The sequence below is a fragment of the Mesorhizobium sp. M1078 genome (assembly GCF_040318615.1).
In the GTDB taxonomy this organism is placed as follows: domain Bacteria; phylum Pseudomonadota; class Alphaproteobacteria; order Rhizobiales; family Rhizobiaceae; genus Mesorhizobium.
In genome coordinates this window covers 1-115,343 of record NZ_JAMYMP010000015.1, presented here as the reverse complement: position 1 = coordinate 115,343, position 115,343 = coordinate 1, and the positions used below count along the sequence as shown (strand labels likewise).

Annotated in this window: 97 protein-coding genes and 4 pseudogenes (1 of these 101 running past the window's edge); 57 read left to right on the top strand and 44 right to left on the bottom strand. The window is 63.5% G+C overall.

What is annotated here, in order from left to right:
- Positions 1-174 carry the start of a GlxA family transcriptional regulator gene (locus NKH38_RS20370; RefSeq protein WP_023668864.1) on the bottom strand. It extends 807 nt beyond the left edge of the window, so the window shows 174 of its 981 coding nt (coding positions 1-174); the start codon lies at positions 172-174; the stop codon falls past the left edge of the window.
- A gap of 78 nt (positions 175-252) precedes the next feature.
- Between NKH38_RS20370 and bcoG the strand changes: the two genes are divergently transcribed.
- The 7 genes from bcoG (at position 253) to NKH38_RS20335 (ending at position 7,994) form a co-directional block, all read left to right on the top strand.
- Positions 253-1,176: a 3-dehydrocarnitine:acetyl-CoA trimethylamine transferase BcoG gene (gene bcoG / locus NKH38_RS20365; protein ID WP_023668863.1), complete on the top strand. Its 924-nt coding sequence runs from the start codon at positions 253-255 to the stop codon at positions 1,174-1,176.
- Between the two features lie 14 nt (positions 1,177-1,190).
- Positions 1,191-1,814: an HD domain-containing protein gene (locus tag NKH38_RS20360; protein ID WP_023696919.1), complete on the top strand. Its 624-nt coding sequence runs from the start codon at positions 1,191-1,193 to the stop codon at positions 1,812-1,814.
- Between the two features lie 2 nt (positions 1,815-1,816).
- Positions 1,817-2,911 (top strand): 3-hydroxyacyl-CoA dehydrogenase NAD-binding domain-containing protein, encoded by a 1,095-nt coding sequence (locus NKH38_RS20355; protein ID WP_352762739.1) that lies wholly within the window; start codon positions 1,817-1,819, stop codon positions 2,909-2,911.
- Between the two features lie 5 nt (positions 2,912-2,916).
- Entirely contained in the window at positions 2,917-4,080 is a 1,164-nt protein-coding gene (locus NKH38_RS20350; protein WP_352762736.1) for an acyl-CoA dehydrogenase family protein, read from the top strand.
- Positions 4,081-4,083: 3 nt separating this feature from the next.
- Positions 4,084-6,162 (top strand): acetate--CoA ligase family protein, encoded by a 2,079-nt coding sequence (locus NKH38_RS20345; protein ID WP_352762735.1) that lies wholly within the window; start codon positions 4,084-4,086, stop codon positions 6,160-6,162.
- On the top strand, positions 6,155-6,937 hold the full coding sequence (locus NKH38_RS20340; protein WP_023711294.1) for a carnitinyl-CoA dehydratase: 783 nt from the start codon (positions 6,155-6,157) through the stop codon (positions 6,935-6,937). Before NKH38_RS20345 ends, NKH38_RS20340 begins: the two co-directional genes overlap by 8 nt.
- A 124-nt stretch (positions 6,938-7,061) precedes the next feature.
- The gene (locus tag NKH38_RS20335; protein WP_352762732.1) at positions 7,062-7,994 is read left to right on the top strand and encodes an alpha/beta hydrolase; all 933 of its coding nucleotides are present in this window, start codon (positions 7,062-7,064) and stop codon (positions 7,992-7,994) included.
- 6 nt (positions 7,995-8,000) lie between these two features.
- Here the strand turns inward: NKH38_RS20335 and NKH38_RS20330 are convergent, their stop codons facing one another.
- Positions 8,001-8,864 (bottom strand): hypothetical protein, encoded by an 864-nt coding sequence (locus NKH38_RS20330; protein ID WP_352762730.1) that lies wholly within the window; start codon positions 8,862-8,864, stop codon positions 8,001-8,003.
- Between the two features lie 6 nt (positions 8,865-8,870).
- Complete coding sequence (locus NKH38_RS20325) at positions 8,871-10,463, bottom strand: ABC transporter substrate-binding protein (RefSeq protein WP_352762728.1); 1,593 nt, start codon at positions 10,461-10,463, stop codon at positions 8,871-8,873.
- A 501-nt stretch (positions 10,464-10,964) separates the two neighbouring features.
- On the opposite strand from NKH38_RS20325, the gene NKH38_RS20320 reads away from it, so the two are divergent.
- From NKH38_RS20320 to NKH38_RS20300, 5 genes are all read left to right on the top strand, one after another.
- Complete coding sequence (locus NKH38_RS20320) at positions 10,965-12,920, top strand: NHL repeat-containing protein (protein WP_352762725.1); 1,956 nt, start codon at positions 10,965-10,967, stop codon at positions 12,918-12,920.
- Positions 12,921-12,930: 10 nt separating this feature from the next.
- Positions 12,931-16,803: a DUF7929 domain-containing protein gene (locus NKH38_RS20315; RefSeq protein ID WP_352762723.1), complete on the top strand. Its 3,873-nt coding sequence runs from the start codon at positions 12,931-12,933 to the stop codon at positions 16,801-16,803.
- Between the two features lie 303 nt (positions 16,804-17,106).
- The gene (gene rpe / locus NKH38_RS20310; protein ID WP_023729671.1) at positions 17,107-17,784 is read left to right on the top strand and encodes a ribulose-phosphate 3-epimerase; all 678 of its coding nucleotides are present in this window, start codon (positions 17,107-17,109) and stop codon (positions 17,782-17,784) included.
- A 493-nt stretch (positions 17,785-18,277) separates the two neighbouring features.
- Positions 18,278-19,015 carry a GntR family transcriptional regulator gene (locus tag NKH38_RS20305; RefSeq protein WP_023694237.1) on the top strand — a complete coding sequence of 246 codons (738 nt, stop codon included), beginning with the start codon at positions 18,278-18,280 and terminating at the stop codon, positions 19,013-19,015.
- A 230-nt stretch (positions 19,016-19,245) separates the two neighbouring features.
- Positions 19,246-20,757 (top strand): malonate--CoA ligase, encoded by a 1,512-nt coding sequence (locus tag NKH38_RS20300; protein ID WP_031238356.1) that lies wholly within the window; start codon positions 19,246-19,248, stop codon positions 20,755-20,757.
- A 74-nt stretch (positions 20,758-20,831) separates the two neighbouring features.
- Here NKH38_RS20300 and NKH38_RS20295 read toward each other — a convergent pair whose 3' ends face one another.
- The 6 genes from NKH38_RS20295 to NKH38_RS20270 all read right to left on the bottom strand — a co-directional run bounded on the left by NKH38_RS20295 (position 20,832) and on the right by NKH38_RS20270 (position 27,937).
- Complete coding sequence (locus tag NKH38_RS20295; RefSeq protein WP_352762720.1) at positions 20,832-22,886, bottom strand: ABC transporter ATP-binding protein/permease; 2,055 nt, start codon at positions 22,884-22,886, stop codon at positions 20,832-20,834.
- A gap of 71 nt (positions 22,887-22,957) precedes the next feature.
- Complete coding sequence (locus NKH38_RS20290; protein WP_023834395.1) at positions 22,958-24,070, bottom strand: NAD(P)/FAD-dependent oxidoreductase; 1,113 nt, start codon at positions 24,068-24,070, stop codon at positions 22,958-22,960.
- Between the two features lie 9 nt (positions 24,071-24,079).
- Positions 24,080-25,255 carry an N-acetylglucosamine-6-phosphate deacetylase gene (gene nagA / locus NKH38_RS20285; RefSeq protein ID WP_352762717.1) on the bottom strand — a complete coding sequence of 392 codons (1,176 nt, stop codon included), beginning with the start codon at positions 25,253-25,255 and terminating at the stop codon, positions 24,080-24,082.
- A complete protein-coding gene (locus NKH38_RS20280; RefSeq protein ID WP_023694234.1) occupies positions 25,252-26,283 on the bottom strand; it encodes an SIS domain-containing protein in 1,032 nt (343 codons plus the stop codon). The genes nagA and NKH38_RS20280 overlap by 4 nt, the downstream gene beginning before the upstream one ends.
- The gene (locus tag NKH38_RS20275; RefSeq protein ID WP_023668847.1) at positions 26,280-27,062 is read right to left on the bottom strand and encodes a GntR family transcriptional regulator; all 783 of its coding nucleotides are present in this window, start codon (positions 27,060-27,062) and stop codon (positions 26,280-26,282) included. Before NKH38_RS20275 ends, NKH38_RS20280 begins: the two co-directional genes overlap by 4 nt.
- Entirely contained in the window at positions 27,059-27,937 is an 879-nt protein-coding gene (locus NKH38_RS20270; protein ID WP_352762715.1) for a glucosamine kinase nucleotide-binding domain-containing protein, read from the bottom strand. Before NKH38_RS20270 ends, NKH38_RS20275 begins: the two co-directional genes overlap by 4 nt.
- Before the next feature lie 199 nt (positions 27,938-28,136).
- Between NKH38_RS20270 and NKH38_RS20265 the strand changes: the two genes are divergently transcribed.
- From NKH38_RS20265 to NKH38_RS20240, 6 genes are all read left to right on the top strand, one after another.
- Complete coding sequence (locus NKH38_RS20265; RefSeq protein WP_023696935.1) at positions 28,137-29,093, top strand: N-acetylmuramic acid 6-phosphate etherase; 957 nt, start codon at positions 28,137-28,139, stop codon at positions 29,091-29,093.
- Between the two features lies 1 nt (position 29,094).
- Positions 29,095-30,354 (top strand): ABC transporter substrate-binding protein, encoded by a 1,260-nt coding sequence (locus NKH38_RS20260; RefSeq protein ID WP_023689958.1) that lies wholly within the window; start codon positions 29,095-29,097, stop codon positions 30,352-30,354.
- A 245-nt stretch (positions 30,355-30,599) separates the two neighbouring features.
- Positions 30,600-31,529, top strand: coding sequence for a carbohydrate ABC transporter permease (locus NKH38_RS20255; RefSeq protein ID WP_023696936.1), 930 nt, complete (start codon positions 30,600-30,602; stop codon positions 31,527-31,529).
- A 228-nt stretch (positions 31,530-31,757) separates the two neighbouring features.
- Positions 31,758-32,597 carry a carbohydrate ABC transporter permease gene (locus tag NKH38_RS20250; protein ID WP_023668842.1) on the top strand — a complete coding sequence of 280 codons (840 nt, stop codon included), beginning with the start codon at positions 31,758-31,760 and terminating at the stop codon, positions 32,595-32,597.
- Between the two features lie 250 nt (positions 32,598-32,847).
- Complete coding sequence (locus NKH38_RS20245) at positions 32,848-33,909, top strand: Gfo/Idh/MocA family protein (RefSeq protein ID WP_352762712.1); 1,062 nt, start codon at positions 32,848-32,850, stop codon at positions 33,907-33,909.
- Between the two features lie 30 nt (positions 33,910-33,939).
- Complete coding sequence (locus NKH38_RS20240) at positions 33,940-34,938, top strand: ABC transporter ATP-binding protein (protein ID WP_023668840.1); 999 nt, start codon at positions 33,940-33,942, stop codon at positions 34,936-34,938.
- Between the two features lie 26 nt (positions 34,939-34,964).
- Here NKH38_RS20240 and NKH38_RS20235 read toward each other — a convergent pair whose 3' ends face one another.
- From NKH38_RS20235 to NKH38_RS20210, 6 genes and pseudogenes are all read right to left on the bottom strand, one after another.
- Positions 34,965-35,399 (bottom strand): ROK family protein, encoded by a 435-nt coding sequence (locus NKH38_RS20235; RefSeq protein WP_280799750.1) that lies wholly within the window; start codon positions 35,397-35,399, stop codon positions 34,965-34,967.
- Between the two features lie 71 nt (positions 35,400-35,470).
- Positions 35,471-35,530, bottom strand: a pseudogene (locus NKH38_RS20230) (hypothetical protein); the annotation flags it as partial.
- 150 nt (positions 35,531-35,680) lie between these two features.
- Positions 35,681-36,484 (bottom strand): alpha/beta fold hydrolase, encoded by an 804-nt coding sequence (locus NKH38_RS20225; protein WP_023694228.1) that lies wholly within the window; start codon positions 36,482-36,484, stop codon positions 35,681-35,683.
- Positions 36,481-37,317: a sugar phosphate isomerase/epimerase family protein gene (locus tag NKH38_RS20220; protein WP_023694227.1), complete on the bottom strand. Its 837-nt coding sequence runs from the start codon at positions 37,315-37,317 to the stop codon at positions 36,481-36,483. Before NKH38_RS20220 ends, NKH38_RS20225 begins: the two co-directional genes overlap by 4 nt.
- Positions 37,317-38,396: a Gfo/Idh/MocA family protein gene (locus NKH38_RS20215; RefSeq protein ID WP_023694226.1), complete on the bottom strand. Its 1,080-nt coding sequence runs from the start codon at positions 38,394-38,396 to the stop codon at positions 37,317-37,319. Before NKH38_RS20215 ends, NKH38_RS20220 begins: the two co-directional genes overlap by 1 nt.
- Before the next feature lie 16 nt (positions 38,397-38,412).
- Positions 38,413-39,648 (bottom strand): ROK family transcriptional regulator, encoded by a 1,236-nt coding sequence (locus NKH38_RS20210; RefSeq protein ID WP_352762708.1) that lies wholly within the window; start codon positions 39,646-39,648, stop codon positions 38,413-38,415.
- A 139-nt stretch (positions 39,649-39,787) separates the two neighbouring features.
- On the opposite strand from NKH38_RS20210, the pseudogene NKH38_RS20205 reads away from it, so the two are divergent.
- Positions 39,788-39,967: pseudogene (locus tag NKH38_RS20205) on the top strand (ATP-binding cassette domain-containing protein); the annotation flags it as partial.
- 81 nt (positions 39,968-40,048) lie between these two features.
- Here NKH38_RS20205 and NKH38_RS20200 read toward each other — a convergent pair.
- Positions 40,049-41,851 (bottom strand): dipeptide ABC transporter ATP-binding protein, encoded by a 1,803-nt coding sequence (locus NKH38_RS20200; protein WP_352762706.1) that lies wholly within the window; start codon positions 41,849-41,851, stop codon positions 40,049-40,051.
- 192 nt (positions 41,852-42,043) lie between these two features.
- Here NKH38_RS20200 and NKH38_RS20195 point away from each other — a divergent pair, with 192 nt between their 5' ends.
- From NKH38_RS20195 to NKH38_RS20160, 8 genes are all read left to right on the top strand, one after another.
- Positions 42,044-43,402 (top strand): LLM class flavin-dependent oxidoreductase, encoded by a 1,359-nt coding sequence (locus NKH38_RS20195; protein ID WP_352762704.1) that lies wholly within the window; start codon positions 42,044-42,046, stop codon positions 43,400-43,402.
- A gap of 15 nt (positions 43,403-43,417) precedes the next feature.
- Positions 43,418-44,194: a DUF427 domain-containing protein gene (locus NKH38_RS20190; RefSeq protein ID WP_352762702.1), complete on the top strand. Its 777-nt coding sequence runs from the start codon at positions 43,418-43,420 to the stop codon at positions 44,192-44,194.
- Positions 44,195-44,229: 35 nt separating this feature from the next.
- Positions 44,230-45,873, top strand: a complete 1,644-nt coding sequence (locus NKH38_RS20185) for an ABC transporter substrate-binding protein (protein WP_352762700.1) — start codon at positions 44,230-44,232, stop codon at positions 45,871-45,873.
- A 37-nt stretch (positions 45,874-45,910) separates the two neighbouring features.
- Positions 45,911-46,870 carry an ABC transporter permease gene (locus tag NKH38_RS20180; protein WP_352762698.1) on the top strand — a complete coding sequence of 320 codons (960 nt, stop codon included), beginning with the start codon at positions 45,911-45,913 and terminating at the stop codon, positions 46,868-46,870.
- Positions 46,867-47,748: an ABC transporter permease gene (locus NKH38_RS20175; RefSeq protein WP_023707792.1), complete on the top strand. Its 882-nt coding sequence runs from the start codon at positions 46,867-46,869 to the stop codon at positions 47,746-47,748. Before NKH38_RS20180 ends, NKH38_RS20175 begins: the two co-directional genes overlap by 4 nt.
- Positions 47,749-47,848: 100 nt before the next feature.
- Positions 47,849-48,334: a hypothetical protein gene (locus NKH38_RS20170; protein WP_352762695.1), complete on the top strand. Its 486-nt coding sequence runs from the start codon at positions 47,849-47,851 to the stop codon at positions 48,332-48,334.
- A 167-nt stretch (positions 48,335-48,501) separates the two neighbouring features.
- Positions 48,502-49,941 carry an aldehyde dehydrogenase family protein gene (locus NKH38_RS20165; RefSeq protein ID WP_023826483.1) on the top strand — a complete coding sequence of 480 codons (1,440 nt, stop codon included), beginning with the start codon at positions 48,502-48,504 and terminating at the stop codon, positions 49,939-49,941.
- Positions 49,942-49,956: 15 nt separating this feature from the next.
- Positions 49,957-50,538, top strand: coding sequence for a DUF1349 domain-containing protein (locus NKH38_RS20160; protein ID WP_023702349.1), 582 nt, complete (start codon positions 49,957-49,959; stop codon positions 50,536-50,538).
- A gap of 19 nt (positions 50,539-50,557) precedes the next feature.
- Here NKH38_RS20160 and NKH38_RS20155 read toward each other — a convergent pair whose 3' ends face one another.
- Positions 50,558-51,337, bottom strand: a complete 780-nt coding sequence (locus NKH38_RS20155; RefSeq protein ID WP_352762692.1) for a helix-turn-helix transcriptional regulator — start codon at positions 51,335-51,337, stop codon at positions 50,558-50,560.
- A gap of 110 nt (positions 51,338-51,447) precedes the next feature.
- Between NKH38_RS20155 and NKH38_RS20150 the strand changes: the two genes are divergently transcribed.
- The 5 genes from NKH38_RS20150 to NKH38_RS20130 all read left to right on the top strand — a co-directional run bounded on the left by NKH38_RS20150 (position 51,448) and on the right by NKH38_RS20130 (position 58,794).
- Complete coding sequence (locus NKH38_RS20150) at positions 51,448-53,607, top strand: hydantoinase/oxoprolinase family protein (protein ID WP_352762690.1); 2,160 nt, start codon at positions 51,448-51,450, stop codon at positions 53,605-53,607.
- A 12-nt stretch (positions 53,608-53,619) separates the two neighbouring features.
- Positions 53,620-55,824, top strand: a complete 2,205-nt coding sequence (locus NKH38_RS20145) for a hydantoinase B/oxoprolinase family protein (RefSeq protein WP_352762687.1) — start codon at positions 53,620-53,622, stop codon at positions 55,822-55,824.
- Entirely contained in the window at positions 55,821-56,306 is a 486-nt protein-coding gene (locus NKH38_RS20140; protein WP_352762686.1) for an acetone carboxylase subunit gamma, read from the top strand. The genes NKH38_RS20145 and NKH38_RS20140 overlap by 4 nt, the downstream gene beginning before the upstream one ends.
- A gap of 101 nt (positions 56,307-56,407) precedes the next feature.
- Complete coding sequence (locus NKH38_RS20135; protein ID WP_352762684.1) at positions 56,408-57,235, top strand: SDR family NAD(P)-dependent oxidoreductase; 828 nt, start codon at positions 56,408-56,410, stop codon at positions 57,233-57,235.
- A gap of 275 nt (positions 57,236-57,510) precedes the next feature.
- The gene (locus NKH38_RS20130) at positions 57,511-58,794 is read left to right on the top strand and encodes an O-antigen ligase family protein (protein WP_352762682.1); all 1,284 of its coding nucleotides are present in this window, start codon (positions 57,511-57,513) and stop codon (positions 58,792-58,794) included.
- A gap of 10 nt (positions 58,795-58,804) precedes the next feature.
- On the opposite strand, the gene NKH38_RS20125 is transcribed toward NKH38_RS20130, so the two are convergent.
- From NKH38_RS20125 to NKH38_RS20115, 3 genes are all read right to left on the bottom strand, one after another.
- Entirely contained in the window at positions 58,805-59,896 is a 1,092-nt protein-coding gene (locus NKH38_RS20125) for an acyltransferase family protein (protein ID WP_023707795.1), read from the bottom strand.
- A 176-nt stretch (positions 59,897-60,072) separates the two neighbouring features.
- Positions 60,073-61,296 carry a polysaccharide biosynthesis/export family protein gene (locus tag NKH38_RS20120; protein WP_032999377.1) on the bottom strand — a complete coding sequence of 408 codons (1,224 nt, stop codon included), beginning with the start codon at positions 61,294-61,296 and terminating at the stop codon, positions 60,073-60,075.
- 218 nt (positions 61,297-61,514) lie between these two features.
- Complete coding sequence (locus tag NKH38_RS20115; protein WP_023668816.1) at positions 61,515-62,192, bottom strand: sugar transferase; 678 nt, start codon at positions 62,190-62,192, stop codon at positions 61,515-61,517.
- A gap of 607 nt (positions 62,193-62,799) precedes the next feature.
- Here NKH38_RS20115 and NKH38_RS20110 point away from each other — a divergent pair.
- A complete protein-coding gene (locus NKH38_RS20110; protein WP_023711266.1) occupies positions 62,800-63,072 on the top strand; it encodes an exopolysaccharide production repressor protein in 273 nt (90 codons plus the stop codon).
- Between the two features lie 47 nt (positions 63,073-63,119).
- Here the strand turns inward: NKH38_RS20110 and NKH38_RS20105 are convergent, their stop codons facing one another.
- The 6 genes from NKH38_RS20105 to NKH38_RS20080 all read right to left on the bottom strand — a co-directional run bounded on the left by NKH38_RS20105 (position 63,120) and on the right by NKH38_RS20080 (position 68,842).
- A complete protein-coding gene (locus NKH38_RS20105; RefSeq protein ID WP_023729646.1) occupies positions 63,120-64,955 on the bottom strand; it encodes an ABC transporter ATP-binding protein in 1,836 nt (611 codons plus the stop codon).
- Between the two features lie 6 nt (positions 64,956-64,961).
- Positions 64,962-65,924, bottom strand: a complete 963-nt coding sequence (locus NKH38_RS20100) for a phosphoenolpyruvate carboxykinase (ATP) (protein ID WP_502896621.1) — start codon at positions 65,922-65,924, stop codon at positions 64,962-64,964.
- Positions 65,925-65,935: 11 nt separating this feature from the next.
- Entirely contained in the window at positions 65,936-67,855 is a 1,920-nt protein-coding gene (locus NKH38_RS20095) for a lasso peptide isopeptide bond-forming cyclase (protein WP_352762676.1), read from the bottom strand.
- A 3-nt stretch (positions 67,856-67,858) separates the two neighbouring features.
- Positions 67,859-68,266, bottom strand: a complete 408-nt coding sequence (locus NKH38_RS20090; RefSeq protein ID WP_245260050.1) for a lasso peptide biosynthesis B2 protein — start codon at positions 68,264-68,266, stop codon at positions 67,859-67,861.
- A complete protein-coding gene (locus tag NKH38_RS20085; RefSeq protein ID WP_352710276.1) occupies positions 68,259-68,528 on the bottom strand; it encodes a PqqD family protein in 270 nt (89 codons plus the stop codon). Before NKH38_RS20085 ends, NKH38_RS20090 begins: the two co-directional genes overlap by 8 nt.
- Positions 68,529-68,689: 161 nt before the next feature.
- Positions 68,690-68,842: a lasso RiPP family leader peptide-containing protein gene (locus tag NKH38_RS20080; protein ID WP_023684233.1), complete on the bottom strand. Its 153-nt coding sequence runs from the start codon at positions 68,840-68,842 to the stop codon at positions 68,690-68,692.
- Positions 68,843-69,327: 485 nt separating this feature from the next.
- Here NKH38_RS20080 and NKH38_RS20075 point away from each other — a divergent pair, with 485 nt between their 5' ends.
- The 9 genes from NKH38_RS20075 to NKH38_RS20035 all read left to right on the top strand — a co-directional run bounded on the left by NKH38_RS20075 (position 69,328) and on the right by NKH38_RS20035 (position 79,975).
- The gene (locus NKH38_RS20075) at positions 69,328-70,452 is read left to right on the top strand and encodes a nucleotidyltransferase family protein (protein WP_023703575.1); all 1,125 of its coding nucleotides are present in this window, start codon (positions 69,328-69,330) and stop codon (positions 70,450-70,452) included.
- 142 nt (positions 70,453-70,594) lie between these two features.
- Complete coding sequence (locus NKH38_RS20070) at positions 70,595-71,617, top strand: glycosyltransferase family 2 protein (RefSeq protein WP_023703574.1); 1,023 nt, start codon at positions 70,595-70,597, stop codon at positions 71,615-71,617.
- Between the two features lie 127 nt (positions 71,618-71,744).
- Positions 71,745-72,140 (top strand): cytochrome P450 family protein, encoded by a 396-nt coding sequence (locus tag NKH38_RS20065; protein WP_023668807.1) that lies wholly within the window; start codon positions 71,745-71,747, stop codon positions 72,138-72,140.
- Between the two features lie 121 nt (positions 72,141-72,261).
- Positions 72,262-73,161 (top strand): endo-1,3-1,4-beta-glycanase ExoK, encoded by a 900-nt coding sequence (gene exoK, locus NKH38_RS20060; RefSeq protein ID WP_023668806.1) that lies wholly within the window; start codon positions 72,262-72,264, stop codon positions 73,159-73,161.
- 55 nt (positions 73,162-73,216) lie between these two features.
- Positions 73,217-74,548 (top strand): UDP-glucose dehydrogenase family protein, encoded by a 1,332-nt coding sequence (locus NKH38_RS20055; protein WP_023668805.1) that lies wholly within the window; start codon positions 73,217-73,219, stop codon positions 74,546-74,548.
- 31 nt (positions 74,549-74,579) lie between these two features.
- Positions 74,580-75,659: a glycosyltransferase gene (locus NKH38_RS20050; RefSeq protein WP_352762671.1), complete on the top strand. Its 1,080-nt coding sequence runs from the start codon at positions 74,580-74,582 to the stop codon at positions 75,657-75,659.
- Between the two features lie 223 nt (positions 75,660-75,882).
- Positions 75,883-77,124, top strand: a complete 1,242-nt coding sequence (locus NKH38_RS20045) for a glycosyltransferase (protein ID WP_352904457.1) — start codon at positions 75,883-75,885, stop codon at positions 77,122-77,124.
- A 221-nt stretch (positions 77,125-77,345) separates the two neighbouring features.
- Entirely contained in the window at positions 77,346-78,515 is a 1,170-nt protein-coding gene (locus NKH38_RS20040) for a glycosyltransferase (RefSeq protein ID WP_023746625.1), read from the top strand.
- On the top strand, positions 78,512-79,975 hold the full coding sequence (locus NKH38_RS20035; protein ID WP_023668801.1) for a lipopolysaccharide biosynthesis protein: 1,464 nt from the start codon (positions 78,512-78,514) through the stop codon (positions 79,973-79,975). The genes NKH38_RS20040 and NKH38_RS20035 overlap by 4 nt, the downstream gene beginning before the upstream one ends.
- A 225-nt stretch (positions 79,976-80,200) precedes the next feature.
- Here NKH38_RS20035 and NKH38_RS20030 read toward each other — a convergent pair.
- Positions 80,201-81,250 (bottom strand): annotated as a pseudogene (locus tag NKH38_RS20030) (polysaccharide pyruvyl transferase family protein); the annotation flags it as partial.
- Between the two features lie 294 nt (positions 81,251-81,544).
- Between NKH38_RS20030 and NKH38_RS20025 the strand changes: the two are divergent.
- The 6 genes from NKH38_RS20025 (at position 81,545) to NKH38_RS20000 (ending at position 89,182) form a co-directional block, all read left to right on the top strand.
- Positions 81,545-82,717 carry a glycosyltransferase gene (locus NKH38_RS20025; protein WP_352537225.1) on the top strand — a complete coding sequence of 391 codons (1,173 nt, stop codon included), beginning with the start codon at positions 81,545-81,547 and terminating at the stop codon, positions 82,715-82,717.
- A 44-nt stretch (positions 82,718-82,761) separates the two neighbouring features.
- Positions 82,762-83,757 (top strand): glycosyltransferase family 2 protein, encoded by a 996-nt coding sequence (locus NKH38_RS20020; RefSeq protein ID WP_352762669.1) that lies wholly within the window; start codon positions 82,762-82,764, stop codon positions 83,755-83,757.
- Entirely contained in the window at positions 83,754-84,701 is a 948-nt protein-coding gene (locus tag NKH38_RS20015; RefSeq protein WP_352762667.1) for a glycosyltransferase family 2 protein, read from the top strand. The genes NKH38_RS20020 and NKH38_RS20015 overlap by 4 nt, the downstream gene beginning before the upstream one ends.
- A complete protein-coding gene (locus NKH38_RS20010) occupies positions 84,691-85,641 on the top strand; it encodes a glycosyltransferase family 2 protein (protein WP_023755602.1) in 951 nt (316 codons plus the stop codon). The genes NKH38_RS20015 and NKH38_RS20010 overlap by 11 nt, the downstream gene beginning before the upstream one ends.
- 75 nt (positions 85,642-85,716) lie before the next feature.
- Complete coding sequence (galU, locus tag NKH38_RS20005) at positions 85,717-86,613, top strand: UTP--glucose-1-phosphate uridylyltransferase GalU (RefSeq protein ID WP_023668795.1); 897 nt, start codon at positions 85,717-85,719, stop codon at positions 86,611-86,613.
- A 190-nt stretch (positions 86,614-86,803) separates the two neighbouring features.
- Positions 86,804-89,182 (top strand): polysaccharide biosynthesis tyrosine autokinase, encoded by a 2,379-nt coding sequence (locus NKH38_RS20000; RefSeq protein ID WP_352762663.1) that lies wholly within the window; start codon positions 86,804-86,806, stop codon positions 89,180-89,182.
- Between the two features lie 89 nt (positions 89,183-89,271).
- Here the strand turns inward: NKH38_RS20000 and NKH38_RS19995 are convergent, their stop codons facing one another.
- The gene (locus NKH38_RS19995; protein ID WP_352762661.1) at positions 89,272-89,973 is read right to left on the bottom strand and encodes a metallophosphoesterase family protein; all 702 of its coding nucleotides are present in this window, start codon (positions 89,971-89,973) and stop codon (positions 89,272-89,274) included.
- Positions 89,974-90,044: 71 nt separating this feature from the next.
- Positions 90,045-91,952: a propionyl-CoA synthetase gene (locus tag NKH38_RS19990; protein ID WP_023729633.1), complete on the bottom strand. Its 1,908-nt coding sequence runs from the start codon at positions 91,950-91,952 to the stop codon at positions 90,045-90,047.
- 137 nt (positions 91,953-92,089) lie between these two features.
- Between NKH38_RS19990 and NKH38_RS19985 the strand changes: the two are divergent.
- The 5 genes and pseudogenes from NKH38_RS19985 to NKH38_RS19965 form a co-directional block, all read left to right on the top strand.
- Positions 92,090-92,407, top strand: a pseudogene (locus tag NKH38_RS19985) (hypothetical protein); the annotation flags it as partial.
- 238 nt (positions 92,408-92,645) lie between these two features.
- Entirely contained in the window at positions 92,646-92,951 is a 306-nt protein-coding gene (locus NKH38_RS19980) for a DUF2259 domain-containing protein (protein WP_352762658.1), read from the top strand.
- Between the two features lie 545 nt (positions 92,952-93,496).
- The gene (locus tag NKH38_RS19975) at positions 93,497-93,784 is read left to right on the top strand and encodes a PqqD family protein (RefSeq protein WP_023684213.1); all 288 of its coding nucleotides are present in this window, start codon (positions 93,497-93,499) and stop codon (positions 93,782-93,784) included.
- Positions 93,784-94,218 (top strand): lasso peptide biosynthesis B2 protein, encoded by a 435-nt coding sequence (locus NKH38_RS19970; RefSeq protein WP_023668789.1) that lies wholly within the window; start codon positions 93,784-93,786, stop codon positions 94,216-94,218. Before NKH38_RS19975 ends, NKH38_RS19970 begins: the two co-directional genes overlap by 1 nt.
- The gene (locus NKH38_RS19965; RefSeq protein WP_352762654.1) at positions 94,215-95,210 is read left to right on the top strand and encodes a serine kinase; all 996 of its coding nucleotides are present in this window, start codon (positions 94,215-94,217) and stop codon (positions 95,208-95,210) included. Before NKH38_RS19970 ends, NKH38_RS19965 begins: the two co-directional genes overlap by 4 nt.
- Positions 95,211-95,218: 8 nt before the next feature.
- Here NKH38_RS19965 and NKH38_RS19960 read toward each other — a convergent pair whose 3' ends face one another.
- The 15 genes from NKH38_RS19960 to NKH38_RS19890 all read right to left on the bottom strand — a co-directional run bounded on the left by NKH38_RS19960 (position 95,219) and on the right by NKH38_RS19890 (position 109,636).
- Positions 95,219-96,244, bottom strand: a complete 1,026-nt coding sequence (locus tag NKH38_RS19960; RefSeq protein WP_023725855.1) for a nucleotidyltransferase family protein — start codon at positions 96,242-96,244, stop codon at positions 95,219-95,221.
- Between the two features lie 448 nt (positions 96,245-96,692).
- Entirely contained in the window at positions 96,693-97,679 is a 987-nt protein-coding gene (gene dhaK, locus NKH38_RS19955) for a dihydroxyacetone kinase subunit DhaK (protein WP_352762652.1), read from the bottom strand.
- 22 nt (positions 97,680-97,701) lie between these two features.
- Positions 97,702-98,127 (bottom strand): hypothetical protein, encoded by a 426-nt coding sequence (locus NKH38_RS19950; RefSeq protein ID WP_023668784.1) that lies wholly within the window; start codon positions 98,125-98,127, stop codon positions 97,702-97,704.
- 10 nt (positions 98,128-98,137) lie between these two features.
- Positions 98,138-99,724, bottom strand: a complete 1,587-nt coding sequence (gene ptsP / locus NKH38_RS19945; RefSeq protein WP_023732534.1) for a phosphoenolpyruvate--protein phosphotransferase — start codon at positions 99,722-99,724, stop codon at positions 98,138-98,140.
- The gene (locus NKH38_RS19940) at positions 99,708-100,010 is read right to left on the bottom strand and encodes an HPr family phosphocarrier protein (protein ID WP_023684207.1); all 303 of its coding nucleotides are present in this window, start codon (positions 100,008-100,010) and stop codon (positions 99,708-99,710) included. The genes ptsP and NKH38_RS19940 overlap by 17 nt, the downstream gene beginning before the upstream one ends.
- 21 nt (positions 100,011-100,031) lie before the next feature.
- Positions 100,032-100,421 (bottom strand): dihydroxyacetone kinase phosphoryl donor subunit DhaM, encoded by a 390-nt coding sequence (gene dhaM, locus NKH38_RS19935; RefSeq protein ID WP_023690004.1) that lies wholly within the window; start codon positions 100,419-100,421, stop codon positions 100,032-100,034.
- The gene (dhaL, locus tag NKH38_RS19930) at positions 100,418-101,020 is read right to left on the bottom strand and encodes a dihydroxyacetone kinase subunit DhaL (RefSeq protein ID WP_023732533.1); all 603 of its coding nucleotides are present in this window, start codon (positions 101,018-101,020) and stop codon (positions 100,418-100,420) included. The genes dhaM and dhaL overlap by 4 nt, the downstream gene beginning before the upstream one ends.
- Positions 101,021-101,090: 70 nt before the next feature.
- The gene (locus NKH38_RS19925) at positions 101,091-102,734 is read right to left on the bottom strand and encodes a dihydroxyacetone kinase subunit DhaK (protein WP_352762647.1); all 1,644 of its coding nucleotides are present in this window, start codon (positions 102,732-102,734) and stop codon (positions 101,091-101,093) included.
- A 60-nt stretch (positions 102,735-102,794) separates the two neighbouring features.
- Positions 102,795-103,808: an ABC transporter ATP-binding protein gene (locus tag NKH38_RS19920; protein ID WP_352496918.1), complete on the bottom strand. Its 1,014-nt coding sequence runs from the start codon at positions 103,806-103,808 to the stop codon at positions 102,795-102,797.
- Entirely contained in the window at positions 103,801-104,913 is a 1,113-nt protein-coding gene (locus NKH38_RS19915) for an ABC transporter ATP-binding protein (protein ID WP_352762644.1), read from the bottom strand. The genes NKH38_RS19920 and NKH38_RS19915 overlap by 8 nt, the downstream gene beginning before the upstream one ends.
- Positions 104,914-104,915: 2 nt before the next feature.
- Positions 104,916-105,119 carry a hypothetical protein gene (locus NKH38_RS19910; RefSeq protein ID WP_023668776.1) on the bottom strand — a complete coding sequence of 68 codons (204 nt, stop codon included), beginning with the start codon at positions 105,117-105,119 and terminating at the stop codon, positions 104,916-104,918.
- Positions 105,120-105,333: 214 nt separating this feature from the next.
- Positions 105,334-106,284 carry a carbohydrate ABC transporter permease gene (locus NKH38_RS19905; protein WP_023694180.1) on the bottom strand — a complete coding sequence of 317 codons (951 nt, stop codon included), beginning with the start codon at positions 106,282-106,284 and terminating at the stop codon, positions 105,334-105,336.
- Complete coding sequence (locus tag NKH38_RS19900) at positions 106,281-107,228, bottom strand: carbohydrate ABC transporter permease (RefSeq protein ID WP_031198535.1); 948 nt, start codon at positions 107,226-107,228, stop codon at positions 106,281-106,283. The genes NKH38_RS19905 and NKH38_RS19900 overlap by 4 nt, the downstream gene beginning before the upstream one ends.
- A 123-nt stretch (positions 107,229-107,351) precedes the next feature.
- Positions 107,352-108,683 carry an ABC transporter substrate-binding protein gene (locus tag NKH38_RS19895; RefSeq protein ID WP_023684201.1) on the bottom strand — a complete coding sequence of 444 codons (1,332 nt, stop codon included), beginning with the start codon at positions 108,681-108,683 and terminating at the stop codon, positions 107,352-107,354.
- 254 nt (positions 108,684-108,937) lie between these two features.
- Positions 108,938-109,636 (bottom strand): PIG-L deacetylase family protein, encoded by a 699-nt coding sequence (locus NKH38_RS19890; protein WP_023715560.1) that lies wholly within the window; start codon positions 109,634-109,636, stop codon positions 108,938-108,940.
- 26 nt (positions 109,637-109,662) lie between these two features.
- Here NKH38_RS19890 and NKH38_RS19885 point away from each other — a divergent pair, with 26 nt between their 5' ends.
- The 4 genes from NKH38_RS19885 to NKH38_RS19870 all read left to right on the top strand — a co-directional run bounded on the left by NKH38_RS19885 (position 109,663) and on the right by NKH38_RS19870 (position 115,064).
- A complete protein-coding gene (locus NKH38_RS19885; RefSeq protein ID WP_023725843.1) occupies positions 109,663-110,553 on the top strand; it encodes a DMT family transporter in 891 nt (296 codons plus the stop codon).
- A 40-nt stretch (positions 110,554-110,593) separates the two neighbouring features.
- Positions 110,594-113,056 carry an ATP-dependent helicase HrpB gene (gene hrpB / locus NKH38_RS19880; RefSeq protein ID WP_352765627.1) on the top strand — a complete coding sequence of 821 codons (2,463 nt, stop codon included), beginning with the start codon at positions 110,594-110,596 and terminating at the stop codon, positions 113,054-113,056.
- A 32-nt stretch (positions 113,057-113,088) separates the two neighbouring features.
- Complete coding sequence (locus NKH38_RS19875; protein WP_023690015.1) at positions 113,089-114,414, top strand: ActS/PrrB/RegB family redox-sensitive histidine kinase; 1,326 nt, start codon at positions 113,089-113,091, stop codon at positions 114,412-114,414.
- Between the two features lie 86 nt (positions 114,415-114,500).
- A complete protein-coding gene (locus tag NKH38_RS19870; protein ID WP_023672848.1) occupies positions 114,501-115,064 on the top strand; it encodes an ActR/PrrA/RegA family redox response regulator transcription factor in 564 nt (187 codons plus the stop codon).
- Positions 115,065-115,343: the final 279 nt, after the last annotated feature.

Sequence of the window (115,343 nt, the reverse complement as noted above, 5' to 3'; positions counted from 1 at the left end):
GACCGAGACCAGTTTGAAATCGAACAGCGTCTCACCTGAGATGCGGTTGGCGGCGCGCAGCGGGTCGACGGTCGACGCCACGCACATGATGGACGAGCCTGAAAACACCAGCAGCGTCACCTTGAGCGGCGATCGCTCAGCGCGAAAGATGGTCGGTTTTTCGCTTTTGATCACGAGAGCTTCGTAAATTGCAAAACAGTTTCCGGCAAGTCGGTCATTGTTAGGGTCTGTTTCTATGGAGAGGAGATGTCCATGCCGCTCGCGATGAACCGTGAGGTTTTCATTACCTGTGCCGTGACCGGGTCCGGCGGCTCGCAGGACCGCTCCCCGCATGTGCCACGCTCGCCCAAGCAGATCGCCGATTCGGCGATCGATGCGGCCAAGGCCGGTGCCGCCATCGTCCACTGCCATGTCCGCGACCCCGAGACCGGCAAGCCGCGCCGCGATGTCCATCTCTACCGCGAAGTGACGGACCGCATCCGCGCGGCAGAAGTCGATGTGATCCTGAACCTGACCGCCGGGATGGGCGGCGACATGGTGTTCGGCTCACCGGAAGCGCCGCTGCCGCTCAATGAAAAAGGCACCGACATGGGCGGCGCCACCAACCGCATGGAACATGTGCGCCAGTGCCTGCCAGAAATCTGCACGCTGGATTGCGGCACCATGAACTTCGCCGAGGCCGATTATGTCATGACCAACACGCCCGGCATGCTGCGCGCAATGGGCGGCATGATGACGGCGCTCGGCGTCAAGCCGGAGATCGAAGCCTTCGATACCGGCCACCTCTGGTTCGCCAAGCAGCTGGTCGAAGAAAAGGTCTTGAATCCCGACGCGCTGGTGCAGCTCTGCATGGGTGTGCCGTGGGGGGCGCCGGACGACCTCAACACCTTCATGGCCATGGTTAACAACGTGCCGTCGACCTGGAACTGGTCGGCCTTCGCCATCGGCCGCAACCAGATGGCCTATGCAGCCGCTGCAGTGCTCGCCGGCGGCAATGTCCGCGTCGGTCTCGAAGACAATCTCTGGCTCGACAAGGGCGTGCTGGCCACCAATGCGCAGCTGGTCGAGCGCGCCGCCAGCATCGTCACCAATCTCGGCGCCAGGATTTTGGGGCCGGAGGAAGTGCGCAGGAAGCTCAACCTCACCAAGCGGGCGCCGATCGCAGCGGCTGCTTAAGACGGGAGCGGATCATGGCTACCGTCAAATTCACTGCGATGAAGGATGGCGACAGGCAAGACTATGAGTTCCTGACCGCCCATGAGATCGACTATGCCGCCAGGACCGGCGAGCGGCTGCTCGACGCACTGGTGCAACTCGACGAAGGCCTGTCGGGCTACAAGATCACCAGGCTCGGCCATTCGCTGCAAGCGGCGACGCGGGCCTGGCGTGACGGCGCCGACACCGACTGGATCGCCTGCGCGCTGCTGCACGACATCGGCGACATCTACGCTCCCTACAATCACGACGAATACGCCGCTTCGATCCTGAAACCTTTCGTGCGCGAGCAATGCACCTGGGTGGTGGAAAAGCATGGCGACTTCCAGCGGCTCTATTACGCGCATCATCTCGGCGGCAACCGCCATGCTCGCGACCGCTTCGCCAGCCATGCCTATTTCGACGATTGCGACCAGTTTTGCGAACGCTGGGACCAGTCGAGCTTCGACCCGGACTTCGACACGCTGCCGATCGAATTCTTCCGGCCCTTCGTGCTCGAAGTCTTCGCCCGCAAGGCCTACGACCCCTCCGTGATCCGCTCCGGCGAGCGCGTGCCTCTCATCGACCCCGAAACCGCCAAGACAAGAACCGGAGCCTGACCATGAGCATCATCAACAAGGCAGCCGCCATTGGCGGCGGTGTCATTGGCGCCGGCTGGGTGGCGCGGCTGCTGCTCAACGGCATCGACGTGTCGATCTTCGATCCGGACCCGGAAGCGTCACGCAAGGTCTCGGAAGTGATGAAGGGCGCGCGCCGCGCCTACAAGCAGATGGTTCCCGGCGGCCTGCCCAGGGAAGGCAGACCGACCTTTGCCAAGACCATCGCCGAGGCGGTGGCCGACGCCGATTTCATCCAGGAGAGCGTGCCGGAGCGGCTCGACCTGAAACACCGCGTGCTGGCCGAGATCGATCTCTACGCGCCGGCCAACGCCATTGTCGGCTCGTCAACCTCGGGTATCAAGCCGACCGACATGCAGGTGGCGATGAAGAAGCATCCGGAGCGGCTGGTTGTCGGACATCCCTTCAACCCGGTCTACCTGCTGCCGCTGGTCGAGATCGTCGGCGGCGAGCAGACGTTCCCCGAAGCGATCGAGGTTGCCAAGGAAATCTATGCCTCGATCGGCATGAAGCCGGTGGTGATCCGCAAGGAGATAGAGGCCTTTGTCGGCGACCGCCTGCTCGAAGCGGCCTGGCGCGAGGCGCTGTGGCTGATCAAGGACGGTATCTGCACGGTCGAGGAACTCGACGACATCATGCGCTATGGCTTCGGCCTGCGCTGGGCGCAGATGGGCATGTTCCAGGTCTACCGCGTCGCCGGCGGCGAGGCCGGCATGCGCCACTTTATGGCGCAGTTCGGGCCGTGCCTGAAATGGCCGTGGACCAAGCTGATGGACGTGCCGGAGTTCAACGACGAGCTGGTCGATCTGATCGCCACCCAGTCGGACGACCAGGCGCATGGCCTGTCGATCCGTGAGCTGGAAAGGATCCGCGACGACAATCTGGTCGCGATCATGGATGCTCTGTCTAAACAGAACAAAGGCAAGGGCTGGGGCGCCGGCGCCTTGCAAAAGGACTATACCAAGCAGTTGGCCAAGCTGGCGGCGAAGAAGCCGGCCGCATCCAGGGCCGCCGAGAAGTCCAAGGCATCCAAGCCGGTAAAGAAGGCGGAAAAACCGAAGAAAAAGAAGAAGGGCTGAAGACCATGGATTTCGGGCTGTCGGAGGAACAGAAGCTCATTGTCGAGACGACGCGCGCTTTCGTCGAGAACGAGCTTTACCCGCATGAACGCGAGGTCGAGCGCACCGGCGTGCTGCGCCGCGAGCTGATCGAGGAGATCAAGGTCAAGGCAATCGAAGCGGGGCTCTATGCGGCCAACATGCCGGCCGATGTCGGTGGCGCCGGCCTCGATACGGTGACTTGGCTGCTCTACGAGAAGGAACTCGGCCGCGCCAACTATGCGCTGCACTGGACCTGCGTCGCGCGCCCCTCCAACATCCTGCTCGCCGGCACGCCCGAGCAGCGCGAAAAATACCTGTTCCCGTGCATCCGCGGCGAGAAGTGGGACTGCCTGGCGATGACCGAGCCCGGCGCCGGCTCCGACCTGCGAGGCATGAAGGCGACCGCGGTGCAGGACGGCGACGACTGGGTCCTTAACGGCACCAAGCATTTCATCTCCCATGCCGATCTTGCCGATTTCGCGATTAGTTTCATGGCTTCGGGCGAGGACGAAACGCCGCGCGGCAAGCGCAAGAAGATCACCGCCTTCTTCGTCGACAAGGGCACCAGGGGGTTCACCGTGCGCGACGGCTACCGCAACGTCTCGCATCGCGGCTACACCAACGCCATCCTCGAATTCGACGATTGCCGCCTGCCGGCAAGCCAGGTGCTGGGTGAGGTCCACAAGGGCTTCGACGTCGCCAATTCCTGGCTCGGCGCCACGCGCCTGCAGGTCGGCGCCACCTGTCTCGGCCGCGCCGAGCGGGCGCTCGGTCATGCCATCGAGTATTCCGCGCAGCGCCAGCAGTTCGGCCAGCAGATTGGCAAGTTCCAGGGCGTGTCGTTCAAGCTCGCCGACATGGCGACGGAATTGAAGGCGGCGGACCTGATGGTGTTCGAAGCCGGCTGGAAGTACGATCAGGGCACCGTCACCGACCAGGACATGGCCATGGCGAAGCTGAAGGCTACCGAAATGCTCGCCTTTGTTGCCGACGAAGCAATCCAGATCCATGGCGGCATGGGGCTGATGGATGACCTGCCGCTGGAGCGCATCTGGCGCGACGCCCGCGTCGAGCGCATCTGGGAAGGCACGTCGGAAATCCAGCGCCACATCATTTCGCGGGCGCTGCTGCGCCCGTTCGGGGCATAAACCATGCATAAGCTTGAACGTCTCCTGCGTCCAAAATCCATCGCCGTGTTCGGCGGGGCGCAGGCCGCTGCCGTCGTCGCGCAATCGATCAAGATGGGCTTTGCCGGCGAAATCTGGCCGGTGCATCCGAACAAGGACGAGGTCGCCGGCCGCAAGGCCTATCGCTCGGTCGCCGACCTTCCCGACGCGCCGGACGCTGCCTTTGTCGGCGTCAACCGGCATCTCACCATCGAGGTAATCAAGGCGCTGGCTGAGCGCGGCGCCGGCGGCGCCGTCTGTTTTGCCGCGGGCTTTCTTGAGACCGAGGCCTATGACGATGACGGCGAGCGGCTGCAGGCCGAACTGGTGGCTGCCGCGGGCCAGATGCCGATCATCGGGCCGAACTGCTACGGCCTGATCAACTATGCCGATGGCGCGCTGCTATGGCCCGACCAGCATGGCGGCATCAGGCTGCCCGAAGGCGCCAAGGGCGTCGCCATTATCACCCAGTCCTCCAACATCGCCATCAACATGACGATGCAGAAGCGCGGCCTGCCGATCGCCTTCCTGATGACCGCCGGCAACCAGGCGCAGACCGGCCTCTCCGAAATGGCGCTCGGCCTGATCGAGGATGAGCGCGTCACCTCGCTCGGCCTGCACATCGAAGCCTTCGATTCGGTAGCCGGCTTCGAGAAGCTGGCGGCGCGGGCGCGCGAACTGAAGAAGCCGATCATCGCCATGAAGGTCGGCCGGTCCGAACAGGCCAGGCAGGCGACCGTCTCGCACACAGCTTCGCTCGCCGGTTCGGATGCCGCTTCGGGCGCTTTCCTGCGGCGGCTCGGCATTGCGCGCGTCGATTCCATCCCCGCCTTTATCGAGGCGCTGAAGCTTCTGCACGTCACAGGACCACTGCCCGGCTATAGACTGTCATCGATGAGTTGCTCGGGCGGCGAAGCCTCTGTCATGGCCGACAGCGCCGAAGGCCGCTGGGTCAATTTCCCGGAGCTCACCAGCAAACACCGCGCCCATGTCAAATCGACGCTCGGGCCGCTGGTCGCGGTCGCCAACCCGTTGGACTATCACACCTTCATCTGGAACAATGAACCGGCGATGACCGCCACCTTCACCGCCATGGTGTCGGGCGGTTTCGACCTCAACATGCTGGTGCTCGATTTCCCGCGCCCCGACCGCTGCTCGGTCACCGACTGGTGGGCGACGCTGCGCGCCTTCGAGGCGGCGCTGAAGACCAACAAGGCGCATGGCGCGATTGTCTCGTCGCTGCCGGAGAACCTGCCGGAGGAATACACCGCCGAGCTGATGGCGCGCGGCATGGTGCCGTTGTTCGGCATTTCCGAGGCCATTGATGCCGCAGGCGCGGCGGCCTTCATCGGCTGGGCCTGGGCCGAGCCGCAGGCGCAGCCGATCGACACGTCGGCTGCAGGTGCTGCCGGCGGCGACCATGTCACCCCTGACGAGGCCGAAGCCAAGGCGCGGCTGATCAAGGCCGGCTTGCCGGTGCCGAAGGCAGAACGTGCCGCTAACGCTGTCGAGGCCGTCATCTCATCCATGGCGCTCGGCTTCCCGGTGGCGCTGAAGGCGCTCGGCGTCACCCACAAATCCGAGGTCGGCGCTGTCAGGCTCAATCTCAAGGACGCCGAATCGGTCAGCACGGCGGCGCATGATCTGCTGCCGCTCGGCACCGGCCTCTATGTCGAACGCATGGTGCGCGACGGCGTTGCCGAGTTGATCGTCGGCTTCACCCGCGATCCGATGTTCGGCGCGGTCATGACACTGGGCACCGGCGGCGTGTTGGTCGAACTGTTGCGCGACAGCGTTACGCTCATGCTGCCGGCGACGCGCGACGACATCGAGGCCGCCCTGCGTGGCCTTAAACTGTTTCCGCTGCTGGACGGCTATCGTGGCCGGCCCAAGGCCGATGTCGGGGCTGCCATCGACGCCATCGCGGGCATTGCCGGCTTCGTGCAGACGAATGCCGGAGAGATCGAGGAACTCGACATCAACCCGCTGATCGTCTGCGCCGAGGGCAAGGGCGCCTGGATCGCCGACGCGCTGCTGGTGCTGGGAGAGAAGAAGAATGTCTGACGTCATTTCCACCCGCCGCGAGGGCACCATCCTCGAGGTCACGCTCGACCGGCCCAAGGCCAACGCCATCGACCTCAAGACCTCGCGGCTGATGGGCGAGACCTTCAAGGCGTTCCGCGACGATCCCGGATTGCGCGTCGCCATCGTCAAGACCGCCGGCGACAAGTTCTTCTGCGCCGGCTGGGATTTGAAGGCAGCCGCCGGTGGCGACGCGGTCGACGGCGACTATGGCGTCGGCGGTTTTGCCGGCCTGCAGGAGCTGCGCGACATGAACAAGCCGATCATTGCCTGCGTCAACGGCATGGCGGTGGGCGGCGGCTTCGAGCTGGCGCTGTCCTGCGACCTCATTTTCGCCTCCGACCATTCCTCCTTCGCCCTGCCCGAAATCCGCGCCGGCACGCTGGCTGATGCCGCGACGATCAAGCTGCCCAAGCGCATTCCCTACCATGTCGCCATGGACCTTCTGCTCACCGGCCGCTGGATGGATGTGGCGGAAGCGCATCGCTGGGGCCTGGTCAACGAAGTGCTGCCCAAGGACAAGCTCGAGGAGCGCGTCTGGGAGATCGCAAGGCTGCTCGCCAGCGGCCCGCCGCTGGTGTTCGCCGCGATCAAGGAGACGGCGCGGGTGGCGGAGGCGCTGACCTTCCAGGACGCGATGAACCGCGTGACGCGTCGGCAATTGGCGACGGTCGATGCGCTGTATGGCTCGGAGGACAATATGGAAGGGTTTCGTGCGTTCGCAGAAAAGCGCGACCCGGTGTGGAAGGGGAAGTAGCCTCTTTACCCTCCTCTCGATGGGGAGGGTCGGACCGAAGGTCCGGGGTGGGGTGATGCGCCACCACCCCCCACCCGCCGCTTCGCGGCGACCTCCCCCATCAAGGGGGAGGTAAAGGAGCTGCATGACCGACTACAAAACCCTCATCGACGCCGAGACCTGGGCCTTCATCGAGAAGACCAACTCCTACTATCCGCCCGACACGATCAACTACACCATCGCCCAGCAGCGTGCGATCTATGACAGGATGTGCCGCGAGTTTTTTGCCGGCTATCCCGATGGCGTGACGGCGGAAACAATCATTGCCGCCCACGACATCCCGATCCGCATTTATCGCAGCGCGACACCGGGCCATGCCGCGATGGTGCTTTACATCCATGGCGGCGGCTTCATCCTCGGTGGGCTGGACAGCCATGACGATGTCTGCGCCGAGCTGTGCGCCCGGACCGGCTTCGAAGTGGTCTCCATCGACTACCGGCTGGCGCCGGAGCATCTGCACCCGGCCGCCTTCGACGATGCGCTGCATGCCTTTGAATGGGCGGCCTCAAACTACGACTGCCCTATTTTGCTCTGCGGCGACAGCGCCGGCGGCAATCTCTGCGCGGCTCTCGCCCACGCGACGCGCAGCCATGCCAAAAAGTCGATCGGCCAGGTGCTGATCTATCCCGGCCTCGGCGGCGACCGTTCGCAAGGCTCCTATTTGACGCATGCGGAAGCGCCGATGCTGACGGCGCGCGATCTCGACTTCTACAGGGATATCCGCACCGGCGGCCTCAATGGGACCGGCGACATCACTTTGTATCCACTGGCCGACGCAGATTTCATCGGCCTGCCACCGACAGTGCTGATCACCGCGCAATGCGACCCGCTGTCGTCGGACGGCGAGGCCTATCGCGACCGCGTCCTCGCTGCCGGCGGCCATGCCGCCTGGTTCGAGGAGCCGGGACTGGTGCACGGCTATCTCCGGGCCAGGCACACGGTCGGCCGGGCCCGCGCCAGCTTCAACCGTATCGTCGAAGCGGTGTCGGTGCTGGGCAAGGGCGACTGGATCTGGTGATCCGGCTCAACCGCGGACAAAGGCGATCAGCGCCTCGGCCATGCGATCGTTGAACTCCCGGCGAAAGCGGTTTTTCTTCAGCCATTCCGGGTTTGAGCCGACGGTCTTGTTGGCATCGACGACAATACCTTTGCCGTCGACGATGAAATAGTCGATGGCGCCGAAATCCAGATTGAGCCTTTGCCGCACCGCCAGCACCTCCGGCGGGACGGCGCCGCCCACCTCATTGCTCAGGATTTTTGAGCCGGCGCACAACACATCGTCGTAGACCTGCCGCATGTTGACCTCGGCACCGAGCAGGAACATGTAGCGGTGCTTGACGATGGGCAGGTCGAGCGTATCGAAAGCGAACTTTTCCACCATCAGGCGATTGTTGCGCCATACATCCCGCGGAACCTCGCCGATCGTCTGGTAGACCTTATAGGGCGGGCACAGGCGGTCCTTGTAGCCGGGTTCGAAGAGCTTGCGGATGGCATGCGCGCTCCTGGTCAGGCCGTTGCGATGCTGCCACCAGCGCTGCTCTGGTCGGCCCCTGGAGTTGAGGACCGTCTTGACGACAACCGGCCCCTCGTGGCTGTCGCCTGCCTCCAGCTTCAGTGTCGAATAAAGGTGCCGGTGGATGGACAGCGCGCGGCCATTGATGGTGCGGTCGTAGAGGTGGCCGAGACCGCGGTACGTTGGCGGCACGATTGTCAGGTCGACATGCAGAAAGGCCACCGGCGCCCGATCTCGGCCGGCCGGCCGGTCGAGCAGGCGCACTTTCAATCCAGCCTGTTCCAGGTAAGGCAGTAACTGCGCGATGCAATAGCTCCGCACCAGTCGGAAATTGCGCAGGCTCTCTACATAGACATCGAGATCGGCGGCAGACACCGAACGCTATTCCTTGATATCGACGCCCGAGAAATCGTGGTGATCAAAGGGGTCCATGACATAGCCCGTCACCTGTTCGCGCATCGGGATCGAGACCACGGAGTGGGCGATAGCGACCCACGGCATCTGCTCCCTGAAGATCGTTTGCGCCTGCGAATAGAGTTTTGCGCGGGCAGCGGGATCGACGATCCCGGCTGCCTGCTTGAGCAGATCGTCGAAGGCCGGAAAACACCAGTTGGCACGATTGGTGGTGCCGACGCCGGCACAGCCAAGCGGGACCGACAGGAAGTTATCGGGGTCGCCATTGTCGCCGGTGAAGCCGAACAGCATGGCGCCGTCGCGGTCGCGTGACTTCGAGCGGGCAAGGTATTCAGTCCACTCATACGTCACGACTTCCGCGGTGACACCGATCTTTGCCAGGTCGGACTGGATCATTTCGGCCATACGCTGCGCATTCGGGTTATACGGACGCTGCACCGGCATCGCCCAGATCTTCATGTGCAGGTCTTTTACGCCGGCATCGGCGAGCCCCTGCCTGGCGGCAGCGGGGTCGAAGACATGATCGGGGCTCGTCTTGTCATAGGCCCAGGAGGTTGGCGGCAGCGGATTGCGTGCGACTTCGCCGGTGCCGCGGAACACGACGTCGACCAGCGCCTGCGTGTCGATGGCAATGGCGATCGCCTTCCTCACCCTTGGATCGTCGAAGGGCTTCTGCAAGGTGTTGAAGGCGAGGTATCCCGTATTGAGGCCCTCCTGCCGCATGACCTTGATTCCGGGCGTCGCCTTGATCGCCTCCAGGTCGGCCGGATTTGGATAGGGCATGAGATCGCATTCGCCGGCGCGCAGCTTTTCCATGCGAATGCTGGCATCGGTGGCAATGGCGAAGACGAGATCGTCGATCTTCGGCTTGCCGCGCCAGTAGTCCGGATTGGCCTTGTAGCGGATGACTGCATCCTGCTGGTAGTCGACAAGCTGGAACGGACCCGTCCCGACCGGCTTCAGCGCCAGGTCGAGAAGCCGCTTCTCTGCGACGAGCTTGTCGGCATATTCCTTGGAAACGACCGAAGCGAAATCCATCGCCAGGTCGGCAAGCATCGGCGAATGCGGCGCCTTCAGCGTCATCACCACAGTATGGTCGTCAAGCTTGCGCCAACCGGCGACAAGATCCGGCATGCCGATGCCGTCGAAGTAAATGTACTGGCGTTTGGCGTAATTGTTGAACGGGTTCTGCGCGTTGGCCTGCCGGTCGAAGGTGAACAGCACATCATCGGCGTTGAAGTCGCGGCTCGGCGTAAAACCCTCGACGCTGTGGAATTTCACGCCGTGCCGCAGGTGGAATGTGTAGGTGAGGCCGTCGTCGGAAATCTCCCAGCTTTCGGCAAGGCTGGGGCGCACCTTGGTGGTGCCGGGCTCGAACTCGACCATGCGGTTGTAGAGAGCGGTGGCCGAGGCGTCGCGGGATCCGGAGGCGAGTGCGGGATCGAACGTATCGGGGCTAACCTCGGTGCAGTAGACCAAGGTCTTGGCTACGGATTGATGGACCGGCAACGCACATGGAAAAAGCGCCGCCAGCAAGAGAACGAAGTGCCTGCGTGTCATGATCCCCCCAGGGTTGGGAAGACGCTAGCAGAAGCCGGCACTGACGGTAAGTAAGCCGGCCGGTCTTTCGCGCGCCAAGACTGTTTTCCACCTTGAGTTGACACAAGGAATTGGCCGCGCCTCTGTGAAATGGCGGACAGACCCGGCCGCCGTTTTGCATGAACCTTTCCGCTCCAGCCTGCGACTGACTACCAGGCGCCGCATGGTGCGGGCCGGAAAGGATGCCCCATGACCAGGACCCCAGAGGCTCCACGGTCTCCGGGACCAACGCAAGCTCAGCGCGACCACCGCCTTCGGGATGGAGTCGATGCGCTGGGCTTTCGGCTGATTCCGTTGACCCTGCGCAGGAGCAGGCGTATCGTGAAGATGAGGAAAGCAGACAATTCGATCAGGGACGAACGTGCCGGAACGCCGCGCCTTGCCCTGTTTCGCGCGGCCGGACCGGATGTTCCTCCCGAAAACTTCGGGGGGAGTTTTATGTCCTGCGATCGCGGCGCGTCCATGTCGTCTCCAAGCGGCGGTTTGCGCCGTTCGCTCCATCTGGCCGGCGGTTTGCTTGCCCTGGCGCTGAGCGCCACGCTCTGGTTGGACACAGCCGCCCAAGCGCAGGAAACCCAGATCATCTATCCCGGCTCGATGGCGGTCACCGGATTTTCCGGCACCGTCATTCCCAATTTCGACTCTGCCGATTCCGAAAGGGGGGGGCTGCCGCCCGGCGTCGACCCGGTCGACGAAACCTTCATCGACACGACGCGCGCCACCTTGCGCGTCTTCGACGTTTCGGCGCTCGGCGGACCGGCTTCCGGCCAGCTCGTCTACACGCCGCCGCCTTTCGAGGTGACGGCCGAACAGATCGGCCAGGTGTTCGCCATCACCTATGATGACGGTGTGCGCGACGGCGTTCCCACGGGCGTCCCCAACCTCTATGCCGGCGCGACCTCGCTGCACGGCATCCGTATCGTCACCCCGGACGAAGATGCCGACGGTCGGCCCGAGCGACAGCGCCGCGGAACCGCAGGCGCCGTCTTCATGGACGGCCAGTTCGGCACCGAAAGCGGTGGCGGTCCGGGCACGATCTGGAAGATCGACGGCATCACCGGCGCGGTCTCCAAATTCGCCGACATTGACACCAACAGCGGTTCCGGCATCGGCGACATCAGCTTCGACAGCAATCACCGCGAGTTCTTCGCCAGCGACCTCGACACGGGCTTCATCCACCGCCTCGACGCCAACGGCACGCTGATCGACACATTCGATCACGGCGTGGCCGGGCGGCCGGCGCATGGGCTGGCTCCCGTCGCCGATGACGGTGCGGTGATGGACATACAGGGTGCTGCCTTCGACTCGGAAGACCCCGACACATGGGGCTACACGCAGGACGAACGCCGCGTCTGGTCCGTCGCCTATCATGGCGGCCGGCTCTATTATTCGGTCGGCGAAAAGGCCGAGATCTGGTCGGTTGGCATTGCCCGCGATGGCAGCTTTGCCGGTGATCCGCGCTGGGAGCTGACGGTCAAGGCCGACAAGGACTACGCCGTCACCGACATCGCCTTCGACAACCAGGGCTTCATGTATCTGGCGCAGCGCGGCCCGGTCGAGAATCGCTACGATTACAGCCAGTTCGCCGATTCCGGCAAGGGCGAGGTCATCCGCTACTGGCGCGAAAACCCGGACGATCCGGCGACGGAATCGGTCTGGGTGGAAGAGCCGCAGGAATATGCAGTCGGCTTCCCGCAAGGCAACCGGCAGTCGGCCGGTGGGCTCGACCTGCAATATGGCTATGACGCCGACGGCAATCTCGACACCGGCGTGTGCACCGACACGCTGGTCAACACCGGCGACAAGCTGCGCGACAACCCGACACTTGCCGACCAGCTCGCCGCCGGCGGGCCGCTTGCCGTGCACGGCGTGCAGATCACGCCGACGCCGTTGGTCAAGCCGGCCAACGTGCCGCCTTTCGGCTCGTGGTTCGTCGACTTCGACGGCTATTTCGAAGACCCAGAAGTGGAAGGCCATGTCGGCGACGTCGAGGTCTGGCACCCCTGCGACGGCCGTGCCGGCTATTATGAAGAGATCCCAGGCGGTTATCTGCCGCCGTTCTATCCGCCGGGCTTCCCACCGCCCGGCGATCTGCCTCCGTGCATCGATGTCGAGGATGTTCAGTTCTACTGCACGCCTCGCGGCCTCCAGGCCGACCTCTATCTCCATGACCATGCCGGCTTTGGCGGCGATTCGATCAAGGTCCAGTCCATGACACCAGGCGTCGGGGTGACATCACCCCAGTCGCATGCTCCCGGTAAGCCTTACACGGTCGACATCACCGGCCATTCTCCGGGCGACAGAGTCGATGTTGGACTTTGCTTCTACAGGCAGTCCGACAAGGACAAGGGTGGCTACTACCCTTGCTGCAAGATGACTCTGCCGCTCAGAACCCCAGCCGTCAGCTGCGAACGTTGAGGAGGGGAAGATGAAAAATCTCGCACTTTCCCCGACCGCGAACAGCAGTCAATCCAACGGCAAGCAGCCAACCGTCATGGAGACCATCATGAAACCCCTGTCATATGCCAGGCGCGGCGCGCGCTGGCTGATGGCGGCCGGTATCGCGGTCGCCATGTTCACCCCTGTGGCAAGCCACGCCGAAGATGCAGTCCCGATCACTCCGGAACTGCGGCTCGACCTCGACAATTCAAAAATCGTCAATCCGAGGCCGGAACGGATCGTGCCGTTCTTCACCAAAACAGGCACACAGAGGAGCTGCGACTACGTCGTCTACTCCCTGAGCTTTGGCCTGCGCGGCGACCCGCAAGGCTTTGCCGACCCAAGCTTTTCGGCCAGGCGGAAGAAACTCCAACTCGACTTCAAGGATCAGCTTCCGCACGGTCTTGCGATCGTCAACGTCAACGTGTCCGGCGACGGCACGGATGCGTCTGGCGGACCGCTGCCGGGTGCGACAATCAGCACCTCGGCTAATCCGAACGATACGGCAACGGTTTCCGATTTCCGGATTTCCACCACCGATCTCGACGGCGCTGGGGCTGGCAATGAACGCGTCATCAATTTCAAGATCACCGCCAAGATCGACCATGCGGCGTTTCCTTCGCCGACCATCGTCGACAACCAGGGCATGATCAAGGTAACGCCGGGCGTCGGCACGGGGGCCATCATCCCGTCGCAGGATCCGGGCAAGCCCGACGACGGCGACTACAAGACCGGGGCCAAGACCTCGATCAAGATCGACCTCACCAACTGTGACAAGCGGCCTCCGCCTCCCGACCGGGAATGTTTCAAGGTGGAGCGCGGCACGGTCGATTGCGTGCAAGGCGGCGGCGCGTTCATCTACCACATGCCTGTCGGCCCGGAGATGGGCGGCAAATGGGTGCAGGTATCGACGACGACCCCAGGCATCACCATCATCCCCGACACGCAATTGGTGCCGGCGGGCGGCGGTGTGCTGAACTGGAAGATCGTCGGTGCATCGCCCGGCGACGTCATCCACCTCATCGTCACCGGCATCGAGACCTATGCCGGCCCGAAGGAGGGTTGGGGACTATGCTGCACGCAGACCATCGACATCGTCATCCCGCGTGACTTGAGATGTCCCCCCAAGGACAAGGAACCGGACCTCAAGGTCGAGAAACGCGCCGACGTGACGCGTTGCACGATGGGCGGCGGCTGCGACTTCACCATCAAGGTCACCAATGTCGGCGACGGGCCGTATCACGGCAAGATCGTGCTCGACGAGGTGACGCTGCCGGCCGGCTCGACTCTGGATTCAGGGCCCAACCCGCCCTGGGTATGCATGCCCGGCGTGACCCCGATGACGTGCACCTATCCGGTGACCACGCTCAATCCGGGGGCCTCCATCAACCTCAAGCTCGGCTTCAAGCCGGCGGGTGGTTGGCAAGGCAGCGCGTTGCGCAACTGCGCCACCTATAATTACGGCGCCAGCGGCAAGCCGCTGTTCGGCAGCCAGCAGAACGATCGCGGCTGTGCCTCGATCCCGATCTGCCGGCGTGGCGACCGCGACCGCGATTGCCGGCCCCCGGTCGACAAGAAGGTCGACTTGATCCTGAAGAAGCGTGCCCGCATCCCGGTCTGCACGCCCGACGGCATCTGCTACTTCGTGATCGACATCATCAACAATGGCAGCGTCCCCTATAATGGGCCGTTGACGGTTGTCGACAATTACCCGGGCGGCGCGCCGGCCTCTTCGACCTTCGGCCCGTCTCCGCCCTGGACATGCGGACCGAACGGTCCCGGCCAGTTCCGCTGCGACAATGCCGGCATCGTGCTGATGCCGGGCGCATCGACGCCGATCGTCGTCAGGGCGGTCATGCCGGCCGGCTACCAGTCGGATTCGGTCGAGAACTGCGCGGCGCTGAAGCCCGTCCCCGGTGAGGTCGACCTCACCAACAACAAGGCCTGCGCCAAGGAACGCTTCCGTCATCCCAATGGCGGCAAGCCGACCCTACGCATCACCAAGGTCTGCAATGGCTCGCTCGCCGGTGCGGCGGTGGTTTCCTGCCGCATCACCGTCATCAGCCTTGGCACCTCTGCCCCCACCGGTCCGGTGCGGGTCAACGATGCTGCCACGCTGATATCGGGTGGCGCGCCGGTCCAGATCCAGACCGTCACACCCGACGGTGCGGAATGGGCCTGCGGAGCGGTTCCGGCCAATGCGCTGTCATGCCAGATACCCGGCGCCGCGATGACGCCCGGAACCTCCAGGCACTTCGACGTGACGGTCTTGGCCAATGGCGCGTTCGAGAACTGCGCACGCGGCTCATACGGCCCGGCCCCTGGAGACGACGTCGTCTACCCGATCGGCCAGGCCTGCGCCAAGGGCGGCGGCACGTCCACCATTAGCGTCAAGAAGACCGGCGATGCCGAGTGCCAGCCGTGGCAACCCTGCTCGTTCGAGATCACCATCACCAATGATGGCCAGACCGCCTTCTCCGGTCCGGTCCGCATCGGCGATGCGATCGGGGTGGACGGGCTGGGGCGGCTGCAAGGCGTCGCGATCACCTCGATCGAACCTCCCTTCGGCTGCTCGCCCGAACCGACGACCTTGCCGTTGACCTGCATTGCCAACCTGACGCTCGGCGCCGGGGAAAGCCATGTGCACAAGGTCACCGTGGTCCTTCCCGACGCTCCCTTGGTCAATCTGCGGGGCAACGTCAGCGGCCAGAACTGCGTCGGCGTCTTGTCTCCCGACACCAGGGTGCAAGGCGGCGGCGACGTACTGCCCGGCGACCTGACCAACGTCCAGGGCGATCGCGGCAAGGCCTATGCCTGCCATCCGTTCACCATCAAGCGCGAGGTGAAGAAGGAATGCTCGCCAGGCTTCGTCATGAACGATGCCGGCCGGTGCGTGTGTCCGGAAGGCACGACGTTCCGCAACGGCCAGTGCTCGCCCGACGGCGGCGTCATCATCCAGCCGAAGGATCCGAGGCCCTGCGTGCTGCTCAAGGGCCAGATCCGCACCGAGGATGGACGCTGTGTCTGCCCGCGCGGAACCGAGCTTGAGAACGGCGCTTGCGTCAAGACCGACAAGCCTGGCTGCACCATCCCCGGTTCGGTCCCGACGTCGGACGGCAATGGCTGCTACTGCCCGGAAGGTACGCATCTCGACCGACAGGCAAACGCCTGCGTGCGCGACAAGCAGAAGCCTCAGGAGTGCGGCATACGCGGCCAGGTTCATGACGCCGATGGCGATTGTGTCTGCCCGCGTGGGACAGAGGTGCGCAATGGAGCCTGCCGGCCGATCCGGCCAAAGCCTGAACAATGCTCGATCCGTGGTCAGATCCAAAACGCCAACGGCGATTGCGTCTGCCCGGACGGCACAGAAGTCAGGGGCAAGGTCTGCCGGCCGATCCGGCCGAAGCCCGAGCAGTGCTCGATCCGCGGCCAGGTCCACGACGCCAACGGCAATTGTGTCTGCCCGCGGGGTACCGAGGTGCAAGGCAATGCCTGCCGGCAGAAGAAGCCTGTGCTGGAACAGTGCGACATACGCGGCCAGGTGCACAACAAGCGCGGCGAGTGTGTTTGCCCGCGCGGCACCCAGGTGATCGACGGCGCATGCCGCAAGCCGAGGCCGCAGGTGGGAGACTGCGCCCCGGGCTCGCAGATGGTCGGCGGCCAGTGCGTGCCGATCATCAGGCGGCGCTGCCCCGAAGGCACCGTTGGTCGGTTCCCGAACTGCAGAGCCATCCGGCAGCAGCCGTCGCTCGACCCGACCCTGTTGCTCAATCCAGGTGTCCTTCAGCAGTTCATACCGAAGCGCACGCCGCAGACGCAGGTACAGCCGCAAAGGGATCCGGCGGCCAACTTCAAGCCATAGGATCTGATACGAGTCAAAATTCAGAACCCCGCCGGAGCGATTCGGCGGGTTTTTTCCTTGGGCGCGCTGCGGCGATCAGGCGGCCAGGTATTCGCCGAACCCGCTGCCGGGCGCAGCAAATACCGACTTTCCCTTTCCGGGATCATAGTCTAGAGCAGTTCATCGTTTCGTGGAAACGCCGAACCGCTCTATCTCTTTGTTTTCACGCAATTCCGGACGGAAAGCCGTTCCCACTTTTCCTGGAATTGCTCTAGCAGTCGTCAAGGCCGCGCCCGCAAACAGGGCGCCCAAAGGGGCCGCATCATGAGCAGGAAGACCCTGATCGCGCCATCGGTGCTGGCGTCGAATTTCTCGAAGCTCGGCGACGAGGTCGAGGCGGTGACCGCGGCCGGCGCCGACTGGATCCATCTCGACGTGATGGACGGGCATTTCGTGCCCAACATCACCTTCGGCCCGCCGGTGATCAAGGCCATCCGCAACCGCACCAAGGCCTTTTTCGACTGCCATTTGATGATTGCGCCGGCCGATCCTTATCTGGCCGCCTTTGCCGATGCCGGCTGCGACGGCATGACCGTGCATGCCGAGGCCGGACCGCATCTCGACCGCTCGCTTCAGACCATCAAGGGTCTCGGCAAGAAGGCCGGCGTATCGCTCAATCCGGCGACGCCGGAAAGTGCGATCGAATATGTGCTCGACCGGCTCGACCTGATCCTGATCATGACCGTCAATCCGGGTTTCGGCGGCCAGGCCTTCATCCCGGCCATGGTCGACAAGGTCAAGCGGGTGAAAGCGCTGATCGGCAACCGGCCGATTCGCATCGAGATCGACGGCGGCGTGTCGCCGGAAACCGCCCCCCTGGTCACATCAGCCGGCGCCGATGTGCTGGTGGCAGGCGCCGCCATCTTCAAGGGCGGCAGCGTCGAAGCCTATCGGGCCAATATAGAAGCCATCCGAACCGCGGCCGACCGGGCTGCCGGCTGACATCAGTTCCAGGGCAAGTTCCCGGCTGGTCGGTTCTCCTCGGCCTGATCTCCCTGCCTGATCCTTCGATCTCCCAAAAAGCCGTCAACGGGTGGCAGCCGCAAGGGCATCGCGGCAAGCGACAGGATCGCGGCATCCGGCACTAGTTTTGGCCCATAAATCTAGTGGATAACTGCCGAAGGGATCTGCATGCGGGGAGAGGTCAATCCGGCGGCATGACGCGCGTTAAGAAAAAATTATCCGTATTCGGATCTCGAAGCTGTTTCTCGAGGGCACCTGCCATGCTGGCAGACAAACTTTCTTCAGAAGAACAAGTTTTTCACGATTTTAGTTACTTCCGGCGGATAAGATGCGGTCAACCTTCCTCTTTAAGTCGAATATCGTGATCTTTCGCTTGAGGGGCGGATGCCTTAGGAGTTACAGTAAGTTTACAGGGGAAATCGTTTGCTTCGCGAACGGGCTAGCGGAGCATGGGAGAGCTACAGGAGTCATATTGACCTACGGATCTGCCGATGTGAGCGAAGGCGCGGGACCCAAGAGCACACTCGCTAGTACGGTCTATCAACAGCTTCGCGACGATCTCCTGCGCGGCGTGTTTGAAAGTGAAAGCAAGCTTCGTGTCGAATGGGTGGTTTCCCGTTACGGCGCCGGCGCCTCACCGGTTCGCGAGGCCCTCAACCGACTTGCTTCGGAAGGCCTGCTCGGCCGCCACGACCAGCGCGGTTTTTTCATCATGCCGGTCAGTGCCCCGGAACTTGAGGAATTGACGCGCACCCGCTGCTGGCTGGAAGAGCGGGCGCTGCGTGAATCCATTGCCAACCGCACCGGCGAATGGGAAGAGCAGCTCGTGCTGGCCTTGCATCGCCTGGCGCGTGCCCCGCGCCGCTTGCCGGAGGACCCGTCCTCGAACAATCCGGAATGGGAAAAGCTGCACCGCGCCTTCCATAGGGCACTAATCGCAGGCTGCCGATCGCATTGGCTGACCGGCTTTTGCGACCAGCTTTCGGATCAGGCCTCCCGTTACCGGCTGATCTCCCAGGACGGCAGCGAGCGCGACGAAATCAGTGAACATCGGCTGATTGCGGAGCGCACGGTGGATGGCGATGCCGACGGCGCCGTTGAAGCCCTCCTCAACCACTACCGTCTGACGGCAGCCATGTGCATGGAGCGCTTCAACGACAGCGGCGATCCACGCGTGAGCGCCACCAAGGCGCTGCGCAGCCGCAGATAGAAGCGCTTCCGGTCCGCTATCCAAAATCCGCCCGCTATCCAAAATCGCCCGTTATCCAAGTCCGCTTGACTTCATCTGATCGGCGGCAAACCCGATTTCACGTTTTTGCCGGACGGAGGCGAAATCGTTTCCTTTGTTCCAAAGCCATCCGGCTCTAAATCAAAGGGATAGAGCATGATGTCCTCCGAAAACCGCTTCACACTTTTCGGCATCATCTCTAGGGAATGCGCATGACCAATCACCTGTTCGACGCGTTCCGCAGCCGGATTTCAGCCTCCGAGCGCATCCTGATCGCGACCGATGACGGACGCGCGATCGCCTATGGCGACATGCTGGCGCAATCGGCACAGCTGGCACATGCGCTGAGGCATTTCGGCGTCGAGCCGGGCGACCGCGTTGCCGTGCAGGTCGAAAAAAGCCCTGAATGCATTTTCCTTTACCTCGCCTGCCTGCGCGCCGGCGCGGTCTTCCTGCCTCTCAACACCGCCTACACGCTGGCCGAACTCGGCTATTTCTTCGGTGATGCCGAGCCGCGGCTGGTCGTCTGCGACCCGGCCCGCGCCGGCGCTATCGCGCCGTTGGCGCAGGCGTCGGGTGCTGCCACCTTCACGCTTGGCAGCAATGGTGAGGGCTCGCTGACCGAACTGGCGGCACAACAGCCCACGGATTTCGACGCCGTGGCGCGCGGGCCGGACGATCTGGCCGCAATCCTTTACACATCGGGCACCACCGGACGCTCCAAGGGCGCCATGCTCAGCCACGAAAACCTGGCCTCCAATGCGCGCGTGCTGGTCGAGCAATGGCGTTTCACCGGGGATGACGTGCTGATCCATGCCCTGCCGATCTTCCACACGCATGGCCTGTTCGTCGCCACCAACGTCACCCTGATGGCCGGCGCCTCGATGCTGTTCGAGCAGAAATTCGACGCCGGCCGCATCGTCTCGCTCTTGCCCCGCGCGACAGTGCTGATGGGGGTGCCGACCTTCTATACCAGGCTCCTGCAGCAGGACGGGCTGGATGCCCAGGCGGCGAAGAACATCCGCCTGTTCGTTTCCGGCTCGGCGCCGCTGCTCGCCGAAACGCACAAGGCCTGGCGCGAGCGCACCGGCCACGACATTCTCGAGCGCTACGGTATGACCGAGACCAACATGAACACGTCGAACCCCTATGAGGGGGAGCGTCGCGCCGGCACGGTCGGCTTCCCGCTGCCCGGCGTTTCGCTGCGCATCGCCGACCCTGACAGCGGCGATGCGCTTGGCCAGGGTGAAGTCGGCATGATCGAGGTCAAAGGTCCGAATGTCTTTTCCGGCTATTGGCGCATGCCGGAAAAAACCAAGGCGGAGTTTCGCAAGGACGGCTTCTTCATCACCGGCGACCTCGGCATCATCGACGCGGACGGCTACGTCCACATCGTCGGCCGCGGCAAGGATCTCATTATCTCCGGCGGCTACAACATCTATCCCAAGGAGATCGAGAGCGAGATCGACGCCGTTGCCGGCGTCTTGGAAAGTGCCGTCATCGGAATTGCCCATCCCGATTTCGGCGAAGGCGTCACCGCTGTCGTGGTGCGGGCGCCGGCATCGCAGATCACCGGGGCCGAGATCGTTGGCGCCATTGCCGGCCAGCTGGCCAAATACAAGCACCCGAAGCAGGTGATCTTCGTCGACGAGCTGCCGCGCAACACGATGGGCAAGGTGCAGAAGAACCTGCTGCGCGAGACCTACAAGGGTCTCTACGGCTAATCCATAGCCGGCTAATGTCTTTGCCCAAGCGCTTCGCCTGGACATCTCTGTTCGCGGTTCGGCAGTGGCGCCTTTTACCTGCGCGGCTTTTTCACCCGAGTGCTGGAACCCCACAAAGCGCGGTTCAGCAGGCTGCGTTTGCGCTTGCGCGGGATGAGGTCGACGTCGCTGACGAGCTTGGCGCCGCCCTCCCGCCGCTCCAGGGTGATCTTGCGGCTGTGGAAGGCTTCGAGCTCCGCACGATGCGCCACGCTGATGATGGTGACGTCAGGCAGTTCGCGGATCACCGTCAACATCATCGTGTCCTGGCTCTTCTCGTCGAGCGCCGAAGTCGCTTCATCCAGCACCACGATATCGGGGCGATGCAGCAGCAGGCGCGCGAAGGCGAGGCGTTGCTTTTCGCCGCCCGACAGCGTCTGGTCCCATGGCGCCTCTTCCTTGATCCTGCCGGTGAGATAGCCAAGCCCCACCTTGTCGAGGGCAGCCTTGATTTGCTTGATGGTCCACTTGTCCGCCGCCGCGGGATAGGCGACCGCGCGGCGAAGCGTTCCGGAAGGGATGTAGGGGCGTTGCGGCAGCATGAACAGGCGCCTGTCGGTGTGGAAATTGACGCTGCCGCCGCCCCATGGCCACAGGCCCGCGACGGCCCGCACCAGCGTCGACTTGCCTGAACCGGATTCGCCTGAAACCAGCACCCGCTCGCCCGGCTCGATCACGACCTCGGTTTCCTTGACCACGGAGGTGCCGTCGTCGAGTGTCACGGAAAGATTGTCGAGGCTGAGGATGGCGCCGTCTTCGGCTTCGCCTCGGTTGATGCGTCCGAGCGCATCGCTCTGCTCGGCGCGCTCGAGCCCGTCTAGCGACATCATCAGCGAGGCAATGCGCCGCGCGGAGGCGTTCCAGTCGGCAAGGCGCGGATAGTTGTCGACCAGCCAGCCGAACGCGCCTTGCACGATGCCAAAGGCAGACGCCGCCTGCATCACCTCGCCAAGCGTCATCGAGCCTTCGAGGAATTTTGGCGCGCACAAAAGGATCGGCACGACCGGCGCAAACAGGCTCGATCCCTGCGACACCGCCGCCGTGCGCATGTGCTGTCCGGTCAGCAGAGCCCATTGCCTCAGCACGTGGCCGAAATTTCTGTCGATGCCGCTGCGCTCCTCGTCCTCGCCTCCCAGCAAGGCGATGCTCTCGCCGTTTTCGCGCACGCGCGTCAGCGTGTAACGCAGTTCGGCCTCCGCCTGGTTCTTCCGCTCGGAGAGCTGGACGAAATCGCGGCCGATGACCACCATCGAGGTCGAGGTGATGGCGGCATAGATGATCGCGGTGATGACCAGAAAGCCGGGAATGGTGATGCTCTCGCCGCCGATCGGCAGGGTGAGCGCGCCGCCGATGGTCCACAGCACGACGATAAAGGTCGAGGCCGACAGGAACGCGTTGAGGACGCCGGCGGTGAAATCGACCGGCGACTCGGTGGCGATGCGCAGATCCTCGGTCATGCGGGCCTCGGGGTTCTGGTGGTCGCCGCCCACGAGGTTCAGCTGGTAGTAGCGGCCGTTTGCCAGCCAGCGCGCGACGACCCCGGTGGTCAGCCAGGAACGCCAGCGGCGCTGGATCGTCATGCGCAGGTAGACCTGCGCGACGACAAGGCTGCCGCTGCAGATCACCAGCGGCACGAATACGGCGCTGAGGAGATAGACTGTGCGGGCGTTGCGCTGCTCGAGGGCATCGAACATCGAGCGGTTCCAGACATTGATGCCATACTGGAAACCGATGTTGATGCAGATCAGCAGCAGCACTCCGATCGTCAAAGGCCAGGCGAGCTTGTCGCCATGCCTCCCCCAATAGCCGCGCCCGCTGATCCAGAAACGCCGCAGCAGATATTTCTTGCGCGCCTGCTCGGCCTGCTCAGGCGTCAGCTTGGGATCGGGTTCGACGGCATCCGGCGGCGGCGCAGCCTCGCCAACGGGCTCGGACGTGGCTTCGGCGGCCGATGCTTTTTTCTCGCGCGGCGTGTCCTCGCGCGGTCCATCTCCGCGCGTTTGCCGTGACGGCTTTTCCCGACGCGACTTCGTGACATCGCGCGCTCCGACACCGTCGGCCGGTTTCAATTTGGGTTTTGCCTCGGACATATGCCCCGACAACGACCTCCATATCAAAAGGTTTCATGGTATGCGCCTGCCCGAAGTTTCAGGAACGCCCGTCATTGCGGATATAAAAGCCCAACGACATGTTCTGCGATGGCGAGGCTGGCGGTAAGGCCAGGGCTCTCGATGCCGAACAGATTGACGATCTGACCGCCCCCGTGGTCAGCCGGTCCCTGGATGACGAAGTCGGCGGCCGGCTGGCCCGGACCGGACAGTTTCGGCCTGACGCCGGCATAGGCCGGTTGCAGGGCGCCGTCCGCCAGGCCGGACCAGTAGCGCCTGATTTCGTCGTAGAAGGCAGCGCCTCGTGCGGGATCGACGGTATAGTCGACGCGATCGATCCATTCGACATCCGGGCCAAAGCGCGCGCTCCCCGACATGTCGAGGGTCAGATGCACGCCGAGGCCGCCATGGACCGGCACCGGATAGATCAGCCGCGAAAAGGGCGAGCGGCCGGAAAGCGCGAAATAATTGCCGCGCGCCAGCCACAGCGGCGGAACACGGTCTTGCGGGAGGCCTTCGATGCGGCCGGCGAGCGCCTGCGCGTCGAGGCCGGCGGCGTTGATGAAGGCGCCGGTCTTCAAGGTGAAACCCTCGCCATCGGCGTCGCGCGTGTCGATCCGGATGCCGTCGGCTTCGATGCTCGCGCCTGAGACAACGGTGAGCAAGGCGAAAGATGCGCCGGCCGCTTCCGCGTCTCCACGCAATGACAGCATCAGCGCCTGGCTGTCGACGATGCCGGTCGACGGCGACAGCAGCGCGCCGGCGCAGCTCAGCGCCGGTTCCAGGCTTTCGGCCTCTGCGCGCGTCAAAAGCTTGAGGTCACCGACTCCGCATTGCGCCGCGTTGATCTGGATCGCCTGCAGTTTGTCCAACTGGTCGGGTTCGACGGCAACGATCAGTTTGCCGGTGCGATGATGGGCGACGTCGTGCTCGCGGCAATAGGCATAGAGACGCTCGCGGCCGTTGACGCAGAGACGGGCCTTCAGGCTGCCCGGCGTATAATGAAGCCCGGCATGGATGACTTCCGAATTGCGCGAACTGGTGCCGGTGCCGATGGCTGCGGCCTTCTCGACCACCAGCACCTCGCGGCCCGACAGCGCCAGCGCGCGGGCAATGGCGAGGCCGACAACACCGGCTCCGGCGACAACGCAGTCGACATCATGCATGGGTGGACTTTAGCGCGGACTGTCCGCGCCTGCAAAAACCTTGTCGCCGCCGATCCAGACGCCGTTGACGTCGAGGGCGTCCGACAGAGCGACGATATCGGCAGCCGTGCCATTGGCGAAGCGGCCGAGCCGGTGGGCCTGGCCGACCGCCTGCGCCGGATAGAGCGAGGCCATGCGCAACGCTTCCGACAGGTCCAGCCCGACGATCCTGTGCATGTAGCGGACGGCCGAGATCATATCGAGATCGGCGCCGGCCAGCGTGCCGTCGGCCAGCCGCAGACTGCCATCCTTGCGATAGATGATGCGGCCGTTGAGGGTGAGCGACGTCATGTCGGTGCCGATCGTCGCCATGGCGTCGGTGACCAGCACGATCCTGCCCGGCCCCTGCTTGGCGCGCAGCGCGATTGCCATGGTGGCGGGATCGACATGGATGCCGTCGGCGATGATCCCGGCCGACAGACTGCCTATGTCGATGGCCGCACCCGCCAGCCCCGGCTCACGGTTGCCGATCTGGCTCATGGCGTTGAACAGATGTGTGACCACGCTGGCGCCGGCATCGGCAAAGGCTCTGGCCGTGGCGTAGCCGGTGTCGGAATGGCCGAGGCTGACAATCACACCGGCCTTGGCCAAGGCCGCAACGCGGGCAGGCTCGACGGATTCAGGCGCTATCGTCGTCAGCAGCACCGGCAGGTTTTTGCGTGCCGCGACCAGCGCCGCTTCATCCGCATCCGTCATCGGCCGGATCAGCGCCGGTTCATGCGCGCCCTTGCGGGCGACGGAGAGATGCGGCCCTTCGAGATGCAGGCCGAGAAATCCCGGCAGTTTTTGCCGTGCCGCCCCGGTGCCGGCGGCAATGGCCGCGGCGATGATGTCAGGCGTATCTGTGATCAGCGTCGGCAGCAGTGCGGTCGTGCCGAACGGCGCATGCGCCCGGCAGATTGTTGCCAGCGAGGCGACATCGGGATGGTCGTTGAGCATGACGCCGCCGCCGCCATTGACCTGCAGGTCGACAAAACCCGGCACCAGCATGCCGCCCCCGGCGTCGATGCGGGCAACGCCCGACGGAATGGCGCCGACGGGATGAATGCCTTCGACCACCTTGCCGTGCACGACAAGGGCGGCGTTGTCATGCCAGTCGTCGCCATCGAAAATTCGGGCGCCAGTCAGGGCAAAACGGTCGCTCATACGGTTTCCGTCACCTTGCGCAGATTGCGCGGTACATCCGGATCGAGGCCGCGATGGCGGGCGAAGGCTTCGACGAAGCCGTAGAAGGAGACGATCAGCGTCAGCGGGTCGGTCAAGGGATGACCGGTGGCGACATGCGGCAGCCGCGCCGCGCTCTTGGCTTTGTCCGAGGTTACAAAAACTGCTGCACCCTTGCCGGCAAGGTTGTCGGCAGCCTCTGCCACGGACGGCTCGGAGGCATCGCGGGCGGCGAGCGCCAGCACCGGGAAGCCTGGCCCGACCAGCGCCAGCGGGCCGTGCATGACTTCGGCTGCACTGTAGGCCTCGGCATGCATGCCGCAGGTCTCTTTGAATTTCAGCGCCGCCTCGTCGGCCATCGCTGCCGACGGGCCACGGCCGAGGATGAACAGCGATTGCGGCGTCTCCAATGCGCCGGCCAGCGCCATCCAGTCGCAGGCGATCGCCTTGCTGAAATGCTCGGGCAGGCGGGCAAGGGCGGCCAGCAGTCTGTCGTCGCCGGTGCAATGCGCCATCAGCGCCAGGCCGGCGACCGCCGAATTGACGAATGTCTTGGTCGCCGCGACGCTGCGCTCGGGGCCGGCCAGAATGTCGATGGCAAAATCCGAAGCCCGCGCCAGCGGCGAATCGGCGGTGTTGGTGATGGCGACGGTGAGCGCACCGCCGGCCCGTGCCGTCTCGGCCATGGTGACGATGTCAGGGCTCTTGCCGGATTGCGAGATGGCGAGGCAAGCGGAACCGGCGAGCTTGAGCTTGGCGCCGTAGATCGAGGCGATCGACGGACCGACCGATGCCACGGCCAGGCCGGCGGTCAGTTCGACGGCATATTTCATGAAGGTGGCGGCATGGTCGGACGAACCGCGCGCGACGGTAACGACGAAGCTCGGATCGCGCTCGCGAATGCCGCGTCCGGCCTCGGTCAGCACCGCCGCCGAGCCATCGAGCAGACGCGCGACGGCTTGCGGAATTTCGTCGATCTCGCGCCGCATATGGGTGGTCTTGGGGATCATGGTCGGCCCTCTTCGCTCGGCCCTGTCAGGCGCAGTTCGGCGACGAAATCATAGGCGTCGCCGCGGTAGATGGAGCGGGTGAACTCGATCACCTTGCCGCTCGCGAGATAGGAAATGCGTTCGATGTGCAGGCCGGCAATGCCGGATGGCACTTCGAGCAGACGCGCATCGGCGTCGCCGAGATTGGCGGCGGAAATGCGCTGCACCGCCCGCACCGGCCGGTTGCCGGTCAGTTGCAGCGCCGCATAGAGTGACGAGCCTATCCCGGCCGGATCCGGCAGCACGCTGGCCGACAACGAGGCGCGCTCGATGGCCAGCGGCGTGTCGTTTGCGATGCGCAGGCGCGCCACGCGCGCCACCAGCTCGTTCGAGGACAGGCCGAGCACCATCATCTCGTCGGGCGAGGGCGGGTAGAGGTCGCGGTCGAGCCAGGCTGAACGCACCGCCATGCCGCGCCTTGCCATGTCCTCGGTGAATGAAGTGAGCCTGGACAGCGACTGCTCGACGCGCTCCATGCGCGGCGCCACGAAGGTGCCGGAGCCGTGGCGCTGCACGAGGATGCCGCCCTTGACTAGGTCCTGCACCGCCTTGCGGACGGTGACGCGCGAAATGTCGGCCTTGGTGGCGATGTCGCGCTCGGAAGGCAGCGCATCGCCCGGCCCGATCAGGCCGCGATTGACGGCGTCCTCGATGCTTTTCCTGAGCTGCAGGTAGAGCGGGGCGCCGCTCTGCGACGACTGCCTCAGCGTGGCGAAGATCTGGTCGGCGGCATCGCTCATCGCGTCGCCTTCGCTTTGACGAAGATGCGGGCCGCCATCTGCACGGCGCCGCCCAGGGCATCGTCGAGCGGCGCTTTCAGCAGCGCCTGGTAGCGCTGGGAAAGGCGCGGCCCATAGAGCGGCGCCAGCCCGCCGAGCAGGCAGAGCGGGGCGTCATCAGAGAGGTCGAGCGCGTGGAGCGACGCCTCGACATCGGCAACCGACTTGTCCACGATCCAGTTGGCGACGCTGTCGCCCTTCTCGGCATGCTCGAAAACCTTGGGCGCGAAGCCGCCGAAATCGCCGGGCTTGGCATTGGTGGTGAACTCGACCACGTCTTCGGGATTGTTGCGGAAAATGGCCATCATGCTGTCGGTCAGGGCTGAGCGCGGCCGGACGCCGTCATGGGCGAGCAGCGTCTGCTCCAGCAGGTCGCGGCCGATCCGGGCGCCGCTGCCTTGATCACCGACCTGAAAGCCCCAGCCGCCGATGGCGCGCGACGTGCCGCCCTTGCGCGCCATATAGGCGGTGCCGGTGCCGAGGATGGCCATGGCGCCGTCACCAGAGCCGACTGCCCCTTCGAGCGCGATCTCGGCGTCCGTCTCGACGCGGCTGATGCTGAACGGCAGGATTGCTTCAAGCTGCTGGCGGTAGGTGCCGACATTGGCGCCGGCAAGGCCGAGAATGGCTGGTGTCTGCGGGATCAGGTCCGGATCTTGCCCGGCGGCGATGAAGGCCTGACGAGCAGCCTCGACGATGTGGGTGCGAGCGCCGGTGAGATCGGTGCGGATGTTGGCGGCGCCGCTTTTGGCACGGCCAATGACAACGCCATCGCCTGTCGCAAGGGCTGCCCTGCAGCTGGTGCCGCCGCCGTCGATACCGAGCACGAATTTCACGCGATGTCTCCTCCGGGCGGATAATACCAATAAAATACCAATAGCCAAGGGATTAATTTCCGTTTCAAAAAGATTAAGGCGTATCAGGTTGAAAAACCCCGGAATTTTGCCGGCTCAACGCTTTCCAGTTCGCAATTTCGTTAATGCGTGTGGACAAGTGGTATTTTTTTGGTATTGTTCTTCCATCGGAGGGACAGGGATGGCCGAACCGCGCACCGAAGCGCTTCACAGCAATGCCGAGGGACTGGACATCCAGGCCCCGGACGCCATCCTTTCTTCTTTGGTCAATGCGCAGATCGAGGCCGCCAAGGCTGTGCGCGACGCCATTCCCGCCATCGCCGCCGCAGCCGAAATCATCGCCGGGCGGCTGAACGGCGGCGGCAAGCTCGCCTATGCTGCGGCCGGCAGCTCCGGCCTGATGGCGCTGGCCGACGCGCTGGAGTTGCCCGGCACCTTCGGCATCAAGCGCGAACGCATCGCCATCCTCATCGCCGGTGGCGACGACGCTTTCAAGACCCTGGCCGGCGGACCGGAAGACGACACCGACGAAGCCTCGACGGCAATTGCCGGCGCCGGCATCGGCAAGGGCGACTGCCTGATCGCGATTTCGGCCAGCGGCTCGACGCCCTATGCGGTGCAGGCGCTGAAGGATGCGCGCAGCCGGGGCGCGGCAACCATCGCCATTGCCAACAACAAGGACACGCCCCTGCTCAGGCTGGCCGACGTCGCCATCCTGCTCGAGACGCCACCGGAGGTGATTGCCGGCTCGACGCGCATGGGCGCCGGCACTGCCCAGAAGATCGCGCTCAACATGCTGTCGACGCTTACCGCCATTCATCTCGGCCATGTCCATGACGGCTACATGGTCAATCTCACCGCCGACAACATCAAGCTGCGCGACCGCGCGGCTCGCATCGTCGCCGCTATCAGTGGCCGCGACCGGCAAGACGCCGTGCGGCTGCTCGAAGCGAGCGGCGGCGTCGTCAAGACAGCCATTCTGCTCGCCGCCGGCGCTGCCAACGCCGTTGCGGCCGAGAAGATACTGGAAGGGACCGGCCAGAAGCTGCGGCCAGCCCTTTCCGCGATCGAGGGGAACAAGGGCGCGAAGGCCCCTGTTCTCAAAACCGAACCTGAAAAAGGTCAACAGGGAGACTAGCATGACAACGAAATTACTGACGGCACTGCTTCTCGGCACCAGCATTCTCGGCACCGCCGGGTTGGCTCACGCCGATGACGTAACGCTCAATATCGAAAGCTGGCGCGGCGACGACCTTGCCATCTGGAAGGACAAGCTGATCCCGGCTTTTGAGGCCAAGAACCCGGGCATCAAAGTGGTGTTCGCACCGTCGGCGCCGACCGAGTATGACGCCGCACTCGGCGCCAAGCTCGCCGCCGGCTCGGCTGGCGACCTGATCACCTGCCGCCCGTTCGACAAATCGCTCGAACTGTTCAAGAAGGGCAACCTTGCCGACCTGTCGGCGCTGCCCGGCATGGAAAACTTTTCGCCCGTTGCCAAGGCCGCCTGGCAGACCGACGACGGCAAGGCGAGCTTCTGCGTGCCGATGGCCTCGGTCATTCACGGCTTCATCTACAACAAGGACGCCTTCGACAAGCTCGGCCTCAAGGTGCCGACGACGCGTGACGAGTTCTTCGCCGCGCTCGACAAGATCAAGGCCGACGGCACCTACATCCCGATGGCCATGGGCACCAAGGACCTCTGGGAAGCCGCGACCATGGGCTATCAGAACATCGGTCCGAACTACTGGAAGGGCGAAGAGGGCCGCGCAGCGCTGATCAAGGGCGACCAGAAGCTGACCGACAAGGACTGGGTTGCTCCCTATGAGGAACTGGCCAGGTGGAAGCCTTATCTCGGCGACGGCTTCGAGGCCCAGACCTATCCGGACAGCCAGAACCTGTTCACGCTTGGCCGCGCCGCCATCTACCCGGCGGGATCGTGGGAGATCGGCCTGTTCAACACCCAGGCGCAGTTCAAGATGGGCGCCTTCCCGCCGCCGGTCGAGAAGGCCGGCGACACCTGCTACATCTCCGACCATACCGATATCGGCATGGGCCTGAATGCGGCGTCGAAGAATGCCGACGCGGCCAAGACCTTCCTGTCCTGGGTCGCCTCGCCGGACTTCGCCACCATCTACGCCAACGCACTGCCGGGCTTCTTCAGCCTAAATTCCACCCCGGTGAAGATGGAAGACCCGCTGGCGCAGGAATTCGTCTCCTGGCGCGACAAGTGCAAGTCGACGATCCGCTCGACCTACCAGATCCTGTCGCGCGGCACGCCGAACCTCGAGAACGAAACCTGGGTTGAATCGGCCAACGTGATCAATGGCACCGACACGCCGGAAGCTGCCGCCAAGAAGCTGCAGGACGGCCTCGACAGCTGGTACAAGCCGGGCAAATAAGAGCTCAGACAACAGACAGGGCCCCAAGTGGACGGCCCTGCGTTTTTCGACAGCATCATCGACTGCGAACGACGGCGCCGCCCCTCATCCGCCTGCCGGCACCTTCTCCCCGTATAGTGACGGGAGAAGGATTAGCCGAAACGCAGGCGCCCCCTCTCCCCGTCCTTCACGGGGAGAGGGTAAGGGTGGGGGGGCAGCGCTGCCGTCGAAGGCATTGCTAAACCTGATCGGCGGGGACCGCACTCATGGCCGCACAAACACGACCGAAACGACCGTTCCGCTGGCATATCGGCGTCTTTCTGGCGCCGGCGCTGCTGGTCTATACGGCGATCATGATCCTGCCGCTGGCCGGCACGCTGCAGCTGTCGCTGTTCCGCAATGTCGATCAGCATCAGGTGTTCGTCGGTTTCACTAATTTCCGTACGTTGTTCGGCGACCCCAACTGGTCGGTCGGCTTCTGGAACGCGCTGCGGAACAATACCTGGTTCTTCATCATCCACATGGTGGTGCAGAACCCGATCGGTGTCATGCTGGCGGCATTGCTGTCCAGCCCGAGGCTGAGATTCGCCGCCTTCTATCGCACCGCGATCTTCGTGCCGACCATCCTCTCCTTCGTCATCGTCGGTTTCGCCTGGAAACTGATCCTGTCGCCGTTGTGGGGCGTGGCGCCGCATCTGATGGATCTGGTCGGCCTGAAAAGCCTGTTCACGCCGTGGCTCGGCAAAGAACAATATGCCCTGACCGCGCTCAGCCTGATCTCGGTCTGGCAGTTCGTCGGCATTCCGATGATGCTGATCTATGCGGCGCTGCTGTCGATCCCCGAAGAGGTGATCGAGGCGGCCGAGTGTGACGGCATCACCGGCATGTCGCAGTTCTGGAAGATCAAGCTGCCGCTGATCCTGCCCTCGATCGGCATCATCTCGATCCTGACCTTCGTTGGCAATTTCAACGCCTTCGACCTGATCTACACCGCGCAAGGGGCGCTGGCCGGCCCGAACTATTCGACCGATATTCTGGGCACTTTCCTCTACCGCGCCTTCTTCGGCTTCCAGCTGCAGACCGGCGATCCCAATATGGGTGCGGCGATCGCCACGATGATGTTCCTGATCATCCTCGGCGGCGTCTGCGTCTACCTGTTCCTCGTCCAGACGCGCCTGCGTCGCTACCAGTTTTAGAGGGGCAGACATGTTACGGCTAAACACCCCCCTCTGGCCTGCCGGCCATCTCCCCCTCAAGGGGGGAGATTGAATGGCACCATTGGCTTCGCAAATCGCCAGCGTTGGAGAAGAGGCGCCGAGCCTCAAGCTGCCAATCTTCCCCCTTGAGGGGGAGATGTCCGGCAGGACAGAGGGGGGTGCCTTGGTGCCGACCTCAACAGTCATCGCTCGTCAGGAGACCTTCCAATGAGCACCGCCACCCGTTCGCTGCCCCGCACCATCGGCGCCCACGCGATCCTTCTGACCTATACGGCGATCGCGCTGTTTCCGGTGATCCTGGTCATCATGAATTCGTTCAAGTCACGCGCCGGCATCTTCAGCGAACCGCTGACGCCGCCGACGCCAAAAACCTTCGACCTGATCGGCTATACCACCGTGATCGGGCAGGGCGACTTCATCCACTATTTTCAGAACAGCCTCGTCGTCACCGTCGCCTCGCTGTTCTTCGTGCTTCTGTTCGGCGCGATGGCGGCGTTCGCGTTGTCGGAATACCGCTTTCGCGGCAACACGCTGATGGGGCTTTACCTCGCGCTCGGCATCATGATCCCGATCCGGCTCGGCACCGTCGCCATCCTGCAATTGATGGTGGCGAGCGGGCTGGTCAACACGCTGACGGCGCTGATCCTTGTCTACACCGCGCAAGGCCTGCCGCTCGCCGTCTTCATCCTGTCAGAATTCATGAAGCAGGTGTCGGACGATCTGAAGAATGCCGGCCGTATCGACGGGCTGTCGGAATACACGATCTTCTTTCGGCTGGTGCTGCCGCTGGTGCGGCCGTCGATGGCGACGGTCGCCGTCTTCACCATGATCCCGATCTGGAACGATCTGTGGTTCCCGCTGATCCTGGCGCCGTCGGAAGAGACCAAGACGGTGACGCTCGGCGCGCAGTTGTTCCTCGGCCAGTTCGTCACCAACTGGAACGCCATCCTGGCCGCACTCTCGCTGGCGATCATGCCGGTGCTGACCCTCTACGTCATCTTCTCGCGGCAGCTGATCCGCGGCATCACATCCGGAGCCGTCAAGTGAGCGGAGCCCTACAAATCTCTGCTGGAGCCTTCACCCCACCCGGCGCTGCGCGCCGACCTCCCCATCAAGGGGAGGTAAAAGGTCGTGGCTTCATTCACGACCGCCAAAGGGCGACTTTCGGAGAAGCTTCTTTGGCAGTGAGGGTATTCGCGCCAACGTCCTACCTCCCCTCGATGGGGAGGTCGGCGCGAAGCGCCGGGTGGGGTGACACCCTCTCAGAAGGAATAACTGGAACGTCTGGAGTAGTTAGGTGACCTTTAAATCGCCCCTTCGCGTCGTCGTAGCAGGCCTCGGTAATATGGGGCGTAGCCATGCGCTGGCCTACCACACTAATCCGGGCTTCGAGATCGCGGCCCTGATCAACCGCTCCGACGTGCTGTTACCGGACGGGCTGTCGGGCTATGACATCCGTCGTTCCTTCGACGATGCATTGCGCGATGAAAAGCCCGACGTCGCCTGCATCGCCACCTATTCCGACAGCCATGCCGACTATGCGGTGAAGGCATTCGAGGCCGGCTGCCACGTCTTCGTCGAGAAGCCGCTCGCAACAACGGTGGCGGACGCCAAGCGCGTCGTCGCGGCGGCCAAGGCCAATGGCAGAAAGCTGGTGATTGGCTATATCCTGCGCCATCACCCGTCCTGGGTCCGGCTGATCGCCGAGGCGCGCAAGCTCGGTGGCCCTTACGTGTTCCGCATGAACCTCAACCAGCAATCGTCAGGCCCGACCTGGCAGACGCACAAGCAGTTGATGCAGACGACGTCGCCGATCGTCGATTGCGGCGTGCACTATCTCGACGTCATGCTGCAGATCACCGACGCCAAGCCGGTCGAGGTGCGCGGCATGGGGCTGCGGCTGACCGAGGAAATCGCGCCGACCATGTACAATTACGGCCATCTGCAGGTGCTGTTCGATGACGGTTCGGTCGGCTGGTACGAAGCTGCCTGGGGACCGATGATTTCGGAAACGGAGTTCTTCGTGAAGGACGTGATGTCGCCCAATGGCTGCGTGTCGATCGTCATGAAGGAAGGTGTGAAGTCGGACGACATCGACACCCACACCAAGACCTCGACCATCCGCCTGCACAGCGCTGCGACGGGTGCGGACGGCAAGTTCGCCAGGCCGGACGAGATGCTGTCGATGGACGGCGAACCCGGCCACCAGGATCTCTGCGACCTCGAACAGGCCTTCGTGCTGAAGGCGATCCGGGAAGACATCGACCTGACCCGCCACATGGACGACGCGGTGAAATCGCTCGCCGTCTGCCTTGCCGCCGATGAGAGCGTGCGCAGCGGCGCCCCAGTTAAGCTCTAGTAGGGCAAACTCTAGAACAAGGACGAAGCCGTGGGCTCGCTGGTAATCGAGAATGTGAAGAAGGCCTTCGGGCCGGTCGAGGTGCTGAAAGGCATCAACCTCGAAGTGACCGACGGCGAATTCGTCGTCTTCGTCGGCCCATCTGGCTGCGGCAAGTCAACCTTGCTCAGGGTCATCGCCGGGCTGGAGGATTCGACCTCCGGCAGGGTGGTGATCGACGGCGCCGATGTCTCGGCCACGCCCCCGGCAAAACGCGGCATTGCCATGGTGTTCCAGACGTACGCGCTCTACCCGCATCTGACGGTGAAGAACAATATGGGCCTCGGCCTCAAGCAGGCCGGCACGCCCGCCCCGGAGATCGAACGCCGCATCGGCGTCGCCTCGTCGATGCTGTCGCTGGAACCGTATCTCGAGCGGCGGCCGGCGGAACTGTCGGGCGGCCAGCGCCAGCGCGTCGCCATCGGCCGCGCCGTGGTGCGTGAGCCGAAACTGTTTCTCTTCGACGAGCCGCTTTCGAACCTCGACGCTGCGCTTCGCGTCAACACGCGACTGGAGATCGCGCAGCTGCATCGCCGGCTGAAGGCAACGATGATCTACGTCACCCATGATCAGGTCGAGGCGATGACGCTGGCCGACAAGATCGTCGTGCTCAACGCCGGCCAGATCGAGCAGATCGGCGGCCCGATGGAGCTTTACAATTCGCCGGCAAACGAGTTCGTCGCCGGCTTTATCGGCTCGCCGAAGATGAATTTCATCGACGGCGCCAGATTGGGCGAGACGGCCAAGACGATCGGCGTGCGGCCGGAGCATCTGACCGTGGATCCAAGGTCCGGTGCCTGGAAGGGAACGGTAGTGCACGCCGAACATCTCGGCGCCGACACCAACCTCTATCTCGACTGCGAAAAGGCCGGGCTGATCACGGTGCGCATTTTCGGTGTCTACGACGCCGAGCCCGGTGCGACGCTGTATGCAACGCCCGAGCCGGGTAAGACATACCGGTTTGGGGCGGACGGCAAGACGATCAAGTAATCCTTCGCCGACAGCAATCACGGCGATCACACCGCGCCGAGCAGCACCGCGCCATGGATCGCCGCCTGCCAGCCCAGGGCCGCCCAGCGTATGTCCAGAGGCTCTACAACAAGCGAATGCGGCAGGCTGTCCGCGATGCGCTGCTTGAGCGTCTGGCGGGGATAGGACTTCATGTCGACGATACCGCCGCCGATCAGGATCGTCTGCGGGGAAAACAGGGCGGCTGCGGTTGCGACGGCCACCGCCTGCTGCCAGACGATTTCGTCGAGCCATTCGCGCAGCGATGGCGGCTGCCCGGCCGCCGAAAACAGATCGGCCACCGGGATATCGTAGTCTGTCGCGAGTTCGACGAGCGTTGCCCCTGAGGCATAGGTCTCGACCCGGTTTGGCGGACCGCTTTCGTCGGGCCGGTAGATCGGCATGTGGCCGATCTCGAGCGCCCAGCCGCCACCCCTGAAAATGCCGTCCTTGCCGAGATAGGCGCACCGATGCCGGTGCCGAGATAGACCGCCAGCACCTCCTTTTGCCGCTTCACTGCGCCGGCGACGCTTTCACCCAGCAATTGCAGCACGACGTCGCGTTCGAGCCGCACGGGAACGCGGAGCCGCGATGCCAGTTCCGTACCCAGCCGGATGCCGTTCAGCTCGGGAATCCACCGGGATGCCGTGGTCGGCAAAGCCAACCTTGACCGACGTGCCGCCGATCTCGACCACGGCGATCGTGTCGTCCATCGTTTGATGCGTCATGCGAGCGGTTCCAGGAATTCCGAAAGACAGGCGCGGAATTCCAGCCGGTAGGCGGCGCGATCCTGCGATTTGGCTGTGATGGTGCAAAGCCGGGCCGACGGAATGAGTCCGGCCAGCGTCTGTGCGTCGGCCAGGCGATGGACGAGGTCATGGTCATGGCCGATGACAAGAGTCGGCACCGCGATAGCGCGGATGTCCGCCTCGCTCACGCCGGGACCATCGCCGGCGATCGCCGAAAGCAGCCTGCCGAACAGAACCGGGTCCGGGCGAGTGAAGAAGCCTTGCAGGCTGCCGAGATTGTCCGGCGCCAATCTGGCCAGTTCGCCGGCAACAGCGCTGTCATCGAACAGACGCCTGGCGTCTTCAGGCGAATGCCGCATCAAGAGATCGCCGACGACGGCATAGGGCCTCATATTTTCCGGAGCCGCCTGGGCTACCCAGGCGGGCCGGGCGAGCACCAAAGCGCGCACACGGGCCGGCCTATGCACTGCCAGGCGCAGCGCAAGCGCCGCACCCATCGAAATGCCGCCGACGACGGCCGGACCGATGCCGAGATCGTCGGCGAGCGCTTCGACATCTTCAGCAAAAGTCGCAATCGAAAGCCGCTCGACCGGCCCGTAGCCGGATCCACCCTGGCCACGGCATTCGAGCGTCACCCGCCGTGTCTGCGGCAGGTCGGGAAACACGTCGGCGACCTGCGCTTCATCACCGCCCAGCCCATGCTGAAAGATGACGGGGAAGCCGGCGCCGACGTCCCGGTAAGCAAGGTCGGCACCGTCGCGGCTGAAGGTCTGTTTCACGCTCTTCCGCTTTCTTCGAGCGCAGAGCGAAGGAAGGCGCCCACGCCGGGCGCCTCGGCCTCCATCAGGCCGTGCGTGATCAGGGGGCCGTCGAACCCGGCAGCTTGAAGGCGGCTAATGAAATGCGGGAAGTCGACAACGCCCTGTCCGGCGGCGGCAAAACTGCCGTCGGCATGGCGGTCCTTGGCATGGGCCATGCCGATCTCGGCGGCCAGCAGGTCGACGGCCTCGTCGATCAGGCGATGACGCTCCGCGCTGTCAGCCACTTCGAACAGATTGGCCGGGTCGAGCACAATGCGCAGGCGCTTGCTGTTCACCTCATCGAGCAGGCGGCGTGCGGCCCGCGCGCTGGAGACGACATTGGCAAGTTCCGGTTCGATGCCAAGCTCGATGTCGAAGCGCTCGGCAATCGCGATCGCGGCTTCCATCTCCACCCGAAGATCGCTCCAGGCGGCGTCAGTGGCATTGTCGGCATGCCAGCGCCACTGATCCTCAGCATCCCTGGTGCCGGTGCACAGCGTAATCAGCCGCGTGCCCATGTCAGCGCATGACGCAGCCAGTACCTCGAGCCGGGCGAGTCCCTGATCGCGAACCCTGCGATCGGGATGGATCATGTTGTAGGTTCCAGACACTGCTGCAATCGAAACACCGGTCTGGCGGCTCGCCTCAACGACGGATCGGGCCGCATCCGGCTCGATGCTGTCCGGCATCGACGGCAGTCCAAGGCACGCCAGGTTGAACTGCGCCGCCGCGTAGCCGGCGTCCGCGACCGCGCGCAGAACCGGCAAGGCGCCGGTGGTGGTGAAGGTCTTGGCGAAGATCCCAAGCTGCATCACACGACCCCGTCGACGTCGGCGAGGCGGACGGCGCGGCCGCCGGCAGCGGCGGAGCGGGCGATGGCCGCCATCCCCCTGACCGATGCGATGCCGTCGTCTATGCCGGCGCCAACCATGGGCGCGCCATTCAGCACGACATCGGCAAAGCCTTCGAGCTGGCGGCGATAGAAGTGACCGTCTGCGCCAAGCGTGCGATGCCAGCTGCCATCGGCCTCGCGGAAAATGTCGACCTCGCTGCTCTTGTAGTACCAGGGGTTATAGGTCTTCGCGAGAACGCTGCCGTTCTGACCATAGATCTGAAACCCTTCGTGCCAGTCCATGCGCACGGCAACCGTCAGGTCGAGATGGCCGACCGACCCGTCGGCGAAGATGGTGGTGATGAACCAGCAATAGGCGCCGTAGCGCTCGGTGAGCCGGGCCTCGACCGCCTCGATTGGGCCGTGCAGATGGCGCGCCGTGTCGATGAGGTGGCTGCCATGCGCCAGCATGTAATACTGGCGCAGATCCGCCTTGGGATTGACGGAAGGCTTGCGCGCCTTGGTGCTGGTGATGATCAGCGGCTGGACCGCATCGGTCATCGGGTAGCGATGGGTGCTGTCGCAATACCAGCCCTTGAACGCCAGCCGCTCACCCATCTCGTCGTCGACGAAGGCCTTGGCCGCCTGGATGCCGGGATCGAAGCGCTTCATATGACCGACCTGGAGCACCTTGCCGCTCCTGTCGACCGCCGCCCGCAAGCCTTCGACTTCCTCGACCGAAACGCCCAGCGGCTTCTCGCACAGCACGTGCTTGCCGGCATCCAGCGCCAGTTCCGTGGCCTTGACGTGGAACGTGTCCGATGTCGCGATGATGACGGCATCGAGGTCGGGATCGGCCAGCATCTGGCCATAGTCGGCATAGGATTTTTCGGGCGCGTAGGTCGCCGCCATCCTGTCGCGCAGATCGTCGGCGACATCGCAGATGGCATAGAGATCGGCATTGCGCGCCTTGGTGCAGGATTCGAAATGCGCCGCCTGCGCAATCGGACCGCAGCCGAGCACGCCGACACGCAGCCGCTTTTCATCTTTGCGAGGCATGGAATCTTTCTCCTGATTAGCGCGCGGCGAGGCCGCGAAGTTGAAATTGCGGATCGCCCGACAAAGCTGCCTGATGCAGCAGGCAGGCAGCGCCCAATGCCGGACCGTCGGCGCGGACGCGCGCCAGTTCGATCCGGGGAACGGGATAGCCTTCGGCGAGGAAGTCCGACAGGAAAGCCTCGACCTGCTCAGCGACGAAAGGATAGACGGCATTGACCGAGCCCGAGAGGATGATGCGCTCCGGCTGCAAGGTGCAGGTGAGCGTCGCCAGGCCGCGGCCGAACCAGAGCGCCCAGCCGCGCGCGGTGGCGACGGCTGCCGGATCGCCGCCGGCAAGCGCCGCGACAAACTCATCCACGCCGGCGCGCAGTCCGCTTATGTGCAAATAGCGAGCCAGCAACGCATCTTTGCCGACATAGGATTCCAGCCGCCCCGGGCGCTTCGCGTCGAAGACAAAACCTTCGTCGCCGATGCGCAGATGACCGATTTCGCCGGCGCCGCCGAGTCGGCCGCGATGCAGCCTGCCGGCATTGATGATGCCGCCGCCGACGCCGTTCTCGATCAGGATGACCAGGGCATCCTCATCGTCCTTTCCCGGATGCGGCCGGTATGTCTCGGCCACCGCGACGGCATTGGCATCGTTTTCCAAGAGGATCGGAAAATCGTCGCCAAAGGCATTGCCCAAAAGCTCCGCTAGATTGACCCCGTGCCAGCCAAGGATGGTGGCATGGTATGAGACGCCATCAGCTGCGGGGAAGCCGGGCACGGCGACATTGAGCCCGTAGGGGCGCGTGCCTTCAGGCAATTGCGACCGGATCTCGGCAACGAGCTCCTTGATGATGTCGACTGCGGCTTCGGGCGTGCTACCGGGGCCGGCAAATGCCCTAGAGGCGCTCGCACGCCGCGCGCCGGCAAGGTCGACAGTCACGACTGCGATCCAGTTGACGCCGATATAAGCGCCAAGGAAGAAGCCGCCATTGCCTTCGATCTCGACCAGGATACCGGGACGGCCGACCCGACCCTCGCTATCCTGCTCGTCATCCGTTCCATCCGACCGCTCGCGCGCCAGACCGGCTTCGGTCAGCCCCAGCACCAGGGCGCCGGTGGTCGACCGGGTCAGGCCGAGATCGCGTGCGAGCGCCGCTCGGCTCAACGCGCCGGCACGAAACAGCGCCGCAAGTGCCCTCGTTTCGTTCGGCCGAAGATCGGTCGACACCAGCACGTCGTTCTCCACAATTTGTTTGATTTGCATACTAATAGAATTTCTAGGCGGTTTGAAAGACCAAGGTTGGGTGCATTGCAACAAGATATTCAGCATCCCCAAGCCCATTGACCCAAGTTTCAAACGAGGATTTGTATCAGAAACTTACAAATTGGCATGGGAGGATGCGATGCCGGTTCTAGCGCGTCTCGAACATATCGTGAAGGATTTCGGTGCCGTCCGCGCGCTGGACAATGTGTCGCTCGACATCAATGAGGGCGAGGTTCTCGGCCTGATGGGCGACAATGGTGCCGGCAAATCGACGCTGGTCAAAACCATCGCCGGAAATTTCCAGCCGACGTCCGGCGCCTCCCAAGCCTGTCCTCCGGCGCATCGGCCGGGGGACATCTCTTCGAAGGCAGGCTTGCAGTTGGGCCGGCCCGCTTCGCAATCAGAGACTGCCTGTGTCCCTCCAGCAGGCGATCAGATGACCGTCGCCGGCCTGCCTGACGGGTGGTTGCGCCTTTCGGCAATCGGGCAGCGCGACAGGACAGCGGGCGGCAAAGGAGCATCCGGAGGTTTCGGCATCGTGTGCCGCGACGTGGAGCTGAGCCGGAGCCCTCGGCGCCGTCTCATCCGAGGAGGCGGCCAGAAGCAGCTTCGTGTAGGGGTGGTTGGGGCCACGGAAAATCTGCTCGGATGACCCCGTCTCGACGAGCCGGCCGCGATAGAGCACGCCGATCCTGTCGGCCATATAGCGCACCACCCTTAGGTCGTGGCTGATGAACAGATAGGTGGTGTCCTTGTCGCGCTGCAGGTCGTTGAGCAAATTGAGCACGGTCGCCTGCACCGAAACGTCGAGCGCAGAGGTCGGCTCGTCCAACACCACGAGCTTCGGCACGCCGGCAAAGGCGCGCGCAATCGCCGCCCGTTGGCGCTGGCCACCAGACAGCGATCTCGGCTTCTGGTCGACGGTCGTAGCGGCAAGACGAACCGAGGCCAGGAGATCGCCGACACGCTGCTTCACCTCGCTGCGGCCAAAGCCGGCGAGCCGCCGCAGCGGACGGCCGAGGATCCTGCCGATCCGCTGGCGCGGATTGAGCGTGCGGTCGGGTGACTGGAACACCATCTGCACGTCGCGCCGTTCGCTCAGGCTTCTTTTCTCGACGCGCGGCGCGACAGTGCTGCCGAACAGCTCGACCGACCCAGCGTCCGGCGTCTGGAGGCCAGTCACGATCCTTGCCAATGTCGACTTGCCGGAGCCGGATTCGCCGATCAGCCCGAACGTCTCGCCCTGGGCTATCTCCAGGTCGATATCGTGCAGGACGGCCTGGGAGCCGAAGGCGTGGCTGATGCCTTTGCAGGCGACGGCGATCGGACGTGCGGCTTCCGGTTGATCGCTGCGGACAGGCTTCGACGGGCTGGTTGTGTGCATCTCGGCCAGCCTGCCGTCGCGCTTGGTGAAGTTGAGCGCCGGGATCGAGGCGATCAGCGCCTTGGTGTAGGCGTGAACAGGGTTCTCGAAGACATCGTTCGCGACGCCGCTCTCGACCACCGTTCCCGACTGCATAACGGCCACCCGGTCGCAGGCGCGGCGGACCATGTTGATGTCGTGGCTGATCAGCAAGACGCTGGTTTTGTGGTCGCGCCGCAAATCCTGCAGGATGGCGATGATCTCGGACTGGACGCTGGCGTCGAGCGCCGTCGTCGGCTCGTCCAGCACCAGCAGCGACGGGTCGAGCGCGATGGCGATGGCGATGTTGGCGCGCTGCTGCATGCCGCCGGATAGTTCATGCGGGTAAAGATCGAGCACCCGCTCCGGATTGCTCACCCTGATGCGACCGAGCAGTTCGGCGGCGCGACCGCGGGCCTCGTCCGAGCGAACCGGGCGATGCCGCATGATCGTCTCGGTGATCTGCCGGCCAATCGTCATCGCCGGATTGAGTGCCGCGCCCGGATGCTGGTAGACGGCTGCGATGCGGTCTCCCCTCAGCCGGCGAAGCTGCTCGGGCGAGAGATCACGGATCTCGTGGCCCTGGAACTCAAGCGCCGACGCAGCGACCCGGGCGTTACGCGGCAGATAGCGCAATATTGCGAGCGCCACCGAACTCTTCCCCGATCCGGACTCGCCGACAAGGCCGAGTGCTTCGCCTTCGCCGATAGTGAGCGACACACCGTTGACGGCCGGATGCGATGTCCGGCGCCCATCATAGGCGACGGTGAGCTGTTCGACCTTCAGAACCGATGACGACATGGGGCCCTTGAAACCACTTTCTCCCAGCGCCGCCATCGAGGGCAATCGCTTCCGCTTTCACAATGCACAATCTCGATAAAATTACTCGAATTAAGCTGGAGCGCAATCTACCTTTCGTCGCTCAGGAGAGATTGTGGCGGCCCGTCGAGGCATCGCGACGGTCGTCTGAAGCAGTTCTGGAAGGAGACCGGCATGGCACTGGACCACATGATCCTCAGCGCCTTTTTCTTCAATCCGCAGGGCGATCATCGCATGTCGTGGCGTCATCCGCGCGCGCCGGGCCGCGAAGTGCTGGACTTCGAATTCTACCGGGACCTGGTACAGGCGGCCGAGCGCGCCAGGATCGATACGATCTTCGTCGCCGACCATGTCGCGATCTGGGATTCGGTGCAAAGCGGCGTCGCCCACTACGCCAATGCCCGCCTGGAGCCGCTGACGCTGCTGGCGGCCCTTGCCGGCGTGACCAGGCATATCGGCCTCATCACCACCGCCTCGAGCTCCTACAGCGAGCCCTACAATGTCGCCCGCATGTTTGCCTCGCTCGACCATATCAGCAAGGGCAGGGCGTCTTGGAATGTGGTGACGTCGGCCATGGACGAGGAGGCCCGCAATTTCGGCCGCGACGGCAATATCGAGCACGCCTTTCGCTATGAGCGCGCCACCGAATTCCTCGATATCGTCAAGGCGCTGTGGGACAGCTGGGAAGACGAAGCCCTGCTTATCGACAAGGCATCGGGCTATTTCGCCGATCCCGACAAGGTCCATGCGATCAACCACAAGGGCCCGCATTTCAAGGTGCGCGGACCGCTCAATGTCTCGCGCCCGCCGCAGGGCCATCCGCTGATCGTCCAGGCCGGCTCGTCCGAGGACGGCAAGAATTTCGCTACCGCGCACGCCGATGCGCACTTTGCCATCTACAGCACCAAGGAAGACGGCATCAAATATAGGCAGGACATCAACGAGCGCCTCGCCCGTTATGGCCGCAAGCCCGAGAGCTTCAAGATCCTGCCGGGCATCCTGCCGATCGTCGCAGCTTCCGAAGCAGAGGGACGCGAGCGGCAAGAGCATCTGCAGAGCTTGCTTCCCGATCGCGTTGGCATCGACCTTCTCTCGAGCTGGAGCGGTGTCGATCTCTCAGTCTTCCCGCCGGACGGCCCGCTGCCGCCGCTGCCGGACGAAAGCACATTCAATGGTGGCCGCACTTCGTTGAACCGCGTCAAGGAATGGTCGAAGCAGAACCTCACTCTGCGCGAGATCGCTCGCAAGCTCGCTAACAGCGGTTCGGTGCCGACCGTTGTCGGCACGCCCACACAGATCGCCGACCAGTTGCAGGACTGGTTCGAGGCCGGCGCCGCCGACGGCTTCAACCTGATGTTCCCGCTTCTGCCCGAGGACTGGGTGAATTTTGCCGAGCAGGTCGTGCCGGAACTGCAGCGCCGCGGCATATTCCCCACCGAATATGCACCGGGGACGCTGCGCGACCGCTTTGGCCTGGCGCGGCCGGCCAACCGCTTCGCCGAACAGCGCGACAATGTGCGCGCCGTATCCTGATCAGGAGCAATTGATATGACCGCAGCGCCAAAACTCCAGCCCCGCGAAGCCATGGCTCCGCAGCTCATCAATGTTCTGCACAGCCCCAAGCGCATTCGGGTCAAATTCGCCGGCCGCACCATCGCCGACAGCCGCAACGTCCTGGTGCTGCGCTCCAACCATTTTCTGCCGATCTATTTCTTCCCGGCCTCCTCGGTGGACCGCTCGCTCTTGAAGCCGTCCGAGCATCGCCAGCCGCATCCAGTCGGCGGCGAAACCACCTATTGGGACCTGGAGACGGGATCGAAAGCTTCTCCCAATGCGGCCTGGTCGTTTGTCGCGCCGCCGGATGAAAGCCTGTCGCCACTGGCCGGCCGCATCGCCTTCACCTGGAAAGCGGTCGACCAATGGTTCGAGGAGGAGGAAGAAGTCTTCGTCCACGCCCGCGACCCATACGCCCGCATCGACGCTCTGCAGAGTTCAAGCCATGTCCAGATCTGGTTCGACGGCGAAGTGATCGCCGACAGCCATCGCCCGGTGCTGCTGTTCGAAACGCATCTGCCGACGCGTTTCTATTTGCATCCGGACGATGTCAGGCTCGACCGTCTGGTCGACTCGGACAGCACGACGCGCTGTCCCTACAAAGGCATCGCCTCCTACTGGTCGGGCCGGCGCGCCGACGGCTCGGTGAGCCCCGATGTCGCCTGGAGCTACCGCGATCCCATTGCCGAAATGCCCAAAATCAGGGGCCTCATCGCCTTTTACCCGCAAGCCGTCGACCGCATCCATCTCGACGGCGAACCAGTCGCTTAAGCCATTCAACAGTCATTTCAGACAGGGGTTTCAAAATGACCAAACGCAACGATATCGATACGCTTCGCAATCTGTCCGGCGACATCTGGAACGTCGCCGTCGATGAGCACCAGGCCGGCTTCCTCAAGCGCCGCGATCTCCTAAAATACGCAGCCTTGATCGGCCTCACCGGCTTTGCCGCCTCGCAGGGACTTGTTGGTTTCGGCACGGCGCGCGCTGCCGGCGCCGGCGGCACGGTCCGCGTTGGGCTCGGACAGCCGACCAAGGCGATCGATCCCGTCTCTATCACCGATCCGGCCAGCATCGGCGTCATCAGCCAGGTCGGCGAATATCTCATCCTCGACGATCCCAAGGACGGTCTGCAGCCCAAGCTCGCTCTGTCGTGGGAGGCCGACGAGACCGCCAGCCGCTGGACCTTCAAATTGCGGCCGGGCGTGAAATTCCACGACGGCCGCACCGTCACCGCCAAGGATGTGGTGGCGAGCTTCGAGCGGCTGGTCGATCCGGCCAGCGGTTCGTCCGCTTTGTCTGCCTATAAGGGCATCCTGTCCAAGGGCGGCGCCAAGGTCGTCGACGACCAGACAGTCGCCTTCGATCTCGACGGGCCCAACAGCAACTTCCCCTTCTATGTCTCCTCCGACGTCTACAACGCCGTAATACTGCCGGCCGATTATGCCGGCGATTTCGAGAAGAATTTCAACGGCACCGGCCCGTTCAAGCTCGAATCCTTCCGCCCCAAGCAGGGCGCCAGCTTCGTGCGCAACCCTGACTATTGGGGCGACAAGGCGCTGCCCGACCGCGTCGAAATCAAGTTCTTCGACGACGAGCAGGCGCAGGTGCTGGCGCTGCAGGCCGGCCTGCTCGACGTCATCCCGAGCACGACCCGGCTGGAATTGGCGATCGAGGGCAATCCCAACTTCAAGCTGCTCAGCGTGCAGGCAAGTTCGCATGACGAGGTGCATCTGCGGACCGACCAGGCGCCGTTCACCGACAAGCGCATTCGCCGCGCCTTGGCGCTCACCATCGACCGCGAGGCGGTGGTCAAGGGCTTGCTCAAGGGCCGCGCCATCGTCGGCAACGACACCCCGTTCGCGCCGATCTTCCCCTCGGCCGATCCGTCGGTGCCGCAGCGCAAGCAGGACATCGCCGAGGCCAAGCGCCTGCTTGGCGAAGCCGGCGTGCCGAACGGCTTCCCGGTGACGCTGACCACCGAGCGCGCCTATGACATTCCCGATTATGCCGTGCTGATCCAGAATTTTGCCAAGAAGGCCGGCATCGACATCAAGCTCAACGTGCTGCCGCAGGACGCCTATTATGGCTCGGCGAAATTCGGCTCGTCGCCATGGCTCGATTCCAATCTCGGCATCACCGATTTCGGCCATCGCGGCACGCCCGACATCTTCCTCAACGCGACGCTGAAGAGTTCGGGCGCCTGGAACGCCGCGCATTTCAACAACCCGGCCTATGACGGGCTGCTGCTCGAATATGGCAAGGCCCGCGACCTTCAGGCGCAACGCCTTGCCGCGGGCAACATCCAGACCTTGCTGCTGGACGAGACGCCGCTGATCATCAGCTACTTCTCGCAATACAGCCGCATCGTCTCGTCCAAGGTCGAGGGCGTCCGCTTCACGGCAATCTCGCATCTGCTGCTCGATCGCGTGACGTTCGCCCAGGCATGATTGTGAGACGTCCAGCCACTCCGGGCACTAAAATCCGATGCTGACCGGCCGCACTGTGTCGGTGCGGGCAGCCTCGCTTCTGCTCACGCTGTGGTTGGTCAGCATGCTGGTGTTCTTCGCCGGGCAGGTCCTGCCCGGCGATGTCGGCCGCCTCATGCTCGGGCCGTTCGCCGATGCCGAGGCTGTGGCTGCGCTGAACAAGCAGCTGGGCGCCGACCAGCCGGTGCTCGTGCAATACTGGCACTGGTTCAGCAGCGTGCTGTCAGGCGACTTCGGCACCTCCCTGTCGCTGCGTCTGCCGGTGGCGCCCTTCGTTCTGGAAAGCCTCAAGCGCTCGGCGGCCCTTGCCGGAATTATCCTCGTCTTTCTGCTGCCGCTGGGCATCGGCGCCGGCATCGTCGCCGGTCTCAACCAGGGCCGCTTTATCGACCGCCTGATCGTACTCGCCGGCGTGTCCTTCGGCATTGTCCCGGACTTCGTCTCCGGCCTGCTGTTGCTCATCGTCTTCGGCCTGTGGCTGAACTGGTTCCCGATCACGGGCGCTGCTCCCGATGGCGCCGGGCTCTGGGTCAGTGGCTATTACCTGATCCTGCCGGCGCTGCCGCTGGTGCTGAACCTTGCCGGCTACATCGCCCGCATGACGCGGGCCGGCGTGATCGAGGCGCTGGCCGCCGACTATACGCGCACCGCCGTCCTGAAGGGCCTTGAGCGTCGCGAGATACTCATCCGGCACGTGCTGCGTAATGCGCTGACGCCGACCATCGCCGTGCTCGCGACCCAGACCGGTTACATGCTGGGTGGTCTGGTGGTCATCGAAGCCCTGTTCGGCATACAGGGCCTCGGCAACCTTGTCCTCAACGCCGCCAAGTCGCGTGACTTCCCGATGCTCGAAGCCGGCGTGCTGGTCATGGCGACCATCTTCGTGCTGTCGGCCGCGGCAGGCGATCTCGTGAATGCCTTGCTCGATCCGCGGCAGCGCCGCCGTGTGTCGCCATGATGGAACTGATGGAATTGCCGGAGCGCCGTACGCTGGGCTGGCGGGCAGCAAGTCGCATCCGCGAGACTGTTTCGCAGCTGCCGCCCTCGGTGATCGTTGGATCGCTGATCCTGCTGTTCTGGGTCGGCTGCGCCGTGTTAGGCAGCCTGTTTGTGCCCTACGATCCCTATGCCGAGGATTTCCTCGTCATGCTGGCGCCGCCTGATGCCGCGCACTGGTTCGGCACCGACCAACTTGGCCGCGACGTGCTGTCGCGCATCGTCGTCGGCTCGCGTGACATCCTGCTGGTCGCGCCGGCAGCAACACTGCTCGGCGTTGCCGCCGGCAGCGTGCTTGGCCTCGTGCTCGGCTATTTCGACGGGCTGATCGACGCCATCGGCGCCAGGCTGCTCGACACGCTGATGGCCTTTCCCTTCATCGTCCTCGTCACCATGGCGCTGGTCGCGCTTGGGCCATCGAACCTCACCGTCATCCTTGTGATCGGCATCGCCTATGCCCCGCTGGTGGCACGGACGGTGCGTGCCGCCGTGCGCGAGCAGCGCGAACGCGACTATGTCAGCGCCGCTCGTCTCGGCGGCGAGAGCGCTCTTTCCATCATGTTCCTCGAGATCCTGCCTAATGTCAGGGAGACCATCCTCATCGAGCTGGTCACAAGGCTTGGCTACGCCTTCTTTTCGATCGCCACGCTGAGCTTCCTCGGCCTCGGCATCCAGCCTCCCTCAGCCGATTGGGGACTGGCGGTCGCCGACGGCTACGGCTTCCTGACCGGCGGCAAATGGTGGGTGGTGATCTTCAACTCCGCAGCCATCGTTTCGCTTGTCATGGCAACCAATCTGATCGCGCAAGGCATGGGCGCCTTCGAAAACAGCGACCGGTGAAGAGCGGAACGCTCAGCAAAGCTGACGCGCAATCGCGGACCGTGCGCTAAAATCGTTCCTCGTGATTCGGCTCTGACAGGGCCTCAAAGCAAGGAACGGCATGAGCAAGGCCCTCATTACATTCGCATTGGTCGCGGTGCTCACCGCATTGCTCATGGCGCTCAGCCTGGCGGTCGCCAGGCACGGCTATCCCTATGGCGCGATCGGCGTGAGGCGGCTGGACGGCATCGCCGATGCCGGGTCGTTCCTGCCACTCGCCGCCGTCTATTTTTTCGGCGCCATGCTGATGATGATCCTGCCGATCCGCGCCGCCGGCATCGTCTTGACCCATGCTGCGGATGCGCTGTTCTGGGCGGTGATTGCCCTGTTCGCCACAATTGTCGGCTGTCTCGTCGCCCGCTGGGCTTTCGGCCAGAGCAGCGTGCTGTGGGCGCTCCTGAACTGGCGTTTCCTGTTCGCCGCGGCCATCGTTGGCAGCCATTTCACCATGAACGAGCTGCGCCGCAACATCCTGCTCAGGAGCCTGTTCTTCGTCATCTTCGCCGCGGCGACGCTGGCTTGCCTGGTCTGGACTTTTCCGAGCTGACAGCGGCCTGCTTCATATCGTCCGTTTTGAGGTCGCGGCTTTCACAGCAGCGCGCCATCGGCTATCCAGTCCGCAGCTAGACGTCAGGCCTCACAGTGTCGTCATTTGTCTGATAAATGATTCAGGCATACGGCACCCCCAGCGAACCAATACAAGGAAACCGCGACATGACCCTGTTTCGTAAAAATCTGATCGATGGCGAGTGGGTGGGCGAAGCCGGCTCGCGCAACATCAACCCGTCCGATACCGGCGATGTCGTTGGCGAATATGCCTCGGCCGGTGCCGAACAGGCCAAGCAGGCCATCGCGGCGGCCAAGGCTGCTTTCCCGGCCTGGTCGCGTTCGGCGCCGCTGGTTCGCCATGCCGTGCTGAAAAAGGCGTCGGACGAGATCATGGCGCGCAAGGAAGAGATCGGCCGCGCGCTGTCGCGCGAAGAGGGCAAGACGCTGGCCGAAGGCATTGGCGAGACCATCCGCGCCGCCCAGATCTTCGATTTCTTCGCCGGCGAGACGCTGCGCCTGTCGGGCGAACTGGTACCCAGCGTTCGGCCCGGCGTCGGCGTCGAGATCACCCGTGAAGCTGTCGGTGTCGTCGGCATCATCACGCCATGGAATTTCCCGATCGCCATTCCCACCTGGAAGATCGCGCCGGCGCTCGCGCACGGCAACACCATCGTCTTCAAGCCGGCCGAACTCGTCCCTGAAAGCGCCTGGACCATCGTCGACATCCTGCACCGCGCCGGCTTGCCGAAAGGCGTGCTTAACCTGGTCATGGGCAAGGGCTCGGTGGTCGGCCAAGCCATGCTTGACAGCCCCGACCTCAACGCCATCACCTTCACCGGCTCGGTCGGCACCGGCAAACGTGTGGCTGCGGCCAGTGTGGAGCACATGCGAAAGTTCCAGCTCGAAATGGGCGGCAAGAACCCGATGGTCGTGCTCGACGACGCCGACCTCGCCACGGCGGTCGAATGCGCCATCAACGGCGCCTATTTCTCGACCGGCCAGCGTTGCACGGCCTCTTCCCGGCTGGTGGTGACCGAAGGCATTCACGACCGCTTCGTCGCCGCGCTCAAGGAGCGACTGGAAAAGCTCGTCATCGGCGATGCGCTCGATGCAAAGACGCAGATCGGGCCGGTCGTCGATGCGAGCCAGCTGAAGCAGGACGAGGACTATATCGCCATCGGCAGCCAGGAAGGCGCCAACCTCGCTTTCGGCGGCGAGCGACTCGATCGCGAAACGCCCGGCTTCTATCTCCGGCCGGCGCTGTTTACCGAGAGCACCAACGCCATGCGCATTTCGCGCGAGGAAATCTTCGGGCCGGTCGCCAACGTCATCCGCGTCAAGGATTATGACGAGGCGCTGGCGGTGGCCAACGACACGCCCTTCGGCCTGACCTCCGGCATCTGCACCTCCAGCCTCAAGCATGCCACGCATTTCCGGCGCAATTCCGAAGCCGGCATGGTGATGGTCAATCTGCCGACGGCGGGCGTCGATTTTCACGTTCCATTCGGCGGCCGCAAGGGCTCGAGCTACGGCCCACGCGAGCAGGGCCGCTACGCCGCGGAGTTCTACACAACGGTGAAGACAGCCTATACCTTTGCCGGCTGATCGGCGGGTGTATAGGTGACTTCGGCGAAAGAGGAACTGACCTGGCTCAACCCGCCGCCGCATCATGTTGTCGGTGACACTACGGTGCATGTGCGCACCGGCAAGGAAACCGACTTCTGGCGCGAAACCTTTTACGGTTTCTGGCGTGACAATGGCCATTTCCTGTATCGGCCGGTCGAGGGTGACTTCAGCGCCGAAGTCACCGTCAAGGGCGACTACAAGGTGCTCTACGACCAGGCCGGGCTGATGCTGCGGCTGAGTGAAACGCACTGGATCAAGGCCGGCATCGAATACACCGACGGGCTGGCTTACTTTTCGGTGGTGGTCACCAACGACACCTCGGACTGGTCGCTGCTCAGCATTCCCACCGGCCCCGACGGCGTGCGCATCCGGCTGACCCGCCATGCCGAGGCGATCCGCATCCAATATCTTGATACCACCGATGGCAAGTGGAAGCCGGTGCGGCTGGCTTATTTCCCGATCTCCAAATCCGTCGATGTCGGCATGATGTGCTGCTCGCCGCAGCGCGAAGGGTTTGAGGTAACATTCTCCGGCTTTACTGTCGGCCCGCCGATTTCCAGGCAATTGCACGACTGACGGCCATATCGATGGCGGACTAACCGTCTGCCTGATGCTGGAAGAACTGTAAAAACAGCTCCCGTTCGGTGGTGATGTCGAGCTTCTCGTAGATGCGGCGGCGGTGGTTCTTCACCGTGCCGACGGTGATGCCGAGCCGCTCGGCGATGTTGGCGGTGGGGTGACCCGCGAGGATCAGCTGCACCAATTCCCGCTCGCGCAGCGACAGCTCCGGCCACAGGCTCGCCGGGATGGTCGGCTCCTGCCGGGGCGAGGCGCCGGGGCCGGTCGGCGCCCATGTGCGAGAGAACTCGGTGCCGCGCGCCTCAATGTCGAGTGCATGCAGCGCCTCGAACACCGGCAGCCGCTCGTCCAGCAGGGCGATCTCGCTCTCCTTGAAGGTGGAGGTCGAGCGGTCGAGGAAGATGCCGAGGCACCAGTCGCCGCCATCGGCCAGCATGATGCCGACCTCGTCGCAGATTTCCGACTGCGCCAGGAAGCCCGCTATGTACTGGCCGCGCTTGGCCTCGTCGTCGGCAAGCCGCTTCAGCGGCAGGATGCCCAGCCGGCGTTCACGCCGCCACGAGGCATAGAACGGGTCGAAGACGTAGTAATTGTCGAGATAGCGCCGGACCATCTCGTCGGAGAAGCGCCGGTGCTTGATGAATTCCGGCGTCTGCGTCGCCGAATATCGGGTCACGGTGACGAGATCGTGCTCGATGTCGGCGCCGATCAGGCCAATCAGGCAGTCGACATGCCTGTCCGTACCGGTGGCGGCAATCGCCCTGGCGAGCGGCCCCCAGATATTGCCCATGCGCATGCCCTTTTCTCGGCGATCCCGGTCCGGCGGACATTGTGTCTTTTGGCATATGGCGCAAGGCCGCCCAAGGAATCTAGCTTGAGCCATCCTACAGCAATCCTGAGGCGACCGTGACCCAACCCAACCTCACCAGCCCCATCGTCGGCAATCCAATCGTCATCGGCATCGACGCCGGCGGCACCATGACCGACACGATCCTTGTCGACCAGGACGGCCACTTCAAGATCGGCAAGTCGGCAACCACGCCGAAGAACGAGGCCGAAGGCTTCCTCGCATCGGCCGAAGACGCGGCCGACGCCTGGGGCATCTCGCTGGAGCAGCTGTTCTCCGGCGTCAACGTCGTGCTCTATTCCGGCACCGGCATGCTCAACACACTGTTGTCGCGCACCGGGCGCCGGCTTGGCCTGATCACCACCAAGGGTCTGGAAGACATGATCCTGATGGGTCGCGGCCTGCAGGCCTGGGCCGACTATTCCTATGCCGACCGGCTGCATGCGGTGACCCACCATCATCCCGATCCGCTGGTGCCGCGCCGTCGCACCCATGGCGTCACCGAGCGCATCGACCAGTTCGGCGACATCGTGCTGCCGCTCTACGAGCATGAAGTCGCGATTGCGGCCAGGAAGCTGATTGCCGACAAGGTCGAGGCGATCTGCATCATGACCATCTTCTCGCACGTCAATCCGGTGCACGAAAAGCGCATCGCCGAGATATGCCGCGAGGAGGTGCTGAAAGCCGGCGCCGACATCCTCATCTACACCAGCCACGAGGTCCGCCCGGTCATCCGCGAACAGTCGCGGCTGAACTCGGTGCTGATCGAAGCCTACGCGACGTCGCGCGGCCGCAAGCAGCTTAGGGGTATCGAGGACGTTTCGAAAAAATACGGCTTCAAATACGGCGTGCAGACGCTGCTGTCCTTTGGCGGCCTGACCTCAATCAACCATCCGCGCCTGCACGAAACCATGATTTCCGGCCCGATCGGCGGTATTCTCGGCGCGGCCTATGTCGGCAAGCTCATCGGCAACGACTCCCTGATCTGCTCGGACATGGGCGGCACCTCCTTCGACATGGGCGTCATTTCGCGCGGCCAGACGCGGATCGAGAACGAGCCGCTGATGGACCGTTTCAAGCTCAACGTGCCGACGCTGCATCTCGACACGATCGGCGCCGGCGCCGGCATGATCCTCAAGGTCGACCCGCTGACCAAGAAAGTCTCGCTCGGGCCGGAAAGCGCCGGTTCCGACCCCGGCCCCATCTGCTTCGCCAAGGGCGGCACTGAACCCACCATCGCCGATTGCGACGCCATACTAGGCCGCCTCAACCCGTATTATTTCCTCGGCGGCAAGGTCGTCTTGCAGGTCGAGAAGGCGCGCAAAGCGTTTGAGGAAAAATTCTCCAGCATCCTTGGCGTCGGTGTCGAGGAGGCTGCCGAAGGCATGATCGACATGCTGGAAGCCGATGCCAACAACGCGCTGCGCCGGGTCATCTCCGGCCAGGGCATCCATCCCTCGGAATTCACGCTGCTGTCCTATGGCGGCTCGGGTCCGCTGCATCTGGCCGGCTGCTCCAGGGGCATCGGCTTCAAGGACATCATCACCTTCCAGTTTGCCGCCGCCTTCTCGGCCTTCGGCTGCACCACCGCCGATTTCATGCGTCGGCATTCGGTCTCGACGCAGCACGACATCGGCGCCCGCGCAAGCGATGACGAGCTGCTCGCTTTCGGCAAGAAGGTCACCGACGTCTGGAATGATCTCACCAAGGCGGCGGTCGACGAGATGATCAGCGACGGCCATATCAGAGACAAGATCAAGACCGTGCCGTTCCTGATGATGCGCTACACCGGCCAGCTCGAGGATGTCGAGGTCATGGCACCGCTTGCCGAGGTCAATTCGGCTGACGACATGCGTAGGGTCATCGACGAGTTCGAGGCGGTCTACGCCAAGGTCAACCATCGCGTTTCGCGCTATGGCGAAGCCGGCTTCACCATCACCGAGCTCGGATTGATCGCCACCGCCGACAAGGTCAAGCCGGTGCTCTTGAAGCGCCCGCTCGGCAAGTCGGCCCCGGCAGCAGCGCACAAGGGCGTGCGCGAGGCCTATATCGGGGGACGCTGGCACAAGGCCAATCTCTACGAGATGGACCTACTGCAGCCCGGCCATGAGGTGATCGGTCCGGCCATCATCGAACATCCCGCCACCACGCTCGTTGTTCATCCGCAGGACCGTGTCCACGTCGATGAGTGGACGCTGCTGCATTACACCCATTCTTGAAAGGGCACCGCCATGTTGGACAGACCTGCCTCGGCCCTGCGCCTTCGCGAACGGCTGCTCGATTCAGAACGGCTGATGGAAGAGACCGGCTGCTATGACGGCATCACCGAGCTCACGCTACGCAACCAGGACCCGCTGAAATTCGAGACGCTGCACACCAAGCTGCGCGCCTATTGCGTCTCGGCCCGCGAAATGGCCCGCCGCATCTCGGCCTCGCCCGGCGTGCGCGAAGTCGGCGAAATGGTGGTGGCGATCTATACGCCCGAGGGCGATGCGATCGCGCTGTCCAACGGCATCATGGTCCACGTCCACACGATGAGCCGCTTCATCAAATGGATGATCAAGAACAATTACGAGGAAAACCCGAAGATCCGCGAAGGCGACATCTTTGCCAACAACGATGCCTTCATCGGCACCGTGCAGGTGCCCGACGTCATGGACGTGGTGCCGATCTTCCATGAAGGCACGCTGGTCGGCTGGGCCGGTGCGGTCTGCCACGAGCTCGAAGCCGGCGGCATCACGCCCGGCGGCGACGTCTGCCTGGCGCAGGAGCGCTTCACCGAAGGCCTGTTCGTCTGCGCCGAGAAGATCGGCGAGAATGACGAGATCCGCCGCGACTACGTCATCCGCTGCGAGCGCAATCTACGCATGCCGATCTACTGGGTGCTCGACGAGAAGGCCAAGGTCGCCTCCTGCATCGACATGCGCGAAAGCGTCAAGCAGCTGATCTCCGAGATCGGCCTCGACTACTGGATGAAGGTGTCGAAGGAGTTCATCGAGGAGGGCCGTCGCGCCCAGCTCGCCCGCACCCGCCAGCTCACCGTGCCCGGCATTTATCGTGGCCACACCTTCTACGGCCATGTCACGACGGGCAAGCCCGGCTTCCAGCTGCTTGGCGATCCCGACTGGCTCTACAACATCCCCATCGAGATGGAGATCACCACCGACGGCAAGATCACCATGGACTTCGAGGGCACGCAGCCCTGGGGCTACCATTCGATGAACTGCACGCCGGCCGGCATGGATGGCGGCATGTTCGTCACCTTGACCCAGCACATGAATTTCGAGGGCCTGGTCAATGACGGCGCCTGGATGGCGACCGAGCTGAAGCTGCCGCACGGCACCTGGACCAACCCCGACAATGAGATGGTGGCGACCGCCACATCCTGGGCGCTGCTGCTGCCGGCCTATGGCGTGTTCCAGCGCCTTTTGTCGCGCGGCTTCGTCGCGCGCGGCTTCGTCGAGGAAGCCTTCGTTGGCCAGGTCAACAGCCCGATGATCGAGATGGGCGGCGAAAGCCAGTACGGTACGCCGTTCGGCATGGCGCATTTCGAATGCGCCGCCGCCGGCTCCGGCGCGCTGGCCATCGCCGATGGCCTCGACACCGCCTATGTCGGCTGGAATCCGGAGTCCGACATGGGCAACATCGAGGTCTGGGAACAATCGATGCCGATGGTCTATATCGGCCGCTCGATCGTCCCCAATTCAGGGGGCGCCGGCAAATATCGCGGCGGCTGTTCCTTCGTCTCGACCTGGCTGATCAACAAGACCTCGCACTTGCGACTGCACACCTCGGAACACTCCTCGCGGGTATTCGACAATGGCGGCATGTGTGGCGGCTATCCCGCGCCGACCTGCCAGAAGCATCGCGCGGTGCGCAACTCCAACATCCACGAACTGGCGGCAAAAGGCGAACCGCTCGCGCATGCCCCAGGTATCGATCCGCATGTCTCCGACTACGAGAAGAACATCGGCGGCGACCATGCCGTGGTCGAAGGCCCCTACATCACCTCGCCGCACAAGTCGGGGGACATCTTCAGCCATTCCTACAATGGTGGCGGCGGTTACGGCGACGTGCTGGAGCGCGATCCGGTCAAGACCGCCTGGGATGTCGAGAACGGTTTTCTCACCCGCCAGGCGGCGGTCCAGATTTTCGGCATCGTGCTGAAGGACGACGCCGAGGGTTATCCGGTTGCCGATATCGACGCCACCGTCGAACGTCGTGCCGCCATGCGCAGAGAGCGTCTGGCCAAGGCGATCCCGGTTTCGGACTGGATCGCTGCCGAACGCGGCCGTGTCGAGAAGGCCGACTTCGCGCCCGAGGTGAAGAAAATGTATGCCAGCGCGATCAAGCTATCGTCGCGCTTCACTAGGGATTTCAGCGATTTCTGGACCGTCGACGCCAGATCGATCTTCATGCCGGGAGCAAAGCCATGACCTCATACAGCAAGGAAGTCCTCGGCGATCTCTCAGCCGGCAAGCTGCCCTGGCCGCAGACAAAGCGCATCATGAGCGCCTACAAGGACCACGACCGCTTCTTCAAGATGCTCGCCGTCTATCAGGACCGTGTCGCATGGAAGGACCCGATCCTGCTGCCGGTCTCGGATCATTTGTTCATCTGCCAGAGCGGCGACGAGCGCATCACCCGTTGCGAATGCGGCCACTCTTTCGGTGACTATCGCAAGAACTGGAAGCTCAAGGCCGCGATCAACGTGCGCAACACCGAGGAGGCGCTGCGCGAGATCTATCCCAATAGCGATATCCCCGATCCGCAATGGATGGAAATCCGCGAATTCATCTGCCCGCAATGCGGCACCATGCACGAGGTCGAGGCGGCGGCTCCGGGCTACCCCATCGTGCACGACTTCGAACCCGATCTCGAAGGCTTCTATCGCGAGTGGCTGGGCAAACCGCTTTAGCGAAACTCGATGTTACGGCCGCGTTGCCGGCAAGGTAGCGCTCCTAGCCGGCGACGGACTATGAATAAACGCATCGTACGTCGCATCGGAGACTGCCCACCATGACAGACCTTTCCGGCCGCAGCGCCATCGTCACCGGCGGGTTTTCCGGCATGGGCTTCGCCATTGCGACGGCGTTGGCGCAGGCCGGCGCAAATGTAGCGGTCGGCTCCTACATCGCCCCCGCCGGCGCCGACAGAACCGACGCCGCCTACTATCCCGGCGCCGATGAACTCGAGGGCGTGCGGTTGGCCCTGTCGGCACACGGCACCAGGGTTTGTGCCGCCCATCTCGATGTCCGCGACAGCGAGGTGACCAACCGGTTTGCAGCCGACGCGCAGGCCGCCATCGGCCCGGCCGACATACTGGTCAATGCCGCGGGCACCACCGCCGAACAGCCGGTCTGCGGCCATTCCGACGCGCTGTGGGACAAGATCGTCGACACCAATCTCAGCGGAGCGTTCCGCGTCACGCGAGCTGTGCTGCCCGGCATGATCGAGCGCGGCTGGGGCCGTATCGTCAACATCGGCTCGACGGCGGCTTCCGTCGGCTGGAAGGACAACCCGGCCTACTGCGCCTCGAAGGCCGGGCTGCTCGGCCTTACCCGCTGCGTGGCGCTGGAAGGCGCCGCGCACGGTGTCACTTGCGTCATGATCAGCCCGACCTGGGTCGAGACCGAACTGATGCGCCGCAACGTGGCGCAGGTCGTCGAGCGTGAGGGCAAGGGCAGAACCGCCGAGGAAGCGATGGCCGAGATCGCCAAGGGCAATCCCCAGCAGCGCATGCTGCAGCTGCAGGAAATCGCGGCTCTAGCCGTGTTCCTGTGCTCGGATCTGGCCAAGGGCATCACCATGGAAAACATCCAGGTCACCGGCGGAGCGCTGTGGTAGCGGCCACAGTTTGAATTTTCGAACGAGCGAGCCGCATTAACGCCATTTGTCGGTTGCATGGTCGTTTTGGCCCTGCCTGCGGCAACTTTACCCCTCGCGGCAAATTTACCATTGAGTGACAGGCGATAGAGGTTATATTGTGCACTGCACAATGGATGCCCGCTGATCGGGGTCCGGCAAGGGCAGGTTCCGGCGGTCGCGCATGACGCAGAAAAGCCGACCATGGGCGCTTCAGCCCAGCCGAAAGGCGGCAGCATGAGAAATCCGGTACGGATATGAAGATCCCGAAATCCATTCTGATCGATCCGGACAACAACAAGGCCTATGCCGCCTTCGCCGTTGCGGTGTCGGTCTTTGCCTTCGCCTACTCCACCAATTTCGGCCAGATCCTGATCCTCGCCTACTATCTGGTATGGCTGCCGCTGCTGTTCGTCGATTACCGGCGTTTCGCCCGCGATCTCTCCAGCGCCTGGCTGCCGCTGCTGTTTGCGGCCTATGTCTGCCTGTCGCTGTTCTGGTCGCAAGCGGCCGGCACCAGCGCGCGGGCGGGGCTGCAATATTTCTCCCACATGCTGTGCGCCTACATCGCGGCGCGCACCATCAGCACGCGCACGCTGGTGCTGGGCTCGCTGATCGGCATCTTCATCGTGCTGCTGTATTCGCTGAAGGTTGGCGCCTATGCGCTCGACACTATCGACGGCACCACCAATTTCGTCGGCGCCTTCGGCTCCAAGAACCAGATCGGCTTCTTCGCCTCGCTCGGCATCTTCTTCTGCTTCGCTTTTCTGGCCTTCTACCGGCGCAACTGGATGAGCTTCGTCTGGACCGCGCCGATCATCCTGCTGTCGGTCTATATGCTGGCGATCGCCCACTCGGCGACGTCAGTCGCTTCGCTTCCGGCGGTGATCGGTGTCGTTGCCTTGCTTGCCATGAGCAAGGTTCTGTCACGCCGCTACCGCCGCGTGCTGTTCGTCGTCGGCGCTACGGCGCTGGTCGGCGGTGTGATGGCTGCGCTGAACCTTGGCCTACTCGATGTCGTGCTCGGCATCTTCGGCAAGGATTCGACGCTGACCGGCCGCACCTATCTCTGGGAACAGGGCTGGGCCGCCGCGCAGCAGCGTCCGGTGCTCGGTTATGGCTATGCCGCCTACTGGATCCAGGGTTTTGCCGATCCGGAACGGCTCTGGGCCGAGTTCTACATCTCCACCCGCACCGGCTTCCATTTCCACAACACCTATATCGAGACGCTGGTCGAGCTCGGCTTCATCGGCGTGACGATGCTGGCGCTGATCATCCTGCGCTCCTTCTGGGGCCATGTTTCGAAGGTGGTGTTCGGTGACTGGAGCGCCGATTCGGTGGTGCTCGCCGGCGCGGTCGGCATGATGCTGATCCGCTCCTTCTTCGAGGTCGAGATCCTCGGCCCCTATTTTATGGCCTCGTTCATCGTCTATTACGGCCTGTTCAAGCTGCGCCCGGTGCCGCTCGCCAGGGCAAGGCGGGCCTATGTTCCGGTGCCGGACGAGAACATCGCCAACGGCCGCATGCCGGCGCGCGTCTGACTTGCTTATCTCAGGCGACGGCGCGCTTGCGCAGCATCAGCCGCTGCAGGAAGCGGCGCAACGGCTCGTCATAGAGGCGCGTGGCGATGTCGGCGATGACGATGACGGAAACCGCCATGACGATGCCGAACCAGGGATGATGCGCGAACGGGTCGATCGCTGCGGCCTTGCCCGCCCCGGCGATGATCATCAGCAGCGGCGTGTGGATGATGTAGATTGGGTAGGAAATCCGCCCCAGCCAGCCATAGAGGCCTGACAGGCGCGGCGCCGTCGGCGCAATAGTGCCGACCACGACCAGCGCCGGGAAAACAAAGACGACGCAGGCGAGATCGTAGGCGACGCGCGCGCCGCCGGCCGGCGCGATGGCAAAGACGACGAGCGTCAGTGCGATCGCGGCCTCTATCCACCAGCCGCGCCGCAGAAAGCCGAGCCCGCTTTGATAGCGTGTCATGGACCGGCAAAGCAGCACGCCCAGGAAGAACGAGAAACAGACGCGCGGCAGGCCGCTGATGATGGTCGATCCGGTCATGCCGAAGTCGAGGGTGCCGGCGATGATAGAGACGACCACCAGCAACACCAGACTGACGGCAATGAGCGTGCTCAGCACGCGTTTCGTCAGCAGGAAGAAGACGGCGACATAGGCTATGTTGACGATCAGCTCGAAGAACAGCGACCACGACGCGGGGTTGAGCGGAAAGATCGTGTGATAGGCATCGCTGACCAGCGGGATGAAGAACATGCCGGTCGTCAGCATGGTGCCGATCTCGGAGATCGGCATGTATTCCGCCGGAATCAGCCGGTTCTTGACGACGAGATAGAAGAAACCGAGCAGCGTGCCGGCGAGGTAGAGCGGGTAGAGGCGTATCAGGCGGATCGCTACGAAGGTGCCGACGCCCATGCCGTTTTCGATCTTGCGGTCATAGGCATGCGCGATGACGAAGCCGCTGAGCAGGAAGAACAGGTCGACGGCCAAATAGCTCGACGGCAGCACCTTGCCGGCGGCCAGAAACGGCGAGAAGTGGTAGAGCATGACGCTGATCGCCGCGACGCCGCGGATGGCATCGAGATTGAGGTAGACGTGGCGCGGTGCGGCGGGCTGCATGGAATGCCTTCAAGCGGTCGAAAAACGGAAGTTCCCGCCCGCACCCTGGCGCGAACGAGCCGAACTGGTCCTCCCGCCTCCATCGCGCGGGCCTCGCCGAGCGAGCCCGAGCGCTAGAGCAATTCCGGGAAAAGTGGGAAACGGTTTTCCGTCCGGAATTGCTCCAAACAAACAGGTTACTGGCTGGCCGTCGGCGCCAGCTTCACCTTGATGACGTCGCCCGGCAGCACCGGCGTATCTTCCTTGGCGTCGATCTCGCTGGTCTTGCCGTCGGTCACGCGCACCAGCGAATAGATGAGCGCCGGCCCTTCATTGTTGTTTGTGATAGCGGCGGTCGTGGCCGGGTCCGATGCCTGGGCCATCAGGCCCTGTTGCATGTTGACCCTGAGTGCGGCTTCGTTGAGGTCTGCTTCGACCTGCTGCCGGTCGGCGGCAAGTCTCGAGTTCAACGTGTTCTGGGCATCGATGGCATCCTGCGTCGCCTTGCTGACCGACTGCTTGGCGGTGAGGATCGCCGTCTCATAGTCCAGGATCTTGCCCTGCAGATCGGTGACCGACTGTTGCGAGGAAAGCAGGCGTGCGTTGGCGACCAGGCCCTTTTGCGCCAGCGGACCGATACTGTCCGCCTGCTGCTGCGCCAAGTCGACCTGCTTTTGCTGGTTGACGATCTTTTTCTGCAGCGCCTCGATTTCGGACTGCAGGACCCCTTTCAGATCGTCAAGCGCCTGCAGCTTCAGCTTCAACGCTTTCTGGTCGGAGATCAGGATCTGCATTTCGTCGGAGACGATTGTCGCCAGGCGCGGGTCGCCCTCGACTTCCTTAGGCGCCTCGAAACTCTCCTTGCCGGCGAGATCGGCATCGATGCGGGCACGCTTGACGATCAACCGCACGCGCTGGTCGTCATAAATGTCGAAATTGCCCTTGGCGGTGATCAGATCCTTGCCGAGCTGGGTGCCGAAATCGGCGTTGCGCCGGATGCCGCCGGCGATGCTGATCGCCTTGAGCACGGTCAGCTCCGGCACATAGGGAAACTGGCCAGGCGTCTGGATCTCGCCCGAGATGTAGAACGGCCGGAACTGCACCATTTCCACCGAGGCTTCCGGCTTGTCCGACAAGGCAAGCTTGCGCTGCAGGGCGACGCTGATCGCGGCCGCAACCTCCGACGTGGTCTTGCCGGCGGCCGGCAGTTCGCCGACGAACGGCACCGACAAATTGCCGGCTGGACCGACCGAATATTCGCCGTTTACCGCCGACCAGTCACGGAACGTGCCTTCCACCGTCTGCCACTCGGCGACGCGGATGTTGAGCTTGTCTTGCGAGCCGAGCCGGTACTCGTCGGCCATGGCCGGAACCGCGAGCGACAGAGCGAGGCACGTGGCGACGAGCCGTGCCGGCCGCATCGGGCCGGCAAGGCGAAAATACGCTGATATGTCTGTTTTCAACTGAACGTTTCCGATCCGTTTTGGCCCCATCCGCCCGATAGGCCTGCTGCCGAGTGCCTCCTTCGGAACCTGGCAGAATACTATGGCTGCAATGCGAGACCGGCCCATCGCCGAATAGCTTTGGACCGGATTGGCTTCGGGCCGTACCGGCCCGATTGCTGACCAGTTGCGGTAGGTCAGTAGGAACCGCGCGACATCCACACCGCAGGCACGGTCTTGAGGATGATGCGAACGTCTTCGAACAGCGACCAGTTCTCGACATAGTGACGGTCGAACGCGACGCGACTGTCATAGGAGACATCGTTGCGTCCGCTGACCTGCCAGAGCCCGGTCAGGCCCGGCCGCGACTTCAAATAATAGACCGCGGCGCTGCCGTAGATCTCAAGCTCGTCGCGCACCACCGGGCGAGGCCCGACAAGGCTCATGTCGCCCTGCAGGATGTTGATGATCTGCGGCAGCTCGTCGAGGCTGAGCTTGCGCAGAACGGCGCCGACGCGGGTGACGCGCGGATCGTTCTTCAGCTTGCGGGTCGCGATCCATTCGGCGTTGGCTTCCGGATTGGCCGCGAGATAGGCGGCCAGCACACGTTCGCCGTCTTCGACCATGGTGCGGAACTTGAGGCAGGGGAAAATCCGCCCACCGCGTCCGATGCGCTTGTGGCCGTAGAAGATCGAGCCGCCGTCGGAAAGCTTGACCAGAAGGGCCACCATGAGGAACAGCGGGCTAAGCGCCACCAGGCCGACAAGTGAACCGAAAATATCGAAACTGCGCTTCAGCAGCCCGCCGATGGGTGGCGGAAAATCTACGCCGACATGCGAAAATGCCGCATTGGCCGACTTGGCAACGTCCCTCATGCAAAAGCTCCATACGTTGAACGGATGGTTTATGCCACGATACCAAAAAAATGCTGCAGCGCAACACACAATTTCCCATATGGCTGAAATAGTCACGTCAGGAATTGACTAAATAATAAACGCTCCTTGCCCAAATTTTGCCCTTTATGGCGGGTTTGTGACGAATAATTAGCAACCGTAGGAAATGTAATGCCTTTTTTCGGCGGGTTTTGGGCAAATCGTCCTTTGCCGCAGAGGGAACGGCTTTAACTGATTTTCGAATCACTGGCTTTGCTAAATTAATCAAGTAAAATACTAATCAACATTGTAGATTCTACTGTAGTATAAAGCGCATGACGAGTTAGGTCACCACCCCTGCGTGTGCATCGCAGCATGGCGGAGTCCAAGCCGCCGCCAAGCCGAAAATTATTGCAGGTTGCCCTTGCCGTCAGTTTCGCGCCTTAATAGAGTCGCAAATTATTCCTGATAGAGTCTGGATGGGTTGGGAAGGCCGGAAGCAACCGGCCGAAAAAGAGCAGCTAAATAAGCTCGCATGGCGAATGGGGAGATACTCGGGTGGGTAAGTCATCGCTTTTGCATGCTCGGGCCGGTTGACGGGCCGCCGAACATGTCATTACCAAAATTCGTCATTGGAATGGTTTTCGCCCTCGCGATCGTGGTCGCGTGGTCCTATGTCGACGGCGCGACGGTCACCACAACGGTGCTTCGCGTCATCGGCTGCGCTGTCCTCATCCAAGTCGGTTATTTCCTGCTGGTGTATGTTATGATCGCCAGGAGCGCGCCGACATCGGCCGACAGGGCTCGCGACGCCGAAAGAAGCCTCGGCGCCGACAAGGCGGTTGAAGGCGAGAAGCTCTCGGCGAGGCGCAGCGTGCATTGAGCAGTCTGAAGCCGCAAGGTCGGCCTCGGATCATCTTGCAGCCGGACTCAGCCTGCTTCGGCCGGCTCGGGTTCCGATTGCTCGCCTGAAAGCATTTTCGACAGGCGGCTGCCGGCCTTCGCTTTCAACCTCTGATATTGCCCGACTTCGACGATTCGTCCGTTTTCGACTGCAACCACCCAGTCGGCGAAGGCGATCATCGATGGCCTGTGCGCAATGGTCAGGATCGTCATCGATCCGCGCAAGCCGTCGATCGACTTGGCGATCAGGGATTGGTTCTGCCAGTCGAGCGCGCTGGTCGCCTCGTCGAGAATGAGCAGCGAAGGTTTGCGCAGCAGCGCGCGCGCCAGCGCGATGCGCTGGCGTTCGCCGCCCGAGAGCCGGACGCCGCGGTCGCCGACCACCGTGTCGAGCCGCAACTCCAGCCGCTCGACGAAGTCGGCGCCATGCGCAGCGCGCAGTGCAGTCCACAGCTCCGCGTCAGTGGCTTGCGGCGCGGCAAGGCGCAGATTGGCGGCGATCGTATCGTGCAGCAGGAACACGTCTTGCGGCACATACGCCACCTGGTCGCGCCAGCGCCGGCGGTTGGCCGCGCCGATCTCGACGCCATCGGCCAGGATCTTGCCCTCGCTCGGTTCGAGCAGGCCAAGCAGCATGTCGGCAAGCGTGCTCTTGCCCGATCCTGACGGACCGATCAGCGCCGTTACCTTGCCGGCGGGAAGGCCAAACGTCACATCGCTCACCACCGGCTTGCCGCCGGCCTCATAGGCAAAGGAGACGTTGCGGATGTTGAGCCCGACATCGAGCGACAGCTTGGCATCCGATCCGAGGTTTGCCGGCTCGCGTTCGGCATCGAAACGCGCCTGCATGTCGCGCATCGAGGCATAGGCCGGCAGATTGATCAGCACCTGCTGCGCCTGCATCTGCATGTCCATGAAACGCGGCGCGATGCGCATGAACACCAGAAGCAGGACAACGATCTCGGCCAGCGAGAGGTTGAAGCGGACCAAAGCGACATAGATGAACAGGCTCAGACCAATGACGCTGGCCACCTGGAACAGAGCGGTGCCGATGGTGCTGTTGCGGACATAGTTGATGTTGTCGGCCTTCATCTTCTCCAGCGTCGCGCGAAGCTGCGCGTAATAGGTCGCCTCGACATTCAGGCTCTTGGCCACCTTGATGCCGCCGAGGAACTCCGAGACCGTTCGGTACTGCTCCTGGCGATTGCTGGTCAAAACCCGGCCGAAGGCGCTGGCTCGTGCCCGAAACGGCTGCAGCGCCAGGAAGGTGACGATGCCGACGACAATGGCAAACGCCGTCATCACTGGCGAAATGAACAGCGAGACAACGAGATAACCCGCCAAAAGCACGGTGATCTGCACCAGCATCAGCAGCGAGAACGCCGCCGACTGCACGCGGTCGATATCGCCGGTCAGCGCATGGTCGAGATCCGAGCTGCGCATGCGCGCGAATATCCCCCACCGCGCCTTGCCGATGCTCTCGAACAGGTTCATGCGCAGGCGATTGATGAAGTCGAGCAGCAGCCGCGCCATGTAGACGGATTTATAACGGTTGAACGCCGCCTGCAGCGCGACAAGCCCGACCAGCAGGCAAAGCACCGTGGTCAATTGCAGCGTTACGTCCGGCGCCAGCCAGCGCACCCAGTCGCGGTCAGGCAACCTGACCGCGAAATTCTGCTCGGGTCGCCCGACCAGATGCAGCAGCGGCACCAGAAGCAGGATCGAAATGCCTTCGGTCAGGCTTCCCAGGATCAGGAACAGCAATGCCGTGAAGGTCCTGCGCCCGCCGATCCGGGCCATGGCGGCGCCGAAGCCGGCGACATCGCGGTAAAACGAAAAGCGAAGGATCTGCGATGCGGACATGTCAGCTCACCGCGGTCCTTTGTCGGCCGCCAGATCGTTTTCGATCAGGGCGACGGCTTCGCAGATACGGTCGAGCCCGGTCGGCACTTCGAGGCGACAGACGCCGATCTGGCTGGCCAGGGCGGCGCATTGGCGAAGATGTGTCGTGGCAAAATCGCCGACCAGGGCTGGACGGCCGAAACGCGTCACATAGGAAAATTTGATGATTGCCGGCAGGGCGCCGATGCCTGGCAGCGGCGTGATCGCTGCTTTGTCGCTGCGCTCGAGGATATAGATCCGGGTCGCCGGCACCGCGTCTGCCGCAAATCCGGCGTGCAGGCGATGCTGCATCTTGTCGATCGCCGCATGCACCTGCGGGCGTATTTCTGCCTGGCGGATGGGAAACGCGGCGGCCGCATCGGCGGCGAGTTTCAGCTGCGGAAAGCCCGGAACGATCATCGGCCGGTCCGTGAGATCGAGCGCCACGACATCGTCGGTCAGCAAGCGATGGCCGGCCCGGATCATCGCGCTTGCAATCGTCGATTTGCCGGCGCCCTTGTCGCCCATGAAGACCGCGCTCTTGCCGCCGACCGCAATGGCGCTGGCGTGCAGGATGAGCAGGCCGCGCTGGTGCAGGAGCAGTGCCATGACCGGACCGAGCAGCGGAAACGCCAGCAGCGCGTCGTCGACATTAGGCGCCGGCTCCACCTCGATGCGGCAGGCATCGGTAATCAGGAACGCGCCGACCGTCTGCCATGCCAGATATTGCTGCCGCGCCTCGAAGCGGAAAGCAGTTCCGGTCTCGGGCGAGGGTTTTGGCAAGTCGATCGGGCCGACTGTAATCACCACATCGACCGCCGCCGGCGCGCTCGGCTCCAGCTCGGGCAATTCGACCTGCGAACCGATCGTCAGGCCATAAGCCCTGTAGAAGTGTTGCGTGCGAGCCTTGGGATGGCCGGCATCGCGGATCGAATCGGCGGTGAGTGGCATGTTGGCCAGTGTCATGCTTGGCTCCCGCGCTGTTGCACCTGCCTTAGCCATAGCGACAACGCGATCGAACGCCAGACATACTGGACATCGGGCAGGGTGGCTTCGTCCGGTTGCCGCGCGATGCGGCCATAGGCGGCTGTCACTTCGGGCAAATTGACATAGGGCGCGATCAGCGCCGCATCCGCTACCAGCACCTTGTCGAGGAGATCACGGTGATTGCCGAGCATGCCTTTGACCAGGTTCGAGGTGAAATCGATCTTGTCGCGCCGCCACTGCACCGCCGGCGGCAGGATACCTTCCATGGCGCGGCGCAACACCGAGCGGCCAAAACCACGGTTCAGCTTTTCTGCGCCGGGCAGCGCCAGGCAGAACTCGACCAGCGGCTTGTCCCAGAAGGGGTAGCGCGGCTCGACGCCGAAATTGGCGGCGGCCTTGTCGAGAACCTCGAAGGCGTGCGGCACCATGCCGTTCGACAGCAGCCAGCGATGGGTCAAGGTCTCGCTGGCGCTGACCGCGGGCGGCATATAGCCGGCCCTGCGGAACCGTTCGACGAGGTCGGTACGCATCGCCAGGTCCGGATTGATCAGGGCGCGCCAGCTCGTCGCCGGCCGCCCAGTGGGATGGCGCCGCAATTTGCCAAGCACGCGGTTCGCGAACCGCTTGATTCTCGCGATGCGCCAGGCCGGCCCGTAAAGGGTAAGGAACTTGTAGTAGAGGCCGAGCATGCCGTCGCCATAAGTGTTGGAAGCGCTGCGCAGCTCGCGCCACAGCTCCATCCATTTGCCGGCATCGGCGAGTTCGTGCAGATGGCCGTGGCCCTGCGAAACCACCTCGTCGCCGCCATGGCCGTCCAGCAGCACCCTCATGCCCTTGGCGCCGGCGGTCCTGTAGATGTCGCGGGTCAGCGACAGGCCGGGCGCAAGAAACGTTTCTTCCTGCTCCTCCAGAATGCGTTCGAATTCGGCGAAGGGCGCATAGTTGCCGACGGAAATCAAAGTGCCGTCGACCTTCTCCTGTCCAAGCACTGCCTTGATGAAAGGCCGCTCGTCCATCGGCGAACCCTTTTCGAACACCAGCGAGAAGGTCGGCAGCCTCGGCTTTCGCTGCGCGGCATTCTGCAGGCCCGCCACGCAGGCGATCGACGAGGAATCGAGGCCTCCGCTCAGCATAGCACCGACCGCAGGCGTGCCGCGCATACGGTTGCGGACCGATTGCGAAAACAGATGCCGGAATTCCTCGGCCGTATCCGATCGCATCGGCCTTGGCGAGGGTTCGATCTGCCAGTAGCGGCGCAGCACCACCTGGTTGCCGGTCACTGTCAGACTGTGGCGCGCCGGCAGGCGGAAGATATCGGCATAGGCTGTCGACTGCGGATCGTCGGGCAGCCCGGCCAGGAATCCCGAAATCTGGTGTTCGCTGATGCGCATGTCGACGCCGCCGGCATCGAGGATCGGCCCGATCTCCGAGGCAAAGACGAAGCGCCGGTCGCTCGAATGATAGTAGAACGGTTTGACGCCGAAATGGTCGCGCACGCAAAACAGCTGCCGGCGCTCGCCATCCCAGATGGCAAAGGCGAAGTCGCCTTGCAGATGCTCGGGGCAGGCTTCGCCCCAGCGCAGATAGGCGCGCATCAACAGCACGGCGTCGGCAACCGAACTGTCCCTGATGCCAAGCCTGGCCAGCAATTCGTCGCGATTGTCCAGCCGGCAGTCCGCGGTGATCGCGAGCTTGCCGCCGGCCATGGTCAGCGGGCCGGGGCCGGCTTCATCGGTGGTGTTGAGCCAGGCGTGGCCAAGAACGACGCCCTCGTCCATCCACCACGAACTGCCGTCAGGCGCGCGATGTTGCATGCGGGTAAGCATGCGCTGGATGTCGGCCGCGGCGGCCTGCCTGCCTTCCTGCCTCAGCAGAATTCCGGCGACGCCGCTCATCGCTCACTGGCCGTGGTCGACGAGATGGTTAAACCTGCCAAGCGAGCCGCCGAGCACGATGTGGTCGCCACTGACCAGCCAGGCATGCGCCTTCAACTCGGTCCCGGTATCGCGCTCGATGCCGATGCGGATTTTTGAGGCGTTGCCCTGGCGGGCAAGCAAATACTGGCCGGAAAGCGCTTGGGTCAGACAGCTTGCGCCAGGCACCAGGCGGGCAGCCGCAGCCACGCCCCAGGCGACACGCCTGAGATCGCCGATGTCAGCTGTCTCGCTTGCATCGAGCCGCGTCACTATTCGGCGAATCCTGTTATAGGAAAGCAGCGTCAGCCCCAGCCGCACCGCCACGACCACCGCAAGGCAGTGGGCGAGAAAGAGCATCTCCGGCCCGCTCAGCGAGAAAGCTCTAGACAAGTTCCTCATCATGGAGCCTCGCAAGCCCGGCGTCCGCCAAGCCCTTCAACAATCCATCGACATCGGCCCTGCAGCGTTCCGGATCGACATTGTAGCGATCCAGCACGGCGCTGCGGATTTCGGAAATCGGCCGCGGCTCCTGGATCAGCTCCCAGATATAGGCGCCGACGCTGTTCAGGCTGTAATAGATGTTGGACCTCATATCGAGCAGCGCCAGGCCGTTGCCGAATTCGCAGGCCACGGCATCCTTGCTCGCGCTCATCCGATCATGGTCCGTGGGGTTCCAGTCCATCCTAAACCTCGCTCACAACCAACGCTTCGGCAATTCCGGACAAAGACGCGAGAGCCGGGGTTTGACCCCCGACTCTCCTTAGTGCGCTCTGTTTGCAGAGTCCGGACTTTGTCACCCCAACGAGAGAATACTCAAGAGAAGGTGAGTTCGCCGACCGGCGTATGTGCCGGAAACGAGGCGTCGAGTGCCGTAGTACCGCTACCGCCTTGCGTGATGGTCTCGATCGAGCCGTGGACCGTCAGGCTAGGGGTTTCGTACTCATGCTTTTCAACATTCTGTTCCAATTTACTCTCCACTTGTGGACTGGAAGCGGCCTGTCGATTGCCGGCAGCGAGCTATTGCTGCACCGCAATAGCTGCATGGCAGCATTTATGAGTCAAGCCTGATTTACCAGCCGTTAATCAATTCTCGGTTGCGACTCCCTTCAATGGTGATCAAAGCGCTTTGCATTTTCACATCCCAGGAGAATTCAGCAGAGTGTCCGAGGCCATCAACTAAGTATCTGATTTAATTACGTTAAGTTTTCCTTCGAATGCTCCTCGCTTGGGCGCTGGCGCATTCCCACAAAATTGTTGCTGACGTACCCGCCACAAGCCCCGATCAGGCGGCGCCTTGCATCTCGTTGTAGGACTGTGTTGCGAAACGTTCAGGTTGCAGGAAAATTGGCGCCAAAGGAAAAACTGGACGCGGCGCATGAATTTGGCGATGCTTTGCTTCGCAGTTGCAATATAACGCGCCTGGCGAATTTTTTGCGGAGATGCTGCAGCATATGGCATTGCAGGAAGGGACCTTCGAAAGGTTGCGCGCCGCTGGCTGCGCCGACGAAGTGGCCTATGTGCAGGCTTGCCTGCGGCTGTTCTTCGCCTCCAGGGCGAGCCCCAGCGCCGCGCCTGCACCGGCCATCTCCGTTGCCGATGTTTGCGATATCGCCAGGCTGAACAAGGTCGCCACCTTCATGCTGAAGGCGCTGTCGCGCCCACCGGCGGGCGAGACGCCGCCGGGATTGCTCGAGTGGCTCGACACTTATCGCCGGCGCACGATTGCGATGAACTCGTCCGGCATCATGGATTCGATGGCCATCGACAAGGCGCTGCGCGGCAGCAGCATCGATTTCGTGTTCCTGAAGGGCCCCCTCCAGCAGCAACTGCTCTATGGCGACCATTTCATGAAGCCGTCTGGAGATGTCGACATATTGGTGTCGCCGGCCGGCTTCTTTAGAGCTCGTGATGCGCTGCGCTCGATCGGCTACGAGGTCGCCGGCAAGTCCCGCTCCGTCTGGTGGGTGCGCTTTCTGGGCGAGCAGCACATGGTTCGCAGCCAGGGTCGGAAATTGTCCACCGTCGATCTCCATTACCGGCTCCAGCAGCCGGGATCGCCCAGCCCGCGCGATACGGAAGGGTTCCTGCGCCGCAAGCGCGCGCTTGCGATCGCCGGCTCCAGCGTGCCGTTCATCTCGGCCTCCGACACTTTGCTTCTGTCCTGCATCAGTGTCGCAAAGGCGCTGTTCAACCGCGAGCCGTGCGCGGGCTATGTCTGCGATGTCCGGGCCGCTGCCGGTCGGCTGAGCGAGGCCGAGCAGCAGACTGTGCTCGACTACGCGGCCGAGCAGGGGCTGGCTGACACCCTGCTGCTGGGCCTGCGCGCCGCCGATGTGGTGCTTGGTGGCGCCGGCACGCTGCTGTCGGATCGGGCCACCAGGATCCTCTCACGCATCGGCAATGAAGACCTGTTCCACATGGTCATCGCGCCGTGGCTGTCGTCGCTCAGATGGCCGCAACGGCGCACCGTTTTGTGGGAATTGTGCGGCCGCGAACCTGTCCGCTATCTGACCGAGGCCGGCTGGGCCGCGTCAGCCGACCTCAGCCGGCGGATTTTCGAGCGGGAAAGCCGGTGACGATGAGGGTCGTCATGCAGCAGGCAGATAACGTTCCGTCCCGATCCGCTGGGGATGGATCGGGGGATGGATCGGGGTCCGGCGCCGCGCGCCGGGAGGGCGAGGGGCCTCGCGACACTTTATGCAATCGAAAGGCCACCCTATGTCCATGACAGAATCCCGGGTCTGCGTGATCATCGCGGCGCGCAACGCGGCCCGGACCATTCCCGCAGCCATCGCCTCGGCGCTGCGCGAGCCGGAGGTGGCGGAAGTCGTCGTCGTCGACGACGCCTCCACCGATGACACCGCAAAGGTGGCCAGCGCTGCCGACGATGGCAGCGGCCGGCTTTCGGTCATCCGGCTCGACGCCAATCGCGGCCCGTCCTTCGCCCGCAATACCGCCATTGCCGGGTCGAAATCACCTTTCATCAGCATTCTCGACGCCGACGATTTCTTCCTTCAGGGACGGTTTCGCCAGCTGTTTGCCAGCGCCGACTGGGATTTCGCCGCCGACAACATCATGCTGATCCGTGACGATACGGCGACCGATGTCTCGAAGATCGTCGCCCCGTCCTTTTCGGCGGACCCGGAATTCCTCGACTTCGAGCGATTCATCGAGGGCAACATCTCCAGACGGCGTGTCCAGCGCGGCGAACTCGGCTTTCTCAAGCCGGTGATATCAAGAGCTTTCCTCGACAGGCATGGGCTGCGTTACGACGAGAACCTGCGTCTCGGCGAAGATTACGAACTCTACGCTCGCGCCTTTGCGCTTGGCGCACGCTTCAAGGTCATCCGTTCCTGCGGCTATGGCGCGATCGTGCGCGCCGATTCGTTGAGCGGGCGCCACAAGACACAGGATCTGAAGCGCCTCGCCGATGCGGATCTGGCACTGCTCGAGATCGACAGCCTGCCGGAAGGCTCGAAGGCCCTGCTGCGCAAGCACGAGCGGCATGTGCGTGACAAATACCGGCTGCGCAATTTCCTCGATGTGAAGGCCGAGCGCGGCATGGCGTCTGCCGCCGCCTATGCGCTGGCCAGCCAGTCGAACTTCATTCCCATCGTTGTCGGCGTGGCCGCCGACAAGCTCGATGCGTTGTTTCGCCACGCCGGTCTGTCCCCGCGGCAGCAGCCGGTGCCGCCCTTGCGCTTCCTCATGGCCGCTACCAACACGGCGGCGCAAAAGTAGGCTCCGCCAAGTCCGGGACGGCGGCCGCAAGGCTGAAAAAATTGCCTTTCTGAAACTCGGAGGTTGCCTACACGCCCCGACGATGGCACTGTATGTTGCGGTGCAGCAATTTTGGAAGGCCAACCGGATGGCTTCAATTTTCGGCTTCAGGTCCAGGGACCCAGCGCGCGACAAGCAGACCGATCTGGCGCGTTTCGACCGTCTGGCAAAGCTGTTGGATCAGATCACGGCCGAGATTGCGGCCGAGAAGACCGGGTTGGAGGCCCGCTACCGGTCGAAGTCCACCAACGCGGCCTTCCTGGTCGAGTCGATGGAGAACGGCTCGGCGTCGGCACGCAAGCTGTCGGAAGTCGGCGAGCTGACGAAGTCCATCCTGAACTGCGAACAGCGCATCGCCGAGCTGGTGCGCCAGACGAGCCGGATGAAGGAACTGCGTCATTCACTCGACGCGATCGTCGGCGAGGATGGCCAGAGTTCTGATTCGCACGGGGAATATGTCAAACCCGCAGGTCGCTTCGGCTGAACACGGTCACACGAGACACAGAAGAGAAAGTTCGGGGACGGAGGATCGGGATCGGCCCGTTAGCAATGTGGGCCAATCGGTGACTTTGGGTTGGGGCGGAACAGCACAAAGGTGAATTGATATGAACGCAGATCCGAAGACGACGCCCATGGCGGCAATCGATGCCATGATTTCGACGCGGCCAAATCGGCCAATGCGTCTTGTAAACCCAACGCGTCTTCTATCCGTTGGTGCGCTTCTGTTGGCGGCAGCCGCAGCTCTGCTCGGCGCCGCCCACCCCTCCCGCGCCCAGGACGCCTCCCCGGAGATGCAAAGCGCACCGTCCTTCGTCGACGATTTCAAGAGTTTCGATCGTTCGCGCTGGTATGTCTCCGACGGTTGGTCGAACGGCAATCACCAGAACTGCACCTGGTCGAAAAGCCTGGTAAAATTTTCCGACAACATGCTGACGCTCGGCTTCGAAAAGCGCAAACTGAAGGACCGCGAGTTCGCCTGCGCCGAGATCCAGACCAAGCAGCGCTTCGGCTATGGGACCTATGAAGCACGGATGAAGACCGACACCGGATCCGGTCTCAACGCCGCTTTCTTCACCTATATCGGCCCTGCCGACAAACAGCCCTGGTATGAGATCGACTTCGAGGTGCTGACCAAGGATACATCCAAGGTGCAGGTCAACAGCTACATCGCCGGCAAGCCCAAGAACGAGAAGCTGGCCGAGGTCGAAGGCGGCGCCGACAAGGGCTTCAACGACTATGCCTTTATCTGGGAAAAGGACCGGCTGCGCTGGTACGTCAACGGCAAGCTGGTCCAGGAAGTGACCAATCCCGAGCAATTGCCGACCCACTCGCAGAAGATATTCTTCAGCCTCTGGGGCAGCGACACGCTGAAAAACTGGATGGGCGCCTTTTCCGACCCCGGCCGCCAGGTGACGATGCAGGTGCAGCGCGTCGCCTTCACCGCGCTCGGCCAGCCGTGCCAGTTTCCGGAATCGCTGGCATGCAGTGTAAGCAGCATAAAGTAGATCTGAACCGGCCCGGCCATATAAGGCCAAAGGGCGTGAACAGGAATTAACCCGAATGAATTTGACGGTCTTTGGAATTGGCTATGTCGGTCTCGTGCAGGCCGCGGTGCTGGCGGAGGTCGGGCACCAGGTGGTGTGCGTCGATGTCGATGAAAAGAAGGTCGAGCGGCTCAACCAGGGCCTGGTGCCGATTTTCGAACCGGGACTGGAGGCCCTGGTCAAGGAGAACCACGCCGCCGGCCGCATCAAGTTCACCACCGATGCCGCCGCCGGCGTCAAGCATGGCGAGATCCAGATGATTGCGGTCGGCACGCCACCCGGCGAAGATGGTTCGGCCGACCTCAAATATGTGCTGGCGGTGGCCGAGACCATCGGCCGCGAGATGGACGGTCCCAAGATCGTCGTCGGCAAGTCGACCGTGCCGGTCGGCACCTGCGAAAAGGTGAAGGCCAAAATCGCCGCGACGCTGAAGGCGCGCGGGCGCCAGGACCTGGCTTTCGACGTCGCTTCCAATCCTGAGTTCCTCAAGGAGGGTTCCGCCGTCGCCGACTGCATGAAGCCTGACCGCATCATTGTCGGCACCAACAGCGAGGGCACCGAGGCGGTGATGCGGGAGCTCTACGCGCCGTTCAACCGCAACCACGAGAAGATGATCGTGATGGACGTGCGCAGCGCCGAATTCACGAAGTACGCCGCCAACTGCATGCTGGCGACCAAGATCTCCTTCATGAACGAAATGGCCAATCTGGCCGAGCAGCTCGGCGCCGACATCGAGGAGGTACGCAAGGGCATCGGCTCGGATCCGCGCATCGGCTACCACTTCATCTATCCCGGCCTCGGCTATGGCGGTTCGTGCTTTCCCAAGGATGTCCGCGCGCTGATCAAGACCGCCGAAGGTGTCAAGTTCGACGCCAAGCTGCTGCGCGCCGTGGAGGAGCGCAACAATGCCCAGAAGTCGGTGCTGTTCGACAAGGTGCACCGTTATTTCAAGGGCAGTCTCAAGGGCAAGACCTTCGCGCTCTGGGGCCTCGCCTTCAAGCCCAACACCGACGACATGCGCGAGGCGCCGGCGCGCGTCCTGATGGAGGCGCTGTGGCAGGCCGGCGCCAATGTGCAGGCCTACGATCCCGAGGCGATGCAGGAATGCCAGGCCATCTACGGCCTGCGCGACGATCTGCTTTTGTGCGGCACCAAGGAGGCGGCGTTGCGCGGCGCCGACGCGTTGCTGATCGCCACCGAGTGGAAGAGTTTCCGCGCCCCGTCCTTCGACGCGGTGAAGGATGCCCTGACCACGCCGGTCATCTTCGATGGCCGCAACCTCTATGATCCCAAGGTCATCGCCCGTCACGGCATCGAGTATTTCTCGATCGGCAGGATGGCGGCGTGAAGGCAGGGCGGCACAACGCGGAGCCAGGTTCATGAAAGTTCTGTTTGCAGGCGGCACCGGCTACACGCCGCAATTCAGCGGGGGCGTCCAGTCGAGCACCCACCACCTGGTCGAGCAATTGCGCGAAAACGGTCACGAGGCATCCGTTCTGGCAGCCCTGTTCGGCGACGGCATGTTCGGCTTCAGGGCGCGCGCCAAGATGAAGCTCCTTCGTCAGCGCGCGGTCATCGACAATTTCCCGGGCTATCCGGTTGTACGGGCGTGGTTCCCCTGGGAAGCGGCCGACTTCGCCGTCAAAAAGTTGAGGCCGGATGTCGCGGTCGTGCAGTGCCACAATTCGGTGCCGATCGGCAGAGAGCTGCAGAGGCTTGGCGTGCCGCTGACCGTCTATCTGAGGAATGTCGAATTCGACGAATTGGCCGGCGATCTGCGTGAGCTCCATTCGGCGGTCTATATCGCCAACTCCGAGTTCACCGCGCGCGCCTATAAGGCAAAATTCGATATCGATTCGACGGTTATTCCGCCGACCATCAATCCCGCGTTCTACAGCACACCGACGACCGGTGAATTTGTCACGCTCATCAATCCGTATGAGGAAAAAGGCTTCGATCTTGCTGTGCGCATTGCCGCCGCCTGTCCCGAGATCCCGTTCCTGTTCGTCGAAAGCTGGAAGCTCGACGACGATCATCGAGCCCGGATCGAAGCAACAATCTCTCCCCTCCAGAACGTCAAGCTGGAAAGCCGCACCAGCGACATGAAGACGGTCTACGGCCGCACGAAAATCCTGCTTGCGCCCAGCAAATGGGAAGAAGCCTGGGGCCGGGTGGCCTCGGAAGCGCATTGTAGTGGCATTCCCGTGGTCGGCTCGCGGCGCGGCGGTCTGCCGGAAGCGATCGGCGCCGGCGGCGTGGTACTGGACTACGACGCCCCGCTCGCCGACTGGGTCGCAACGATCAGGCGGCTGTGGAGCGATGAGGCCGAGTACAAGCGGCTGTCAGCGACAGCACGTCAGTTTTCGGAGCGGCGGCAAATGAACCCCGGCAGCCAGTTCGCAACGTTCATGGGCGTTCTCGACCGCGCAAGACGTGTCGGTTTGGAGCGCGCAGCCTAAACGCGTCGTGTTGCAGTTCAGCTGAGACGCTGCACGACCGTGGTCGCGCAAAGTTCCCGTTAGCCAGGTCCAGGCGTCGTGCGCCCGTCCGGATCACTTTTAATTGCTGCAGTGCAATATTTTGTGGCACTGCAGCAATCAACGTGTATTCTGCCTGTCTACATTAGGGCTTGTGCGATATGGACCGCTTGGTCCGAGCAAGCCCCAACCTTATGGGCGGGTCATGCGCGTGGGCTTTGTCGTCGGCGAATTCCCTCTGCTTTCGGAAACCTTCGTCGTGGACCAGATGGCTGGGCTGCTGGCGCGGGGCTTTCAGGTCGAAGTGGTCTGCGAAAAGATGCAAGGTGACCACCGAATTGACCGGCAAAGCGAGCCGATGGCGACGCTGCTCGCCAGAACCCGACATTGGTGGCGATGGGCCGCTGTAATCAGCAAATTTGTACAGCGTCTGCCGCCGCGTCTGCGATACAAGGCCTCGACCGTTCTCGACATCGCCTTTGCACGCCGCCTGAACCGCTGCGACGTGATTGTCGCCCACTTCGGACAGAACGGCGAGAGAGCAGCCGCACTGAAGAAATGGAAGGTGCTCAAACCACCGATCATAACCATCTTTCACGGCGCTGACGTGGCGATCCCGGCGCGGCAGGCAGTGCTCGCGACACAATATGCCGGGCTGACCAAGCATGGGACCCTGAACCTGCCCGTCAACGATTACTTCCGCACGATGCTGCTGGAAGCCGGCCTGTCCCAGGCGAGCACGACGGTCCACCATATGGGAATTGACACCCGCGAAATCGGCTATCGCTGGGAATCGTGGGAAGGCACCCAACTGGTCGTGACGACGGTTTGCCGCCTGGTCGAAAAGAAAGGCGTCGAGTTCGCCTTGCGAGCCCTGGCCTCCCTCAAGGCCTCCCAGCCGCAGCTAGACTGGCGTTACGACATTGTTGGCGACGGTCCTCTGCGGATGAATCTGGAGAGGCTGGCCGTAGAGCTGGGCTTGGCTGGTCGCGTAACATTCCTCGGCAGCCTCCCTCACGCAGAGGTGAAAAGACGGCTTCGCATGGCGCATCTCTTTTTGCTGCCAAGTATCACTGCCAGCGACGGGGATATGGAAGGCATTCCGGTCGCGCTCATGGAGGCCATGGCCGCCGGATTGATTGCGGTCAGCACGTATCATTCGGGAATCCCGGAGCTCCTCAAGGATGGGGAGACGGGGTTGCTTGCGCCCGAGCGAGATATTTCAGCGCTTGCCGGCAAGCTTGCCTGGGCCGGGGAGCACCCGACCGAATGCGAGCGTATCGCGCTTGCCGCACGCCGCAAAGTCGAGGACGACTTCAACGCAGATGTTCTGAATGAACGTTTTGCGCAGATCGTTACCCAACTGGCCACATCGAGCCCTGCGCATGAACCTGCCGGTCATGTCGGGGTTTCCGAGGGCTTGGCGGATCCTTCATCTGCCGGCTGACACTGCTGCTCTGCGTTTGATCGGCAGACACGCCAAGCCGAGGGAAATCTTGCTACACTGCACCAAAAATGTTGCAGTGCAGCAAGACCTATACTAACGTCCCTGCGGGTGGGCCAACAGCGGTAGAGTTCCATGCTGCATGTCTTGTGCCTCCGGCACCCTGTTTTCGGCCCGGCTTTTGTCAAGGGCACACCGGCTCTCCGCACGAGCGCATCCTGCCGATGAAGATTTGCTTCGTAGTCGACAAGTTCCCCTCATTGTCCGAAACCTTTGTTCTCGACCAGATAGCCGGATGCCTTGAGCGCGGCATGGAAGTCGGCGTCGTCTGCAACGAGACGTCCTTCGGCAGGGACAGCAACATCGATGATCCGCGCTGGCAGGCGCTGCCAGGAAAGGTCGTATGCTGGTGGGGTGGCCTGGGTCGCTATCGCCCGCTGCTCAGGAAATGGTCCGGCAGGTTCTGGGACAAGCTCTCGACCGCCATCGACATTGCTCATGCGCGAAAACTGCAGGGCGCCGACGTCATCGTTGCCCATTTCGGCAACAACGGCATGCGCGTGGCCCGCGCCATCAAGCGCGGGAGGATTTCCGCTCCCCTGGTGACGATATTTCACGGCCGTGATGTCGGCGAACCGCTGCATGACAATACGCTCGCGCGCTACAAAATTGTGTTCGAAAAGGGCGTTCTTCAACTGCCGGTGAATGCGTTTTTCCGCGATGCCTTGATTGAGGTCGGTGCATCGCCGGAGCAGGTTGTGGTTCACCATATGGGGGTGCGGCCGAGTGACATCGACTATCGGTGGCGTTCATGGGAGCAGGCTACGCTCTCTTTCATCTCGGTCTGCCGCCTGACTGAAAAGAAGGGCATCGAATATGCGCTTCGCGCGCTTGCTGGCCTGCCGCGGCGAGACTGGATCTACTCGGTGATCGGCGGCGGAGAACTTCTCGAGCAGCTGAAGGGGATCGCCGCAGAGCTCGGCATTGCCGACAGGGTGAATTTTCTTGGGCCCCGGCCGCACAGCGAAGTCAAACAGCGTCTGCGCGATGCGCATGTGTTCCTGCTGCCCAGCGTCGGCGCCCGCGATGGCGATCTGGAAGGCATCCCGGTTTCGCTGATGGAAGCGATGGCCGCCGGCCTGACGGTGGTCAGCACATATCATTCCGGGATCCCTGAACTGATCGATGATCACAAGACGGGTTTTCTCGTGGCTGAGCGGGACGTTGCGGCGCTGACCGGCAAGCTTGCCTGGATCGCCGAGAATCCGAAGCCGTGTGAAGGGATCGCTCTCGCGGCGCGCAAGAAGATCGAGGCGGAGTTCAACTCCGATCTGCTGAACCAACATTTCGTGGAAATCGCCATGCGGCTTGGCGAAACGAGGTCGCTTGCATGAACGCCAATCCGCCCCCCCAGTTCGGTCGTGTCGCCCTGCGCGGCGGGCTGGTAACCATCGGCGCCCAGGGCTTCAAGATGGCGATCCAGTTTCTCTCCGTCATCGTGCTGGCCCGTCTGCTCGTCCCCGAGGATTTCGGTCTGGTGGCTTCCGTCGGGCCGATCGTCGCCTTCGTCGGGCTGCTTCAGAATCTGGGCCTGCAGCAGGCTGTGGTTCAGCGCAAGGACATCAGCAACCAGCAGCTCAACCAGGTGTTCTGGATCAGCGCGCTCGTCGGGCTGGGCAGTGCCGTGGTAGTGGCCGGCCTGGCGCCTGCCATCGCCGCATTCTATGGCGATAAACGTATGTCCGGCATCACCCTTGGCTCCGCCCTGCCGCTGCTTCTCGGCAGTCTGGCCGCAGTGCCGCTGGCGTTGATGAACCGGCACCTGCAGTTCGGCCAGCTCGCACTGAACGACGTGATAAGCGCCGCCGCCGGACTTCTGGCCGCCGCGATCGCGGCCTATGCGGGGTTGGGCTACTGGTCGCTGGTCATCGGCCCGGCGGTTTCGGCGGCTATCGCCCTGGCTGCCGCCTGGCTGGTGGCGCGTTGGACGCCTTTGCGGCCGGACCTGAAGGTCGATGCCGATATATTGTCGTTCGGCGCCAACCTGACCGGCTTCAACCTCGCCAACTTCTTCTCGCGCAATCTCGACAACATTCTCATCGGAAAATATTCCGGTGCGATCGAACTCGGCTATTACGACCGCGCCTACAAGCTCCTGTTGTTCCCGCTGCAGAACATCAACCAGCCGCTGACACGGGTCATGGTGCCGCTGCTCAGCCGCATCCACGATGACAAGGCCCGCTTTCGCGATATCTATGTGCGCACCAACTGGATGCTGGCGGCCGTTACCATGCCGGGCATCGCGGCGCTGACGCTGACCTCCAATCAGATCGTCGGACTTCTCTTCGGCGCGGGCTGGGCACCGGTCGCACCGATCTTTGCCTGGCTGGGCATCGCCAGCCTGGTCCAGTCCGTTTCAAGCACGACGGGATGGATATTCATCTGTCAGGGCAAGACGAAGACCATGTTCCATTGGGGCATCTATTCGTCGCTGACGACCGTCGCTGCCTTCGTCGTTGGCCTGCACTGGGGCGCCGTCGGCGTTGCCGCGGCCTATGCCATCAGCGGTTACGTGCTGCGCGTTCCCGTGCTGGCGCTACTGGTCCATCGCGTCGGTCCGGTGACCGCCGCCGACTTCCTGCTCATGCAGGGGCTTTTCATCGCCTCGTCCCTGCTTGCCTGGTTCCTGTACCTGTGGTTGCCGGCGTCTCTAACGGGCCAGTCAGACCTGCTCGCGGTCTTTTTGGCGCTTGCCCTCAACTACGGCATCGGTCTCGTTTTCATGCTTGCCGTCCCGCAGTCGCGACGCGCTTTGTTCACCACCCTGTCCAACGCCGCGCGCAATATCCGCTGAGCGGCCGGCGATCAGCGGCGCCAGCAGGTTTGTGGCCGACATTGCCGAAGCATGTTCTTCGAGCACGGCCTGAAGGCTTGTCTTGCGATAGCGGTCGAGATTTCCCGCAAACCGGCCGAGCTTTTCGCGCGCCTCTTCGGGCGTCACGGTGTCGATGTCGAGCAGCACATCGTCGACACCGATTCGCTTGGCCACTTCCTTGGTTTTGAACTCGTAGGCGATCGGCAGCACCGGCGTGCCGACGCAAAGCGACATGATCATCATATGCATGCGCGTCGCGACGACGAAGTCGAAGCCCTTCACCAGCGCCATCAACTGGTCCGGCGTGTGGAACGAAGCGTCCACTGTCACGTGGCTGGCGATCTCAGGATCGAGCTCGGCAACGATGGCCTGTGCGGTCTTGGAATCGTCATGGGCATATTCCGGCACGCCCTGACACGTGGAGACGAAGGTCACCTCCTTGCCAAGGTCCCTGACAAGAATTGTGGCGATCTCGCGGACCGAATCCAGATAGCGGCGCATGCCGCCCTCACCGTCGCTGACGTAGTTCCAGTGGCGGACCGAAATAGCGACGCGGCCCGTCGACGCCGGCGGCTGGCTGGAAGCGAGACGCTTGCGGATCCTGTCGGTATCGGCCAAGGCGAATACGGCATCGGCCACCACGTGGCACTTGCCGAGATCCTTCACCAAGTCCCGGATATGGGTCCGCGACCGTTCGTCGCGCAACAGGATGAGCGGACTGCGGTCAAAGATCGGGCCGAGCTCCTGGCGGTTGTAACTTTTGTCGAACGGACCGAGGGATTGCGTGAAGAAGACCGGATCTTTGCCAAATACGGCATCGAGCCTGAACTGATTGAGGCGTCGTTCGAGATTGTAGTTCTCGACGAGATAGGTTCCCCCTGTGGTGACCACCATGTCCGCGTCGGCGTAGATATCGAGACCGCGCCGGTCGCGATGGCTGAAAAAATTGCCTAGCGCGCTGCTGCCAAACCAGCGCAGGGCCTGGAGAACGAGCCGATTGTAGATCGGCTTGAACCGGTCCCTCAGCCCGCTGCCATTCTTGTATCGGAACAGGGATTCCGACAGCAGCTTATGAAATTCGAGGTCGGGATAATCCGTCTTCGGATAGAGTCGTTCCGCAACCTCGGGCTGGCTGTCGAAGACGGCAAACCGCACGTCGCCTTGCACGATCGTCTTGAGAATGTGGCGGATCGCCAGCAGAATCGCCGCATCCCCGGTATTCAGGCAGACTGTGTTTTCAACGACGATCTTCATGGGATACCTCATTTCGTCAGCAGATTCCGCGGCGTGGCCTGCGGTGCCTAGGACGGGCATGGTGACCGAAAATACCCACGCCAGGACGATCCCGATGCGGCTCGCGTCACAATCCATCGCTGCATCGGGCTGGGTGACCAGTCAGAGCGGCGCTCAAGCCCGACGGAGGGTAACGCATCAATTTTGCAGTGCAACAAAAAACGTGCACTTATGCTACGACGCACCAAAAATGTTGCGATGCAGCAAAAGCTGGGTTAGCATTCCCGTGGGTGGGCCAACAGCGGTCGAGTTTTCATGCTGCATGTCTTGTACCTTGTGCACGATGTTTCCGACCCGGCCGTGCGCCGGCGGATCATAATGCTCAAGGCAGGCGGCGCGCGGGTCACGTTGGCCGGCTTCCGTCGGACCACAAATGCTGTTCCCGACGTCGAGGGGCTGCAGCCGGTCGACCTCGGCGCGACGCGTGACGGCCGATTCGGCCAGCGTCTGGCGGCGGTCGCCAAGGCGGCGCTGTCGATAGGCTCGAAGCTTGCGGCGATGCCGAAGCCCGACCTCATCATCGCGCGCAATCTGGAAATGCTGGCGCTGGCCAGGCGCGCCAAGGCCGCCTTTCGCGGCGGCGTGCCGATCGTCTACGAATGCCTCGACATCCATCGCCTGGTGCTGCGCAATGACATGCTGGGCAAAGCACTGCGCACAGCGGAGCGTTATCTCGCCCGCGACGTGAAGCTTCTGGTGACGAGCTCACCGGCCTTCATCGCCAATTATTTCAAGCCGTTCGGGCAGGTCGCCGCACCGGTGGAACTGGTCGAAAACAAATACTTCGAAACCGCGCCGATCGCCTTGGATGACAGGTCAAAGGCCGAAAACCCTGCAGCACCCCCGTGGCGCATCGGCTGGTTCGGCGCGCTGCGCTGCCGCCGCTCGCTGGAGCTGCTGGCCGACTTCACGCGCCGTCAGGGCGGGCGCTTCGAGGTCGTCCTCCGGGGCCGTCCGGCACTCTCGGAATTCCCGGATTTCCATGCTTTTGTCGAGGCCGAACCCTATCTCTCCTTTCGTGGCCCCTACCGCAACCCGGAAGACATGGCCGCGATCTACGGCGAAGTGCATTTTTCCTGGGCGATCGATTTCTTCGAGGAAGGGCAGAATTCGGAATGGTTGCTGCCCAACCGCCTCTATGAGGGCTGCCGCTTCGGCGCCGTACCGATCTCGATGGGCACTACCGAGACGGGGCGCTTTCTCAACCAGCAGGACATTGGCATCCTGCTTTCTGCTGCCACGCCCGAAATCCTGGAAACCGCGCTCGGCCGCATGGACCAGGAGCACTTCGGCAAGGCCAAGGCGCGTGTGCTGGCCCGCAACCCACGAACCTGGAGCTACGACCGCAGCGACTGCCGCGCCTTTGTCGACAGGCTGCGCGGTCTGGCGGCGGTCCCCGGTCCCTTCGTGACCGAAGCGCTGGCTTAGCGATGGCTGATGATGGGAAAAATACAGAGTATGGGAAGGCGCCAATGACGCAAACCGAAGCGCTTCCGTCGAGCCTGATCGTCATTCCGTGCCTGAATGAGGCAGCCCATATCGGCGCGCTGCTCGAGCAGCTCAGGCCGGCAGCGCTAAGGCTCGGCGCCCGCATCGTCGTTGCCGATGGCGGCAGCACAGATGGTACTTTGGCAATTGTCGAAGCGGTTGCGGCCAAGGACCCTCAGGTCGTCCTCCTGCTCAACCCAAAACGTATCCAGAGCGCGGCGATCAATCTCGCCGTCGCCAGCCTCGGTGACGGCGCCGAATACCTGATCCGCATCGATGCCCATGGCGGCTATCCCGCCGATTATTGCGACCGGCTGGTCGAGGAGGCGCTCGCCACTTCAGCCGATTCGGTCGTCGTCTCGATGCTGACCAGCGGCAGCGGCGCGGTGCAGAAAGCGGTCGCGGCGGCGCAGAATTCCAAGCTCGGCACCGGCGGCTCCAAGCACCGGCACCTCTCGGCCGGCGAATGGGTCGACCACGGCCATCACGCGCTGATCCGGATTTCGGCCTTCACCGCGGTCGGCGGCTATGACGAGAGCTTCAGCCACAATGAGGATGCCGAACTCGACTACCGGCTGCGCCAGGCTGGCTACCACATCTGGATGAGCGGCAAGACCCAGATGGTCTACTATCCGCGCTCTTCGCTGAAAGGCCTGTATTTCCAATATATCGGCTATGGCCGCGGCCGCGCCAAGAATGTGCTCAAGCACCGCATGATCCCGAAAGTTCGGCAGATGATCCCGCTGCTGGTGGCGCCGGTCGTCCTTCTCGCCGCATTTTCCGTTATCCACTGGCTGGCGGCGGTGCCGCTGCTGGTCTGGGCTTCGGTCTGTCTGGGCTACGGCGCTGTGACCGCCATCAGCCAGCGCAATCCCAACAATGTGCTGGCGGGCATTTCGGCGATGGTCATGCATTTCGGCTGGTCGCTCGGTTTCTGGCTGCAACTTCTCGGCTCGCGATCGCAGCGCGGGGTGGCATGATGGTCTCCGACAGCCGCCAGATCGACATCTGCGTCTGCACGTTCCGGCGGCCGGAACTGGCCGACACGCTGCGGTCGCTCGCTGCCATGGATATGCCTGCCGGTTTCGGCATCGGCGTCATCGTCGCCGACAATGACGACGAGCCGACCGCCGAGCCGCTGGTGACCGCGCTGGCGAGCGAATTGAAGCTCGTGGCCCGCTACCGGCACGCTCCGGCGCGCAACATCTCGGTTGCCCGCAACGCCTGTCTTGATGCCAGCACGGCCGATTTTGTCGCCTTCATCGACGACGATGAAACCGCTTCCCGGCAATGGCTGGCCGAACTGATTGCTATCGCGGAGACAAGGGGCGCCGAGGCCGTGCTCGGTCCGGTGCGGGCGCTCTACCGCCCGGATGCGCCGGACTGGATGCGCAAGGGCGATTTCCATTCGACCTTGCCGGTCTGGGTGCAGGGCGAAATCCGCACCGGCTACACCTGCAACGTCCTTTTGAGGATGAGCGCCGACAGCTTGCGCGACCGTCGTTTCAGCCTGGCGCGCGGCCAGAGCGGCGGCGAGGACACCGAATTCTTCAACCGCATGGTCAAGGCAGGCGGTCGCATCGCCTTTGCGCCGGAGGCGTGGGTCGAGGAAGTCGTGCCGCGTTCGCGAGCCGCTTTCGACTGGCTGCGCCGCCGCCGCTTCCGCTTCGGCCAGACGCACGGCCACCTCATCGGCCATGACGCAGGCGTGATAGAGCGTGCGAAGGCTGTCGGCCTTGCCTCGGCCAAGGCCGTCTATTGCTTCGGCATGGCGGCGTTGACCGCGATTAGCCCGGTCCGCCGCAACCGCAGCGTGCTGCGCGGCATCATGCATGTCGGCGTCGTCAGCGGCCTGGTCGGTATCAGCGAAATTCGCCAATACGGACTGTCTTCCCCGCAGCAAGGAGGCAAGCGTGCAGCCTGACGTCTCCTTTGTCATCGCAGCCTACAATGCCGCGGCCACGCTCGACCGGGCGATCGCAAGCGCCATGGCCCAGCGCGATGTCAGCGTCGAAATCATCGTCGCCGATGACCAGTCGCGCGACAACACGCTCGACGTCGCAAGAGCCTATCCAAAAGATGTCGTCAAAGTGGTTGCGCTGCCGGCAAATCGTGGCCCTGGCGGCGCCAGGAATGCCGGCCTCGACCTCGCCACAGGCCGCTGGGTCGCGGTGCTCGATTCCGACGATGCCGTCCTGCCCGGGCGGCTCGCCGCCATGATCGCGCGAGCCGAAAGTGCGGGCGCTGTAATCGCCGTCGACAACCTCCAGGTGGTGCGCGAGGACGGCATTGCCGAAGCGACGATGTTTCCCGCCAAATATCTGGAGGGCCTGCGTGAAATCACGCTCGCCGACTACATCGCTGGCAACATCGTTTTCGAATCCACGTTCAACCTTGGCTATCTCAAGCCGATCTTCCAGCGCCGTTTCCTGATCGAAAACGGGCTTCGCTATGATGAAAGTCTGAGCATAGGCGAGGATTACATCCTGCTCGCCAACGCGCTGGCCAAGAGCGGAAAATGCGTCGTCGAGCCGACGACCGGCTATATCTACCACATCCGCACGGGCTCGATCTCGCGCGTGCTCGAGCTTCACCATATCGAGGCGATGCGCAAGGCCGACGCGGTCTTCGCCGAGACCAATTCCATGGACGCTGCTGCTGCGGCCGCCTTCGCCAAACGCGCCCGCAGCCTGCGCAAGGCGGCATCGTTCCTGTCGCTGGTCCAGCACATCAAGGCGCGTTCGCCGTTGAAAGCGATACGCACCGCGCTAAGTGATCCGGCGGCTGTCAGGCACATGTCGATGCCGATCGCCGTCCGCCTCAAAAGGGTGGCGGCGCAGTTTGCCGTCGGCGCGGAGAGGTAAGGAGGGCGAGTACATGAAGACGTTTGTTCGTGGCCTGCAACAGGCTGAAATCGATCTGCTCAGAAGGAATTTGCGATGAAGAAAATCAGGAAGGCAGTCATCCCTGTGGCGGGGCTTGGAACACGGTTCCTGCCGGCAACCAAGTCGATTCCGAAGGAGATGCTGCCCGTGGTCGACCGGCCGGTCGTCCAATATGCGGTGGACGAGGCCTTCGAAGCCGGCATCGAGCACATCGTGTTCGTCACCGGCCGCAACAAGGCTGTCATCGAGGACTACTTCGACCTGCACCCCGAACTGATTGGAACGCTCGAACAAACCGGCAAGAAGACCCAGCTGGAGGCGCTCGAAAGCATGCTGCCCGTGGCCGGCGCCACCAGCTTCATCCGCCAGCAGTCGCCACATGGTCTCGGCCATGCGGTGTGGTGCGCACGCGAAGTCATCGGCGACGAGCCCTTCGCCCTGCTGCTCCCCGATATGGTGTCGTTCGGTCGCCGAGGTTGCCTGGCTGAAACAGTCGATCTCTATCAGCAGACCGGCGGCAATGTGATCGCCGTCGAGCGCTGTGATCCCAGCGAGACCAGCAAATACGGCATCGTCGGGCGCGGCGCCGAGACAGGCAGCGGCTTCGAGGTGACGGCCATGGTCGAAAAGCCGGCGCCGGCCAATGCGCCGTCGAACTATTACATCAACGGCCGCTACATCCTGCAGCCCGAGATCTTCTCGCTGCTGGGCAACCAGCAGCGCGGCGCCGGCAACGAAATCCAGCTTACCGATGCCATGGTGCGGCTGGCGAAAAGCCAGTCTTTCTTTGCCCAGCCTTTCAATGGCCGCATGTTCGACTGCGGCTCCAAGGAAGGCTTCATAGAGGCGACCATCGCCTTCGCGCTGGCGCGCGACGACATGAAGGGACCTGTGCTGGAAATGCTGCAGGCGTTCGTGCGGTCGCATGAGCGTCAGGAAGTGGCCGCATAATGCCCATCTTTCGAGGGCATATGCGTTTGGACGATGGCGCGGCTCATGCCTGCACGCCTGGCCGCTCAGGCCCGGCGCCGGATGGCATGAAGCTTGCGTTGCATATCTTGCCCCCGATCTCCGCAGCTTCGGACGAGGTGGAACCTGACCCGTCTCGCTCCGGCGCCTGTAACCTAGAATTGGATCGAAGATGAATTATGCCAGCTTTCCTCTCGACAAGAGGATGCCATTGCCCAACCCCGATCAGGAAAAGGGTGAAGACTTCATCGACGTCGAGCGCCTGCTTGGCATGGCGGCGCGTCAGGTCAAGGTGGTGGCGGTCTGCGCCATCATCGGCCTGTTCCTGGGGTTGCTCTATCTGCAGACCACGCCCAAGCAATACATGTCGGTCGCCAGCGTGCTGATCGACGAAGGCCTGAACAAGGTCATCGACGACATCTCGGCTGCATCCGTCACCATGCAGACCGACGCCGCCCTGCTCAGCCAGATCGAAATCATCACCTCGGCGCGGCTGGCCTCGGTGGTGGTCGACAAGCTGAAACTCGACCAGAACGCAGAGTTCATGAACCCGCCGCAATCGGCGCTGGTCAAGGGCATCGGCTTCGTGCGCGGCGTGATCGGCTATTTCCGCTCAAGTTCCGCCGAGCAGATTCCCGGCATGGAAAACGTCGATGAGGCGACACGCCAGGCCATGATGCAGACGGCGCGCCACGACTATGCCGTGCTGAAGCTGCAGAGCGAGGTGCTGGCGCAGCGCAACGGCCGCTCCTATGTGCTCGCCATCGGTTACCAGTCGACCAATCCGGCGCTCGCCACCGCCATCACCAAGGCCTATGCCGACGCCTATCTCGCCGACCAGCTCAACGCCAGTTTCGACGCCACCGAACGCGCTGCGGTCTGGCTGCAGGGCCGGCTGACCGAGCTTCGTCAGAACTCACAGGCGGCCGCTATGGCGGTCGAGAAATTCAGGGCCGAGCATGGTCTGGCCGCCAACAGCGACGGCCAGCTGATCAGCGACAAGCAGATTGCCGATCTCACCGCGCAACTGATTGTCGCGCAGGCCGATACGGCGCGCGCCAGCGCCCGCTATCAGCAATACAAGACCATCGTCGAAAGCGGCTCGGACAATGCCTTCAACGATTCCGCCATCTCAAGCGATCAGCCGGCAAGCTCGGTCATTGCAACGCTCAAGACCCGCTATCTCACAGTCGCCAAGCGGCTGCAGGACGTGACGGCCAATTTCGGCGCCGACCATCCGCAGGCGGTGGCGCTGGCCAAGGAAAAGGCCGATCTGTCGACCCAGATTTTCGGCGAGTTGAAGCAACTGACCGAAAGCTATCGCAATGAATATGAAGTCGCGCTTTCACGCGAGACCTCACTGAGGCAGAAGATCGCCGACGCGGCCGGCAAGAGCTCCATCGACAACCAGAGCCAGGTCAAATTGCGCGAACTCGACCAGCAGGCGCAGGCGCTGACCACGCTCTACCAGACCTTCCTTAGCCGCTACGAGGAGGCCTCGCAGCAGCAATCCTTCCCGGTCGGCAAGGTCCGCATCATCTCGGATGCCTCAACGCCGCTTTCCGCCTCAAGCCCGCGCACCTCCAGGGTGCTGGCGCTGTCGCTGGTGCTTGGCGTGCTGCTTGGCGCCGGCTTTGGTGGCCTGAATGAGTTCAACGAGCGCTTCTTCAGGACCGGCGAGGACATTCGCGATCGTGTCGGCCTCAAATTCCTCGGCTATTTGCCGATGATCGGCGGCAGGCTCGGCAAGGACGCCGACGACGGTGCGGCGGATGCCAAAGGCGCCAACACATTGTCGGCGGCCGAGAAACGGGCGCGCATGCGGGTCAGCGTCGACGCGCCGGCATCGATGTTCTCCGAAACGCTGCGCAACGCCAAGATCGCCTTCGACGTCGTCATGGAAGGGCAAGGCAGCCGGGTCATAGGCGTGGTCTCGGTCCTGCCCGGCGAGGGCAAGTCTACGGTCGCCGCCAATCTCGCCGGATTGCTGGCCGCCAACGGCTCGAAGACGCTTTTGATCGACGCCGATCTGCGCAATCCTGGTCTCAGCCGCAACCTCGGCATGGAGGCCGAGCAGGGGCTGATGGAGGCGGTGGTCAACGGCCAGACATGGCAGTCGGTCGGTAAGGTCGACCGCCTGACCAAGCTGGCGATCATCCCGGCCGTGCTGCGCGGCCAGTTCTCGCACACCAGCGAACTGCTGTCGTCGGCCGGCATGCGGCGCTTCATCGACAACGCCAAGGAGACGTTCGAGTACATCATCGTCGACCTGCCGCCGCTCGGCCCCGTGGTCGACGCCAAGGCGTTTGCGCCGCTGGTCGACGGCTTCGTGCTGGTTGCCGAATGGGGCCGCACGCCGCGCGCCATGGTGCGCTCGCTGCTGGAGCAGGAACCCTACGTCGCAAGCAAGGTCGTCGGCGCCGTGCTCAACAAGGTCGATCTGAAGAAGCTGCCGAAATACGGCTCCCTCGGCGGCTCGGAAAAGTTTTTCGACCGCTATTCGACCTACTATCTGGAGAAATCGGACGTGCGGGCCAAGACCGCCGCCTGAACGGAGCGCGATCCTGAAAAGGAGCGTGATCCGGAAAAGCGGATCCGGTTTTCGGAAAGGATCACGCTCAAACGAAGGAGCACGGCAGGTCAGGAAAAGATCAGCTTGCCGAACTTACCGGCGATCCTGAGCGCTGTCAGCCGTCCGCTCTGAAAGGCGCCGGTGTCGATGCCGAGCCTTCGCCCGTCAAGCCTGGGGGTATCGACCGGCGTGTGCCCATGCACCACAAAGCGGTCGAGCAGATGGGCGGCGTTGAAGAACTCGTCGCGGATGTTGAGCAGGTCCTGCTCATCCTGTGCGGCCAGGTCGATGCCCGGCCTGATACCGGCATGGACGAAAACGAATTTATCCGAACAGAGCAGCACCGGCAGGCTGCGCAGAAAGTCGATATGGCTGGCCGGAATGACTTCCTTCACGCGCCGGTCGACCGCGTCGCTCGAGGCATAGAGGCTGGCAAGCCGCGCCGGATCGACCCCATAGGAAAACAGCGTCTCGAGGCCGCCGACCGCCAGCCAGCGGTCCCGCGACAGATAGCCGTCGAGATAGTTCAGCATCGCCACTTCGTGGTTTCCCGCCAGGCAGACGCGCAGGAACCCTGTTGGCGGCAGCGCCAAGAGGTGGTCGAGCACGCGCGCCGATTGCGGCCCGCGATCGATATAGTCGCCGAGCATGACGATAATCTTGCGGCCGCGAAATTGCAGCGCGTCGAGCTGGATCTTCTGCTCCAGCGACAGCAATTCCTTGTAGCAGCCATGCACGTCGCCGATCGCGTAGACGACGGTGTCGTCCATATCCATTTCCAGGCGCTCGCGCGGCGCCGGCCGGGGAGGTCTGGACCGCTGAAACAACGCCACTGGGGCCGTCAGACCCCGATGCCGCGGGCTTTGAGCGCCGCGGTGATCTCGTCAAGAATGGCGGGATCGTCGATGGTCGCCGGCATCGTCCATTCTTCCTTGTCGGCGATCTTCTGCATGGTGCCGCGCAGGATCTTGCCGGAGCGCGTCTTGGGCAGGCGCTTGATCGTCACCACCGTCTTGAAGGCGGCGACCGGGCCGATCCGTTCGCGCACCAGCCCCACCACTTCGCCTTCGATAGCAGCAGTATCGCGCGACACACCGGCATTGAGCACGACGAAGCCGAGCGGAACTTGGCCCTTCATCACATCGGCGACGCCGATGACGGCGCATTCGGCAACATCGGGATGCGCTGAAAGCACCTCCTCCATGGCTCCGGTCGACAGCCGGTGTCCGGCGACATTGATGATGTCGTCTGTGCGCGCCATGACATAGAGGTAGCCGTCCTCGTCGATCATGCCGGCATCGGCCGTCTTGTAGAAGCCGGGAAATTCCTCGAGATAGGCTTGCCGGAAACGCTCGTCGGCATTCCACAGCGTCGGCAGGCAGCCGGCCGGCAGCGGCAGTTTCACCACCACATTGCCAAGCGTGCCGCGCGGCACTTCATGGCCGGCATCGTCGAGCACGCGAATGTCGTAGCCCGGCATCGGCACGCCGGGCGAGCCGTATTTCACCGGCAGCAGGCCGAGGCCCGCCGGGTTGATGGTCATCGGCGAGCCGGTCTCGGTCTGCCACCAATGATCGACCACCGGCACGTTGAGTTTCTGCTCCGCCCATTTGATGGTTTCCGGGTCTGCGCGTTCGCCGGCCAGGAACAGAGTGCGGAATTTCGACAGATCGTATTTCGGCACGAATTCGCCCTTGGGGTCCTGCCCCTTGATGGCGCGGAAGGCCGTCGGCGCGGTGAACAGCGCGACCACGCCGTGTTCTGCGATCACCCGCCAATAGGTGCCGGCGTCGGGTGTGCCGATCGGCTTGCCCTCGAACAGCACGCTTGTCGCACCATGCAGCAGCGGTCCGTAAACGATGTAGGAATGGCCGACCACCCAGCCGACATCGGAGGCCGCCCAGAATACTTCGCCCGGTCTGACGCCGAACTCGTTTTCCATCGTCCATTTGAGCGCGACCATGTGGCCGCCATTGTCGCGCACGATGCCCTTAGGCTGGCCGGTCGTGCCGGAGGTGTAGATGATGTAGAGCGGGTCGGTGGCGAGCACCGGAACGCAATCGACGTTGGCGCCCGCGGCGCGCTCGCGGGCAACGGCGTCGGCAAAATCGATATCGTAATGCTCCCTCAGATCGCAGCGCAGCTGGTCGCGCTGCAGGATCAGGCAGGCGTCCGGCTTGTGGCGGGACATTTCGATCGCCTTGTCGAGCAGCGGCTTGTAGGCCACGACACGTCCAGGCTCCAGGCCGCAGGACGCGGAGATGACCAGCTTCGGCTTGGCGTCGTCGATGCGGGTGGCGAGCTCGTGCGAGGCAAAGCCGCCGAACACCACCGAATGCACCGCGCCGATGCGGGCACAGGCAAGCATCGCGACCGCCGCTTCGGCCACCATCGGCATGTAGATGATGACGCGGTCGCCTTTGCGAATGCCGCGGTTCTTGAGCACCGAAGTCAGCGCTACCACTTCGCGCTTCAATTCGGCATAGGTGAATTTCTTGACCGTGCCGGTGATCGCGCTGTCGTAGATAAGTGCGATCTGGTCGGCGCGGCCGCCTGCGACATGGCGATCGAGAGCGTTGAAGCAGGTGTTGCAGCTGGCGCCGTTGAACCAGCGCCCGTAAACGCCCGCCTTGGCATCGAAGACGCTGGTCCACGGCGAATACCAGTCGATCGCCTCGGCCGCATCGGCCCAGAATTGTTCCGGGTCGCGTTTCCAGCCGTCATAAACCTCGTGGTAGCGTGACGCCATTCATCCCTCCTCGGGAAAACTCTCTATCTTGCAATAGCCTATGCGGGTTTTCCCGGCCACGTCTTTCCCCAAATGCCATGTCTTTCCCGAAATTTGGGGCTTGGCCGATCTCGCCTTGGCCATAAATTGCAGGCACCATGGCCGGGTTTGAAATCGGGGCAGGGCGCGCAATGACGGTACGATACGGGGTTGGATCTGCCGTTGGAGCAGCGCTGCTGTTGACGATCGTTTTCGCCGCCCAGGCCGGCGATGCCGCCGCGCGGCGCATCATCGGCTTTTCCCCCGACGGCAAATATTTCGCCTTCGAGCAATATGGCGAGCTCGACGCTGCCGTTTCCGGCTGGTCGCAGATCGACATCATCGACACAAGCACAGACGAGTTCGTCGGCGGCAAGCCGATCCTTGTCCTCGATGAATCGGAAGAGGCGACCACGACGGTGGAGCAGGCACGGGCGCAGGCCGCAAAGCAGGCCGCGCCAATCCTGGCCAAATACGGCATCGCCGAGCGCGGCACGCGCACGGCCTCCGACAGGTTCACCTTCCCGGACGACACGGTCGAGTACAACGACATCCCCCGCCTCGAGCAGGCCGCGCAGAAATGGCTGTCGCCGTTCTATGGCGAAACACCGATTTCGACCATCCAGCTCGATGAGATCCTTGCCGACAGCAAGGAGGATTGCTCGGCAAGCTTTGATGACGCCAAGCCAAGCGACCAGGTTCTTCCGGGCGACAAGACACTTCAAGGGGGACAAGACGGGCAAGGCGCGCGGCTTCCGCCTGTCGCTGCAGGGGCAGGACGGCAAGCCGTTCAAGGTATTGCACGAGGACAAGGCTGTGCCGGGCTCGCGCAACTGCCCGACCTCCTACAGCCTGTCGGAAGCCTACGAATACGCCCCGCCCGGCAGGCCGGCGGTACTGGCCGTGCTGGTGCAGCGCTTCAGCCAGCGCTTCGAAGGACGCGACCGCCGCTTCATCGCCGTAACCGGCCAGGCACGCTAAGCCGCGGCCCCTCTTGTGGCAGGCAGAAAAAGCTCATGCGCCCGGAGAAAGCAGGGCGTTCGTGTCGGATATCAGTCTTAAAGCGGCAAGGCCGCCAGCATCAGCCCGACGCCACCCGCAATCAATATGGCGGCTGCCAACGCTTTTCGATGACGTTCGAACGCGGTCGGGGCCCGCTCCCAATTGTAACGCATACCCAATGCTCTCCCAAAACCCCGCGACTCCATAGCCTACTTTAGGTAAGAAAAGCAAGACCTTGACCCTGCGAGATAGCCGGCTTGACGGCTTGCGGCGGTGATTACCAGCTGCAATCACCGACTATTTCTGGGGTGCTTCCCTGTTCTCAGGCTCTGAATGATGTGGAAGTTACCACAATCTGAAATTGGATGTCTCCATTAGGCTTCGGTTGCCTGTGTCGTGAGGATGGTGGCGTTGCCGGATTGCCACAGAACGGTCAGGCCGGCCTGTTCTCCCTCTCGTCCACGCAATGGACAGACCCGCATCGCCGCGCTATCTGCTCTCCAGGAAAATGGTGGAGGGGCTCCATGGCCCAAATCGGTTCTGAAATGGTTCTGCGGCTGGCGGACGACGCCTCGGTCCAGCATGTCGGCGATGGCGCCGTCGTGCTCTTGGCGCGCAGCGGCCAGCTTTACACCTGCAACGGCACCACCGAAGCCTTTCTCGACAAGGTGGACGGCGCCCGCAGCCTTGACCAGATCGTCGTCCTGTTGTCTGACGAGTTCGAGGTCGACAAGGGCACGCTCGACCAGGACATGGCGGCGCTGGCCGCCGAACTGGTGAGCGAAGGCATTCTCGCCGACCCGGCTCCCTGATGGTGGACGGCGTTCTCCTGCGCGCTTTGTTTCGTGTCCATTTATGGGCAAGCGCGCGGCTGATGCCGACCCTGATCGGCCGCCGCAGCTTCGAATCGGTGCTGAAATGGGCGCCGCTCAGCGCACCCACCCCTTATCGCGGCCTGTCGTCAGCCTACATCGTCGCTGCCGTCAACCGGACCGTCCGGCACCCCTGGCTGATGCGCGACCGCAGATGCCTGCGCGAGGGCCTGCTCGCCCACCGCTTCCTGCGCTTTGCCGGCTTCGATCCGGATCTGCGCTTCGGCGTCGATCCGAAGTCGATGCAGGCGCCGCGCATGTCTGCCCATTGCTGGGTCTGTCTCGATGGCCGCCCGGTGGTCTCGGACAGCCTCCCCGGCATGGTGCAGATCTATCGCCATCACGCCGATGCCGGAAAGGCGCACGCTGCTTGACCGGTCCGGCGACCACCTTCTGCTATGATCTCCAGGGCCAGGTCATCAGCATATCGGCCTCGCGGGCCGATCTCTGGCCGAGCTTCGACCTCTTGCTCGGCACGTTGCGCGTGAGCGGGCCGGTCGAGCCCGATTTCCGCGTCGACATCGTCGAGACGCGGGAGTTACCGGAATCGCCTGCCGGAAAACTCGCTTTCGACGGCGAGGTGCCGGAGGACGGCCATTGCCGGCTGATCGACGGTGGCGGCACCGTTCACCTGGTCTTTCCCGGCCTGCAGACCGTCTCGATCAATGCCGATGGAGGCTGGGCCGAGATACGAGTCCATCCCGATGCCAAGGTCAAATGGACGGTGCTGATGATGGTGCTGGATGCAGCACTTGATGCCGGCGACCAGCACATGCTGCACACCGCCGGCCTGACATTGCCCGGCCGCGAGGCGCTCGTGCTGATCCATGCGCCGAGCGGCACCGGCAAGTCGACGACGTCGCTGGCGCTGGCGTCGCAAGGTTTCGGCCTGTGCTCGGATGACGCCATGATCCTCAAGGTTTTGGCTCGTGGCGGCATCACGGCCTGGGGCTTGCCGCGCAAGGTGAAGGTCCACCGCCACACCGCGGCAATGCTGCCCTTCGTGGCGCCTTGCCTTGGCGACAAATGGGACGCCAATGGCGAGCAGGCCGTCTCGCTGGAACGTCTCGCCGAGATCATCCGCATCGAGGAAACTGTCGGCAGACCGGTTGCGGCACTGTTTCATCTCGCCCGCTCGGCGGACGCGCAAACCCGGCTCGTGCCCATGACCAGGACAGACGCCATGGTGGCGCTTGCCACCGACAATGTCAGGACCGGCATGACCGGCCTTTTGCCGGCGCAGAAGCGCCGCATGGCAACCATCGCAACGCTGGTCAAAGCCGTCCCGACATTTACCCTGGAAGTCGGCGCGAACCCGGCCGAGGCGGCCCCGCTGATCCGCTCGGCGCTGGCGGCGCGGGACTAAAGCACACTTCAGGCAGAATGCGGCTTTGGCCTGGCGAGGCGCTGGATCCAGCGGAAGGCGTCGCGGCGCAGGCGCGAATGCATCTTGTCCCTGGAATTGACGCCGAGCAGCGTATCGCCGGTGATCAGCCATTTGGCCAAAAATATCGAGAGGTCGGGCTTGATGCGGTCGGCCAGTTCGATCGCGCGCGGTGCATCAAACAGCCGCCCCGTCACATTGAGAACCGTCGCCAGTTCGAGCTCGATGCCGCTGATGCGCGCCGCCTCGAAAAGCCGGTCTTCATCCGCGGGCGACCGCAGCGCGCGCACGCCCTGCAGCACATCGACGCAAAGCTGCAGCCGGTGGAACTTGTGCCCGCCGGCGGCGTGGACAATGGCGATGGTCAGCAGCGCGGCCGGCGTGTCGGCCTCGCTGCCGTCGATGATCTGCAATTCGCGAAAGCCCAGCGACAGCCGCCGCCGCATGCCGGAATCATGCACCAGGTTGCCGTGCAGTTCGATCAGCAGGCTGGTATTCTCCTTCTCCAGCCACTTGAACTCCTGCAGATCCTGCGACTGCGCCTCGCCGCTCCAGAGCTCGAAGCCGCATCCGGCAATCACCGGGTTGGCTTCAATGATGCTGGCCGGCTCGACCAGAATGTCGATGTCGGTGAACGGCCGGTCAGCGGCGTGGCGGTAAAGTTTGCGTGCGAAGACCGGACCCTTGACGATGCGGGCCGGAACATTTTTCGCCGCCAATGCCTTCATGATGCGGTCGCCATGATATTGCAGCAGCATCGATTGGCCGGTCGCCAGCGTCGAGCGATCACGCAGTTCCGACAGCTTTTGCCGCAAGGCTGCGTCCGCAGGCAGTTGGGCGTCGCCGATCTCGCTGAGCTTGCGCAGCATGATGGGAAGCACGCCGTGGAACTCGGCATTGACGAGCAGTGCCAGCAAGCTTTCGGCAGCAACGTCACGGCCAATGGCAGCCGGCGCCTCCGGGTCGGCGAAGGTCAGCAGCAGTTTTTCATCGGCAGGCGCAAGAGATGGCAGCATCAAACCCGGATGACGTTCGCCCACATGAGCAATTCCCGTCCGGAATTGCGTCAAACAACCAACTCAGAGGAGCGTATGTTGCAGAAAAGCATGCATGAAGCCAGCGTGTGGTGGCAGAGCCAGCTCATGAATTGACTTTCCACGGTTTCGGTCCATTCTTTTGCACTGGACTGAAAAGGGTGTTTGGAATGGCCAAGAAAAAGTATGAAGCGCCCGTGCTGCGCAAGGCAGGAAAGTTGTCCAGCGTGGTGGCCGGGCCGTCGCTGCCGATACCGCGATAAGAATTCTACGGCTTCGGTTTGGATGAAGCCGGAGCGGTCGGCCGCAAGGCAAGCCGCGCTGCAGGCGGGCAATCTGTCGGCGTGACTGCGGGTAACGGTCCGTCCGGTCCCGCAGGCTAAGGCAAGTTCATAAGCCGCCTGTTCGGGATATGGGCAAGGCCCCTCCGTTACAGTCCCCAGCGCAGCGCGGCTGTGTGCACCGGCGCGTCCCACATTGACGTTGCCTCGTCATCCAGCACGGTCAGCGTGATCGAGCACCCGGCCATGTCGAGCGAGGTCACATAGGACCCGACCAGCGAGCGGGTCACCGTCACGCCCTGTTTTTCGAAGATGTTTCGGGCGCTGTTGTACATCAGATAGAGCTCCATCAGCGGCGTGCCGCCAAAGCCGTTGATGAACAACAGTGCCGGGCCTTTCGCCCTGTCGCCGAGATCGCCCAGGATCGCGGCGCAAATCTCTTCGGCGATCGCATCGGCGCTTTTCAACGTATCGCGACGCCGGCCAGGCTCGCCATGGATGCCGACGCCGAATTCCATCTCGCCATCACCAATCTCGAAGGTCGGCCTGCCGGCCGCCGGCACCGTGCAACTGGTCAGCGCCACGCCCATCGAACGCGTCGCGCTGTTGATGCGACCGCCGAGCGCCTTGAGATCCGCCAGCGCCATGCCTTGCTCGGCGGCGGCGCCGACGATCTTCTCCACCACCAGCGTGCCGGCGACGCCGCGCCGGCCGGTCGTAAAGGACGAATTCTCGACGGCGACGTCATCATTGATCACCACCTGCAGGACGCCGTCGGCCATTTCGCCGGCCATGTCGAAATTCATCACGTCGCCTTCATAGTTCTTGACGATGAACAGGCAGCCGGCGCCGGTATCGACGGCGGCGGCCGCCGCCAGTATCTGGTCCGGCGTTGGCGAGGTGAAGACCTGGCCGGGGCAGGCGGCGTCCAGCATGCCGTGACCGACAAAGCCGGCATGCAACGGCTCGTGGCCGGAACCGCCGCCCGAGATCAGCGCCACCTTCCCCGGCTTCATCACCTTGCGGCGAATGAATTTGTGCTCCTCGCCCAGCACCAGGATGTCGGCATGAGCTGCAACGAAGCCGTTGAGGCTTTCGGTCAGCACCGTGTCGACGGAATTCATAAACTTCTTCATGTGTCCTCCCGACACAACACGATCAGCCGCCACTCCTGCCGGTGATGCTGGTGATCTTCTGGATGAATTCGTTGATCGCCTTGTCGAGCGCTGCATTCTGCTTGTCGTCGCCGAAATCGGGCACGATCAGCGAGACATGCCGGGTCTTGCGCATGCCTGCCGCAACCGACATCTTGCCGGGATGCGCCAGATGATAGGCAGCCAGAAACTGATCGCGCTCGGCCGGACTGAAATGGCAGACCGAAAAAATAGCCGGCAGATGTTTTGACGGGATCGGGGTCGAATAGGCCGCGCTGGAAATCTGGGTGACGAAGCTGCGGTGCTTGCCAAGCGCGTCGGCAAGGCGTTGTCGCATACCCGACGGTCGCTGGTCGATGACCTGCGACAGGATCGTCTTGTAGGCGCGGATCGCCTCTTCCGAGCCGGCTTCTGGTGTCTTGTCGGCCATCTCAGTCATCCTAGACCGATGCATCCGAGATGGCCGCCTTGGCCATGGCGAGTTGGGCGGGAGCCACCGAGAGATCCCGCAGGCCGGCCTCGAGCAGTGCCGGGATCGATGCCGGATCGCCGCCGGCATCGCCGCACAGGCTGACTGGGATTTTCGCGCGCAGGCCAAAAGCGGCAACCGAGCCGATCAGCCGCAACACGGCGGGATGGCGGACAGAATTAAGAAGCGCCACGGCTGCGTTATCGCGGGCAGCCGCCATTACATATTGGGTCAGATCGTTCGAACCGATCGAGAAGAAGGCGACATCGGCGAACGCCTCCGGCGCGATCGCCACCGAAGGCACCTCGACCATGATGCCGAGCGGCGGCATTTTTTGCGCGATGCCGCGCGCGGCAAGCCCGGCCTGCTCCTCCACGAACAGAGCGGCGGCGCGTTGGTATTCCTCCGCGACGGCGATCATCGGAAACATCACCTTCAGATTGCCGTGCACCGCCGCGCGCAGCAGCGCCCGGATCTGTACGCGAAACACCTCCGGCCTTGCCAGCGACAGCCTGATGCCACGCAGCCCGAGGAACGGGTTGCTCTCCTCGACGGTGAAGCCCGGCACCGGCTTGTCGCCGCCGGCGTCGACGGTACGGATGGTCACCGGCTTGTCGCCTGCCCATTCCAGCACCTTGCGATAGGCCTGGTATTGCGTCTCCTCGTCCGGCGGCGCCTTGCCGAACAGGAATTCGGTGCGCATCAGCCCGACCCCGTCGCAGGTCGAAATGTCGATGCCGTCGACCTCGGACGGATCGGCGATGTTGACCTGCACGCGCACTGTCGTCCCGGCCCGGGTTACCGCCGGTTTCGCGAGATAGACTCCGGCCTTGTCTCGATGTGCCACAAACGAGGACGAGGACCGGTGGAACGCTTCGATCTCGGTCGTGGTCGGCGAAAGCACGACACCGCCATGCTCTGCATCGAGCAGAGCCAGACCGACGGGGTTAGCCGGCGAAGCGCCAAGCCCCACCACCATCGGCACGCCGCGCGAGCGCGCCAGCATGGCGACGTGGCTGGCGGCGCTGCCGGCCCTCAGCGCGATGCCGCCGCCGGTGCTCCAGTCGGTCTCGAGAAAGCGCGTCGGCGCGATGTCCTCGCCATAGAGAATGGCGCCCGCTGGTGGAGCGCTCTCCTGCTCCTCGGTAAGGGCGCGCAGCACGCGGTCGCGGATATCGCTGATATCGGCGGCGCGAGCCCGGAAATAGTCCTGGTCTGACGTTTCGTAGCCGGAGATCTCGGCGTCCAGCGCCTGTCGCCAGGCCATGTCAGCCGGCATGCCGGACGCGATCGCGGCAAAAGCCGGGCCGGTCAGTGCCTCGTCCCCAAGCATGGCGAGCTGGAATTCGAGAATGCCGGCGGCCTCGTCATCGGCGGTTTCGATCAGGGTCGCGAGCCGGTCCGTCGCGCTGGCGATAGCTGCTTCCAATGCGGCCTTCTCGTCCGCGGCGCTCGCCTTGCCCGTGTAGTGCGCGGTGCCGTTGTCGAGGTTGAACAACGGTCCCTCGGCATAGCCGGCCGAGGCCGAAATGCCTTGCAGCCTAAGCGGTTCGGGCATGGCCCGCATCCTCGTCGAAACCGCGTCGCACCAGCTCGGCCAGCGCTCTCACGGCATCATCGGCGCCGTCGCCTGTGGCCCGGATGTGCAGCATGGTGCCTTTCGGCGCCCTGGCCGCCATCACCTTGACGATGCTCTTGGCGTCGAACCATGGGCCGTTGGCGGCAAGCGCAATCTCCACCTCGGCGGCAAAGCTCTTGGCAAGCTTGGTGAACTTCACCGAAGGGCGCGCGTGCAGACCTACCTCGTGGGTGATCAGGACGGTGGCCTCGGCAAATGCGGACATCAGGTCAAAATTCCCGTTCGCTCACGACGGCGACAATTCATGCGCCGTCGCCACCACTTCCTTCAGCGAGGCCCCGCCGGACGCCTCCGTCGCAGCCATCACCGCGCCTTCGACGATCGGCGCGTTGCAGACGACGATCTTCTGCGCCCGCGGCTCGCCGATCATTTCCACCGCCATTTCCGAATTGGTCTCGGCGCCGCCGAGATCGACCAGTATGGCGACGCCCGCCTCCGACCACGCCTTGTCGATGGCGCCCATGATCGCTTCGACGCTGGTGCCGAGCCCGCCATGGCCGTTTCCGCCGCACCATGCAAGCGGCACTTCGTCGCCCACCATCTGCCGCACCATGTCGGCCGTGCCTTCGGCAACCAGCGGCGAATGCGAGACGATGACGATGCCGACATTGCTCATGCTTGGCCCTCGACGGTTTCGGCGACGGTCCGCACCAGCAGCGCCACAGAGCGTCCGCCGGCATCCATATGACCGATTGAGCGGTCGCCGAGGAATGAGGCGCGACCGCGTGTTGCCTTCATCGGCACGGTCGCTTCGGCAGCCGCGTCGGCAATATCAGCGATTTCCGAGCCTGTCTTTCCATTCGCGAGCGCGTCATGCACCGGATACAGCACATCGAGCATCGTCTTCTGGCCGACCTGCGATTTGCCTCTGGCGGCCACCGCCTCGATTGCCTTGCCGAAAGCAGCCGTCAGCTTGGGGCGATCCGGCTCTCCTGAAATCTCCTTGCCCAGCGCCAGGAACAATGTGCCGAACAGCGGCCCGGACGCGCCGCCGACCGTCATCACCAGCTTGGTGCCGATCGCCTTCAGCGCCTCGGGCAGCGGCTTTGCAGCGAACGCCCCGGCATCGGCGCGCACAGCCTCGAAGCCGCGCTTCATGTTCAGCCCATGGTCACCGTCGCCGATCGCCTGGTCGAGCGCGGTCAACTCTTCCGAGTGAGCGGCGATCGTGTCCGCGGCGGCGGTGATCAGCCTGGCAAGGTCGAACGCTGCCATGTCCAGATTCCCGGTTTCGATCCTGCCGGCAGTATCGCAAGAGTTTTCATTCGACAATCGAAGCATGCCGTCAGGCCGCTGCATGCAGCGCGGCGGCGGCCGCGAACACTTCGGCCACGGCATGGGCGCCAGGGTCGACTACGCCTTGCAATTTGGCGCCAACATAGGCGGAGCGTCCGGCCTTCGCCTTCTCCATGGCAGCGGTCGCCTCGGCGCCGTGCCGTGCCGCTGTAGCCGCGGCATCCAGCCCCTTGGCATCGAGCGCCTTCAGCGCCGGCTCCAAGGCATCGACCATGGTGCGGTCGCCGACCCTGGCGCCACCGTAAAAAGTAATGCGGTCAAGCCCGGCAAGCAGCGCCTTGGACAGGGTTGCTCCGACGTTCGAAGCCTGAGCCGATGCCGTGAAGAAGATCGACAGCAAGACGCCTGAGGAGCCGCCCATTGCGACGCCCAGACTATCGCCTATAGCCGCGAGCGTGGCGGCAGGGTCGGCCAGCGGCAGTGTATCGAGCTTCTCCAGCACGCTGCGCGCGCCGGTCGCCACCGTCGAACCGGTATCGCCGTCGCCCGCCTTGGCGTCGAGCCCGTTCAGTGTCTCTTCGAGCTCGATCAGCCGTTCGCAGACCGTGACGATCAAACGCCTGGTGCCGCAATCCTGGCTGGCCCTTTGGGCTGCGCTGTTTCCAGCCGCTTTCGCCATAGGCACGATAGCCGGCGCGACGACGGTTTTGGCCGGCATCCAGGCATGTGGGCCGACAGGCGCCAGCAAGGCTGCCTCGCGCGCCGCATCGAGCTTGATCAGCGACAGCGAAAAACCGTTCATGTTGAGCGCCGTCATCAGCGGTCCGGGGCCGATCGCAAGCTTCACGGTCTTGGCCAGCGGCGAGGCCAGCACGGCATTGGCGACCAGCGACATTTCGAGCGGCGGCACCGAGCCGAGATTGTTGATGAGCAACGCGTGGCTGGCGTTCGGGTCGAGCCGCACCGCCAGCCGCTCCGCCATGATCGCCACAAGTCTGTCGGCGCTCTGCACGGCGATGCGCTCGACGCCCGGCTCGCCATGGATGCCGAGGCCGAGTTCGCCGTCATTTTCGCCGAACCGCTCTTCATGTGGCTGGCCGGGGATCGAGCAGGACGACAGCGACATGCCGAGCGAGATGATGTCCTTCGCCGCCACGCGAGCGGCTGTAGCAACGGCTGCCAGGTCCTGACCGGTCTCCGACAAATGGCCGGCGATCTTATGTACGAACAAGGTGCCGGCGACGCCGCGCGGCTGGTTGATATCCGGCAGGGCGATGTCGTCGGCGACGATCGCCATCTCGACGCGAAACCCTTCGGCGCGCGCTTTCTCGGCCGCCAGGCCGAAATTGAGCCGGTCGCCGGTGTAGTTCTTGACGATCAGCAGGCAGCCGGCCGGGCCGGTCACCGCGCGGATGGCGGCCAGCACCGCCTCGACGCTGGGCGAGGCGAAGATCTCGCCCGAAACCGCCGCCGTCAGCATGCCCTTGCCGACAAAGCCGGCATGGGACGGTTCGTGTCCGGCGCCGCCACCGGAGACGACGGCAACTTTCGCCTTGTCCCAGTCGGCGCGCAGCACGACCTTGATCTCGGGATAACCGTCGAGGCGCGCGAGATCGCCGGAACCGATGGTCCGCAACAGGCCATCCAGCGCCTCGGTGACGATCGTTTCCCTGCGGTTGAAAAAGTGCTTCATCGAGTTCGTCCCGTATTCGCAATCGTCAGTCAGAAGCCGGCGTCTAGACCGCCGAAATCTTCACATCAGCCTTTGTCCGTCGGCGCCGAAATACAGCGGCGAGCGGTAGCGGATCACCACTTTGTCGCCCTCGGCCAGATCCGTATCGGGGTCGGTGAGCGTCACCAGTTTCTTCGGGCCGACCGTAACATGCAGATGGTTCTGGTCCCCGAGATGTTCGACCCAGTCGACGACGCCGTCGGCATGGCCGTTTGCGGTCTTCTCGATCGACAGATGCTCGGTGCGCGCGCCGATGGTCTTGGTTCCGGTCGGCGCCCCACCATCAGGCAGCAGCCCGGCCGGCAGCAGGTTGATCGCCGGCTGGCCGAGGCGGGCCGCGACATGAAGGTTTGCCGGCTCCGAATAGATCATGCGCGGCGTGCCGATCTGCACCAGCACGCCGTCATTGAGGATGCCGATGCGGTCGGCCATGGTCATCGCCTCGATCTGATCGTGGGTGACGTACAGCATGGTGGCGCCGAGTTCGGCCTGGATACGCTTGAGTTCGAGCCTGAGATCGGCGCGCAATTTGGCATCCAGCGACGACAGCGGTTCGTCCATCAGATAGATCGATGGTTTGCGCACCAACGCTCGGCCGATGGCGACGCGCTGCATCTCGCCGCCCGACAGCTTGGTCGAGCGGTTGTTCAGCTTGTGGTGGATGCGCACCATCTTCGCCACCTCTTCGACGCGGCGGCGAATCTGGTCCTCCGGTACTTTCCGCGCTGGCGAACGCAGCGGGAAGGCGAGGTTGTCGTAGACCGACAGATGCGGGTAGAGCGAATATTGCTGGAACACGAAGGCGGTGTCGCGCTCGGCCGGCGACAGCGTCGTCGCATCGTGGCCGCCAATATGGATCGTGCCGCCATCCGGCCGCTCCAGTCCGGCGATCAATCTCAGCGTCGTCGTCTTGCCGGCGCCGGTCGGGCCGAGCAGCACGACGAATTCGCCATCGGCGATGTTAAGGTCGAGGCCATCGACGGCGACATGGTCGCCGAAGCTTTTGGTCACGCCCTTGATGTGCACGTCAGCCATGCTGCGCTCTCCCTTGAGAGGCGGTATCGTGAACAGCGGTGCGCACGGCGCGGCCCGATCCCTTGTCGAAGAGTGACAGCCGCGCGCTGTTCAACATCAGGCCGACATGATCGCCTGTGGACAGCCGGATTTCAGCCGGCACCCGCGCCTTGATGATGCCGTCCGCCGTCTCCACCGCCACGATCTGCGTCGTGCCGAGATATTCGGTGCCGTAGATGGCGCCGCGCAGTTTCGACGCATCGTCGAAACGGATGTGCTCGGGACGGATGCCGAGCGCCATGTCGGCGGGCGCAATTTCCTCGCGCACTTCCGGCACCGCCACCTTGGCGCCCTGGACGACGATTTCCTTCGCCCCCTTCGCCAGCCCGCCACCGAAGCCCAGGAAATTCATCGGCGGCGAGCCGATGAAGTCGGCGACGAACATGGTTGCCGGGCGGTCGTAGATTTCGCGCGGGCTGCCGAACTGTTCGATGACGCCATGGTTCATGACGGCGATCTTGTCGGCCATCGACATCGCTTCCATCTGGTCGTGCGTGACATAGACGGTGGTGGCGTGGATGCGGTTGTGCAGTTCGCGCAGCTCATGCACCATCAGATCGCGGAATTCGGTGTCGAGCGTGCCGAGCGGCTCGTCCATCAGAAAACACTTTGGCCGCCGCACGATGGCACGACCGAGCGCCACGCGCTGGCGGTCGCCGCCGGCAAGCCCTGAGACCGATTTGTTGAGCAGGTGGTCGATGCGCAGCAGCTTCGCCGTTTCCTCGACACGGCTTCGAATCTCGGCGGACGGCATGCCTTGCGCCAGCAGCGGGAAGCCGATGTTCTTGCGCACATTCATATGCGGATAGAGCGCGAACAGCTGGAACACGAAGGCAATGTCGCGTTCGCGCGCCCGGCGCATGGTGACGTCCTCGCCGCCGAGCAGGATCTGGCCGCCGGTCGGCAATTCGAGGCCGGCGACCATGCGCAGCGTCGTCGTCTTGCCGCAGCCCGAGGGACCAAGCATGACGAAGAACTCACCATCTTCGACGACGAAGCTGGAATCCTGCACCGCGACGAAATCGCCGAAGGCCTTTCTCAAATGTTGGACGCGGATTTCGGCCATGATTATTCCGGGAACTTCGAGACGATGATGAACATCACCGTGCCGGCGAGCATGGTGATGAAGGAGTAGGTGTAGAGCGCCAGCGCGAAGGGCTGGAACAGCATCAGGAATCCAATGGCGATCAGCGTCGTGGCGATGTTTTCCATCAGGCCGCGCCGGGCCCAGCGAGGCCAGGATGACTTTTTGGAGATGGCTGGGCGCGTCATGCGCAGCTTCCTTCCTTCTGCCCGGCAACCGGGCGAGACGGTTGCCAGGTGGTTCCCCCACTCCGTCGCTGCTTCGCAGCGCCACCTCTCCCCCCTCCGGAGGGAGAGGAAGGGAGCCTGGCTGAATGAAGTTCGCGTCCTTCCTCTCCCCCGGCGATCGGGGGAGTGGTGGCGCGCGAAGCTCGACGGAGTGGGGGTCGACCTGGCACACCAATCATTTGCGCACCGCCCCAAAAGTGATGCCGCGCAGCAATTGTTTGCGAAGCAGGATGGTGAAGACCAGGATCGGCACCAGGAAGATGGTCGTGCCGGCCGCCACCGCCGGCCAGTCCTGGCCGCCTTCGCCGATGATGGTCGGGATGAAGGGCGGCGCGGTCTGCGCGGTGCCGGAGGTCAGGAGTGCGGCGAACGCATATTCGTTCCAGGCGAAGATCAGGCAGAAGATGGCGGTCGCGGCGATGCCGGTAGTCGCTTGCGGCAGCACGGTGCGCCAGAAGGCCTGCAGCCTGGTATAGCCGTCGATCATCGCCGCTTCCTCATACTCGCGCGGGATCTCGTCGATGAAGCCTTTCAGCAGCCACACCGCGAGTGACACGTTGACCGCGGTGTAGAGCAGGATCATGCCCAGCGCGGTGTCGGACAGGCCGAGCTCGCGGTACATCAGGTAGATGGGAATCGCGACCGCGATCGGCGGCATAAAGCGCGTCGACAGGATGAAGAACAGAAGGTCATCGGCCAGCGGCACCTTGAAGCGCGAGAAACCGTAGGCCGAAAGCGTGCCGAGGAATACGGCGCAGAAGGTGGAACCGAAGGCTATGATCAGTGAGTTGACGAAGCGCGGCAGGAAGTTGGACGGGCCGGCAATCACCATGTTGCGCTTGCGCGAGGTCTCGTCGCAGAAACCGGTCGCGGGTCCGAGCGAGTTGATGTAGTCGGGCGTTTGCCTGGTGCGCGTCGTGAACAGGTTGCAATAGCCCTCGATGCTCGGCTGGAACAGAATCTTGGGCGGATAGGCGATCGAATCCGGCGGCGTCTTGAAGCTGGTGGCGAAGATCCACAGCAACGGCACGATCGAGATCAGCGCGTAGAGCACGATGATCGTGCCGGCGATCCGCTTCGAATTGGCCGAGGGGGCGACGACGGAGTGGGCGGTGGTCAGGCTCATCTCTGCTTCACCTTGTTCAGCGCCTTGACGTAGATGTTGGCCAGCCCAAACACCGCGACGAACAGGATGATGGCGAAGGCCGAGGAATATCCGGTGCGCCAGCTCTCGAAGGCCTGCCGCTTCAGCGTGATCGAGGCGACCTCGGTGGTCGAGCCCGGCCCGCCACCGGTCAGCAGGTTGACCATGTCGAACATCTTGAAGTTCTCGATGCCGCGAAACAGCACCGCCAGCATGATGAAGGGCAGCGCCATGGGCAGCGTGATCGACCAGAACTGCCGCCAGTTGGACGCGCGGTCGACCTCGGCGGCTTCATAGATGTATTCGGGGATGGAGCGCAGGCCGGCGAGACAGATCAGCATGACATAGGGCGTCCACATCCAGGTGTCGACGATGATGATCGACCACGGCGCCAGCGACACGTTGGACAGCATCTGGATGTCGGTCGGTGGTATCCGGGTGACGAACGAGATGGCGTAGGCGAACAGGCCGATCTGCGGCTCGTAGAGGAAACGCCAGAAATTGCCGACCACCGCCGGCGACAGCATCATCGGCACCAGGATGATGGTCGTCCAGAAGGCGTGGCCGCGAAACTTCCTGTCGATCAGCCATGCCAGCGTGAAACCGATCAGCGTCTGCAGCAGGATCGTCCAGAACACGAAATGCGCCGTCGTCTGCATGGCGATCCAGATGTCCTGGTCGCCGAGGATGCGCTGGTAGTTGGCGAAGCCGAGGTTTTTCACCACCTCGTTCGGGCGGTTCGCGCGGAAGTTGGTGAAGGACAGGTAGATCGCCCAGAACAGCGGGAAGATGTTGATGGCCAAGAGCAACAGGATCGTCGGCGAGATGAACAGCCAGGCGAGGCCCTTGTCGCTGATGCCCCGGACCTTGCGGGCCAACGGCTCCGGGGTCGCCCGGGCAACGTTCTCCGCAGTCCGATTGAGCATGGTGAGTCCTGCTTCGGTCACGTCAAGTCTCGACACTGGAATTTATCTGAACTGCGTCCCGTGCCAAGGGCGGCACGGGACGCGTCGGCGCGACTCGGGAGGAGCCGTTAAACCGTTGTCCGGTTACATCTTGCCGTCGTCCTGGAACACTTGCGTCCAGTCCTTGACCAGGCCGTCAAGCGCGTCCTTGGCCGAACCCTGGCCGGCAACGACATAGTCGTGGAAGCGCTTCTGCGACGCCTGCAGCAGCGGTGCGTAGCTCGGCTCGGCCCAGAAGTCCTTCACGATCGCCATCGAGTCGAGGAAGGTCTGCGCATAGGGCTGGCTGGACGGGAAGGCCGGGTCCTTGACCACCGCGTTCAGGCAGGAATAGCCGCCGAGCGACCACCATTTGGCCTGCACATCCTTGTTGGCGAACCACTTGATGTATTTCAGCGCCGATTCCTGCTTGTCTGAATAGGACACGACCGAAATGCCCTGGCCGCCAAGCTGCGCAAACTGGGCGCCGCCGGGACCCTTCGGATTGACGAAGTAGCCGATCTTGTCACCGCCGACATTCTCGTCCTTCTGCAGGCCGGGCCAGGTGAAGGCGAAGTTCATGTGCATGGCCACCTGACCGGATTTGAAGGCGTCGACGCCTTCGCCCATATAGCTGTTCGAGGCACCCGGAGGCGTGCAGCAATCGTAGAGCGACTTGTAGAACTCCAGGCCTTTGACCGCGTCTGGCGAATTGACGAAGCCTTCCATCTCGTAGGGCTTCTTGGGGTTTTCATACTGGAAGCCGTAGCTGTAGAGCACGTCCATGGCGCCCATGGTGATGCCTTCCGAGCCACGCTCGGTGTAGATCGAAGCGCCATAGACGGTCTTGCCGTCGATCTCGCGCTTCTGGAAGAACTCGGCGACCTGCTTCAGCTGGTCGAAGGTGGTCGGTGGGCCGAGGTCCCAACCATACTTTTCCTTGAATTCCTTCTGCAGTTCCGGCTTGGAGAACCAGTCCTTGCGGTAGGTCCAGCCGACGACGTCGCCCATGGCCGGCAGCGCCCAGTAGTTCGGCGTGTTCTTCGGCCATTCGGAATAGCCGACGACGGTTGCCGGCACGAAGTCGTCCATGCTGATCTTCTCCTTGTCGAAGAAGTCGTTCAGCTTGACGTAGTGGCCGTTCTCGGCCGAGCCGCCGATCCACTGGCTGTCGCCGATGATCAGGTCGCAAAGTTTGCCGTGCGAGTTGAGCTCGTTGAGGAAGCGGTCGGCATAGTTGGTCCACGGCACGAATTCGAATTTCATGCCGATGCCGGTTTCCTTGGTAAAGTCCTTGGACAGTTCGACCAGCGCGTTTGCCGGATCCCAGGCGGCCCAGCAAAGCGTCAGGTCTTCAGCGTGCGCCGCGTTCGAGACGGCTGTCGACGCGGTAATCGCCGAGGCCAGCCCCAACGCCAGTTTCAAGCTCGATTTCATGCCTTCCTCCCATTTGCGAAACGCGCCCGGATGGCCGTTTCAAGAACCCCTCAACCCTCGCTCCTCCGAGGGGCTAAACACGGCGCGCTATGCGTCGCCAGGGCGGCGCGGTGCGCCGCAGATGTTTAGTAATTTGTTTAGTGATGCAATTTTTACTAAACAAGGCAAGCGAATTCGTCGCTGCGCCGCAACATGGCGAAACGGCGATTGAAATCGTTGGGAAATGATTGCCGGACGGCTCGCCCGGAAGTTGCTTAGCCGGGGTCGCCTATAATTTTCGTCTGCGGCGTCACCGGCCGAACAGGGGGCGCGGGCGGCAGCAGCGCGCGGATGTCGGCGAAGGGAAATGTCGGCTCGAATCGGAAGGCCTCGGCCAGGGAGCCGGGAACGCTGTTGCATTGCCCGGCGCGAAACTCATTCTGGACGCGCGCTCTGTCGACATATTGCTCCGGCCACTGCGACTGGTGCGCTCGGATCGCCTGCGTCTTGATATCGCCGTAGGCGGAAATGTCGACGTAATGCGTCGGCGCAAAGCCGGTGCCGCCCATCGTGTCGGCATGCAGCACGGGGACGCCGAACGAGGCCGCGATGCGCACGCCGTCCGACAAAGCACGATGGTCGGCGTGATAGTCGTTGGGGGCATGCGTGATCACCAGATCCGCCGCGGTCTCGCGTATCAGCGCTTTCAGCGAAGCGATCAGTGCCGCATCGGCCACCAGTTCGCCGTCGGGAAAGTCGAGAAAGCGAAGGGTTGCGCCGAGCAACGCCGCAGCGGCCGCCGCCTCGTCGCGGCGGACACGAGCCAAAACGCTCGGGTCGCCCATGCCGCCCCTGGCGCCATCCGTGGCAACGGCAAAAGTCAGTTCTGCGCCTTGCGTGGCATAGGCAGCCAGCGTACCGAACATGAATATCTCGATGTCGTCGGGATGCGCGCCGAGCGCCAATACCTTCACTGCACTCTCCCCGGAAATGGAAAAACGTGACGAACGGAATCCTGCTCGCCCTCATCGCCTATGCAAGCTATTCGTGCAGCGATGCCGTTATCAAGAGCCTTGGCGGACAGTTCACCGTCTTCGAGATCGGCTTCTTCATCACGCTGTTTGCCGGCTGCTTCCTGTTTTTCAGCCGCCCAGTCGATGAGCGCTGGCGCGACTTCTGGCGCACCGGGCGGCCATGGGCGGTGCAGGCCCGCGCCTGGGCCGGCATCGCCTCCGGCGTGCTCAGCGTCTACGCCTTCACCACCATTCCGCTGGCCGAGACCTATGCATTGATCTTCCTGGCGCCGCTTTGCGTTACCATTCTCTCGACCGTCATCCTGAAGGAAAAGGTCGGTCCATGGCGCTGGCTGGCGGTGGTTGCCGGCTTTGCAGGTGTCATGCTGGTGGTGCGGCCAGGTTTTCGCGAGTTGCATCTCGGACACCTTGCCGCCTTCACGGTGGCCTTCCTCGCCGCGGCCAGCGTCATCCTGATGCGGTCGCTCGCCCAGCAGGAAAAGCGCACCACCATGCTCGGCGTGCTCATCGGTTACGGGCTGCTGTTCAACGGGGCCGGCACCATCGCCACATCGTTCACCCTCCCCAACGCCATGCAACTGCTGTGGTTGGTGCTGGGTGGCGCCTTTACCGCCGGCGGCCAATTGCTGCAGCTGCTGGCCGCCAAATACGCGCCGGCCAACCGCATGGCGCCGACGCATTATTCGCAGATCGTCTGGGCGGTCATCCTCGGCGCGCTGTTCTTCCAGGAGTATCCGGACTGGATATCGCTGGTCGGCCTTGCCGTCGTGGGCGCGTCCGGCCTGCTCACCATGGTGCGCGAGGAGGTGCGGCTGGGCACGGTGCGCTGGAACCCGTTTTCACGCACAAGGCTTTGAGCCGTTGCACGGTTGTGGTGACCGCTGATATGCGGACGCAATGACGACGAGATCCTTGCCGGAGCTTCCGGTATCCGCCGTGCTGCCGGCCCTGCGCGAGGCGCTCGGCTCCGGCAACAGCGCCGTTCTGGTGGCGCCGCCCGGCGCCGGCAAGACGACGCTGGTGCCGCTGGCGCTGCTCGATGCGCCCTGGCTGGTCGCCGGCAAGATCGTCCTGCTCGAACCGCGCCGGCTCGCCGCCCGCGCCGCCGCCCGCCGCATGGCCGAATTGCTGGATGAAGAGCCCGGCGCCACTGTCGGCTATGCCATGCGCATGGAAAACCGCACATCGGCCCGGACAAAAATCCTGGTCGTCACCGAAGGCGTCCTGGCGCGCATGATCCTAGACGATCCCGAGCTGCCCGGCGTCTCGGCGGTGATTTTCGACGAATTCCACGAGCGCTCGCTCGACGGCGATTTCGGCCTGGCGCTGGCGCTCGACGTGCAGGGCGCGCTGCGGCCGGATTTGCGGCTGCTGGTGATGTCGGCAACGCTCGATGGCGCGCGCGTCGCGAAACTCCTGTCCGGCGCCCCGGTGATCGAAAGCCAAGGCCGTGCGTTCCCAGTAGATGTCAGATACGACGAGCGGCCAGCCGGCGTTCCCATCGAAGACGCCATGGCCAAGGCGATCCGCTCCGCTCTTGCCGGCGAGAGCGGCAGCGTGCTCGCCTTCCTGCCGGGACAGCGCGAGATCGAGCGCACCGCCGAGCGGCTGCAGGGCCGGCTCGGCGCCGACACCGACATCGTGCCGCTCTACGGCCAGCTCGACAACAGGGCGCAGGATGCCGCCATCAAACCGGCGCCGCCCGGCCGCCGCAAGGTGGTGCTTGCGACGTCGATCGCCGAGACCTCGATCACCATCGACGGCGTGCGCGTCGTCATCGATTCCGGCCTGTCGCGGCTGCCGCGCTACGAACCGGCGAGCGGCCTGACCCGGCTGGAGACGGTGCGCGTTTCCAGGGCGTCCGCCGACCAGCGCGCCGGCCGCGCCGGGCGCACGCAGCCAGGCGTCACCATCCGCCTCTGGCGGGCCGAGCAGACGGCGGCCCTTCCCGCGTTCACCCCGCCCGAGATTCTGGAAGCCGACCTGTCCGGCCTGCTGCTCGATTGCGCCGCCTTCGGCGTCGCCGATCCCGCAAGTCTCTCCTTCCTCGATCCGCCGCCCATTCCCGCGCTTAACGAGGCGCGGGCGCTGCTCACGGCGCTGCACGCCATCGACGCGGCCGGACGGCTGACGGAGGCAGGCGGCGCGATGCGCAAGCTGGCGCTGCCCGTGCGGCTCGCACACATGGTCGCTGAAGCCGCTGGCGGCGGCCACGCGCTCGAAGCTGCGATGCTAGCCGTCCTGCTCACCGAGCGTGGCCTTGGCGGCGACGGCGCCGACCTCGAACGGCGCCTGATGCGCTTCCGCACGGAAAAGTCACCGCGCGCCGTTGCGGCAAGGCAGCTTGCCGGGCGATTGGCGAAGCAGGCGGGCGGCGCCAAGAGCAGCGAAACCGCTTCTGCCGGTCTTCTCCTCATCCACGCCTGGCCGGACCGTGTCGCCAGAGCGCGCGGCGAGCGCGGGCGTTTCGTGCTCGCCAACGGCTCCGGCGCCATGCTCGACGCCGCCGATCCGCTGGCCGGTGAGACCTGGCTGGTCGTCGCCGATCTGCAAGGCAAGGCGCAAAACGCCCGTATAACCGCCGCGGCCGCGGTCCACGAGACCGACATCCGTGCCGCTCTCGCCGACAGGATCGAGACGCGCTGCGAGACAAGCTTCGACCGCGAGCGGCGCGCGGTGCGCGTGCGCGAGACCGCCAGGCTCGGCGCCATCACTTTGTCGGAGCGCATGCTGCCCGCACCAACTGGAACAGACGCCGACCGCGCCATCCTGGATGCCTTGCGCGAGCACGGCCTGTCGCTGCTGGAATGGAGCAAGGACGGCGAGACGCTGCGCCAGCGCCTAGGCTGGCTGCATCGCGGCCTCGGCGCGCCCTGGCCCGATGTTTCGGAAGCCGCCCTGCTCGAACGTCTCGACGACTGGCTGCTGCCGTTCCTGTCGGGCAAGGCGTCCTTCGCCGCCATCGACCCCGGCACGCTGTCGTCGGGCCTGATGGCGCTGGTGCCGCATGATTTGCAGCGCAAGATCGGCACACTGGCGCCGACCCATTTCGACGCGCCGTCCGGCAGCCATGTGCCGATCCGCTATGACGGCGAATGGCCGGTGCTGGCCATCCGCGTGCAGGAACTGTTCGGCCTTGACCGCCATCCGGCAATCGCCAACGGCACCGTGCCGCTGACGCTCGAGCTGTTGTCGCCGGCGCACCGGCCAATCCAGACGACGCGCGACCTGCCCGGCTTCTGGCGCGGCTCCTGGGCCGATGTGCGCACCGACATGCGCGGCCGCTATCCCCGCCATGTCTGGCCGGAAAATCCGCTGCTCGCTGCGGCCACCGCCCGCGCCAAACCGCGAGGGACCTAGCGCTCGTCCTTTCCCGGCTATAATCCTTGGCCATGATCAACATCGTGCACGCGCCAGACTTCCAGCAAAGCCAGCGGCTGCGCCTCAACACGCTGATCCGGCTGCGCTGGCTGGCCATCGTGGGCCAGAGCCTGGCGGTGCTGGTCGTCGCCTATGGGCTCAAATTCCCGCTGCCGGTCAGCCTCTGCTTCGCGCTGGTCGCCTGCTCGGCCTGGCTCAACCTGGTGCTGACCTTCCGCTATCCGGCAGCGCACCGGCTGACCCCGTTCTCAGCCTTTTTCATCCTGACCTTCGACAGCCTGCAGCTTGCCGGCCTGCTCTATTTGACTGGCGGCCTCACCAACCCGTTCTCGGTGCTGATGACCGTGCCCGTCGTCATCTCGGCGGCCTCGCTGCCGCTGCGGCTGACTGCGGTGCTCGGCGCGCTGGTCATGGCGGCGGCCACGTTGCTGGTCTTCTTCCACCAGCCGCTGCCATGGTATGAGGGCGCGCCTCTGCCCATGCCATTCATCTATGTCGCCGGCATATGGATGGCGGTGTTTTCCTCGATCGCCTTCACTGCCATCTATGCCTTCCGCGTTGCCGAGGAAGCCCGCCTGCTCGCCAATGCGCTTGCCGCCACCGAACTGGTGTTGCAGCGCGAGCAGCATCTGTCGGCTCTGGATGGGCTTGCCGCCGCCGCCGCGCACGAACTCGGCACGCCGCTCGCCACCATCGCCCTTGTCTCCAAGGAGATGGAAAAGGCACTTGGCGACGACCCAAAATACGGTGAGGACGTCAAACTTCTGCGGTCGCAGAGCGAGCGCTGCCGCGAGATCCTGAAGCGGCTGACCAGCCTGTCCTCCGAGGGCGAGGCGCATCTGTCGCGTCTGCCGCTGACCTCGCTGGTCGAGGAGGTGACCGCGCCGCACCGCGATTTCGGCATCTCGATCAAGCTTCGGCCGGGCGAGCGCGTCGGCCCCGAACCGGTGGGACGGCGCAACCCCGGCGTCATCTACGGCCTCGGCAATCTGGTCGAGAACGCCGTCGACTTCGCCCGCAACAGTGTGACGGTGCGATGGAGCTGGGACGAACTCGACGTCACCTTCTCGATCATCGATGACGGGCCGGGCTTTCCCCCCGAAATCATCGATCGCATCGGCGAGCCCTATATGTCGACACGCCAGGGCAACGAGGCTGGCGGTGGCCTGGGTCTCGGGCTGTTCATCGCCAAGACCTTGCTCGAACGCTCCGGCGCCACGCTCGATTTCCGCAATTCGAGCGGACTGGGCGAAGGCGCGATCGTGCAGATATCGTGGCCGCGCACGGTCTTCCTCAACCCGGAATCGGTGGGGATCTCGATGTTCGACACCGCGTAAAAGCCTTGGCGGAGGCGGCAAAATTGGACAATGGCGTTCAGGAACTATATCTGCGTAAAATTAAGGCAGCAGGATTTTTTGAGATAATGACTGGCGAAGAAGCAATTGGCGCAATGGTCGAAGGCGAGGACACCTCGCTGCTCATCGTCGACGACGACAAGCCGTTCCTGACGCGGCTGGCCCGCGCCATGGAAACCAGGGGTTTCGTGGTCGAGACGGCCGAGAGCGTCGAGGAGGCAGTGGCCAAGGCGCGCGCCCACCCGCCGGCCTATGCGGTGGTCGACATGCGGCTTGGCGACGGCAACGGCCTCGACGTCGTCGCCGCCATCCGCGAGAAGCGCGACGATGCCCGCACCGTCATCCTCACCGGCTACGGCAACATCGCCACCGCGGTGACCGCGGTGAAGCTCGGCGCCATCGACTATCTGTCGAAGCCGGCTGACGCCGACGACGTGTTTGCAGCGCTCACCCGCACCGCCGGCGAGCGCGCCGCCCCCCCGGAAAATCCGATGTCGGCCGACCGCGTGCGCTGGGAACACATCCAGCGCGTCTACGAAATGTGCGACCGCAACGTGTCGGAAACCGCGCGCCGGCTCAACATGCATCGCCGCACGCTGCAGCGCATACTCGCCAAGCGCGCACCACGCTGAGGTTCACGCGCCGGTGGCGCCGGCCGCCAATTGCCGAACCTCAGCGCTGCCCCTCACCTGCCTGCCGGCATCCTCTCCCCGTATAGAGACGGGGGAGAGGGGCGCTCTCATCGCCGGTTTCGCCAATCGCCGGCGTTGCAGGAGACGACGGCGAGGCTGAAGCTGCTGTCCAGTCGTAGATGGGTAACACTTTGAACCGGATACATAGGTGACACTTCTCTCCCCCTATGCGGCGGACAAGCTTCATGCGGCGTGTGTCGATCATGCCGAGCGGGTGGG

What these genes read in the sequence shown, in the direction of transcription:
- NKH38_RS20125 (WP_023707795.1), bottom strand. Translation starts at nt 59,896, where the DNA reads ATGCAGCCCGCCGCACCGCGCCACGTCTACCTCAATCTCGATGCCATC.
- NKH38_RS20120 (WP_032999377.1), bottom strand. Translation starts at nt 61,296, where the DNA reads ATGCGGCCGGCACGGCTCGTCGCCACGTGCCTCGCTCTGTCGCTCGCG.
- NKH38_RS20175 (WP_023707792.1), top strand. Translation starts at nt 46,867, where the DNA reads ATGATGGAACTGATGGAATTGCCGGAGCGCCGTACGCTGGGCTGGCGG.
- NKH38_RS20315 (WP_352762723.1), top strand. Translation starts at nt 12,931, where the DNA reads ATGAAAAATCTCGCACTTTCCCCGACCGCGAACAGCAGTCAATCCAAC.
- NKH38_RS20140 (WP_352762686.1), top strand. Translation starts at nt 55,821, where the DNA reads ATGACCTCATACAGCAAGGAAGTCCTCGGCGATCTCTCAGCCGGCAAG.
- NKH38_RS20015 (WP_352762667.1), top strand. Translation starts at nt 83,754, where the DNA reads ATGATGGTCTCCGACAGCCGCCAGATCGACATCTGCGTCTGCACGTTC.
- NKH38_RS19920 (WP_352496918.1), bottom strand. Translation starts at nt 103,808, where the DNA reads ATGGCTGACGTGCACATCAAGGGCGTGACCAAAAGCTTCGGCGACCAT.
- NKH38_RS19915 (WP_352762644.1), bottom strand. Translation starts at nt 104,913, where the DNA reads ATGGCCGAAATCCGCGTCCAACATTTGAGAAAGGCCTTCGGCGATTTC.
- NKH38_RS20075 (WP_023703575.1), top strand. Translation starts at nt 69,328, where the DNA reads ATGGCATTGCAGGAAGGGACCTTCGAAAGGTTGCGCGCCGCTGGCTGC.
- galU (WP_023668795.1), top strand. Translation starts at nt 85,717, where the DNA reads ATGAAGAAAATCAGGAAGGCAGTCATCCCTGTGGCGGGGCTTGGAACA.
- dhaL (WP_023732533.1), bottom strand. Translation starts at nt 101,020, where the DNA reads ATGGCAGCGTTCGACCTTGCCAGGCTGATCACCGCCGCCGCGGACACG.
- NKH38_RS20290 (WP_023834395.1), bottom strand. Translation starts at nt 24,070, where the DNA reads ATGCATGATGTCGACTGCGTTGTCGCCGGAGCCGGTGTTGTCGGCCTC.
- NKH38_RS20350 (WP_352762736.1), top strand. Translation starts at nt 2,917, where the DNA reads ATGGATTTCGGGCTGTCGGAGGAACAGAAGCTCATTGTCGAGACGACG.
- NKH38_RS20095 (WP_352762676.1), bottom strand. Translation starts at nt 67,855, where the DNA reads ATGAGCGGCGTCGCCGGAATTCTGCTGAGGCAGGAAGGCAGGCAGGCC.
- NKH38_RS20355 (WP_352762739.1), top strand. Translation starts at nt 1,817, where the DNA reads ATGAGCATCATCAACAAGGCAGCCGCCATTGGCGGCGGTGTCATTGGC.
- NKH38_RS20165 (WP_023826483.1), top strand. Translation starts at nt 48,502, where the DNA reads ATGACCCTGTTTCGTAAAAATCTGATCGATGGCGAGTGGGTGGGCGAA.
- NKH38_RS20000 (WP_352762663.1), top strand. Translation starts at nt 86,804, where the DNA reads ATGAATTATGCCAGCTTTCCTCTCGACAAGAGGATGCCATTGCCCAAC.
- NKH38_RS19900 (WP_031198535.1), bottom strand. Translation starts at nt 107,228, where the DNA reads ATGCTCAATCGGACTGCGGAGAACGTTGCCCGGGCGACCCCGGAGCCG.
- hrpB (WP_352765627.1), top strand. Translation starts at nt 110,594, where the DNA reads ATGACGACGAGATCCTTGCCGGAGCTTCCGGTATCCGCCGTGCTGCCG.
- NKH38_RS20055 (WP_023668805.1), top strand. Translation starts at nt 73,217, where the DNA reads ATGAATTTGACGGTCTTTGGAATTGGCTATGTCGGTCTCGTGCAGGCC.
- dhaM (WP_023690004.1), bottom strand. Translation starts at nt 100,421, where the DNA reads ATGAGCAATGTCGGCATCGTCATCGTCTCGCATTCGCCGCTGGTTGCC.
- NKH38_RS19905 (WP_023694180.1), bottom strand. Translation starts at nt 106,284, where the DNA reads ATGAGCCTGACCACCGCCCACTCCGTCGTCGCCCCCTCGGCCAATTCG.
- NKH38_RS20200 (WP_352762706.1), bottom strand. Translation starts at nt 41,851, where the DNA reads ATGTCGTCATCGGTTCTGAAGGTCGAACAGCTCACCGTCGCCTATGAT.
- NKH38_RS20100 (WP_502896621.1), bottom strand. Translation starts at nt 65,924, where the DNA reads ATGCCACTCACCGCCGATTCGATCCGCGATGCCGGCCATCCCAAGGCT.
- NKH38_RS19870 (WP_023672848.1), top strand. Translation starts at nt 114,501, where the DNA reads ATGACTGGCGAAGAAGCAATTGGCGCAATGGTCGAAGGCGAGGACACC.
- rpe (WP_023729671.1), top strand. Translation starts at nt 17,107, where the DNA reads ATGAGCAGGAAGACCCTGATCGCGCCATCGGTGCTGGCGTCGAATTTC.
- NKH38_RS20265 (WP_023696935.1), top strand. Translation starts at nt 28,137, where the DNA reads ATGGCCGAACCGCGCACCGAAGCGCTTCACAGCAATGCCGAGGGACTG.
- NKH38_RS20065 (WP_023668807.1), top strand. Translation starts at nt 71,745, where the DNA reads ATGGCTTCAATTTTCGGCTTCAGGTCCAGGGACCCAGCGCGCGACAAG.
- NKH38_RS20255 (WP_023696936.1), top strand. Translation starts at nt 30,600, where the DNA reads ATGGCCGCACAAACACGACCGAAACGACCGTTCCGCTGGCATATCGGC.
- NKH38_RS19975 (WP_023684213.1), top strand. Translation starts at nt 93,497, where the DNA reads ATGGCCCAAATCGGTTCTGAAATGGTTCTGCGGCTGGCGGACGACGCC.
- NKH38_RS19910 (WP_023668776.1), bottom strand. Translation starts at nt 105,119, where the DNA reads ATGACGCGCCCAGCCATCTCCAAAAAGTCATCCTGGCCTCGCTGGGCC.
- NKH38_RS19940 (WP_023684207.1), bottom strand. Translation starts at nt 100,010, where the DNA reads ATGTCCGCATTTGCCGAGGCCACCGTCCTGATCACCCACGAGGTAGGT.
- NKH38_RS20220 (WP_023694227.1), bottom strand. Translation starts at nt 37,317, where the DNA reads ATGCAGCTTGGGATCTTCGCCAAGACCTTCACCACCACCGGCGCCTTG.
- ptsP (WP_023732534.1), bottom strand. Translation starts at nt 99,724, where the DNA reads ATGCCCGAACCGCTTAGGCTGCAAGGCATTTCGGCCTCGGCCGGCTAT.
- NKH38_RS19875 (WP_023690015.1), top strand. Translation starts at nt 113,089, where the DNA reads ATGATCAACATCGTGCACGCGCCAGACTTCCAGCAAAGCCAGCGGCTG.
- NKH38_RS20340 (WP_023711294.1), top strand. Translation starts at nt 6,155, where the DNA reads ATGTCTGACGTCATTTCCACCCGCCGCGAGGGCACCATCCTCGAGGTC.
- NKH38_RS20045 (WP_352904457.1), top strand. Translation starts at nt 75,883, where the DNA reads ATGCGCGTGGGCTTTGTCGTCGGCGAATTCCCTCTGCTTTCGGAAACC.
- NKH38_RS20335 (WP_352762732.1), top strand. Translation starts at nt 7,062, where the DNA reads ATGACCGACTACAAAACCCTCATCGACGCCGAGACCTGGGCCTTCATC.
- NKH38_RS20020 (WP_352762669.1), top strand. Translation starts at nt 82,762, where the DNA reads ATGACGCAAACCGAAGCGCTTCCGTCGAGCCTGATCGTCATTCCGTGC.
- NKH38_RS20115 (WP_023668816.1), bottom strand. Translation starts at nt 62,192, where the DNA reads ATGAGGGACGTTGCCAAGTCGGCCAATGCGGCATTTTCGCATGTCGGC.
- dhaK (WP_352762652.1), bottom strand. Translation starts at nt 97,679, where the DNA reads ATGAAGAAGTTTATGAATTCCGTCGACACGGTGCTGACCGAAAGCCTC.
- NKH38_RS19960 (WP_023725855.1), bottom strand. Translation starts at nt 96,244, where the DNA reads ATGCTGCCATCTCTTGCGCCTGCCGATGAAAAACTGCTGCTGACCTTC.
- NKH38_RS20155 (WP_352762692.1), bottom strand. Translation starts at nt 51,337, where the DNA reads ATGCGCATGGGCAATATCTGGGGGCCGCTCGCCAGGGCGATTGCCGCC.
- NKH38_RS19995 (WP_352762661.1), bottom strand. Translation starts at nt 89,973, where the DNA reads ATGGACGACACCGTCGTCTACGCGATCGGCGACGTGCATGGCTGCTAC.
- NKH38_RS20180 (WP_352762698.1), top strand. Translation starts at nt 45,911, where the DNA reads ATGCTGACCGGCCGCACTGTGTCGGTGCGGGCAGCCTCGCTTCTGCTC.
- NKH38_RS20040 (WP_023746625.1), top strand. Translation starts at nt 77,346, where the DNA reads ATGAAGATTTGCTTCGTAGTCGACAAGTTCCCCTCATTGTCCGAAACC.
- NKH38_RS20320 (WP_352762725.1), top strand. Translation starts at nt 10,965, where the DNA reads ATGTCGTCTCCAAGCGGCGGTTTGCGCCGTTCGCTCCATCTGGCCGGC.
- NKH38_RS20275 (WP_023668847.1), bottom strand. Translation starts at nt 27,062, where the DNA reads ATGAGCGATGCCGCCGACCAGATCTTCGCCACGCTGAGGCAGTCGTCG.
- NKH38_RS20135 (WP_352762684.1), top strand. Translation starts at nt 56,408, where the DNA reads ATGACAGACCTTTCCGGCCGCAGCGCCATCGTCACCGGCGGGTTTTCC.
- exoK (WP_023668806.1), top strand. Translation starts at nt 72,262, where the DNA reads ATGAACGCAGATCCGAAGACGACGCCCATGGCGGCAATCGATGCCATG.
- bcoG (WP_023668863.1), top strand. Translation starts at nt 253, where the DNA reads ATGCCGCTCGCGATGAACCGTGAGGTTTTCATTACCTGTGCCGTGACC.
- NKH38_RS20110 (WP_023711266.1), top strand. Translation starts at nt 62,800, where the DNA reads ATGTCATTACCAAAATTCGTCATTGGAATGGTTTTCGCCCTCGCGATC.
- NKH38_RS19980 (WP_352762658.1), top strand. Translation starts at nt 92,646, where the DNA reads ATGACGCCAAGCCAAGCGACCAGGTTCTTCCGGGCGACAAGACACTTC.
- NKH38_RS19950 (WP_023668784.1), bottom strand. Translation starts at nt 98,127, where the DNA reads ATGGCCGACAAGACACCAGAAGCCGGCTCGGAAGAGGCGATCCGCGCC.
- NKH38_RS20300 (WP_031238356.1), top strand. Translation starts at nt 19,246, where the DNA reads ATGACCAATCACCTGTTCGACGCGTTCCGCAGCCGGATTTCAGCCTCC.
- NKH38_RS20260 (WP_023689958.1), top strand. Translation starts at nt 29,095, where the DNA reads ATGACAACGAAATTACTGACGGCACTGCTTCTCGGCACCAGCATTCTC.
- NKH38_RS20185 (WP_352762700.1), top strand. Translation starts at nt 44,230, where the DNA reads ATGACCAAACGCAACGATATCGATACGCTTCGCAATCTGTCCGGCGAC.
- NKH38_RS20195 (WP_352762704.1), top strand. Translation starts at nt 42,044, where the DNA reads ATGGCACTGGACCACATGATCCTCAGCGCCTTTTTCTTCAATCCGCAG.
- NKH38_RS20145 (WP_352762687.1), top strand. Translation starts at nt 53,620, where the DNA reads ATGTTGGACAGACCTGCCTCGGCCCTGCGCCTTCGCGAACGGCTGCTC.
- NKH38_RS19970 (WP_023668789.1), top strand. Translation starts at nt 93,784, where the DNA reads ATGGTGGACGGCGTTCTCCTGCGCGCTTTGTTTCGTGTCCATTTATGG.
- NKH38_RS19990 (WP_023729633.1), bottom strand. Translation starts at nt 91,952, where the DNA reads ATGGCGTCACGCTACCACGAGGTTTATGACGGCTGGAAACGCGACCCG.
- NKH38_RS20360 (WP_023696919.1), top strand. Translation starts at nt 1,191, where the DNA reads ATGGCTACCGTCAAATTCACTGCGATGAAGGATGGCGACAGGCAAGAC.
- nagA (WP_352762717.1), bottom strand. Translation starts at nt 25,255, where the DNA reads ATGAGCGACCGTTTTGCCCTGACTGGCGCCCGAATTTTCGATGGCGAC.
- NKH38_RS20345 (WP_352762735.1), top strand. Translation starts at nt 4,084, where the DNA reads ATGCATAAGCTTGAACGTCTCCTGCGTCCAAAATCCATCGCCGTGTTC.
- NKH38_RS20250 (WP_023668842.1), top strand. Translation starts at nt 31,758, where the DNA reads ATGAGCACCGCCACCCGTTCGCTGCCCCGCACCATCGGCGCCCACGCG.
- NKH38_RS20215 (WP_023694226.1), bottom strand. Translation starts at nt 38,396, where the DNA reads ATGCCTCGCAAAGATGAAAAGCGGCTGCGTGTCGGCGTGCTCGGCTGC.
- NKH38_RS20035 (WP_023668801.1), top strand. Translation starts at nt 78,512, where the DNA reads ATGAACGCCAATCCGCCCCCCCAGTTCGGTCGTGTCGCCCTGCGCGGC.
- NKH38_RS20190 (WP_352762702.1), top strand. Translation starts at nt 43,418, where the DNA reads ATGACCGCAGCGCCAAAACTCCAGCCCCGCGAAGCCATGGCTCCGCAG.
- NKH38_RS20295 (WP_352762720.1), bottom strand. Translation starts at nt 22,886, where the DNA reads ATGTCCGAGGCAAAACCCAAATTGAAACCGGCCGACGGTGTCGGAGCG.
- NKH38_RS20105 (WP_023729646.1), bottom strand. Translation starts at nt 64,955, where the DNA reads ATGTCCGCATCGCAGATCCTTCGCTTTTCGTTTTACCGCGATGTCGCC.
- NKH38_RS20325 (WP_352762728.1), bottom strand. Translation starts at nt 10,463, where the DNA reads ATGACACGCAGGCACTTCGTTCTCTTGCTGGCGGCGCTTTTTCCATGT.
- NKH38_RS19925 (WP_352762647.1), bottom strand. Translation starts at nt 102,734, where the DNA reads ATGAAGCACTTTTTCAACCGCAGGGAAACGATCGTCACCGAGGCGCTG.
- NKH38_RS20070 (WP_023703574.1), top strand. Translation starts at nt 70,595, where the DNA reads ATGTCCATGACAGAATCCCGGGTCTGCGTGATCATCGCGGCGCGCAAC.
- NKH38_RS20085 (WP_352710276.1), bottom strand. Translation starts at nt 68,528, where the DNA reads ATGAGCGCGAGCAAGGATGCCGTGGCCTGCGAATTCGGCAACGGCCTG.
- NKH38_RS20130 (WP_352762682.1), top strand. Translation starts at nt 57,511, where the DNA reads ATGAAGATCCCGAAATCCATTCTGATCGATCCGGACAACAACAAGGCC.
- NKH38_RS20280 (WP_023694234.1), bottom strand. Translation starts at nt 26,283, where the DNA reads ATGATCCCCAAGACCACCCATATGCGGCGCGAGATCGACGAAATTCCG.
- NKH38_RS20025 (WP_352537225.1), top strand. Translation starts at nt 81,545, where the DNA reads ATGCTGCATGTCTTGTACCTTGTGCACGATGTTTCCGACCCGGCCGTG.
- NKH38_RS20170 (WP_352762695.1), top strand. Translation starts at nt 47,849, where the DNA reads ATGAGCAAGGCCCTCATTACATTCGCATTGGTCGCGGTGCTCACCGCA.
- NKH38_RS20210 (WP_352762708.1), bottom strand. Translation starts at nt 39,648, where the DNA reads ATGCAAATCAAACAAATTGTGGAGAACGACGTGCTGGTGTCGACCGAT.
- NKH38_RS20050 (WP_352762671.1), top strand. Translation starts at nt 74,580, where the DNA reads ATGAAAGTTCTGTTTGCAGGCGGCACCGGCTACACGCCGCAATTCAGC.
- NKH38_RS19895 (WP_023684201.1), bottom strand. Translation starts at nt 108,683, where the DNA reads ATGAAATCGAGCTTGAAACTGGCGTTGGGGCTGGCCTCGGCGATTACC.